Below are 109,643 nucleotides of genomic sequence, written 5' to 3'. Positions count from 1 at the left end.
CGCCGCGTCGGCCAGCAGCTTGCCGAACCACGGCGCCAGCACCACGCCCTGCCCCGAATAGCCCGCCGCGATCCGCACGCCCGGCGCCAGCTCCCGCACGAACGGCGCGCGATGGACGGTGATGCCCAGGGTCCCGCCCCAGGCGTGGGTGACCTCCACATCCGCCAGGTCCGGATAGACCTGCAGCATGTGCCGCCGCACGAAGGCCTTCAGGTCCGGCGGGAAGCCCGGCCGGTAGTTCTCGCCGCCGCCGAAGATCAGCCGGCCGTCGGGGCTCTTGCGGAAATAGCTTACGACAAACCGGCTGTCGGCGACGGCGGCGTTGGAGCGGATGATCGTGTCGGCCCGCTCGCCCAGGGGCTCGGTCGCCAGGATGAAGTTGTTGATCGGCATCACCCGGGCGCGGGCCGCGCCGCCGACCAGTTCGTCCAGATAGCCGTCGCCGGTCAGGATCAGCTGGCCGCAGATCACGCGGCCTTGCGGGGTCTCCACGACGATCGACCCGCCCTCGCGACGCCAGGCCGTGGCGCGGGTCTGCTCGTGGATCACGGCTCCCGCCGCCATCGCCGCCCGGGCCATGCCCAGGGCCAGGTTCAGCGGATGCAGGTGGCCGCCGCCGTGGTCGACGAGGCCGCCGTGATAGACGTCGGTCCCCAGCTCATCGGCCAGGGCGTCCTCGCCGACCAGGGCAAGCTGGTCGTAGCCGTAGCGGTCCTGCATGAACGCGACATGGGCCGCGTCCTCGGCCTCGCCGCCGCGCTTGTGGCGGGCGTGGATCATGCCGGGTCGGAAGTCACAGGCGATCTGGTGCTCGGCGATCAGGCCCAGCAGATGGGCGCGGGCGTCCTGGCTCATCCTCCAGAGCCGCAGGGCGTCGTCGCGGCCGACCGCCTTCTCCAGCCAGGCCTGGTCGTTGCGCTGGCCCGTGTGGACCTGGCCGCCGTTGCGGCCGCTGCCGCCGGAGCCGACCTGGGCGGCTTCCAGGAGGACGACCGACACGCCGCGCGTGGCCAGTTCGAGCGCGGCGCCCAGCCCGGTGTAGCCGGCGCCGACGACGCAGACGTCGGCGCGGGTGTCCTGTTGGAGCCCAGGGAGCGTCGGGAAGGGCGTCGCGGTCTGGGCGTACCAGGAGGTGGCGGGGTGGCCTGCGTTGGAGAACACCTACTTGCCCCCACCTGGCGGCTGCGCCGCCTGTCCGCCCCCATAGGGGGCGGAGGACGGAGACACGCTTCCTCTTCCCCCTATGGGGGAAGACGACCGCGAAGCGGTCCGTAGGGGGCAAGCGTTCACCGCACCCACCTCACACATTCAGCAACAGGAACTCCCGCTCCCACGGGCTGATCGTGCGCATGAAGGTCTCGTACTCGGCCTGTTTCACCGTGGCGTAGGCGTTGCAGAAGGTGACCCCCAGGATGTCGACCAGCGGCTTGGCGGCCTCGAACAGGGCCACCGACTCCAGCAGGCTGCGCGGCAGCTCGATGCCTCGGATGTTGGCGTCGGTGTCGACCGGGGCCGAGGGGGTCAGGTTCTGGGTCATGCCCAGGTAACCCGCCGCCAGGGTCGCGGCGATCGCCAGGTACGGATTGGCGTCCGACGAGGGAATGCGGTTTTCCAGCCGCCGGTTGGCCGGGTCGGACGGCGGCACGCGCAGGCCGCAGGTGCGGTTGTCGTAGCCCCACTGGGTGTTGACCGGCGCCCCCGAGTCCCGCGCGATCCGGCGGTAGGAGTTCACGTACGGCGCCAGGATCGCCATGATCGCCGGCAGGTAGCGCTGCTGTCCCGCGATGAAGGCGTAGAACAGCGGCGTGGCCTCGCCGCTCTTGGGGTCCGAGAACAGGTTCTGGCCGTCCGTGTCGAGGATCGACTGGTGGATGTGCATGGCGCTGCCAGGCTCGGCGGCCATCGGCTTGGCCATGAAGGTGGCGTAGATCTCGTGCTCCAGCGCCACCTCGCGGATGGTGCGCTTGAACATGAACACCTGGTCGGCCAGCTCAAGAGGCGAGCCATGCCGCAGGTTGATCTCCATCTGGGCCACGCCGCTTTCGTGGATCAGGGTGTCGATCTCCAGGCCCTGGCGTTCCGAGTACTCGTACATGTCCTCGAACAGGGCGTCGAACTCGTTGACCGCCGCGATCGAGTAGCCCTGGCGGCCGGTTTCCGGACGGCCAGAGCGCCCAATCGGCGGCTTCAGCGGGTAGTCGGGGTCGGTGTTCTTCTCGACCAGGTAGAACTCGATCTCCGGGGCCACGATCGGGTCCCAGCCCTTTTCGCGGAACAGGGCCACCACCCGGCGCAGCACCTGGCGCGGGCTTTCCTCGACCGGACGGCCGTCGGGGTGGAAGGCGTCGTGGATCACCTGGGCGGTCGGATCCTGGGCCCAGGGCACCACGGCCAGGGTGGCCAGGTCGGGGGTCAGGAAGATGTCGGTGTCGGACTGCACCGAATTGACCGCTCCCTCGAACTCGGGGAAGTCGCCGGTGATGGTCTGGTAGAACACCGCCAGCGGCAGGTTCATCGACGGCGTGGCCAGGAACTTGCGCACCGGCATGATCTTGCCCCGCGCCACGCCGGCGAGATCCGGCACGACGCACTCGATCTCCTCGATGTTCTGCCGGGCGAACCAGTCCTTGGCGTCTTCAAGGGATGCGACCCCGCGGGTGGTCTTGGGGGCGGGCTTGGATTTCTTTTCTTTGTACTTCATGGGGCGCTCCTCGCGCTTTTCGAAGTTTAGGTGAGTTTGGCGACGTTCAGACGTCATCGCCGTCTGCGTAGTTGCCAAATTTTGCCAAAGAGCTCAGATTTCGGTCATGAGCACGATGAACATCTCGCTGCCGGAGGCCCTTAAGTCGTTCGTCGACGAGCGGGTCGATCAGGGCGGTTACAGCACCAGCAGCGAATACGTCCGCGCGCTGATCAGCAAGGATCAGGACCGGTTGCGTCTGCGAGGCCTCCTGCTCGACGGAGGGGCCTCCGCCCCCACCAACCCAATCAATCCGGCATATTTCGAAGCGCTGCGGGACCGCGTGCGCGAAGGATGATCGCCAAGCCGGTCATCCCGCGCGGGGCGGCCGAGCGGGATGTCGAAGACGCCCTCGCCTACTACCTGGACCAAGGCGCGCGACAGGCCGCGCTCGGCTTCATCGACGCCCTGGAACGGGTTTACAACCGCATTGGCGCTAACCCAGCCAGCGGCTCGCCGCGCTACGCTCATGAGCTGGACATACCCGGCTTGAGATCCTGCCTCTTGGAACGCTATCCCCACGTCGTTTTCTACGTCGAACGCGACGATCACATCGACATCTGGCGCGTGCTGCATGGGCAGCGCGATATTCCAACCTGGATGTCGGCCGAGAACTAGCGAAGCGCTGCTCACGCTGCCGCCTCCGGCTTCAACGCCCGCAGCACCGGCTCGGCCTCGTCCAGGGATTTGCGGATGATCCCCACCAGGTCGTCGATCTGGGCGTGGGTGATGATCAGGGGCGGGCAGCAGACGATGCTGTCGCGGATGGCGCGCACCATCAGGCCGTTGGCGATGCACAGGTCGCGCACGATCGGCCCGGCCTCGCCCTCCTTGTCGAGGAAGCGATGGTTGGTTCCCTTCTCGCGCACGATCTCGACCGCGCCGATCAGGCCCAGCGAACGGGTCTCGCCGACCAGCGGGTGGTCGTTCAGCGTGGCCAGGGCCTTGGCCAGATAGGGCCCGGTGTCGTCGCGGGTGCGCTCGACCAGGCCCTCGCGCTCGATGATCTCGATGTTCTTCAGCGCCACGGCGGCGGCGGTCGGGTGGCCCGAATAGGTGAAGCCGTGGATGAAATCGCCGCCCTTCTCCCGCAGCTCGGCGACGATGTGATCGGCCACGCCGACGGCCGAGATCGGCAGGTAGCCGGACGACAGGCCCTTGGCCATGGCGATCATGTCGGGCTTGATCCCGTAGTGCTGATGGCCGAACCACTGGCCCAGCCGCCCGAAGCCGCAGATCACCTCGTCGCAGACCAGCAGGATCCCGTACTTGCGGCACAGGGCCTCGACCGCCGGCCAGTAGCCGTCCGGCGGGATGATCACCCCGCCCGCCCCCTGCACCGGCTCGCCGATGAAGGCGGCGACATTCTCGGGGCCGACCTCGAGGATCTTGTCCTCGATTTCCTTCACGGCGCGGTCGCGGAAGGCGGCCGGATCCTCGCCGAAACCCTCGCCGAATTGGTAGGGCTGCATGACGTGGTGGACGCCGGGGATCGGCAGGTCGCCCTGGGCATGCATGTGCTTCATGCCGCCCAGCGAGACGCCGGCCACGGTCGAGCCGTGATAGGCGTTCCAGCGGCTGATGAAGGCGGTGCGGCTGGGCTGGCCCTTCAGCTTCCAGTAGTGGCGGGCCAGGCGGAAGACCGTGTCGTTGGCCTCCGAGCCCGACGAATTGTAGAAGACGTGGGTCAGATGGCCGCCCATCTTCTCGGCGATCTTGGCGGCCAGCTTCACCGGCGGCGGCGTCGCGGTCTTGAAGAAGGTGTTGTAGTAGGGCAGCTCCAGCATCTGGTCGTAGGCCGCCTTGGCCAGCTCGTCGCGGCCGTAGCCGACATTGACGCACCACAGCCCGGCCATGCCGTCGAGGATCTGGTGGCCCTCCCCGTCATGGATGTAGACGCCGTCGGCCCGGGTGATGATCCGGCTGCCGCCCAGCTCGGCCAGCACCTTGTGGTCGGCCTGGGCCGGCAGGTGGTGGGCCAGGTCCAGGCGCTTCAGCTCGGCGATGTCGTGGTTGCGGATCGGGACGGTCATCGGGGTACTCCTGGCGTTCTAGTTTCTTGTTTTGCTTTCGGTCCGTCTTCCCGGCGAAGGCGGGACTTCACCTGGGCCCCGGCCTTCGCGGGAAGACGGGATAGAGCTAGGCGGGCGGGCGCAGCCCTTCGCCCCGCAGCGCCCGCCCGAACACCTGGAAGAACGCCTGGCTCTGCGGGTTGCGCTCAGTCTTCCATTCGGGGTGCCACTGGACGGCCAGGACGGGCGCGCCGTTGATCTTGGCCGACACCGCCTCGACCACGCCGTCGGGCGCGCGGGCCTCGACCAGCAGGCCCTCGCCCAGGCGGTCGACGCCCTGGTAGTGCACGGAATTGACGGTCGCGGCCTCGGCGTTGAAGGCCTGGGCCAGCACGCCGCCGGGAGTCAGGTCGACGCGGTGCTCGTGGTCGAACATGCCGTTGAAGTCGACCTCGTCGGGGGCGTGGTGGGCGATCAGCTCGTCGGCCCCCACTCCTCCTCCATGACCCATGTCCCGCCGCAGCGTGCCGCCGAACGCGACGTTGATCTCCTGGAAGCCCCGGCAGACGCCGAACACCGGGCGGCCCAGGTCCAGCATCGCCTTGATCAGGTCGGCGGTCATGGTGTCGCGCGCCGCGTCGAACGGGCCGGGGGCGTCGGCGACGTCCTGGCCGTAGAGGGCGGGGTCCATGTTCGAGGGGCTGCCGGTCAGCATCAGGCCGTCCAGGCGGGCGGCGACCTCGGAGGCCTTCATCAGCTCGGGCATCGACGGTACCAGCAGGGCCGCGGCGTCGGCGTAGCGCATGGCGCTGGCGACGTAGCGGTTCATCACCGCCTGGGCGGGCTCGATCCCGACGGTGCGGGTGCAGCAGATGATCCCGGCGACGGGGCGGGTCATAACTTGCCCCCTACGGACCGCAGTCCCTCCCCCTGTGGGGGAGGCGATCGCGTAGCGATCGGAGGGGGGAGTTGTCGGATCGAAGATCGCAGACCCGGCCAGTTGCCGATCACGCCCCCCTCCGTCGCCCTTCGGGCGACACCTCCCCCACGGGGGGAGGGACTTGGCGTGCGCAGCCGCCAGGTGGGGGCAAGGGGGTGAGCCATTGTCATCAGCTCAACAACACCGCCGGCGAGCACGCATGCCAGCCCAGCCACACGGCCTCGCCCAGCTTGAAGTCCTCCTGGTCCCAGCGCGTCAGGTTCGGGCGCGTGACCTTCACCCGCCGGCCGCTCTTGATCTCCACCTCGTAGACGCTCGTCCCGCCCAGATAGGCCTCGTGCTTGATCACCCCGGCCACCGCGTTCTGGCCCAGCGGACAGTCGCCCATGTTGGGCGGCGGCGCGCCTTCGGGGCGCTTGTGCAGCTCGATCTTCTCGGGCCGCAGGGCGGCCCAGACCGTGCCGCCGCGCGCGCCGGTGACGCCGTGATCGAGGAAGATGTCGCAGTCCAGGTCGGGCGATTTCACCACCGCGTGGCTGGGCTCGTCGACGGCCAGCACGCCCTCGAACAGGTTCACGCTGCCGATGAAGTCGGCCACGAAGCGGCTGTTGGGAAACTCGTAGAGGTCGCTGGGACCGGCCACCTGCTGCAGCACGCCGCGGTTCATCACCGCGCAGCGGCTGGCCAGCGCCAGGGCCTCGTCCTGGTCGTGGGTGACCATGATGAAGGTGATGCCGACCTTCTCCTGCAGGGTGCACAGCTCGGTGCGCATCTGGTCGCGCAGCTTGGCGTCCAGGGCCGACAGCGGCTCGTCGAGCAGCAACACGCGGGGCCGTTTCACAAGAGCTCGCGCCAGGGCGACGCGTTGCCGCTGGCCGCCGGACAGCTGGTCGGGCCGGCGCTGGGCCAGGCCGTGCAGCTGGACGAGATCCAGCGCCTCCTCGACCCGCTTGTCGCGCTCGGCCTTGCTCACCCGGTCGACCTTCAGGCCGTAGGCGACGTTGTCGTGCACGCTCATGTGCGGGAATACGGCGTAGGACTGGAACACCATGTTCACGGGCCGCTTGTTGGGCGGCACGGTCGAGACGTCCTGGCCGTCGATCAGGATGCGGCCCTCGGTCGGCGTCTCGAACCCGGCCAGCATCCGCAGCAGGGTGGTCTTGCCGCAGCCCGACGGTCCCAGCAGCGAGAAGAACTCGCCCTCCTGGATGCTGAGCGAGACGTTGTCGACGGCCACCATCTTGCCGAAGCGCTTGGTGACGTTCTCGAAGGTGATGATGGGTTGGTTGGTCACCCTCGGGTCCCCCTGGTGATGGTGTGCGACGCGGTCATGCCTTGTCCCCATGCCCGCCGGCCACGCCCGCCGGGTCGCCCTGCAGCTTCAGCGCCACGGCGGTCAGGATCACGGTCAGCACGATCAGGATGGTCGAGGCCGCGTTGACCTCGGGCGTCACCGAGAACCGCACCATCGAATAGACCTTCACCGGGAAGGTCACGGTGTCGGGCCCCGCCGTGAAGAAGGTGATCACGAAGTCGTCCAGGCTGAGCGTGAAGGCCAGCAGGGCGCCGGCCACCAGCGAGGGGGCCATGTGCGGCAGGATCACGTCCTTGATCGTGCGCCACTCGCCGGCCCCCAGGTCGCGGGCCGCCTCCTCCATCTCGCGGTTGAAGCTGGCCATCCGGGCACGGACCACCACCGCCACGAACGGGAACGAGAACGAGACGTGGGCGATGGTGATGGCCCCCAGGTTCAGCGGCCAGGGCAGGCCCACGGGCCAGGGCAGGACCTTGGCGAAGAACACCAGCATGGCCACGCCCATGCAGATCTCGGGCACCACGATCGGCAGGGCCAGGGCGCCGTCCAGCACCGTCTTGCCCGGGAAGCGGAACCGCCACAGCACCAGGGCGACCATGGCGCCCAGCGCCACGCTCAGCACCGTGCACAGGGCCGCGATGGTCAGGCTGTTGGCGAAGGCCTCGATCAGCCCATCGTTGTTCAGGGCCTTTTCGTAATATTTGAGGGTGAAGCCCTTCCAGACGATGTTGCGCCGGCTGTCGTTGAAGCTGAAGGCCATCAGGGCGATCAGCGGCGCGTAGAGGAAGATCCCAACCGCCGCCAGCCAGGCCTGCATCTGCCAGCGGCGGAGGTATTCGAGGGGGCCGGGGGCACTGCGCTTGGTCATGCGAAACCTCCCCGAGCGACGCAGCTCAGGCCCTCCCCCTGTGGGGGAGGCGGCCGAAGGCCGGTGGGGGGAGTTTTAGGGTCGAGGATCCGGGGCGCGGTCGTCTGCCGAACACTCCCCCCTCCGATCGCTGCGCGATCGCCTCCCCCACAGGGGGAGGGCCTAGAGGGGCGCGGCTTCAAGACGCTCATGCCTGAGCCCCCTTCTTGCCGCGCGACAGCAGCGCCTGCACCGCGATCGCCACGAAGGTCAGGTACATCAGCAGGAACGACAGGGCCGCGCCGAAGGGCCAGTCGTTGGCGCGCTTGAATTGGCGCTCGATGACGTTGGCGATCATCTGGCTGTCGGGGCCGCCCAGCAGGTCGGGGGTCAGATAGGCCCCCAGGGCCGGGATGAAGGTGATCAGGACGCCCGAGGCGATGCCCGGCAGGGCCAGCGGCACCACCACCTTGAACAGGGTGCGCATGTGCCCGGCGCCCAGGTCGAGGCTGGCCTCCAGCAGCGACTTGTCCAGCCGGTCCAGCGCCGAATACAGCGGCAGCACCATGAACGGCAGGTGGACGTAGACCAGGCCGACGATCACCGCGAAATTGGTGTGCATCATCTCCAGCGGCTGGAACGGCTGGAGCGGCATGATCTTGGCCGCCAGGTCCCAGACCGCCTCCAGGCCCTTGTTGATGTAGCCCTCGTTGCGCAGCACCGCGATCAGGGCGTAGGTGCGGATCAAGAGGTTCGTCCAGAACGGCAGCATGATCAGCAGCAGCAGCCAGGTCTTGGCCTTCTGCGAGGCGAAGGTGATGGCCAGGGCCACCGGGAAGCCGATCACCAGGCAAAGGCCGGTGGTCAGGGCCGCCACCCCGGCCGATTTCAGGAAGATCTTCAGGTACAGCGGCTCGATCGCCCGGGCGTAGTTCTTGAACGTGCCGGTGATGGCGATCTGGGTCAGGCCCTCGTTGTGGCCGAAGCTGTAGGCCCAGACGATGGCCAGCGGGACCAGGAAGAACAGCACCAGCCACACCAGCGGCGCGCTGAGCGCCGTGGCGAAGACGGACTTTGCCTGTTTCCAGCTCTGCTCCATCGCGTGGTCCCCTTTCTCAGTTCCTCCCCCTATGGGGGAGGCGGCCCGAATGGGCCGGTGGGGGGAGCGGACCCACCTCGGCCAACTCCCCCCTCCGTCGCCTTCGGCGACACCTCCCCCACAGGGGGAGGGCCTTCAGCCCGACTAAGCCGCCCGCACCCGGGTGATGACTTCCTCGTACAGGCTGGCCTTCTCGGCCCCCTCGAACGCCCCGTACTCGCACTTGGCCAGGATCGCGGCCGGCGGGAAGATCACGGGGTTGTCCTTGTATTCCGGCGGCATCAGCGCCTTCGCGGCCGCGTTCGGCGTCGGGTAGAGGATCGTCTTGGAGATCTCGGCCCCGGCCTTGGCGTCCAGCAGGTAGTTGATGAACTTGTGCGCGTTGTCCGGACGCGGCGCGCCCTTGGGGATGCACAGGGTGTCGGAGTTCAGCAGCGAGCCTTCCTTCGGGATCACGAAGTCCAGGTCCGGGTTCTCCTTCATCGCCTGGGCGATGTCGCCGTTGTACTCCAGCACCAGGTCCACATCGCCGGCCAGCAGCATGTCCTGGCCGTTGTCGTCGTGGAACGCCTTCACATAGGGCTTCTGGCGGATCAGCATCTTCTCGATCTCGGTGACGAGCTCGGGCGGGATGTTGTTGACGCTGTGGCCCTTGTACTTGGCGGCCAAGCGGATCAGGTCGGCGCTTTCCGACAGCAGGGCGATGCGGCCGTTATACTCGGCGCTGTCGAACAGGTACTTCCAGCTGTCGGGGACGCCCTTCACCTTCTTCTTGTTGTAGCCGATGCCCAGCACCAGCCAGGTGTAGGGCATCGAGTACTTCCGGCCCTTGTCGTAGTCGGGGTCGAGGAAGGCCGGGTCGATGTTCTTGATGTTGGGGATCTTGGCGTGGTCCAGCACCTCCAGCATGCCGGCCTGGCTCATGCGGGTGACGAACTCGTTGGACGGCACGATCACGTCGTAGCCGGCGTTGCCCGCCTTCAGCTTGGCGAACAGTTCGTCGTTGGTCGCGAACAGGCTCATGTTCACGTCGACGCCGGTGGCCTTCTTGAAGTCGTCCAGCGTCGTGTCGCCGATATAGGTGTCCCAGTTGTAGAAGTTCAGCTTGGCTTCCTCGCCGCCGGCCGTCTTGGCGGCCTCGCCGGCGGGCTTCTGGCCGCAGGCGGTGAAGCTGATGCCGATGGCCGCGGCGCCCATGGCCGTCAGCAGCGAGCGGCGGGTGCCGAGAATGCGGTTCGTCATGGCGTCAAAACTCCCCTTGGTTTGTTCCGTGACGCATCAGGCCCCTGCCCTCCGCGCCGTTCAACTCAAGCCGTACTCCCAGCGCCCCGCCGTCAGGCGTTGCGCAGATACCAGTCATAATCCAGCTGCGTGACCACCTCGCCGAAGCGCGCCTGCTCGGTGCGCTTGACCGAGACGAACATCTCCACGAACCGCTCGCCCAGATAGTCGCGCAGCACGTCGCTGGCCTCGAACAGGTTGACCGCCGCGCACCAATCGGTGGGCAGGCGGATCTTCTCCTTGGCCGCGGCTGCGTAGCCGTCGCCGACCACCGCCGGGCCCGGATCGATCCTGTTGCTGATCCCGTGGTGGGCGCAGGCCAGCAGCGCGGCCAGCACCAGGTACGGATTGGCGTCGGCCCCGGCCACGCGGTGCTCCACATGGCGGGTCGGCGGCGGACCGGCCGGCACGCGCAGGCTGACCGTGCGGTTGTTGACGCCCCAGGTCGGGGCGACGGGCGCGTAGCTGTTGGCCTTGAAGCGGCGATAGCTGTTGGCGTTGGGCGCCAGGATGGCCATGCAGTCGGCCATCAGCGCCTTCATGCCGCCGATCGCGTGCCTGAGCAGGGGCGAGCCTTCGAGGTCGTCGGCCGCGCACAGGTTGTTCCCCGCCGCGTCGTTGAAGCTGACATGCACGTGGAAGCCGTTGCCGGCCTGGTCGGCCCAGGGCTTGGCCATGAAGGTGGCCTCGCAGCCGTGCTTCAGGGCCACGCCCTTGGCGGCCCGCTTGTAGCGCAGGGCGTCGTCGGCGGCTTCCAGGGCGTCGGGCTTGTGCTTGAGCGTCAGCTCCACCTGCCCCGGAGCGAACTCCGAGATCGCGCCCTCCAGCGGCACGCCCAGCACGTCGCAGACGTCCCACAACTCGCGCAGGAACGGGGCGTGGGCCTCCAGCTCGGGCAGGCCGTAGACCTGGATGCCGTGCGGCCGCTCGCCGGTCTGGTGGGAGCGGGCCGGCAGCAGCTCGCCGCCCGGGCCGCGCACCTGGTCGACCAGGTAGTATTCCAGCTCGCAGGCCGCGACCGGCGTCAGGCCGTCGGCGGCGAAGCGGTCCAGCACGCGCTTGAGCACATGACGCGGATCCAGGTCGTTGGCCGCGCCGTCCAGCTCGTACAGCGACAGCATGACCTGGGCCATGTCCGGCCCCAGCCAGGGCGCCAGGGTCAGGGTTCCGGGCACGGGCCTCGCCCGGCGGTCGGCGTCGCCGTCCTCCCAGACCAGGCCGGTGTCCTCGCAGTCGGCGCCGTTGGTGTCGACCACCAGGATCGAGCCGGGCAGGAAACGGCCGTAGTCGTAGACCGCCTGCAGCTCGTGGACCCGCAGCCGCTTGCCGCGCGGCACCCCGGTCATGCTGGTGAAGAACACGTCGACGTACTTCACCTGCGGATGGGCGGCAAGGAAGTCGCGGCATTCCTGGGGGTCGGCGACCATGGCAGTACTCATAAACTCAGTCCCTCGAGCGCCGCCGCGAACCCGTCGACCGCCGCGACCAGGCGGTCGATGGCGGCGTCCTCGGTCATCGGCGACACCAGCATCATGGTGTGGAAGGGCGCGATCAGCACCCCTCGGTTGATCAGCCACAGATGAAGCGCGGACAGCAGGTCCGGGTCCAGCGCCTCGCGCATGGCGGCGGCGTTTTTCGGCGGCGAGGGGGCGAAGACCAGCTCGACCCGCGCCCCGACATGGACCACCGACCAGGGCAGGCCGCGCACGGCGATCATCCCGCGCAGCGCCTCCATCAGCCGCTCGGCGCCGGCCAGCATCCGCGCGTAGGCGGCGTCGGTCATCACCTCGGCCAGCATGGCCCGCATGGCCGCCAGGGCCAGGGCGTTGCCCGACAGGGTGGTGCCGATGCCCGACTGGCCTGGTCCGACGCGGGCGGCGGCGACGTCCATCCGTTCGGACAGCTCGGCGGTCACGCCCCAGACCGCGGCCGGCACGCCGCCGGCGATGGCCTTGCCGACCACCAGCATGTCGGGCTCCAGCCCATGGGCGCGGGCATAGCCGCCGGGAGCGGTCGAGATCGTGTGGGTCTCGTCGATGACCAGCAGCGTCCCGGCCTGGCGGGTCAGGTCGCGCATCACCTGCAGGAAGCCCGGCTGGGGCAGGATCATCCCGCAATTGGTCATGGCCGGCTCGGCCAGCAGGGCCGCGACGTCGCCGGGGGCCAGGGCGGCGGCCAGGGCCTCGGGGTCGTTGAACGGCACGACGCGGGTGGTGGCGGTGTGGTCGTGGACCTGGCCCAGCAGGCCGGGTTTCATCACCGGGACGCCGTCCTTCAGCGTCACGAACGCGTCGTCGACCATGCCGTGGTAGCAGCCGTCGAACACCAGGATCACCGGGCGCTCGGTCACGGCGCGCGCCCAGCGGATGGCGGCGCGGTTGGCGTCGCTGGCGGTGGTCGCCATCTGCCACAGCGGCAGGCCGAAGCGCTCGGCCAGCAGCCGGCCGACGATCACCGCCCCGGCCGTGGGCAGCATGAAGCCGGTCCCGCGCCGGGCCTGGTCGGCGATGGCCCGGGCGACCGCCTCCTGGCCGTGGCCGAACATGGCCGGCGTGTCGGCCAGGCAGAAGTCGTCGTACAGCTTGCCGTCGACGTCGGTGATCTGGGCTCCGACGCCCTGGGCCGCGAAGATCGGACACGGACTGGCCCAGTCGGTCATCCAGTGCATCGGCGCCCCGCCCCGCCAGACGTCGGCCGACTGCCGCGACATCGCGCACGAGCGCGGGTGCTCGGCGACGAAGCGGCGCAGCTCGTCCTGGATCAGGTCGGCGAGGATCGGGGCGTTGGCGGGTTTGGGGGTCATGCCACCCCTACCCCAACAAACCCCATTTCAACCGTCATCCCGGGCCTTGTGCCCGGGACCCTTCGTTCAGCTGACGGTGAAGCGCATTGGCGCGCCAGCGCGCCACCCAACTGCACCTGCGGCGGACAGAGGGGTCCCGGGCACAAGGCCCAGGATGACGGCGGTGAGGTTAAGCAGGTGGAGGTCATCCAGAAACCCCGCCAAAGCACAGGTACTTCGTCTCCAGATACTCGTCCAAGCCCTCGGAAGACCCCTCCCGCCCAAGCCCGGAATCCTTCACCCCGCCGAACGGCGCCACCTCGGTGGAGATGATGCCCTCGTTGATCCCGACCATCCCCGCCTCGATGGCCTCGGCCACCCGCCAGCAACGGCCGACGTCGCGGCTGTAGAAGTAGGAGGCCAGGCCGAACGGCGTGGCGTTGGCCAATGCGATGGCTTCGGCCTCGGTCTCGAACTTCACGATCGGCGCGACCGGGCCGAAGATCTCTTCCTGGAACAGGCGCATGTCGGGCGTCGCGCCAATCAGCACCGTGGGCTGCCAGAACAGGCCGCCCAGTTCGTGACGCTCGCCGCCGACCGTGGCCTTGGCGCCTTGCTCCACGGCTTCACGCACCAGCTTCTCGACCTTGGCGATGGCCTTGTCGTTGATCAGGGGGCCGATGGTCACGCCCTCGCCGGTCCCCGGCCCCACCTTCATCGCCGCGACCTTCTCGGTCAGCCTTGCGACGAACGCGTCGTGGATGCCCGACTGGACGATCAGCCGGTTGGCGCAGACGCAGGTCTGGCCGGTGTTGCGGTACTTGCTGGCGATGGCCCCGTCGACGGCGGCCTCCAGGTCGGCGTCGTCGAAGACGATGAACGGCGCGTTGCCGCCCAGCTCCAGAGACAGCTTCTTCATGGTGCCGGCGCACTGGGCGTAGAGCGTCTTGCCCACCGGGGTCGAGCCGGTGAACGACAGCTTGCGCACCCGCGCGTCGTCGCACAGGGCCTTGCCGATGGCGCTGGAGTCCTTGCCGGTCACGACGTTCAGCACGCCGGCCGGCACGCCGGCCTCCACCGCCAGCCGGGCGATGGCCAGGGCGCACAACGGGGTCTCGGCCGCCGGCTTGACCACCACGGTGCAGCCGCTGGCCAGGGCCGGGCCGACCTTGCGGGTGATCATGGCGATCGGGAAATTCCACGGCGCGATGGCCGCGCAGACTCCCACGGGTTGCTTGATCGACATCAGGCGCTTGCCCGGCATCGGCGACGGGATCGAGTGGCCATAGGCGCGCTTGGCCTCGTCCGCGAACCAGTCGATGAACGCCGCGCCGTACGACACCTCGCCCCGCGACTCCGCCAGCGGCTTGCCCTGTTCGGCGGTCATCAGCCGGGCCAGGGCCTCGGCGTGGGCCAGGATCAGGTCGGACCATTTGCGCAGGATCGCCCCGCGCTCCTTGGCCGTCTTGGCGGCCCAGGCCGGGAAGGCGCGATGGGCGGCCTCGATGGCGACCTTGGTCTCGGACGCGCCGAGGTCCGCGACCCGCGTGATCACCGTCCCGTCGGCCGGGTTCAGCACCTCGAAGGTGGTTTCGCTCTCGATCCAGAGGCCGTCGATGAAGGCGGCGGTTTCGACGAGTTCAAGGGTCATGTCAGGCTACCTCAGCGTCACGGACACCGACTTCAGGTCGGCGTACTTGTGCAACGCGTGAAGGCTGCGGTCGCGACCGAAACCCGACTGCTTGAAGCCCCCGAACGGCATGGTGATGTCGCAGGCGTCCCAGCCGTTGATCCACACCAGCCCGGCCTTCAGCTGGCGCGCCGAGGTCAGGGCGCGGTTGATGTCCGACGTCCACAGGCCGGCGGCCAGGCCGTAGACGGTGTCGTTGGCCAGGCGGACCGCCTCGTCCTGGTCCTTGAAGGTCTGCACGCCCAGCACCGGCCCGAACACCTCCTCGCGGGCCAGGGTGTGGTCCGCCGCCAACCCGTCGAAGATGGTCGGCTCGACATAGAAGCCGCCTGTGTCCTGGCGCACCCGCTTGCCGCCCAGCACGCGGCGATTGCCCTGGCTGTCGGCGGTGGCGATGTAGTCGAGCGCGGTGTTCATCTGCCGCTCGCTGACCATCGCCCCGAAGTTGGTCTCTGGATCCAGCGGATCGCCGGGGACCATGGTCCTGGCCACAGCGATCACCTTCTCGAGGAAGGCGTCCTTGATGCCGTCCTGCACCAGCAGGCGCGAGGCGGCGGTGCAGACCTCGCCCTGGTTATAGAACACGCCCCAGGCGGCGGCCTCGGCGGCGGCGTCCAGGTCGGGACAGTCGGCGAAGACGATCTGGGGCGACTTGCCGCCCAGCTCCAGCGACACGCGCTTGAGGTTGCTGCGCGCCGAATATTCCATCAGCCGCCGGCCCACCGGACCCGAGCCGGTGAAGGCGATCATGTCGACGTCCATCGACAGGGCCAGGGCCTCGCCGGCGACGCCGCCCAACCCGGGGATCACGTTCAGCACCCCTGCCGGGAGCCCAGCTTCAAGGGCCAGCTCGCCCAGCTTCAGCGCCGTCAGCGGCGACTGCTCGGCGGGCTTCAACACGACGGAGTTGCCCATGGCCAGGGCCGGGGCGACCTTCCACATCGCCATGTGCAGCGGGAAGTTCCACGGCACGATCGCGCCGATCACCCCCAGCGGTTCCTGCACGGCCCACGACAGGCGGTCGATCGGCGAGGCGCCGACCTCGCCATAGATCTTGTCCAGCGCCTCGGCGTACCAGCGGGTGGTGCCGATCGACAGCGGGACGTCGACCGCCCGGGCGTCGCGGATCGGCTTGCCGGTGTCCAGGCTCTCCAGCAGGGCCAGGTCCTCGGCGTCGCGCTCCATCAGCTCGGCCAGCCTGAACAGCACCGCCTTCTTGGCGCGCGGGCCCTGGTCGCGCCAGCGGCCGTCCTCGAAGGCGGCGCGGGCCGAGGCGACGGCGCGGTCGACGTCGACGGCCTGGCAGGCGGCGACCTGGTTGATCACCGTCCCGTCGCGCGGCGAGACATTGTGGAACGTCGCCCCCGACGCCGCATCGACCAACGCGCCGTCGATCACCGCCCGCCCGGGCAGCGACAGGCTCTTGAGGGCGTCAAAGATCGAGGGGGCGGTCAAGCGGGGTCTCTCTGAAAACTGTGATCACAGTTTGCGTCGGGTGGGCGACTGTCAAGGTCGGGCGGTGCTCGACGTACGGGGCGCCCAAGCGGCGGGCGCCGCTGAACGGACTGGGGACAGGCGCATGCGCCTGTCCCCAACCGAGCGCTCCCCCTCACCGCCCCTCCTCCACCGCGACCCGCATCTTGTCCATGCCCTCGGACAAGTCCGCCGCGATGGCCCGGCGGGCGCCTTCGACGTCATGGAGCTTCAGGGCCTCCACCGCCTCGACGTGACGATCCGCCACGAGTCCGTCGGCGCCGATCCGGCCGAACACCACGCGCATGAACGGCCCGATCTGCAGCCACAGGCCGTTGGCCATGGCCAGCAGCACCTCGGCGTCGGCGCGTTCGTAGATGGCGAAGTGGAAGTCGTGGTTGGCGGTCATGTAGGCGTCGACGTCGCCCAGCTTCAGGGCGTCGTCGACGGCGGCGTCCAGCTCGCGCAGGCGCTTGACCAGGGCGGCGTCGACATGGGGCGCGGCGCGGGCCGCCAGCTCGGGCTCGATCCACAGCCGGGCCACCGACAGCTGCTCCAGCCGGGCCCCGGTCAGCGACGGCACGCTCAATCGCTTGTTGGCCGGATTGATCGCCAGGGCCCGCTCGGCCACCAGCCGCCGCACGGCGTCGCGCACCGGCATCGGCGACACGCCCAGCTCGGCGGCCAGGCTGCGCAGACTGACCCCGACGCCCGGCGCGATGCGGCCGGTGATCAGGGCCTGGCGGATGGCCTCGTAGACCTGGTCGTGGACGGCCTGGCTGTCGGCGAGGGGTTTGCGGGGTTTTGGCTCAGACACGCTGCCTTCCCCTCAAAAGGTCATTGGACCTTGCCAGGAGACCTCCAATCGCGATCACAATGCAAGGCCTCTTGGGCAAGCCTGATCCGGAGTTCCGCCATGCCCGATTTCGGCGCCAACGACCTCGACGCCTTCTGGATGCCGTTCACGCCCAACCGGCGGTTCAAGGCCAATCCCCGGATGCTCAGCCGCGCCGAGGGCATGCACTACGCCACGCCCGACGGCCGCCAGATCCTGGACGCCACCTCCGGCCTGTGGTGCGTCAACGCCGGGCATAATCGGCCCAGGATCGTCGAGGCGATCCGCCGCCAGGCCGGCGAGATGGACTACGCGCCCAGCTTCAACATGGGCCACCCGGCGGCCTTCGCCTTCGCCTCGCGCATCGCCCAGATCACCCCGCCGGGGCTGGACCGGATCTTCTTCACCGGCTCGGGCTCGGAGTCGGTCGACACCGCCCTGAAGATCGCCCTGGCCTACCACCGGGCGCGGGGCAAGGGGACCAAGACCCGGCTGATCGGCCGCGAGCGCGGCTATCACGGCGTCGGCTTCGGCGGCATCTCGGTGGGCGGCATCCCCAAGAACCGGATGTATTTCGGCTCGCTGCTGATCGGCGTCGACCACCTGCCCCACACCCACGGCGTGGCCGGCAACCTGTTCTCGCAGGGCCTGCCCAAGAACGGCGCCGAGCTGGCCGACGCGCTGGAGGCCATCGTCGCCCTGCACGACGCCAGCAATATCGCCGCCGTGATCGTCGAGCCGGTGGCCGGCTCGACCGGCGTTCTGGTGCCGCCGGAAGGCTACCTGCAGCGCCTGCGGGCGATCTGCGACAAGCACGACATCCTGCTGATCTTCGACGAGGTGATCACCGGCTTCGGCCGGGTGGGCGCGGCCTTCGCGGCCGAGCGCTTCGGGGTGATCCCGGACATGATCTGCATGGCCAAGGGCCTGACCAACGCCGCCGTCCCGGCCGGCGCGGTGGCGGCGTCGGAGGGCGTCTACCAGGCGATGATGGACGGCGCCGACGCCCCCATCGAGCTCTTCCACGGCTACACCTATTCGGCCCACCCCCTGGCCTGCGCGGCGGGCATGGCGGCGCTGGAGGTCTATCAGGAGGAGGGCCTGTTCACGCGGGCGCTGGAGATGGAGCCCTACTGGCGGGCGGCCGTGCATTCGCTGAAGGACGCCCGCCACGTGATCGACATCCGCGACTTCGGCCTGATCGCCGGGATCGAGCTGGAGCCGAGGCCCGGCGCCCCGACCGCCCGGGCGATGGCCGCGTTCGAGACGGCGTTCGACCAGGGCCTGCTGATCCGGGTGACGGGGGACATCATCGCGTTGTCGCCGCCGCTGATCATCGAGAAGGCGCAGGTGGACCAGGTGGTGGAGACGATCCGGGCGGTGTTGGCGGGGGTGGACTAAACCCTCTCCCGGAGGGGAGAGGGAGGGACCCGCGACGCAGTCGTGGGAGGGTGAGGGGTGACGCCCTCACCGATTTCACATAGCGCCCTGCCGGCACGCCGTCGGACGGTTTACCCCCTCACCCTCCCAAGCTTTGCTTGGGCCCCTCCCTCTCCCCATGGGAGAGGGTATAAGGGGCGATGACCTTTACCGACGTCCCCGCTCTTAAACCCAAGCCCGCCCCGATCAGCGCCAACGCCCTGATCCTGATCGCGATCTTCACCGCCCTGGCCTTCGCCCTGGCGCGGATGCCCGATCCGCCCGGCGTGCTGACCTTCGCGTTCGTGGTGGTGGGCTGGATCCTCAGCGTGGTGGTCCACGAGTTCTGCCACGCCTTCGTCGCCCACAAGGCCGGCGACCACACGATCGCCGAGAAGGGCTACCTGACCCTGGACCCGCTGAAATACACCGACCTGTCGACCAGCCTGCTGCTGCCGCTGGTCGCCCTGGCCATGGGCGGGATCGGCTTTCCCGGCGGCGCGGTCTATCTGCGCGACGACCTGATGCGCAGCAAGCGCGGCCGGGCACTGGCCTCGCTGGCCGGGCCGCTGGGGACGCTGGGCGTGCTGATCGGCCTGGTCCTGTGCCTGGCCGCCGACCGGGCGTTCGGCGTCGAGACCAGCCCGCTGTCGCGCGCCGCCGCCTTCCTGGCCTTCCTGCAGGCCTTCGCCCTGGTCCTGAACCTGCTGCCCCTGCCCGGCCTGGACGGCTTCGGCGTGATCCGCCCCTACCTGCCGGTCGCCGTCCAGCGACAGGCGGCGAAGTTCGGCGGCCTGGTGTTCATCGGGCTGTTCCTGGCGATCTTCCTGGTGCCGCCGGTCAACGACGCCCTGTTCAGCGTGGTGGTGTCGATCACCGACCTGTTCGGCGTCTCGCGCCCGGACATCGGCGCGGGGTATCGGGCGTTCCGGTTCTGGGAGGCGCTCTAAGCCGCGCTGAGCTTCGGAGCCGCCGTCACCGCGGGGCGAAAGGTGGCGGCCGGCTTTTGCTCCTCCGAAGTCTGGACCAGGCAGCCGTACCAGCCCATGCCCTCGTAGGTCTCGTAGCCCGGGGTCAGGGCGTAGCCGATGGTGCGGGCGCCGTCGGCGTAGCTGCCCATGTCGCCGCCGGTGGTGTCGAGCTTGAAGGTCTCCTCCAGCACGCCCTTGCCGTCCGAACTGGCCAGCACCCGGTGGTTCTGGTCGAGCAGCAGCACGCGTGAGCGGGCCTTCTCTTCGTCGGTCAGGCGCACGCCGTCGACCACCGCCTGGGCCTGGGGCTTCCAGTCGAAGTGGACGCCCAGCACGCCGATCACCTTGCCGCCCGCCTGGCCGCCCTCGCGGATGGCCGTGGCGTAGGTGGCGACCGGGGCGTCGTTCAGCGCCTTGACCCGCTCGATGTCGCAGACCGTGAAGTCGTCGCCCGACTTGGTGCGCATGGCGTTCCTGAACCACTCGGTCTCGGCCACCGACACGGCCTTGGCGGCCGGATACCTGTCGGGGCGGCCGCTGGCGACCACCCGGCCGGTGGGGTCGGCGATCCAGAGGTCCAGATAGACGGTGTAGGCGTCGAGGATCACCTTCAGACGCTGGCTGGCGTAGGTGGCGGCTTCGCGCGAGGGCGCGGCCACGCAGTCGACCACGGCGCTGTCGGTGGCCCACCAGCGCACGTCGCAGGTGCGCTCATAGAGGTTGCGGTCAATGATCTCGATGGCGTTCAGCGCCAGGTCGGCCAGGCGCTGGCCGCGCAGGTGGCCCAGGATCGCGCCGCCGATCTTGGTCAGTTCGTTGAGGTCGGCGCGCACCTGGCTCTCCAGGGCGGCGGCCACCACGTCGATCTGGGTGGAGATGGTCTTGAACTCTTCGGCCACGATCGCGAAGCCGCGCCCCGCCTCGCCCGCGCGCGCGGCGACGATCAGAGCGTTGATGGCCAGCATCTTGGCCGAGCGGTTGACGTAGGCGATCTCGCCGATCTTCTCGCCGGCCACGGCGGACAGGCGCTCGCTGAGCTCCAGAATGCGTTCTGGGCGGAGACTGGCGTCTTCGTCGGCCATGAAAGGTTTCCCCCGAAACCGGCGGCGGGATGCGAACAGCCGAATCACTCGCCAGACAAGCGAGAATGACACCAGTGTCAGCTTTCGGGGATGGGGGTCGGACAATCCGTCGCGCCTTTTCGCACCTTTCGTGGCACAGGCCCTGTGGATATGTTCAGTTATGAGGCAATCTTTGCCTCATTAATCATCAACGCTCGACAGCGTTGTCATGCGCCGGTCACCGCAAAGCCTTGCCGCAAGCCAATGACACCGGTGGACAGGATTTCGTGGCTGGAGGATTGTGGGCGGAATAAATGGGGGAAACCGCAGATGTTCCGAACCGTCTTGACCGCCGCCCTGGCCTTGAGCGCCGTCACCGCGGCCCACGCCGCGCCGCGCGAGGTCCCGGCCTTCCCCGGCGCCGAGGGCGCGGGACGGCTGTCGGTCGGCGGGCGCGGCGGGACGGTGATCAAGGTCACCAACCTGGAGGACTCCGGCCCCGGCTCCCTGCGCGCCGCCGTCGAGGCCAAGGGCCCGCGCACGGTCGTCTTCGAGGTGGCCGGCACGATCCCGCTGAAGAGCGAGCTGAAGATCGCCAACGGCCAGATCACCATCGCCGGCCAGACCGCCCCGGGCGGCGGGATCACCGTGCGCGACCACACCCTGGTGGTGTCGGCCGACGACGTGGTCATCCGCTTCATCCGCTCGCGCCTGGGCGACGAGAGCAAGACCGAGGGCGACGCGATCTGGATCAATTCGGGCCGGCGGATCATCCTCGACCACGTCTCGGCCAGCTGGTCGGTGGACGAGACCCTGTCGGCCAGCGCGCGGTACGACAATCCAGGCCAGGGGTTCTATGACCTGACCGTCCAATGGTCGATCATCGCCGAAAGCCTGCGCCACTCGATCCACGCCAAGGGCGACCACGGCTACGGCAGCCTGATCCGCGGCGGCGGCGGCTCGAAGATCAGCTTCCACCACAACCTGTGGGCCAACCACCTGGCCCGCATGCCGCGCCCGGGCAATTACGAGGGGCCCGACAAGGACCCGGTCGGGGCGTTCTTCGAATTCCGGTCCAACGTCTTCTACAACTGGGGCAAGGGCCACGCCGGCTACGACGCCGACAAGGCGGCCCTGGCGGCCTACAGCTTCATCGACAACGCCTATGTCATGGGGCCCGACAGCGAGAAGCCCGTCGCCTTCAACGAAAGCAACAGCCTGGCCAAGGCCTGGTTCGCCGGCAACAGCATGAACGGCGCGGTCCCCGCCGATCCGTGGAGCCTGGTCACCGGGCTGCAGGCGCCGGGGTATCGCCAGAGCGGTCCGATCGACGTGGCGCCGGTCAAGGCCGACCCGGCGGCCTCGGCGTTCGAGCGCGTGCTGAAGGACGCCGGGGCCTCGGTGTTCCGCGACGCGGTCGACGCCCGGGTGGTGGCCGGGGTCCGCGACAAGACCGGCAAGCAGATCGACAGCCAGGCCCAGGTCGGCGGCTGGCCGGTGCTGCCGTCGGGCGTCGCGGCGGTGGATGCGGACGGGGACGGCATGCCCGACGCCTGGGAGAAGGCGCATGGGTTCGATCCGAGGAAGGCGGATGGGGCGGCGGACCGCAACGGCGACGGCTGGACGAACCTGGAGGACTATCTGGCCGACGCGGCGAGGACGCGGGGCTAGCGGCTCACCCACTTGCCCCCACCTGACCGCTTCGCGGTCTGTCCGCCCCCATAGGGGGCGGAGGTTTGCGTAGACGCCCCGAAGCCCTCTTCCCCCTCTGGGGGAAGACGATCGCGAAGCGATCCGTAGGGGGCAAGTGATCGCCGCTCCAACCTTTGCCCCAGAAGCCCCTTTCCGCTAAACCCCCGACCATGTCGCACAACACCTTCGGTCACCTGTTCCGCGTCACCACCTGGGGCGAAAGCCACGGTCCGGCCCTGGGCTGCGTGGTCGACGGCGTTCCGCCGGGCATCGCCCTGACCGCCGAGCAGATCCAGGCCTTCCTCGACAAGCGCCGTCCCGGCCAGGGCAAGTTCGTGACCCAGCGCCAGGAGCCGGACGCCGTTCGCATCCTGTCGGGCGTGTTCGAGGACGAGCGCAGCGACGGCCAGCGCACCACCGGCACGCCGATCAGCCTGGTGATCGAGAACACCGACCAGCGCTCCAAGGATTATGGCGAGATCGCCCAGGCCTTCCGCCCGGGCCACGCCGACTACCCCTATTTCGCCAAGTACGGCGTGCGCGACTACCGCGGCGGCGGGCGCAGCTCGGCGCGCGAGACCGCCGCGCGGGTGGCCGCCGGCGCGATCGCCCGACTGGTGATCCCCGGCGTCACGGTGCGCGCGGCCCTGGTGCAGATCGGCCCGCACGCCATCGACCGGGCGAACTGGGACTGGGACCAGTGCGAGCAGAACCCCTACTGGTCGCCCGACGCGGCGATCATCCCCGTCTGGGAAGAGCATCTGGAAAAGGTCCGCAAGGCCGGCTCCTCGACCGGCGCCATCGTCGAGGTCGAGGCCACCGGCGTGCCGGCCGGCTGGGGCGCGCCGCTGTACGGCAAGCTGGACGCCGAACTGGCCGCGGCCCTGATGTCGATCAACGCCGCCAAGGGCGTGGAGATCGGCGAGGGCTTCGCCTCGGCGGCGCTGTCGGGCGAGGACAACGCCGACCAGATGCGGATGGGCAACGACGGCCCTGTGTTCCTGTCCAACCATGCGGGGGGCGTCCTGGGCGGCCTGTCGACCGGCCAGCCGGTGGTGGCCCGCGTGGCCTTCAAGCCGACCTCCTCGATCCTGACCCTGCGTGAGAGCGTCAACGAGGCGGGCGAGGAGATCGACCTGCGCACCAAGGGCCGCCACGACCCCTGCGTGGGCATCCGCGGCGTGCCGGTGGTCGAGGCGATGACCGCCTGCGTGCTGGCCGACGCCTTCCTGCGCCACCGCGCCCAGACGGGCGGCGGCGCGTTCGTTCCGGGGATGAACGGGCGGGTCTAACCCTTCCGCGCCTCCGGCCACTCCTCGGGGCGCATGATCATCGTGGGGCGGAGGAACGGCGAGCGGACGCGGTCGTAGTCCTGCACGTGAAGATCTCGACAGATGATCTCAAGCAACTCGCCGCCACTGACCTCGGGCGCGGGCTCGTCATGCATCTGGCTCCAAAGCTCCAGAGCTTCACGCTTAATGAGTTCGTCGCGGGAGGCCATACAATTGATATCCCTTCGCCCCTTCAACTCTCCGGCGATGCGACTCGTTCCTATTTTTTTCGTTGACAAAAGGTAATCAAGCGACACCGACGTTAAGGATATTCTGAACACGGGCGCAAAAAGACTCGCGCCGAGACTCGGCCTCGGGGCCCTGGATCGACGGCGGCCCCCATATGTCACAATCCGACTTACGGCGGAAAACATTGAGCTTTCAGGTGAAATTCCGATTGACCGTTTGTTGCGGCCCCGTAACGTTTGACGCCTAGGCGAGCCACTCGGCGCGTCGTCCGAGCCAGCCGGGGGCGCGTGCGCTTCGATCTGCTGAAGATCCTTCTGGTCGACGACAATCAGCACATGCGCATGTTGCTGACCGAAATCCTGCGGGCCCTGGGCGTGCGGCAGATCTTCGAGGCGATGGACGGCGCCGAGGCCTTGCAGATGATGCGCGAGACCGAGATGGACCTGGTCATGACCGACCTGACCATGGGTCCGCTGGACGGCATCGACTTCGTCAACCTGCTGCGCAATTCGCCCGACAGCCCCGCCCCGTTCGCCCCGGTCATCATGATCACCGGCCACTCCACCATGCGCCGGGTCGCCGAGGCCCGCGACGCGGGGGTCAACGAGTTCCTGGCCAAGCCGGTGACGGCGCGCGGCGTGATCCACCGCATCAACCTGCTGATCGAGCACCCCCGCCCGTTCATCCGCTGCCAGGCGTACTTCGGCCCCGACCGTCGACGGCGGGCCGAACCGGCCTTCAAGGGCCCCTGGCGTCGGCAGGGGGACCCCGGCGTGGTGGAGCTGCAGTACTGATCCCTCCCCTCCGCTCATCCCGGCATTCGCCGGGATGAGCGGATCTATCTAAGGGCCACACAGCGGCCATCGGACGCGGAGACCCTTAACCCCCGCCGGGCTAGAAGACTGGCTCCAACCTCAGTGAGCCTGCCCATGTTCGCGCGTCGCCTCGCCCTCGCCCTCGTCCTGCTGACCGTGGCCGCCGCCAGCCAGGGCTGCCTGGCCGTCGCCGCCGGCGGCGCCGTGGTCGGCGCGACCGGGGCCGTGGTCGGAACCACCGGCAAGGTCGTGGTCGCCACCGGCAAGGCGGTGATCCCCGGCGAGAGCAAGAAGGACCGCGAAAAGCGCGAGTTCAAGGAATGGAAGAAGTCGCAGCGCGGCGGCTAGGCCGCTAGCGCGTCAGTTTAACGCTAGCGCGCTTGGGGCGCCGAGCCGACCAGGGCGTCGCGCAGCGCCTGGACCTGGTGATTGAGGGCGACCAGCTGGTCGACCGTCATGCCCGACCGGTTCAGCAGGGTTCCCGTCAGGCAGCCCGAGCGGGCGTAGAGCGCCCGCCCCTTCTCCGTCAGGGTGACATTGACCTGCCGCTCGTCGTCGGCATTGCGCTGGCGTCCGACGAAGCCGGCCAGCTCCAGCCGCTTGACCAGCGGGGTGATCGTGCTGGGCTCCAGGGCCAGCCGGTCGGCGATGGCCCCGATGGTCAGGCCGTCGCTCTCCGACAGCGCGGTCAGCACCAGGTACTGCGGATAGGTGACGCCCAGGTCGTCCAGCAGCGGCTTGTAGGCGCGGTTGATCGCGATCGTCGTGCTGTACAGCGAAAAGCACAGCTGGTCGTCCAGCGGGATCAGGTCGTCGGCCAAGGCGGGTCTCCCTTCTGAAGGCGCTCGCAAGCGCTTGGCCAATCTTTATCACAAAAAAGCATATCGCGATAAAGAAAGTGCTGGACAGGTCGTTTCGAGGGGCGTAGCCATATCGTTATCGCGATAATGATTATCGCAGAAACACACCAAGGGAGATCCGAGATGACCCAGTTCCGCAACCTGATCGCTTCCGCCGCCGCCCTGACCCTGGCCGCCGGCTTCGCCGTCCACGCCGCCCCGGCGATGGCCGCCCCCGCCTCGGCCAAGGCCGTGAAGAACATCGTCCTGGTCCACGGCGCCTTCGCCGACGGCTCGGGCTGGGCCGGCGTCCACAACATCCTGGTCAAGGACGGCTACACGGTCAGCATCGTCCAGAACCCGACCCTGTCGCTGACCGGCGACGTGGCGGCGACCAAGCGCGTCATCGCCTCGACCAACGGCCCGGTGATCCTGGTCGGCCACTCGTACGGCGGCGCGGTGATCTCCGAGGCGGGCACGGACGCCAAGGTCGCCGGCCTGGTCTATGTGGCCGCCTTCGCGCCGGAGACCGGCGAGTCGGTGCAGTCGCTGATCGCCAACCCCGTCCCCGGCGCGCCCGCCCCGCCGATCCTGCCGCCCAAGGACGGCTTCCTGACCCTGGACCGCGCCAAGTTCGCCCACGCCTTCGCCGCCGACGTCGAGCCCGGCGTGGCCGCCTTCATGGCCGACTCCCAGGTGCCGTGGGGCGTCGAGGCTCTGGGCGGCAAGATCACCGTCCCGGCCTGGAAGACCAAGAAGAGCTGGTACCTGCTGGCGACCGACGACCTGATGATCCCGCCCGCGGCCCAACGCGCCATGGCCACGCGGGCCGGCGCCACCATCGTCGAAACGGCCGGCAGCCACGCGGTCTTCGTCGCCAATCCGGCGGTCGTCGCCAAGCTGATCGAGGACGCGGCGGAAGGCGCCGGCAAGTAGCCGCGAGGGCGCTCCGGCGTCGAACCTCTTCTTCCCTCTCCCCTTGCGGGAGAGGGTGGCCCCACGAAGTGGGGTCGGGTGAGGGGTCGATGAACGCAAACGCCGCGCACAGCCGTCAGGCTGGACGCGGCGTCTACTTTTGAGAGACCCCTCATCCGGCGCTTCGCGCCACCTTCTCCCGCAAGGGGAGAAGGATTTTTACTCCGCCGCGATCGCGCCCGGCAGGTACAGCCGGATCGGCCGCACCTCGTAGGCGCCGCCGGGATTGGCCACGCCAAGCTCGCGGGCCACGTCGAGGGCCTCGTCCATGTCGGCGACGTCCAGCACGTAGAAGCCCAGGAACTGCTCCTTGGTCTCGGCGAACGGGCCGTCGACCACGAAGGGGGCTTCGCTCTTGACCAGGGTCTTGGCGGCCGTGGTGCCCTGCAGCCGGCCCGATGGGCCCATCTTGCCCTCGGCCTCCAGCCGCTCATGGATGACCGACAGGCGGCCCATCACGGCGTCGTCCTGCGCCTGGGTCCAGCCCATGACCTCGGTCTCGTTGTTGTAGCACAGCAGCATGTACAGCATTCGCGGCCTTCCCCGGCGTCATCGGCGAGGCAGAGATAGGGCACGAGGGGGCGAGAAGGAAGACCGGCGTTTTTCGAAGACGCCAGCAACCACGATCAGACACCGGCGCCCCAGATTCCGAGCCAGGCGAATCCGGCGACGAGCGCCGCGATGGTCGCGCCGGCCAAGATCCCGCCGAAAGCCCGGTGAGTATGCGGCACGAGGCCAACCCCGGCGGTCAGGACAATCATGACGATCGGAATGGCCAACAGCGGCGTCGCGTCCCCATGGACCCCGTAGGTCTTCGCGCGATCGACGGCTCCAGCCAGGGGCGCAGTCCACAGCAGGCAACCCAGGACGGCGATCAGATATCTGACGATCCGCACGCGCCCCCGCCCATCTACAGCGTCAGCGCGCAGCTTTCGCCGATGGTCGGGCGCGAGATCACCACGCGCGACAGGCCTGGGAACTGCGGCGTCAGGCGCTCGGCGAAATAGAGGCAGATGCGCTCCAGGGTCGGGCTCTCCAGCCCCGGGCGATCGTTGAGCAGGCCGTGGTCCAGCTCGGAGGCCACCGCCTTCAGCGCGCCGTCCAGGCTGTCCAGGTCGGCCACCCAGCCGGCGTCCTGCATGGTGCCGCGCACGCTGGCCTCGACCTTGAACGAGTGGCCGTGCAGCTTGCGGTAGCGATGGTCGGCGGGACCTTGCTCGATGTAATGCGCCGCGTCGAAATGCGCGGCCTTCGTGATCTCGAAGACGGGCTTCATCAGGGTACTTCTTTTGACAAGGCCTGGGAGGCTCTAGCGCGTCGACCCTGTCACCAAGTCGAGCGCCTTATCCGTCAGGGCAGGCCGAGATATTTGTGCGTCTGGACGCTTAAACGCCATTGTGGGTGCGAAAGGCAATAGGCGACGGCCAATTGCGTGTTCCTGTCGCGGTCCGGCCCGTCCATCGGCTGCAGGTAGAAGCGCTCGAAATCCAGGCCCTCGAACCGCTCCGGCAGGGCCTTTTCCTGCGGATAGACCAGCTTCAGCTCCTGCCCCCGGGTCTGGACGACGGGGGCGTCGGCCTTGGGGCTGACGCAGACCCAGTCGATGCCCTCCGGCGCCGCTATCGTGCCGTTGCTCTCGACCGCGATCATGAAGCCGCGGGCGTGGAGGGCCGCGATCGCAGCCTCGTCCAGCTGCAGCAGCGGCTCGCCGCCGGTGCAGACCACCAGGCGATCGCGCGGTCCGCCGGTCCAGGCCGCTTCGACCGCGTCGGCCAGGGCGTCGGCGGTGGCGAACTTGCCGCCGCCCTCGCCGTCCACGCCCACGAAGTCGGTGTCGCAGAAGGTGCAGACCGCCTTGGCGCGGTCCTGCTCGCGGCCGGTCCACAGGTTGCAGCCGGCGAACCGGCAGAACACCGCCGCCTTGCCCGCCTGGCCGCCCTCGCCCTGCAGGGTGAGGAAAATCTCTTTGACGGAGTAGGTCACGCGGTCAGGACCTCGCGCCCCGCCGCGTCCCATTCCTCGTACCCGCGCTGGCGCAGCTCGCAGGCCGGGCATTCGCCGCAGCCGTGGCCCCAGGCGTGCAGCTCGCCGCGGTCGCCCTGGTAGCAGGTGTGGCTCTCGACCACGATCAGGTCGACCAGGTCCTCGCCGCCCAGGGTCTTGGCCAGGGCCCAAGTCTCGGCTTTCGTCAGCTTCATCAGCGGGGTCTCGATGACGAAGTCGCGGTCCATGCCCAGGTTCAGGGCGCTCTGCATGGCGTCCAGCGTGTCGCGGCGGCAGTCGGGATAGCCCGAGAAGTCGGTCTCGCACATGCCGCCGACCAGCGCCCCCAGGCCCCGGCGGTCGGCCAGGGCGGCGGCGTAGATCAGGAACACCAGGTTGCGGCCGGGCACGAAGGTCGAGGGCAGGCCGCGCTCGGTCATCTCGATGGCGACGTCGGCGGTCAGGGCCGACTGGGCCACCGCGCCGAAGCCGGTCAGGTCCAGCACGTGGTCCTCGCCCAGGCGCTCGGCCCAGTGCGGGAAGCGCTGGGCCATCTGGCGGCGGACCGACTGGCGGGCCTCCATCTCGATCACGTGGCGCTGGCCGTAGTCGAAGCCGACGGTCTCGACCCGGGCGTAGCGCTCCAGGGCCCAGGCCAGGCAGACGCTGCTGTCCTGGCCGCCGGAGAACAGCACCAGGGCGGCGTCGGCGCGCGACGGCGCGGACGCGGAAGAAGAGGAGGAAGCGGACATCCCGCCCCTCTACACCAACGCCGCGCCCCGCGCGAGATGGCCGGCGCGACGGCTGGATCGTTGCCGAGCAACCCGCGTTCTGCGAACCTCGCCGGACACGAGCCGGAGGACCAAGCCTTGGCGTACTGGATCTCGACCCGCGCCGCGCTGCTCGCGCTGGCGCTGCTTTCCGGCTCGGGGCTTCCCGGCTCGGCGTTGGCGGACGAGCTGAACGAGGCCGGCCTGCGCGCCGCCGATCGCGAACAGTCGCGGATCGTCGGGGCGGGCGACGTCGCCGCCCAGCAGGCGTTCATGCACCCCAACTACATCCTCAACGGCCCCGCCAACGCGGTGATGCGCAAGGCGCAGGTGATCGAGATGCTGGGCCAGGGCCAGATGGCCAGGACCGGCTTCGAACGGACCATCGAGGGCCTGCAGATCACCGGCAATGTCGGCATCGTCATGGGCCGGGAGTCGGTCGTCCCGGCCACCACCAGCCAGCTGGGCAAGCTGCACGGCGAAGGCGCGCTGCAGCGCCGGTTCACCAACGTCTTCCTGTTCGAGGACGGCCGCTGGCGCTTCCTGGCGCGGCAGGCGACCGTGGTCGGGGGCGGCGCCGCCAAGCCCTGATCGCGCCTCCCGGGCCGCGCATCGACTGTGTCCCCGGCTCATCAGCCCTGAAACATTTGTTTCGAACGCCGATATTTGGGCTGTACCTTCGGCGCGAATGGGACACTATGAGCCAAGCGCGGCGGCCAGCCGCGTCAAGGTTTCTTGGCCTGAAACCACGGCTGACGTTACGTCAGGCGCCGAACCGGCTTTTCTAAATTCCGCGAAAACTTGGATAGCCCGAGGTTAATGTGACCCTGGGTAAAGTGAAAACGCGTAACCTATCAATGATTACTTATATCTTGGCCGGTTGACAGCCCCAGATACCAAGTATGCAATCACCTTATGCTGCGAGGGGTCGGCCGTACGCCCGCGTAGTGTTTAAAAGTACGGCGCCGAGGAAACAACACGACGTCCGCAGGCTCCGCCATAAGGAGTCGCGACGTTCAGGGAGGGAATAGAATGTCGCAATCTCTGCGTATGCGGAGCCTGCTGGCCATGGGCGCGTCCGTGACCGTGCTGGCCGCCGTCGCCGCCCCGGCCTTTGCCCAGACCGCCCAGCAGGGCGGCGGCAACGTGCTCGAGGAACTGGTCGTCACCGCCCAGAAGAAGGAAGAGGCCCTGCAGGACGTGCCGATCGCGGTGTCGGCCTTCAGCCAGGACAGCCTGGAAGCGCAGAAGATCGACGGCGGCCCGAACTTGCAACTGGCCATCCCGAACGTCACCTTCGCCAAGGGCAACTTCACCAACAGCTTCAACTTCGCGATCCGCGGCATCGGCAACAAGGCCGTCGGCGTCTCGACCGACGGCGGCGTCGGCGTGCACGAGAACAACGCCCCGCTGCAATCGGGCAACCTGTTCGACGCCGAGTTCTTCGACGTGGAGCGCGTCGAAGTGCTGCGCGGCCCGCAAGGCACGCTGTACGGCCGCAACGCCACCGGCGGCCTGGTCAACATCATCACCGCCAAGCCGACCGACACCTTCGCGGCCGAGATCACCGGCGAGGTGGGCAACTACAGCACCCAGAAGCTGCGCGGCATGATCAACATGCCGATCATGGGCGACAAGCTGGCGGTCCGCGTGGCCGGCAACTGGCTCAAGCGCGACGGCTACGTCACCAACACCTTCAACAACCACAAGGTCGACGACCGCGACCTGTACTCGACCCGCGTCTCGGTGATGTTCAATCCCATCGACTCGCTGCGCACCAACTTCATGTGGGAGCACTTCGACGAGGACGACAGCCGCGCCCGCGTCGGCAAGCAGCTCTGCACCAAGGACAACGGCCCGGCCACAGTCGGCGGCGTGCCCACCGGCGCGGCCCGCGCCTTCCTGACCCAGGGCTGTCTGTCGGCCTCGCTGTACGGCGACAGCGCCTACGGCACGGTCAACACCTCGGGCACCCTGACCGGCGAGCTGGGCAACATCTTCGGCTTCACCAGCGGCGACGCCAACACCGGCGACACCACCAGCCGCAACCTGCGTGAAATCGAGACCCTGTTCGACCCGATCTACAAGTCGAAGTCCGACATCTACCAGTTCAACCTGGAATACGACCTCACCGAAGCGCTGACCTTCACGGCCCTGACGTCGTACAGCAAGGGCCAGGTCTATACGAAGCTGGACTACAACCGGAACGTCTCGACCGTTCCGTTCAACAGCACGGGCCTGTCCCCGGGCGGCTTCTTCACCGACCCGCAGGTGGGCACCACCAACAAGTTCACCACGCTGGACGTGTCCTCGGGCAACGCCAAGCAGTGGAGCCAGGAAGTCCGGCTGCAGTCGAACTTCGACGGCCCGCTGAACTTCAACGTCGGCGGCATCTATTTCGACTACAAGACCGTCACCGACTACTACGTGATCGGCAACTCGCTGACGATGTCGGCCATGGCGCTGAACTTCCAGAAGACCGGCAACCCGGCCTGTAACCCGGTCACCCTGCCGACCACCTGCATCGGCATCGACCCGAACGCCACGCCGGACGGCAGCGGCCACAACTACTATGACAACCGCTCGCCCTATCACCTGAAGTCGAACGCCATCTTCGGCGAACTGTACTGGCAGGCGAACGAGAAGCTGAAGTTCACCCTGGGCCTGCGCCGCACGCACGACGACAAGCGCCTGGACGTCTACGACACCGTCCTGCTGTCGCCCGGCATCGGCCTCAAGCAGAGCACCACCAACCCGACCGAGAAGTCGGTGTTCAACGAGCTGACCGGCCGCTTCGGCTTCGACTACAAGCTGACCGACGACAACCTGCTCTACGCCTTCTATTCCAAGGGCTACAAGGGCGGCGGCTCGAACCCGCCGGCCGCGGTCGGCTCGGCCGTCAAGCCGCAGTTCGCGCCGGAGTTCGTCAACGCGTTCGAACTGGGCTCGAAGAACACCCTGCTGGGCGGCAGCCTGATGCTGAACGCCACCGGCTTCTACTACGACTACCAGGGCTACCAGATCTCCAAGATCGTCAGCCGCACCTCGGTCAACGAGAACATCGACGCCACGGTCTACGGCCTGGAGCTGGAGTCGGTCTGGTCGCCGGTCCACAACCTGCGCCTGAACGCCAACGTCGGTTACCTGCACACCAAGATCGCCGACGGCGTGACGTCGATCGACACCATGAACCGCACGCAGAGCAACCCGGCCTACACCCTGGTCAAGGCGGGCCCCAGCCTGCCCAACGCCGCGGTCGGCTCCAACTGCGTCCTGACCACCGCCGGCGTCGCCACGGTGATCGGGGCCGGCGCGGGGGCGACCATCCCGTTCGCCTGCGGCGGTCCGCAAGTCTACCAGGCCTTCCTGCAGACCCCGGCCGCCCTCGGCGGCGCGGGCCTGCCCCCGGCCACGGCGGCCTTCTTGGCCAACATGACCGGCCTCTACAACTACGGCCCGGGCTATTCGATCGAAGGCACCACGGCGGACGTGTCGGGCAACGAGCTGCCCAACTCGCCGCACTGGACCACCTCGGTCGGCGCCCAATACACCTGGGACTTCTCGGGCGGCTGGTCGGCCACCCTGCGCGGCGACTACTACCGCCAGAGCAAGCAGTACACGCGGGTCTACAACACCGCCTACGACCAGCTGAAGTCGTGGGAGAACGCCAACGTCACCCTGAAGGTCGAGAAGCCGGAGTGGGGCCTGGAGATCGACGCCTACGTCAAGAACCTCAGCAACAAGACGCCGATCACCGACGCCTACACCACCGACGACAGCTCGGGCCTGTTCACCAACCTGATCACGCTGGAGCCGCGCACCTACGGCGTCAGCCTGACCAAGTCGTTCTAAGGCGCGACCGTCTAGACCGTCCCAGGACGGAAATCAGGGAGGGCGGCGGAGCGATCCGCCGCCCTCTTCGCGTTTTGCGGCCTACCGCAGCGGCGCGGGCAGGCTCAGGCGATAGACCAGGATCCGGTTGTCGTTGTCGCCGTCGGAGTCGCAGGACTGGCCGGACATCCGGCAATGGCGCGCGATGAAGTCGTTGTCGTTGCCGACGATCAGGAAGTAGTCGGCGGGATGACCCGGCTCCAGCACCGGGACCAGGTCCATCGCCTCCCACTTCTCCGACAGCGCCTCGACGCTGAGCCCGAAGCGCGCGAGCTGCGCGGGATTGAGCATGTTGACCAGTTCGACCGACGAGGCCGGGACGACGCCCGGCCGCAGCGCCGGGCCGGCGGGGTCCCGCAGCAGGGACGCCGTGGTGGTCTCGTATTCGCCGCCCGCGAGGTTGGTCGCGCCCGCGACGTCGACCAGCAGGATGCTCTTGTAGACGATCGGCGCCTTGCTTCCCGCGCCCAGGCCGGCGGCGTCGCGCGACAGCATCAGGAAGCGGTGGCCGTCGAGCGCGCGGATCTCGCTCTGGGCGGCGGTGCGATTGGGCGCGCCGCCGTCGCCGTCGGCGTTGTAGGCCGGCAGTTGCACCACGTAGTGGGCGACGGGCTTGGCCGGGGCCGGCGTGCGGCTGACGTCGTAGACCAGGACGCGGGCGTTCACGCGGCCGGCGGCGTCGCCCTTGGCGCTGTCCTGCATCAGCGCGCTCTGGAAGGCCACGAACAGGGTGGCGCCGTCGGGCGACAGCGACACGCCTTCCGGTCCCTGGTTGTTGCGCCGGCCGGTGGCCGGCGACTTCAGCGAGCCGAAATCGGGCTTGCCATCGCGTTGCGGCGCGATCGCGGCGGGCGGCGCGATCACCCCGCGCAGACGGCCGTCGCGGTCGAAGGCGTAGACGTTGGCCGAGTACTCGTCGCCGATATAGAAACCGCCGTCGCGGGTGAACTGCAGCGCCTCGGCGTCGAGCGACACCTTGCCGGCGCCGACGCCTTCGGCCGGGGCCGGCAAGGTGAGGCCGCGCTCGATCAGCGTGCCCGCGCCCGGATCGGCGCCGGTGAACGGCTTGCCGTTGAAGTCGCGCAGCTCCAGCCCGCCGTCGGGGACGAGCTCGACCTTGCCGTCGCCCGGCGTGAAGCGCAGGCGCAGGCGTTCCAGCCGCGCCGGATAGTCGAAGAACAGGTTGGCGGTGGGGTCGTTGCGCCCCCGGTCCGGCAGCGTCCAGAGGACGCCTTCATAGTGGTCGCCGACCCGCTTCCAGCTGCCGGGCGCGACCCGCAGCGAGGAGAACGAACCCAGCGTGTCGCTGAGGAAGTCGATCGTCCCCGCTGGCAGCACGCCGGCCCCGACCAGGCCCTGGTTGACGAAGGTCTGGCCGTTCAGCGACGCGCTGTGCGCCCCGTCGGTCAGGTCCAGATGCGGTCGGGTGACGGGCTCCTCCGCGCCGGCGAAGGCGGGGAAGAGCCACAGCAGCAGGACGAGGGCGGTGCGCATCCGGCTTAGAAGTCCACGCCGATCGTGGCGAAGATCTGCCGCGGCGCCGACGCGTGGAACACCAGGATGCTGCCCGCCGCGTCGTCCGGCGCGAACACGCTGCTGTCGAAGTTCGACGCATAGCGCTTGTCGGTCAGGTTGGTGATGTGCAGCGAGGCCTTGGCGCCCTTGGCCGGACCCACGGCGCCGAAGTCGTAGCCCAGGCCCAGGTCGAAGGTGGTGTAGCCGCCGAAGCTCTGGTCGTTGGTGTAGGTGTAGTAGCGGCGGCCGGTGTACTTGCCCTGCAGCGAGGCGAAGAAGCCGCCCTGCTTCACGGTCAGCACGCTGGCGAACATCTGCTTGGGCGTATCGACCTGCTGCTTGCCGGCCGTGGCCTTGACCACGCAGGTGGTGGTGCACCAGTCGAGGTTCTCGTCGTAGGTCGACTTGTTGTACGAGGCCGAATTGTACCAGGTCAGCCAGGTCAGCGGCTTCCAAAGCACCCCGATCTCGGCGCCCTTGCTGGTGACGCCGCCGGCGTTGTGGAAGGAGTTGCCGCAGCCCGGGTTCTGCTGCTGGTTGGTCGGGCAGGGATTGTACTGCAGCAGGCGGTTGTCGAACTTCACGTCGTAGGCGGCCAGCGAGACCTGCAGCGGGCCGCTCACATAGCGGTAGCCGGCGTCGAAGCTCTTGGAGGTCTCGGGCTCCAGGTACTTGCCCTGGGCGTCCCAGACGGCCTGCGACACCGACTGCGGACCGAGTTTGAAGCCGCCCTGGAACATCGCCATGTTCTCGGCGTAGCTGGCGAACACCTCGTGTCCGGGCGCGATCCGCCAGCGCACGCCGGCTTCCGGCAGGAAGTTGTCCTCGGCGTGCAGCACGCCCGACGCGAACTGGGTGGAAGCGGGGGGGCCCGCCTTGGCTTCACCACGGATGGCCGCGGCGTCCGACTTGGCGCTGGTGCTCTTGAAGCCGAAATCGATGCTAAGCGCGTCGTCCAGCAGGGTCACCGTGTCCTGGACGTAGAACTGCTGCGTCGTCCAGCGGGTCTCCTGCACCCACTGGGCGGTGTCCGGCTGGCCCTTCAGGTACTGGGCCAGGTCGAACGGACCCGTGACGGTGGTCCAGATGTAGCGCGCGGCGCTGCTGGTGTTGTCCTCCAGCCAGAGGCCCGCCTGGATGTGGTTGACGCCGAGGTCCCAGCCCAGGCTGGCGACCACGCCGGTGCGGTTGATGGTGTAGCGCGTGTCGCGGACCTGGACCGGCAGATCGTCGGCGGTGGACGCCGTGCCCTGGGTCGACCAGCCGGTGATGAAGTTGTTGCCCGCGCCCTTGTCCGAGTGGTGGTAGACTTGGGCGTGCGCCTTCAGGGTCGCGGTGACGTCGAAGTCGCCGGCCAGGTAGAACAGGTCGTCGTCACGCAGGATCTGGCCGTTGGTGTAGGTGACGTCCGAGTTCTTCTGCGGCGACGGCGCGGGGACGCACTTGGTCGGCGCGGTCGGCGCGGTCACCGAGCAGTAGGCGACGCCCAGGTAGGACTGCCAGTTCGGCGCATAGCCGCCCCAGTCCCAGCCCAGGCGCGAGAGCATGTCCTTGGACATGTAGGTGTCGTCGGCCTGGTTGGTGCGCGAAACGTCCGCGAAGGCCGTCAGCTTGAAGGGACCGCCGTCGTACACCGCCTTGGCGTTCAACTGCTTGCCGGTGGACTTGTTGTAGGCGCCCTGGTTCACGAACAGGTCCTGCTGCGCGTAATGCCCGGAGACATAGGCCGAGAGGCCGCCGTGCTCGCCGGTGTCGAAGCGCAGGAAGGTGCGGGCGGTGTCCTCGCTGCCGAAGGTCTGGCTGGCCGAGAACCCCAGGTCCTTGTGCGGGTCGCTGGAGGTGTAGATCAGCGCGCCGCCGAGGTTGCTGGTCGAGGCGATGCCCAGGCCCGCGATGCCGGTCGCCAGGTCGGCGCGGCCCAGGTTCTCGGAGATCAGCGCGCGGCTGATGGTCAGGCCGTTGTAGTTGTTGTAGGCGCCGTCGCCGAGCGGCATGCCGTCCAGCGTGTAGCCCAGGTGGGTGGTGTTGAAGCCGCGCACCTGCAGGGACAGCGACTGCTCGTTGACGCCCAGGGCGTCGATCGACTGGGCGCTGACGCCCGGCAGGAAGTTCAGGGCCTTCTGGATGCTGGTCCCGGGGGGCAGGACCTCGAGGTTCGACGGCACCAGGGTCACGACCGAGCGGGTCTGACCGCCGCCGACCACCACCAGCGCGTCGACTTCGCTGCTGTCGACCGCCGCGGCCGGCGCATCCGCCGCCTTCGCCTGGGTGGCGAGCATGAGACAGGCGGCGATGGCCAGCAGGCTGGCGGCGGACTTCTGCGACATTGTAGATCCCCTGATATCAAGAGCGCCGCAGGGACTTTTCGTCCGCGGCGCAGCTTGTTTTCAGGTGACGCGTCTATTCCGCTTCCGTGACGCTTTTTCAACAGCGGCGCTCGCCTGGCGTATTGGCGTGAACGGCTGTCGTCCGGGACTCGACGCGAGGACGGCCTATGCGCCGACGCCGGAAGCGTTAGCTTTTGAACAGATCCTCGAACATCGAGCGGGCCTGCTGTTCGCTGATGACGTGCGCCTCTCGCTCGTTCTCTTCCCACCAGGCTCCACAGGCTTGGCAGCGGCGGAGACGTGCGTGCGCTCGAATGTTCACGCCGACTGGCGCCGGATTGGCGCTCTCGCCGGAAAGCACGCCCTCCCGGCAAACATCGCAGCCCTGTTCGAACCAACTCGGCATGCGGCCAAGCTAGAGCGAAGAAGATCCGACATCCATCCCTGGCGGATCGCCCCTCGCCGAATCCAAATCCCCAAACGCCTCCGACATTTACGACTCCGCAACGCCAACCGGCGAAGGTGAGGTCCCAAAGACGCCTCGCCGAACGGCCGCATGGACACGCTCGCCCGCCTTATCGACCGCCGAGCCCCGATCGACCCCGCGACCCCGTGCGCGGAAGTCGCGGCGATGTTCCACGCCCATCCGCACGCGGCGGCCTTCGCCGTGGTCGTCGACGGCAAGCCGTCGGGCCTGGTCTATCGCGACGTGTTCCAGGGGCAGATGGCCGTCGCGCCCGCCCTGGCCGACCGCCCCATCTCCGAGGTCATGGACCGCGAGCCGCGCACGATCGAGGCTGGCGTCTCGTCCGGCGACTTCGTCGACCGCCTGGCCCGCAGCACCACGCCGATCTTCCGCAGCGCCTATGTCGCCGTCGACGACGCCGGCGACTATGTCGGCGTCGGCGGGCTGAGCTCGCTGATCACCTCGCACCGCCGTCGCCAGCGCGAAGCCGACGACGCCATGGCCCTGGTCGAGCGCATGGCCCACGACATCGGCCACCATCTGGAAGGCGTCCTGGCCTTCACCGAACGGCTGGAGCAGTCGCGGCTGACGCCCGACGCCAGCGCCTATGTCCGCGCCATCGGCGACACCAGCCGCGACATGAGCCAGGTGCTCGGCCGCGCCATGGACCTGCGCCGCGCGGCGACCGGCGGCCTGACCCTGTCGCCGACCCCCGTCCTGCTGCGCGATTTCAGCGACACGGTCGAGGCCCGCTGGGCCCCCCGCGCCGCCGAGGGCGGCAGCACCCTGCTCTTCTCCTATGACGGCGACCCCGAGGCCGCCGCCCTGATCGACGCCGACCGCGTGCTGCAGGTGTTCGACGCCCTGATCGAGAGCGCCCTGGCCAGCGGCCGCGGCGTGATCGAGGCCAGCCTCAAGGTCCACCACGTCGAGAACGGCCTGATGCTGGAAGGCCGCGTGCGCGACAACACCGCCGGTTCGGCCGATGTCCGCCTGGCCCGGGTGTTCAACCCGCTGAGCGCGGGCAGCATCGAGGACAGCAACGAACTGGCCCTGGGCGTCGGCATGGCCCTGGCCAACGGCCTGACGCGCGCCATGGGCGGTCCGCTGCGGGCCGAGGCCAACATGGGCGCCGGCCTGACCGTGCAGTTCTCGCTGAGCGTTCCCGAGGCCGTCCTGACGGCGCGGGCCGACGAAGAGCCGGTGCTCGACGCCCGCTCGGCCCACATCCTGATCGTCGACGACAACGCCACCAACCGCATGGTCGCCGAGGCCCTGTGCGAGATGTTCGACTGCACCTCCGAGCAGGTGGCCGACGGCGTCGAGGCCGTCGAGGCCGCCAAGTCGGGCCGCTTCGACCTGATCCTGATGGACATCAAGATGCCGCGCATGGACGGCGTCACCGCCACCCGCGCCATCCGCGAGCTGCCCGGCCGGGCCGGCGCCGCGCCGATCGTCGCCCTGACCGCCAACGCCGACCCCAACGACGTGGCCACCTACATCGCCGCCGGCATGCAGGACGTGGTCGAAAAGCCGATCAAGCCGGAACGCCTGGCCGTCGTGCTGTCGGCCCTGCTGAGCGACGACGAAGACGACAGCGAAGACGCCGAGGCCGCGGCCTAGCCCGTGCCCTTGGCGGTCGCGGCCTTGGCCGCCTGGGCCTCCATCACCGCCAGCATCTCCCGCAATGAACTGCCGCCGTTGTGCGGGTCGTTGGCCAGGGGCTTGAGCAGCGCGACGGCGCGGGGATAGTCGCCCCGCATCGCCAGGGCCCGCACCGTCTCCAGGGTGACGTCGGACACCTGCGGCGCCAGTTCGTTGGCCAGCAGCAGGGCCTCCATCACGTTGTCGTTGGGATAGCCCGGCGACAGGGTGCGGCTGCGGGCGTAGGCCAGCAGGGTCTGGTAGCGCGAGCCGTCGATCTTGAACGCCCGCCCCAGCAGGCCCGAGGCCTGCTTGTACAGCGCCAAGCGCTGGGCGGGATCGGCGTCGCCCATCGCCATCAGGATCAGGGCCTTCAGCTCCATCGCCTCGACGTCGTCGGGCGCGGCGGCCAGGCGCCGGTCGATCACCGCCTGGGCGGCGGGGAAATCCTCGGCCTGCAGCCGGGCCCGCGCCAGGGCCCGTTCGGCCAGCGGATCGCCGGGATAGCGGGCGGCGCGCTTGCCGATGTCGTCGGCGAAGGCCTTGCGCGCCGGCAGGCCGTCGTCCGGCGAGATCATCCGGACCGTCTCCAGCAACAGGTCGTCGGCCGAGGCCGGCATCGACGTCACGGTCACCTCGATCGAGCGCTGCCGCTTGCGGGTGATGGTGCGGATCGGCAGCCCGACCCCGGTGTAGGCGCGCAGGTCCTTCTGCAGGGCGGCCAGGCTCTTGCCGGTCGCCGTCTCCATCGCCTGGACCGACGGCGCGCCGCCGCCGACCGCCTTCATATAGGCCTGGAGCTGGGCGTACCGGGTCTCGTCGCTCATCATGTAGTGGGTCAGCAGCCAGGCCTGCGGATAGTAGGTGACCCACTTCGGATCGCCGATCCGGGCCCCCTGGGTGATCAGCTGGTCCAGCGGGATCCAGTCGCCCTCCAGCCAGGCGGCGCGGTTGGTGTTGAACTTGCCGACGATGATGCTGTCGGTCTTGAACTCCATCGTCATGAAGTACTCGGCATAGCCCTCCACCAGCCACGGCGCGTAGGCGTAGTTGAAGTACTGCTTCATGAAGTGGTGCACGTACTCGTGCAGCATGATGTCGTCGTTCTCGACCTCGCGGACCCGGCCGACGGTGGCGACGCAGGCGATGCCGGTCGCGCCGGCGATGTAGTAGCCGGCCAGGGTCTCGGCGGCGCCGGGCATGGCCCGACGCAGGCCCGGCGTGCCGCGCACCAGATAGACGTCCAGCTTGCGCGGCGGCGTCGCGTCGATCGGCAGGCCGTGCATGAACCGCAGGACCATGTCGAAGTCCTCGAGCTTGGCGGCGTATTCGCGCAGCACGTCCTCGCCGACCACCCCGTGGATCACGAAGCGCGGGGTCTCCGCGCGTCGCCAGGCCCCTGTCTTCGTTTCGGCTCGTGTATCGGCCCGGGCCTCCGCCCGTGTCAGGCCGCCCGAGGCGGACAGGGCCAGCAGCCCCAGCACCACGCCCCGCCGATCGGCCGGCCCGCTCTTGGCCGCCGCCCCCCGTCCTTCGATCATGCCCGCCCCCGAGACTTACTCGACCCCAGGTTAGTTCACGGCGACGAGGGAACTCAAGCCGCGAGATGACCGTCGGCGAGGCGCGGCGGGGACGCCGGGCGATCAACCGAACCTTGTGCGGCGAGGCTTTCGAGCATACCGTCCAAGCTCAGCAGAACCACTGGGAGGCCATACCTTGAAGCCCATGCTTTTCCTGGCCACCGCCGCGGCGGTGCTTTCGGCGGTCCCGGCCCTGGCCCAGAACGGCCAGGTCTTCGACCACGCCGCCCAGCTGGCCGCCTATTCCAACACCCTGCCGCGCGACAACGCCAAGCAGTGCTTCAACGGCAAGTTCCTCAGCGGCGTCAATCGGTCCGGCCAGAACACCCTCTACGTCCAGGCCCCCAAGGGCGATGTCTACCGCCTGCAGATGGCCGGCGATTGTTCGGCCCTGGACGCCGCCCGGAAGCTCACCGTGCGGTCCAACGGCAGCGACATCGTCTGCTCGGGCGACGCGGCCGAAACGGTCGCCTGGACGGCGGCGGGATCCCAGCGCTGCGAGGTCGACAGCGTTCGTCGGCTGAGCGCCAGCGAAGTCTCCGCGCTCTCGGCCGCGCCCCGGCGCTAGTGTGCTGGATTTGAAGTTCGCCCGCAGGTGGGATCAAGCTCAGAGCGAACTTCAAATCCAAAAGGCACACTAGAAACCTAAGCTTGCTAGTGTCCTGATTCCGAAGTTCGCCGGCGCATATGGCAAGCTCGGAGCGAACTTCGGAATCAGGACACTAGGCCTGACGCCGGCTCAGGCCGGCGCGTCCACCTCATGGCTCATGGCCGCCGCGCCCAGTTCGACATGCTGGGCGATGCGGCCGCTGGCCTTGCGTTCGCTGTAGCGGTCGACCAGGTAGTCGGCCCGGTCGCGGGTCAGCAGGGTGAACTTGACCAGCTCCTCCATCACGTCGACCACCCGCTCGTAGTAGCTGGACGGCTTCATGCGGTCGTTCTCGTCGAACTCCTTGTAGGCCATGGCCACCGACGACTGGTTGGGGACGGTGATCATCCGCATCCAGCGGCCCAGCAGGCGCAAGGCGTTGACGGCGTTGAACGACTGCGAGCCGCCGCTGACCTGCATCACCGCCAGGGTCTTGCCCTGGGTCGGGCGGACGCTGCCGATCTCCAGCGGGATCCAGTCGATCTGCGCCTTGATCACGCCGCTGATCGCGCCGTGGCGTTCCGGACTGCACCAGACCTGGCCCTCGGACCACGCCGACAGGGCCCGCAACTCCTGGACCTTGGGATGGTCGGGCCCCGTCGCGTCGGGCAGCGGCAGGTCGCGCGGGTCGAAGATCCGGGTCTCGCAGCCCAGCCGCTGGAGGATGCGGGCGGCCTCCTCGACCAGCAGGCGGCTGAACGACCGCTCCCGCAGCGAGCCGTACAGCAGCAGGATCCGGGGCGGATGCGCGGACGGGGTCGCGACCTCGAGCCGCCCCGCGTCGATCGCGGCCAGGAACTGCGGCTGTAGGGCGGGAAATTCGGTCATGCACGCGGCTCCGGCAACATCGTCATTGATCCGTCTCATATTTCCATCATATTGGAAATATGGAATCGAAAGCCGCCGTCGCCAGTCTCTCCGCCCTCGGCCATGAGGGGCGCCTGGCCATCTTCCGACTGCTGGTGAAGGCCGGCCCCGTCGGCGTGGCGGCGGGCGAGATCGCGCGGCGGCTGGACAGCCTGCCCAACACCCTGTCGGCCAACCTCAACGTGCTGTCGCACGCCGGCCTGATCGTCTCGCGCCGCGAGGGCCGGTCGATCGTCTATTCAGCCGACTACGCGGCCATGAGCGGCCTGCTGGGCTTCCTGATGGAAGACTGCTGCAACGGAAACCCGGCGATCTGCGCGCCGCTGGGCGACATCGTCGCCAGGGCCGCCGACTGCTGCCCGTCATGACCCCCTTCTCCCTGCCGCGCCGCCTGGCCGCCGAGGCGCTGGGATCGTTGCTGCTGCTGGCCGTGGTGGTCGGCTCTGGGATCATGGGCCAGCGCCTGGCCGGCGGGAACGACGCCGTCGCCCTGCTGGGAAACACCCTGGCCACCGGCGCGGCCCTGGTCGTGCTGATCACCGTGTTCGGGCCGATCTCGGGCGCGCACTTCAACCCGGTCGTCACCCTGGTGGCGGCGATCCGGCGCGACATCCCCTGGCGCGCGGCCCTGGCCTATCCGCCGGCCCAGCTGGTCGGCGCGATCCTCGGCGTCTGGTGCGCCCACGCCATGTTCGGCGAGCCGATCTGGCAGGTCTCGACCCACGCGCGGACCGGACCCGCCCAGGCCTTCGCCGAGTTCGTCGCCACCTTCGGCCTGCTGGCGACCATCCTGGGCGTGGTGCGGTTCCGCCCGGACTTCACCGCCGTGGCCGTGGGCCTCTACATCACCGCCGCCTACTGGTTCACCGCCTCGACCTCGTTCGCCAACCCGGCGGTGACGATCGCCCGAAGCCTCAGCGACACCTTCGCCGGCATCGCCCCCTCGGGCGTCCCGGCCTTCATCCTGGCCCAGACGGCCGGCGCGCTGGTCGCGGCGGTCGTCTTCGGCTGGCTCCTGAAAGAAGACCCGGCCCCATGAGCGACACCGACTTTCCCGTGACGATCTTCCACAACCCCGCCTGCGGCACCTCGCGCAACGTGGTGGCGATGGTCGAGGCGGCGGGCTACGCGCCCACGGTCGTGGACTATCTCCAGGCCGGCTGGACGCCCGAGCAGCTGCGCGAACTGGCCGGCGAAGCGGGGCTGACCTTGCGCCAGCTGCTGCGCGAGAAGGGCACGCCCGCCGCCGAGCTGGGCCTGATGGACGAGGCCGTCGACGACGACCGCCTCATCGAGGCCATGGTCGCCCACCCGATCCTGGTCAACCGCCCGCTGGTGGTCACGCCCAAGGGGGTCAAGCTGTGCCGACCGTCCGAGGTCGTCCTCGACCTGCTGGACCGCAAGCCCGCCAGCTTCACCAAGGAAGACGGCGAGGTGGTGATCCTGGGCTAGCGCACGTCTTGCGCGATCCCGTGCGCGCGCCGATGCTGGCGCCAGTGCGCGTGAAGACCAACCGGCCTTCGAGGATCGCCCGATGGACACCGCCCCCGCGGCCAAGCCCCTGCTCTCGCAGCTCTCGGAGCTGATCTCGGCCGGCGCCGACCTGCTGTGGCCCCTGCTGGTCGTCGCCGCGCTGATCCTGTTCCGAAGCCGCCTGGCCGAGATCCTCGGCGTGGCCATCCGCAAGCTGGAAAGCTCGTCGGAGCTGAAGATCGGCGGGATCGAGCTGAAGGGCGTGGTGATCAATCCGCAGGGCGAGGTGATCGTCGGCCGCGACACCGATTTCGAGATCCTCGAGGCGACCAAGGCCGATGTCGACCACCGCCACGCGGCCTACAAGAAGACCCGCAACCTGATGCTGGTCCACACCATCCGGCCCAAGAAGCCGGAGGAGTTCATCGACGGTTTCCGGGTGTTCGACGTGTCGATCTTCCTGCACCCGCACCGCAATTTCGGCCGGCTGAACGACGTGGCCAGCGTCACCTACTTCCTCGGCGACAAGTGGGGCGACAGCCGCTACGGCGAGAAATACGTGGTCTCCAGCGCCAACGAGCAGTTCGCCCTGACCGTGGGCATGTACGGCTCGTTCCTCTGCGTGGCCGACATCGCGTTCCACGACGGCGCGACCGTGCGGATGGAGCGCTACATCGATGTCGAGATGGCCCCGGTCTACAACGTCTCCCTGAGCGAAGCGCGAGGGCGATGAGCTAAGGTGCGGGGATGATCCCGCTTCAGCGCCTGCGCCGATCCCTGACCACCCTGCCCGACGCGCGCGGCTGGGCGCTGTGCGGGCTAGTCGCCGCGGTCACCGGAAGCCTGATGGCCGCCATCGGCTTCTCGACCGGGCTCTACGCCCTGACGCCGACCGCGCCCGGCCTGCCGCTGCGGCTGCTGGTCGTGCTGTTCGTGCCGGCCCTGGGCGAGGAGATCCCGTTTCGCGGCCTGCTGGTTCCCGGTTACGAGGCGGGCCGCGACGAGACCGCCAGACCGTGGGCGGCCATCGCGATCTCGACCGTCCTCTATGTCGCCTGGCACCCGCTGGAGACCCTGACCTTCATGCCGACGGCGACGATGTTCCTGCGCCCGGACTTCCTGGCCTGCACCGCGATCCTCGGCCTCGGCTGCGCGCTGATGCGCTGGCGGACCGGATCGCTGTGGCCGGCGGTGATCCTGCACGGCGGCTTCGTGGTGGTCTGGCAGACCTGGCTGGGCCGGGTGCGGCTGTAGGGGCTGCTGCCCCCTCTCTCTTTGAGAGAGGGAGGGGCCCACCGCGAAGCGGTGGGAGGGTGAGAGGTTACAATCTCTCAGAACAAAGCGCCGACGAAGACAGCGTGTGTCGGCGGCCGCATCGATAGTGAAAGTTTGGCTCCCTTCTTGAGGCGCTAAACGCCCCTGGATTTGCCGGCCAGCGGTGAAACCTCTCACCCTCCCACCGCCTGCGGCGGCGGGCCCCTCCCTCTCTCCAAGAGAGAGGGATTTCGATGCGCGACGCCCCCTAGAAACTGAACGCCAGCTTGGCGCCGACGAACTTGCCGTCGGGGTCGTAGCCGCGCGCCCGGCCCGCGCCGCTCTCGTCGGCGTTGGGCTTGAGGCCGCACAGCAGGCCCGCGCCGAGCATGGCGTCGCCGGCCTTGCCCTCGACCGAGGTGCGCGCCACGCCGGGCGGCAGCGGGGTCGGGGCCCGGGAGTACAGCACCGGCAGGCCGGGCGCGGTAAGGTCCAGCGGTTTGGCAGGGGGTTTGGCCGGGACCAGGGCCAGCTTGGGCGAGGGCCGGACAGCCTCGGCCGAAGCTGCGCCCCCTAGGGCGATCGCGGCGGTCAGGGCAAGGGCGGAAAGGCGGAGAACGACCATCATGTCTCCAAGGTGGGGAGCCGGCGGCGAGCGCCAAGGGTCCTCCAAACCCGCCCGCCGGTAAAGGCGCGGATCGCCCCGGCGACCTGCGACGCTGCACCGCAGCAAAGGTCCTTGAAAATGACAACGTTGTCATCTATATTGGAGCTCATGGGGACGATTTGATGTCCCGCCCAACCCGGATGAAGAAAATGCTCAGCCTGATCGTTCTGACCCTCTCGGCCATCAAGGCGCAACGCGCCGCCGCCTGAGACGCCTGAACAGCCGCTTCGGCGGCTGCACTGAAAAGGCCCGCGAACCCTCCGGTTCGCGGGCCTTTTCGTTGTGCGACGCAGCATTCGGAGACCGTCAGGCCTTGCCGTCGCCCTCGATCAAGTTTCGCAACAAGGGCGCGATCAGCGCGACCAGCGCTTCGGGATCGGCCTTCGTCAGGGCCGACAGCCCGATCATCTGACGCAGGACCTGGACCCCCGCCACGATCGACAAGGCCAGGGCGGCCCGCTCCGCCGCCAGTTCGCCGCCGCCGACCGCCGCCGTGGCCGCCGCCATCGCCTTCTGGTGCCCCTTCTCGATCTGCTCGCGGGCGATCTGGGCGGCGCGCGGGCTGGAGGCCGAGTGGAACATGATCATGAAGCCGTCCAGTGTCGCCGCGCCGGGCCGGGTCATCTCGACCAGCGCCCGAGCCATGTCGCCGCCCAGGTCGCTCGAGCCCAGCCGCTCCTGGGTCAGGATCACCGGCTCGGCCATGGTGTCGGCCACCACCTCGGCGAACAGCTGCTCCTTGGAGCCGAAATAGCGGTTGATCAGCATGGCCGTGACGCCGGCCCCCTGGGCGATCTCGCGCACCCCCGCCCCGTCATAGCCGGCCCGCGCGAAGGCGGCCCGGGCCGAGCGCAGGATCTGCGCCTTGGTGGCGGCGGCGTTCCGGGTTCTGGGCGGGGTGTCGTCGGTCATGGCCGCCTCGCAATTCTGCACCTGTAGACTTAGGTCGATTCCATATGTATACGACTGTAGACATATAGTCGGGAGCGTGTTCATGGTCGAGACAGCGCTGGTCACYGGCGGGTCGGGCTTCATCGGCGGCTGGTGCGTGCGCCTGCTGCTGGAGCGCGGCTACGCCGTGCGCGCCACCCTGCGCGACCGGACGGGCGAGGCGGCGCTGCGGGCGGCCGTCGGGGCCGAGGACGAGGCGCGGCTGACGGTGCACGTCGCCGACCTGACCCGCGACGAGGGCTGGGCCCAGGCCGTGGCGGGCTGCGACTACGTCCTGCACGTGGCCTCGCCCCTGGGCGCGGCGGCCGGCGGCGGGGTGGGCGAGAACGACCTGGTCCGGCCGGCCCGCGACGGCACGCTGAGGGTGCTGCGCGCCGCCGTCGCCGCGGGTGTCAGGCGCGTGGTCATGACCTCGGCCGCCGCCACCGCCCGGGCGCCGCGCGGCTCGGGCGTGGTCAGCGACGAGACCGTCTGGGCCGATCCCAAGGACCCGCAGTTCGACGGCTATCGCCGCTCCAAGATCCTGGCCGAGCGCGCCGCCTGGGACTTCATGGCCAATGACAGGGCCGCCGCCGAGGGCCGCACGACCCTGACCGCCATCCTGCCCGTCGCGGTGTTCGGCCCTCTGCTGTCGAAAGCCAATCTGGGGTCGGTCAGCATCATCCAGGGCGTGCTGGACGGCCGCCCTTCCCGCCTGCCCCGCCTGGGCTTCTGGGTGGTCGACGTGCGCGACCTGGCCGAGCTGCACATCCGCGCCATGACCGCCCCGCAGGCCGCCGGCCAGCGCTTCCTGGCGGCCGGCGACTTCCTCTGGATGGCCGACATCGCCCGCGTCCTGCGCGCGAACCTGGGCGCGCGGGCGGCCAGGACCCCCACGCGGCCGATGCCCGACCTCGTCTTCCGCCTGGCCGCGCTGTTTCGACCGCAGCTGCGGTTCTTCACGCCGGACCTGGGCCGCCAGCACGCCATGGACGCCGGCAAGGCCCGGCGGGTGCTGGGCTTCGAACCTCGGCCCGGCGCGGAGACGGTGGTGGACTGCGCCCGGAGCCTCTGAACCCGCGCCCGCGACAGAACGTCACCGTTCGGCGCGGGCTCTACGGCAATCGGAAGAGCCGTGGCATCGTTCGATCACGGACGACCCTGTCGGGGGTCTCCGAACGGGGATTTTGATCATGGCCTACGACGCCGAACCGGGGCGGGAGCCTCAGAACGCCTATTGCCCGGGTTGCCAGCGGGCGATCCTCCAGGGCTCGCCCGCCACCAAGATGCACTTCGCCCAGGACCCCTACGGCAAGCTGGGCCTGTCGGGCGAGCTGTGGCACGCCGACTGCGCCCGACCGTTCTGGGACAAGAGCGCCGAGACCCTCCGCCGATGGAACCTGGCGGACCGGACCTAGGCGAGCGCCGGCCCCGTCCAGGACCTGACCCAGCGGCGCCGTTGATTACCCAGGGTGGCGCGGATACGCTCTTCAACGACGTTGAAGAAGAGAGATCCGCATGAAGTCGATCGTCGCGTCCATCGCCGCCCTCTCGTTCGCGGGCCTCTCTTTCGCGGGCCCCGCCTTCGCCCAGGAATGGCCCAAGCAGGATTGGCATCTGCTGCGGGTCAAGCCCACGGCGCAGCAGGCGCCGGCCAGCACCAAGCGTGACGGCGGAGCGTATCCGCCCCAAGCGTGGATGACCGGCGCCGCCGCCGTCCAGCTCGGCGGTCCCGCGCCCGGCAGCCGCCAGAACGTCGCCGTGAACCTCGATTCCCTCAATCGGGTCGGCGACAAGGTCGAGGTGCGGTACTTCGTCTGGCCGGACGAGAAATCGAACTACACCGAGATCACCTCCCGGATCGATTGTTCGAAGACCGGCGAGCAGGTCGTGGCCTGGCGGGAATACGACCAGGACTTCGCCTACATCCGGACGGGCGGCCAGGGCGCGAGGCGGACGGACGCGAGAGCCAGGGCGATCGCGAGCTACGCCTGCCGCGCGCCGCAAGGCGCCGACGTTGGCGGCAAGTCCCTTCCGGAACTCGTCCAGGGCGGCTAGCGGGGCCTGGCGCCCGCCCCCGCGATCTCCGCCGTCACTCCGAACGCCGAGGCGACCTGGCCGGCGAAGGCGATGGTCGTCAGGTCCTCCAGGAACGGGCCGATGAACTGCGCGCCGATCGGCAGGCCGTCGCGGGTGCGCCCGATCGGCGCCGCCGTGGCCGGCAGGTGCGGCATGCCGGCGATCAGCGGCCAGGCGGTCTGCGGGGCGAAGGGCACGTCGGCGCCGTTGATCCGCAGCGTCCGGTTCAGTCCCGGCCAGGGGTCGCGGTCGTCGAACTGCGTGAAGGCCGGCGTCGCGTGGCAGGGCGCGATCACCACGTCGAAGGCCTTGAAGAAGTCGTCCCAGCGCCGCCGCAGCATCTCCTGGGCGATCAAGCAGTCGTAGTAGTCCTTGACCGTCCCCTTGGGCTCGGGCGCGTCGGGGTTCATGCCGGTCTTGTAGGTCCAGGCGAACTTCTCGACCAGGGCGTGAGAGTCGGCCAGCGACGGCAGCAGCGGGCTCTCCCGCGTCACCGAGGCCCCGGCCTTTTCCAGCTCGGCCGCCAGGGCGTCGATGGCCCCGACGATCTCGTCGTCGACGCTTGCGGTCGGATGCTGGGTCAGGACGAACAACCGATAGCCGGACAGCCGGTCATGCCGGGGCGGCGGCAGGTCCAGACGGTAGGCCACGGCGTCGCGTCCTTCCGGGCCGGACAGCACCTTCAGGGCCAGCTCCAGATCCCGCGCCGTGCGCGCCATCGGCCCCGCCGCCGCCCAAGCCCGGCCCACGATGACGCCGCCGCCCGGTGGTCCGTGGCCTTCCAGCGAGATCAGCGGGAACGACGACAGGTGCCCGTAGACCCCGCAGAACGACGCCGGAACCCGGATCGAGCCGCCGGCGTCGCCGCCCAGTTCCAGCGGCACCATGCCCGCCGCCAGGGCGGCCGCCGAGCCGCCCGACGAACCGCCGCACGACCGGGTCAGGTCATGCGGATTGTGGGTCCGGCCATAGATCGGGTTGTCGACCTGATAGTCCGCCAGGCCGGCCGCGACATTGGTCTTGCCCAGGATCACCGCGCCCGCGTCCTTCAGCCGCCGCACCGCCGCCGCGTCCTCGGTCGGGCGATAGTTGCGCGCCATCTCCAGCCCGAAGGTGGTGGGCAGGCCGGCGATGTTGAAGCACTCCTTGACGGTCATGGGCACGCCGGCCAGCGGCAGGTCGGCGCCCAGGGCCACGGCCAGGTCGACCTGGCGGGCCTGGGTCCGCGCGCGGTCGAAGTCGCGCACGACCACGGCGTTGATCGGCCCGTCCAGCGCCTCGATCCTGGCGATCGCCGCGTCGGTCAGCTCCAGCGCGCTGACGGACTTGGCGCGGACGGCCTGCGCCAGTTCGCTCGCGCTGGCGGTCGCCGATGAAACACGTTCATGCATGGTGGAGGCCCCTGTGGTTGAGGGGTCCGAAATCTAACCACAAAACGTGGGTCGCCAATTCTTGAACTTATTTCTTTCGTCCCCAATTCCAGTATGCCGGAGGGGATGGGGGCTTTGCGCCCGCCTAGTTCCCCTCTTCCAGCAGCCGCCGGGCGATGACCTGAGCCTGGATCTCGCCGGCCCCCTCGAAGATGTTCAGGATGCGGGCGTCGGCCAGCAGGCGGCTGGCGACGTATTCCATGGCGAAGCCGTTGCCGCCGTGGATCTGCAGGGCGTTGTCGGCGGCGGCCCAGGCCACGCGGGCGGCGATCAGCTTGGCCATGCCGGCCTCGAGATCACAGCGCTTGCCCTCGTCCTTCTGGCGGGCGGCGAAATAGGTCAGTTGGCGCACGCCCATGATCTCGGCGGCCATCATGGCCAGCTTGTTGTGGACGCGGGGGAATTCGAAGATCGCCTGGCCGAACTGCTTGCGGTCCAGGGCGTAGCCGAGGCCGGTTTCCAGCGCCGCCTGGGCCACGCCGACGGCGCGGGCGGCGGTCTGGATGCGGGCGCTCTCGAAGGTGGCCATCAGTTGCTTGAAGCCCTGGCCGGGCACGCCGCCCAGCAGGTTCTCGGCGGGCACCGTGAAGCCGTCGAAGCCCAGCTCGAACTCCTTCATGCCGCGATAGCCGATCACACCGATCTCGCCGCCGCTCATGCCTTCGGCCGGGAAATCATTGGCCTCGACGCCGCGCGGCTTGGGAGCCAGCAGCATCGACAGGCCGCGATAGTCGGTGGTGGCCGGGTCGGTGCGGACCAGCAGGGTCATGACGTCGGCGCGGGCGGCGTGGGTGATCCAGGTCTTGTTCCCGGTGATCACGTACTGGTCGCCCGTCAGCTCGGCGCGGGTGCGCAAGCTGCCCAGGTCCGAGCCGGTGTTGGGTTCGGTGAAGACGGCGGTCGGCAGGATCGAGGCGTCGGCGATCTTCGGCAGCCAGTACTGCTTCTGGTCCTCGGTGCCGCCGGTCAGGATCAGCTCGCCGGCGATCTCCGAGCGGGTGGCCAGCGAGCCGACGCCGATCCAGGCCCGCGACAGCTCTTCGGAGACCACGCACATGGCGGTCTTGCCCATGCCGCTGCCGCCGTATTCCTCGGGGATGGTCAGGCCGAACACGCCCAGGGCGCCCAGCTCCTCGACCAGCTCGATCGGGATCAGCTGGTCCTTCAGGTGCCACTCGTGGGCGAAGGGCGTGACCTTCTCCTCGGCGAAGGCGTGGAACTGGTCGCGGATCATCTCGAAGGTCTCGTCCAGACCCGTGTGCTCCAGCGTGGGGCGGCCGCGCGCCTCGGCCAGGCGCTGGGCGACGCGGGTCTTCACGGCCTGGGTGCCGCCCTCGACCATCAGCTTCATCAGGCCGTTGGAATAGAGGCGGTTCAGCACCGAGCGATCGGTGATCAGGTGGGCGGGACGGACGATCTCGCCCTGGTTCATCGGCACGCCGCCGACCAGCTGGGCGCAGTATTCGCTGAACAGCAGCTGGGCCAGCAGGGCCTCGATCTCGCCGAACCGGCCCTCGGCCTCCAGCCGCTCGGCCCAGCCGGCGACCTGGTTCAGCAGCTCGGCATAGGCGGCGTACCAGCCGTAGCCGTGCACCTGGTGCTGGTGCTCGTCGGCCAGGGCGCGGTCGATCTTGCCGTTGGCGCCGGTGATCGCGGCCTTCACGGCCGGCTTGGCCTCGGCCACGAACAGCTGGGCCGCGCTGGCGGCCTCGCGAAGCAAGACGGTCAGGCCGGGCAGGATCAGGGACGTGGTTTCCTGGGCGACCGATGTGGTCATGGCTTGCTCCCGTGCGCCGAACAGTTGTTTTCTTTCACTGTGGAGCCTTTCGCACCTGCGAGCAATGCCGCAGCGCAACATAAATCGGCCGGCAGGGATCAAAAGTTCCCTGGGGCGTTCAATCAGGCCCTTGGGAGAGAAACATGCTGGTCGTCCATCACCTCAACGAGTCGCGCTCGCAGCGCATCCTCTGGCTGCTGGAGGAGTTGGGCCTGCCCTACGAGATCCGCTTCTACGAGCGCGACGCCCAGACCCGCCTGGCGCCGCCCGCCCTGCTGGCTGTCCACCCGCTGGGCAAGTCGCCGGTTCTGACCGACGGCGCGGCGACGATCATCGAGAGCGGGGCGATCACCGACTACGTCATCCGCCGCCACGCCGTCGGCCGGCTGGCGCCCGATCCGGCCAGCCCCGACTACGACGCCTACCAGCAGTGGCTGCACTACGCCGAGGGCTCGGCCATGCTGCCGATGCTGCTGCGGATGTATGTCGGCCGGCTGGGCGCGGCGGGCGCGCCGCTGCATCCGCGCATCGAGAGCGAGGTGGCCAACCACTTGGCCTATGCCGACGGCGCGCTGGAGGGCCGCCAGTTCTTCGTCGGCGACGACCTGACCGGCGCCGACATCCAGATGAGCTTCGTGGCCGAGGTCGCCAAGGCGCACGGCAAGCTGGCCGACTATCCGAACCTCGAGGCCTGGATCGGCCGCATGCACGCCCGACCGGCCTGGCAGGCGGCGCTGGAGAAGAGCGGGCCGTACAAGCTGGGAGAATAGCGACCCAGCCGCGCCCTCGCGCCAGGGTTACGCACAGCCGCGTGCTGTCGCGCGCTTCACAAGCTTGGGCATATCCGGTTAGATGCCCGCGCGGGATGGGGCCCGCGGGGGAAATACCTTGAAAAATCTGTACAAAGCCGCTGTCGCGGCGCTGTTCGTCATGGCCGGTTCGGCCGCTCACGCCCAGACCGTCAAGGTGCCGGAAGGCACCGAGGTGGTGATCAGCGTCGAGGACAAGCTGTCGTCCGAAACCAACAAGGAAGGCGATCGCTTCTCGATCAGCCTGGCCGACGACGTCGTCCTGGCCGACGGCACGAAGCTGCCGGCCGGCCTGAAGGGCGCGGGCGAAGTCACCCACGCCAAGAAGAAGGGCATGATGGGCAAGCCGGGCGAACTGAACGTCCGCTTCGACTATCTCAAGGTGGGCGACAGCAAGATCAAGCTGCGCGGCCAGAAGGGCGCCGAGGGCGACGCCCGCTATGGCACCACGATCACCCTGACCGTGCTGTTCGGCCCGCTGGGCCTGATCAAGCATGGCAAGGACGTCGAGATCAAACCGGGTCAGAAGATGACCATCTTCACAGACTCCGACGCCACGGTGGACCTGGCGGGCGCCCCGGCGATCCCGGCTTCCGCGCCGGCGGCGGCTCCGGTCGCGGCGGCCGCGCCGGTGGGAACGGCCAACTAGGCCTTCCGACCTTCCAAGCGACCAGCGCCCCCTCCTCGCGGAGGGGGCGTTTTTCGTGGCGCCGGCCTTGAAGCGACGGCCCCCGCGACAGCAACCTGACACTGCGCGTAACTTCTGGTTTAGCTTCGACGGCTAGCCTGACCGGGCCGTATCCATTCGGCGAGGTGCTGGAGCTCCCGTGCAGATTTCCGCGACAACGCCGAACCCCGCCGCGCCGAACTCGACGCCCGCGCCGGCCGACACGCCTCAAGCCGCGCCGGCGGCCGTGGCTCCGACCGTCGACGCCGCCCCGGTCGTGACGGTGACCCTGTCACCCGAGGCCCGAGCGGCCCAGAACGCCCTGGCCGCGATGCCGATGGCGGACGCCGTCAAGACGCTGACGCCCGGCGCCCAGTCCGGCCCGCTCGCCCGGATCAAGTCGCTGCTGCTGAAGCTGGCCGACGGGTCCGGCGTGCCCAAGGCCGAGCAGATCCAGGCCTATGTCGACGTGCAGAAGACGATCTTCCTGGATCCCGACAGGACCTGGTGGGCCCAGAGCAGCCAGGAGGACCGCAAGGCCTACGCCGCCATCATGGACGGCGGCGCGATCGCCACGGAAATCCAAAAGGCCGCCAACGACTTCAACCACTGGAGCATGTCGCAGGACCTGCACCCCAACGTGCCCCGCAAGAACCTGGCGCACATGAACGCGATGTCGCCGCTGGAACAGCAGATGGTCTTCGCCGGCACGGTCGGCATGGACATGGACTCGCTGGACCAGTGGAAGGCCCAGATGCAGGTCGACATCGTCAATGTCGACAAGATGATCGCCATGGACGAGGCCGAGAAGAAGGCCCGCAAGTCCGGCAAGGCGCCCCCCCAGGCCGATGGCGGATCCAAGGCCGTCGAGGATGGAACGCCGGCGCCGGACCAAGCTTCGCCCGAGGCCCAAGCCCTGGCCGCCCTCACCTCGCCCAACCAGGGCGACGGCGTCGCCGCCGCGGCCCTGAAGATGCTTCAGAAAGCGGCCGAGGCCCGAACCGAAGCCAGGGCCCAGGCTGCGAAGGATGAGGCTGCGAAGGATGAGGCCGAGCAGGACCGCAAGGCCACCGCCGCGCCGGCCAACGACAGGCCGCGCCCCATCCTCGAGCCCTACGCGATCGGCGACAAGGTCGACAAGGCGATCTGAGACGCCCCTCCGTCCCTAAGGCGACGTCGCCACCGCCCACGAGAAGTCGGTGTGGGTCGTCTGGGTGGTGAAGTAGTTCGGGTCGGTGAAGAAGGCGATCGGCTTCTTGTAGTCGGCCGGATAGGGCTGGTCGTTGCCCACCACCGCCACGCCGTGGCAGCTCATGCAGTTGGAGGTGATCCCGGCCGGGATGCCCGGAGAGGTCTCCAGATAGGGATTGAAGCAGACCTGCATGGTCGTGCTGCCCGGGGTCGTCGTCTGGTCATAGGCCGTGCAGGCGGCGTAGTTGGTCCACGGCCCCGTCAGCGCGGCCGGCTGGCCCTGCTTGCTGCCCGGGAAGCCGTTGGGCGTGTCGCCGCCGGGCTGCCACCAGAAGGTCTGCCAGGTCCAGAACGGGATCTCCTTGGTGTTGACGTGCATGGCCAGCAGCACGGCGAAGTCGCCTTCGGCCACCGTCTTGCCGGTAGCCGCGGCGAAGTTCTTGGCTTCCGAAGCCGACAGCCGCACCGCGTAGAAGGTGCTGAGCGGCGCCCACTGGAAGGTCTTGCAGGCCGTGCCCTGGGTGCTGACGCTGGCGATCTCGGCCGGGGTGGCGGGACGGATCGGACCGGTCCCGGTCGGCGAGATCAGCATGCAGCTGGTCCAGGTGCTCTGGGTCGGATTGGTCGGATTGGTCGAGCCCGACGGCCCCTGCCACAGCGGCTGGATAGTCAGGCCCGTGGCCTTGACCGTGCCGAACACCGGCTTGGTCTCGATCGCCCGGATCGGGAACTCGTTGACGCCCCGGTTCTGCGGCGTGGTCCCCGTCGGCCACGAGGCGTTCAGCTTATTCAGGCCCGCCTGGGTGTTGTAGGCGTAGGTCCCGCCGTTCGGTCCCGGCTGCGGGGCGTCGATGAAGGTGGCGGCCTGCGGGTTGAACTTGTTGTCGGCGGTGACGTCGGAATTGCCGAAGGTCCCCAGGGCGCCCAGCTTGACGCCCTTGGTGTGGTGGAACTGCAGCGGCGCGGCGAAGTTGCGGATCACGCGCGGCTTGGCCAGGCGCGCCTCCAGGGTGACGCCGTTCGTGCCGGCGGCGACGGCCGCCTGGTTGGTGGGGAACACGTCGTTGGGTCCCGCCCAGGTTTCCCAGATCGGCAGCATCTGGCCGTTGAACGTCTGGCCCGAGGCCGCGCTCATGCCCTGCCACAGGTCCCAGGCGTGGCCCCGGATGGCGGCGGTGTCGCCGGCGGCGATCCAGGCGTTGATCGTGGCGGTCGGCACCGGGAAGGTCGGACTGTCGGGCAGCGGCACGGGGGTCACCACGCCCGAGGCCTGCGCCCCGACCTGGCCCTCCGTCTGGGTCTTGGGGCCGTTGTCGCAAGCCCCCGCGGCCAGGACCAGCATCGCGGCGGCCGCTTTCAAACCGATGTCGCGCATGTGCGCCTCCCCTGAACCGCGGCGCTCTGACGGCGCGCGCAAGGGTAGTAACGACCGCACCGATACAATCGTCAATAGCAAGACGCGCCAACACCCTTATTGCGAGACCCTCGCAGTTCGGCGCGATCGCGAGAAAATTCGCACATGAACGAAATCTGTCGGCCGACCTGTCGACGCCGTTCAGCTTCACCTTGTCATGGTGTGTCTCAAGGGGCCGACGGCTCCTGACCATTCAAAGGGACGAAGACCATGACCAAGACCATCAAGACCTTCACCAAGACGATCGGCCTGGGCCTGGCCATGACCGCCACCGCCCTGACCATGGCCGCCGCGCCCACCACCGCCAGCGCCATGTCCCAGAAGCTGGGCGGCGTCATCGGCTGCAACGCCTCGGGCGGCAAGCAGGAAGCCGGCGCCGTGATCGGCGGCCTGCTGGGCGCCGTCGCCGGCAACAAGCTGGCCAAGAACGACCGGGGCACGGGCACCGCCATCGGCGCCGTGGTCGGCGCGGGCGCGGGCTCCTACGCCGGCTGCCAGATGCAGAAGAACCGCGCGGCCGACAACGCCGGCGGCGTCTACACCAGCAACGGCATCCGGGTGTCCAACGCGGTCGACGCCTCGCCGATGACCAAGATCAAGGGCAAGTACGTGGCCCGCTCGACCCTGAACCTGCGCAGCGGAGCCACCACCCGCGCCCAGGCGGTGGGTTCGGTCCAGGCCGGCGAGACCTTCCAGGCCCTGGGCCGCACCGGCGACGGCAAGTGGATCCTGGTCGGCCAGGACGGCGTCGGCGTCGGCTACGTCTCGAGCGCCTACGTCTACCGGGCGTAATCAACGACTGGGGACAGGCCCATGGGCCTGTCCCCGACGGGGCCGCTTAGCGTCAGGCCCCAGTACGGCAAGCCCGTCTGCTCCCCCGGCAGGCGGGCTTGTTGCTGTTTGGGGCGCTCAAAGAAGAACCCTCTCCCAGCGGGAGAGGGTTTCTCGACCTTGCCCCGACGCAACGGCTAGGCTTGAGTACGCCCCTGACTTCATTCGAGACGCTTCCATGATCGCCACGACCCGCCGCGCCGCCCTGTTGTCGGCCTTCGCCAGCGTCGGCGCCGCGGCCCTGGCCAGACCCGCCTTCGCGCGGCAGACCGGCAAGGCGGGCGCGGCGGTCGACCAGTTCGCCCAGGAGGTCATGGCCGCCTTTCCCGACGAGCCGGGCCTGGGGATCTGCGTGGTCGAGGACGGCGAGATCACCCTGGCCAAGGGCTATGGCGTGCGCCGCCTGGGCGGGCCCGACAAGGTCACCGACTCCACCCTGTTCGGCGTGGCGTCCAACACCAAGGCCTTCACCGCCGCCGCCCTGGCCATGCTGGTCGAGGAGGACAAGGTCAAATGGGACGATCCGGTCACCAAGCACCTGCCCAATTTCCAGATGAGCGACCCGATCGTCACCAAGCTGATGACCGTGCGCGACCTGCTGTGCCACCGCTCGGGCCTGACCCTGGGGGCCGGCGACCTGATGATCTGGCCCAACCCCACCCACACGCGCGCCGACATCGTGGCGGGGCTGAAGTACCTGCCGATCGGCGGCCAGTTCCGGGGCGGCTACGCCTATGACAACGTGCTGTACGTGGCCGCCGGCGAGGTGATCGCCGCCGTCACCGGCGCGCCGTGGGAGGTGTTCATCCAGAAGCGGATCCTGGACCCGCTGAAGATGACCGACAGCGTGCCCCTGCCCTCGCTGATCGGCGACCGGCCGCGCGCCGAGCCGCACGCGCGGATGGGTCCGCCGGTGCGGGGCCTGGGCCCGCAGACTGTGCTGCCGTTCGACGGCAGCTTCGACTCGGCGGGCGCGGCCGGCGGCCTCAACGCCAGCCCGCGCGACATCGGCAAGTGGATGCAGGTCCAGCTGGGCCTGGGCACGGCGCCGGGCGGGGTCAAGCTGTGGACCGAGGCCTCGGGCCGCGAGATGTGGAAGCCCCAGACCATCACCGCCTGGTCCGACGGCCCGACCGCCGACAACCCGGTGCGCGCCAGCCTGCAGGCCTACGCCCTGGGCTGGTTCGTCAACGACCATCGCGGCGAGAAGATCGTCTGGCACACCGGCGGCCTGGCCGGCTTCATCTCCTATACCGGCCTGCTGCCAGGCCGGAAGTCGGGGATCATGGTGATGACCAACGCAGAGGAGAACACCGTCTTCCGCTCCCTGCGCTACGGCGGTCCCGACCGGCTGCAGGGCCGCAGCGACTTCGACTGGATCGCGTCCAGCCGCAAGGTCCAGGCCGAGGCCGACGCCAAGACGGTCAAGGACGCCGCCGAGGCCATGACCCCCAAGGGCGGCGGGGCGGCCCCCACCCTGCCGCTGTCGGCCTATGTCGGGACCTATCGCGATCCCTGGTACGGCACGGTGACGGTGGCGATCCTGCGGAAAGGCAAGAAGACCTCCCTGAAGATCGCCTTCGACAAGACCCCGGCCCTGCGCGGCGCGCTGGAGGCCTTCGACGGCGACACCTTCAGGACCCGCTTCGACGACCGCTCCCAGGAGGACGCCTTCGTGGTGTTCACGGTGAAGGACGGCGCGGTGACCGGCGCGACGATGCGCGCGGTCTCGCCGCTGGCGGACTTCTCGTACGACTATCAGGATTTGAAGCTGGCGAAGCAGTGACACCCTCTCCCGGAGGGGAGAGGGTGAGATCTAGCCCACCCGCCATCCCTGCGCGATGAACTGGATCTGCTTGTCCATCATCGCCGAGAGCTCGGTGGCCGTCGCCCGGCGGCAGGCGGCCATGCGGTAGTTCCAGGCATAGGCGGCCTTGAGCACGTCGACCGCCGTTTCGGGGTCGAGGTCGGGGCGGACGTCGCCGCGTTCCATGCCGCCCGTCAGCACCTCGCGCAGCATCTGGGTCAGGGGCTCGTTGCGCCCGTAGGGCGTGACGCCGGGATCCTGGCTGGGGCTGTAGGACGCCGCGATGTGGGCCAGGAACAGCTTCACCCGGCGGGTCTCGAACTCGTAGTGGATGGCGAAGATCGAGCCCAGGCGATCGGCCGTCGAGCCGCGCAGGAACGGCACGACGCGGTCGAACTCGGCATAGAGCTCGCCCAGACGCTTATCCATGACATGGCTGAGCACCTCCGCCTTGGAGGCGAAGGTGGTGAAGACGCTGCCGACCGAGACCCCCGCCCGTTCGGCGATCGCCCGAATGGTGGTCTCTTCGTAGCCCGTCTCGTTGAACAGATCGCGCGCGGCCTCGAGGACCTTCTCGCGCGTCGCCTGCTTTTGCTCGTCTCTTACGCCCACGCACTGTCCCCCCGGATAGGCTGCGTCGCTCTATTTAACCCGACGGCGGACGCTCCGACAAAGAGCGTCCGCCCTCGGTCGTGATTACGCGCGCGCGCCCGCCAGGATGACTTTCAGTTGATCCGAAAGTCGCGACAGCAGTGCCTCGACCGACCAGGCGTCGAAAATCGCCCGGCGATAGTTGGCGACATACACGTCCCAGATGATCTCGGCGAGCAACTTAACGTCGGCGTCACTCTTCAGTTCATTACGTTCGACACCGCGGGTCAGCACGCCGTTCAGCAGGGCGAAGATGTGCTTGAGATGACCGCGATTGCGGCGCTCGGCGGTTTCCGAACGGGTCCAGGACACGGCGATGCTGGCTTGCAGGAGCGGCAGCTGGTCGACATGGAAGCCGTAGGCGACGGCGAACATGCCGATGACGCCTTCTTCCACCGAGACGGCGGCCAGGCTGGCCTGCTTCATCTGGGCGTAGATGACTTCGTAGTCGGCGGTCAGGATCTCGTCGAACAGCTCGCTCTTGTCCGAGAAGCTGGCGAACACCGCGCCCGTCGACATGCCGGCGGCCTGGGCGATGTCGCGGATGGTCGCGCCTTCGTAGCCACGCTCGGTGAACAGGCGGCGGGCGGCCGACAGGACGCGTTCGCGGGTGCGCTGCTTGGCCAGGGCCCGGCGCGTCAGCTTGACGGGGGCGTCGGTCGGCGACTCGATGTTCAGGGATACAAAGCTCATGCGGTAGTCTCCAGGCGAGCAAGCGCGGCTTCGGCGCGTTGCTCGAATTCATTGCAATATTCGTCGACGACGCTGGTGAGGATGTCGGCGTAGCGACGCGCCAGGGCGCGCCCATCCTGCGCGGCGTCGCGCAGGTCGATGATCAGTTGGCGGACTTCAGCCATGGCGTCTTCGCGCTCGGACGCGGAGAAGTCGGCGACGGCGATGCGGGCGCTCTGAGCCAAACTGTTTTCTCCTGCCTCCCCGCTGAAAAAGGGCGCTGACATGACCTGCGGTGAGGAGTTGATCATGTTCAACGAACGCGTACTGGAATTTGAAGGTGGCGCGTTTAGCCCGTGCTGCAAGGGCGCGCAACCAAAAAACCGAACCAAAATCACCGAACAGCAGCGTTTCTGTCATGTATGGTACCGTTAGCGCCGGGTCACTGCGACAAATGCACTCAACGAACAGAGTCGGCGAATCTTGATATGGAACCCGCTTGTTCGCCGGCGCCGACCATGCCTTTGGATTCGGCCGACGCTCTGGCCAAGCCTGGGGCGAGCGCCTACCTTTCGCCCCCATGAGTCACCTGTTCGATTTCCTGATCCCGATCACGCTCGGCGCGGTCCTGATCACGCTCTGCTTCGGCATCTACGCCCTGTTCCGGGGCGGCGATTTCGGACGCTCCTATTCCAACAAGCTGATGCGCCTGCGCGTGGCGCTGCAGTTCCTGGCCGTGCTGGTGCTGTGCGCCGCCTTCTGGTGGAAGCAACACTGACCGCAGGCTCCCTCAATGGGCGAGCCCGGCGGAAGGTTGCGCGATAGGCGCTAGGGCAAAACGCCACAGAGGAGCCCCGATGGTCACCCTGAACCGCATCTACACCCGCACCGGCGACAAGGGGCTGACCCGGCTGTCGACCGGCCAGCCGGTCAGCAAGGCCTCCCTGCGGGTCGAGGCCTATGGCGGGGTCGACGAGACCAACGCCTTCATCGGCGTCGCGCGCCAGCACACCAAGGCCGACGCCGAGCTCGACGCCCTGCTCGAGCGCATCCAGAACGACCTGTTCGACCTGGGCGCCGACCTCGCCACTCCCGAGCAGAACGAAAAGCCCGAGTGGGAGCCGCTGCGGGTGGTCGACAGCCAGGTCGAGCGGCTGGAGCGCGAGATCGACGCGATGAACGGGAGGCTCCAGCCCCTGAACTCGTTCGTGCTGCCCGCCGGCAGCCCCGCCGCCGCGGCCCTGCACGTGGCCCGCACCGTCTGCCGCCGGGCCGAACGCAAGCTGGTCGAGCTGATGGCGACCGAGGGCGAGATCGTCGGCGAACCGGCCCTGCGCTACCTCAACCGCCTGTCGGACCTGCTGTTCGTCGCGGCGCGCCGCGCCAACGACGACGGCGCGGCGGATGTGCTGTGGAAGCCGGGGGCGACGCGGTAGGGCATGACCGCCCTGCTCCACGTCATCTTCTCGCAGTCGGCGGCGCCGGATCTCCAGCAGGCGCTGTCCCTGGCGGGGCGCCCGGATGAGGTCACGTTCTGTCCCGACAACTTCAGCTTTGGCCCGATAAATCCAGGTGATCAGGCCCAGCGCGAAGCCTGGCTGGGCGACGTCCTGAACCTGGATCCCCAGGGCTTTGACACCGACGAACCGTTCTGGCGCCAGGCGCTTGTACGCGATCGCCCGTTGGTCGCCTGGACCTCGACGCGCGTGGCCCAGGAGAGGGCCGGCTTTCTGGAGTGGGTCTGGCGGCTGGGCGACGCGCCCTGCGCGGTGATCGATCTGTCGGAGACGCGCGTCGGGCCCGATCCGGCCATCCTTGGCCTGCTGGACGCCGAGAAGATCCTGGCCGCTGGCCTACTGGATCTCGCACGACCGCTGGAGCCAGCCGAACGCCGCCGGCATCACGAAACCTGGCGACGTCTACGAAGCGAGAACGCGCCGTTGCGGACCATCCAGGGCGGCGAGCTCGCCTCCGCTCCGCTGGAGGTCTTCGATCAGCGGCTCGTGTCGCATGTCACCGACGATTGGACCCGGGCGGCGCGCGTCATCGGCGGCGTCCTCGCCGAGGCGTTCGACGACCATGTCTTTCAGGCCAACGACTTCGTGCTGATGTCGCGGCTTCGCGCCTTGATCGAGATCGGAGCCGTTGAAGCCCGCCCGTTTCCGCACCCCACGGGCTTGGAAGGTCCCTGGGCGCAGGAGGTCCGCTTGCTCTAGGCCGGCGGTCGCCCCCTACTTCCCCTTCCCGATCACGAACCGCCCGACCTTCATCGCGCCGTTGTCGCCCTTCTTCAGCTCGATGGTGAAGGACTCCTGCTTCTCGGTCGGGCGGCCCCAGTCGCGGAACAGGCGCACGCGCACGGTGCTGGGACCGTTGGGGTCCAGCACGTCCGAGGCGTAGACATTGACCTGCAGCACGTATTCGCCGTTCGGAGCGCGGCGCAGCAGGTATTCCTCGGGTCCGAAGCCGGCGGTCATGTCGTTCGACAGCCGCCCGCCGATCTCGGTGGTGGGATTGCTGTAGATCGCCTGTTCGCCGGTCGGCTCATCGACCCACAGGTCCATGTCGGTCTTGTCGGTGTTCCACTCCAGCACCGCGCGGATGTCGACGTCGAGCAGGGCCACTAGGCGCGGGTCGAGCACCGACTGGCCCAGGCCCACGGCCTTCATCCGGGCGACCAGGTGGTTGACCTCCATCAGGGCGACCACCTCGATCCCGTCATAGGCCTCGTCCCAGGGCCGCACGATCACCTCGTTCAGCAGGCTCAGGGCCCGGCGATAGTCGGCCGCGCGCGCCTTGCCGGTCGCGCCGTCGCCGCGCGCGATCAGGGCCAGGGCCAGGTCGCGGCGGGGCTGGGGACGGTCGGGCTCGAGGAACAGGATCCGCTCGCGCAGCCACACCGCCCGGTCCAGCGCGCCGTAGGCCTGCAGACGGTCGGCGACGATGATCATCGTCTTGCCGTTGGCGCCCGGCACGTCGAGGGCGCTGAGCACCACCCGCGTCGCCTCGGCCTTGCGTCCGGACCGGAACAACTGCTCGGCGACGTCGAAATAGAAGGCCGGGGCGTCGCCGTATTGTTTCTCCAGCTCCGCGTAGCGGGCGCGCCATGCCTCGGCGGGCGCGGCGGCCAGGGCCTTCAGATAGGGCCGGTCGGGATTCCACTCGGCGGCCTCCACCGTGATGCGGTCATCCTCGGGCGCGTCGTCGGGAAGAGCCTGGATGCGGGCGGCCGGCGCGTTCTGAGCATGGCCGCCGCCGCTCCGCGCGGCGGTCACCGCCACTTCCTGGACGTCGGCATCCGCCGCGTAGCCGTAGGCGGGTGACGGCGGCGGAGGGGGAGGCGGGGGAGGCGGCGGCGGCGAGAAGGCGACGGGCGGCGGCCCGTCCTGCCGCTTGTGGCGTCCCCAGCGCGACTTCGCCGGCGTATGGCGCTGCGACCACCAGAGCTTCTGCTCGTTCCAGGCCTCGACGATCTCATCCAGGCGCGCCGCCCGGTCCTCGGCCTCCTCGGTCTTTCGCTCGATCAGCTCGTGGCGGTAGTCGTCCTGCATCTCCTGCCCCGCCGAGGCCGGCGGCGCGACACCGGCGTCGACATAGTCGTCGACGTCTTCCAGCACCACGAAGCTGGCCTCCTCGGTGGCCACGTTGTAGCGCCGCGCCAGGGCCAGGGCCTCGTCGCGGTCGGGACGGTCGGTGGCCAGCAGGGCGGCGACGGCCTGGCGTCCCCACAGGACGCCGACGCCGTCGAAGGCGTGGACCGGACCGCCCAGCGGCAGGGTTTGCGCAACGCCGGCCCCGGCGAACTTCAGGGCGCGGGCGGCCGGGGTCTTGCCGATGATCCACCAGCGGCCGCTGGGGCCGGCGACCAGGCGATGCTCGACCGCCTGGCCGTCGTCGGCGGTCAGGGTGAAGGGCGGCGGGCCGACCGAGGTCAGGCGCGCCAGGGCGGCCTCGGCGTCGATCGCCGACAGGTCGACATGCGTTCCGCCGCCGCGCTCGGCCAGGACCGACAGGAAACCGCGATCGGCGTCCTTGGCGCTGGACAGGGCCAGGGTCCGGCAGGGCGGCGGCTTGGCGGCCCAGCCGTCGACGGTCATCCGGCCGTCGGAGACCAGGATGCAGGTGTCGGCCCCCGAGGACGAGGCGCCGGTTCCCGCCGTGAACAGGCCCCGCAGCGAACTGGCGCCGCCATAGGTCATCGCCTTCAGCGCCGCCTCCAGGGCTTCGCCCGTCGGGGCTGACAGGGCGAGCGCGCGGGGCGTGTCGTCGGCGAAGCTCACCAGCTCGATCGAGGTAGGCTTGGCGGCCTCGACATAGCGGCGCAGCACGGCGATCTCGCCCTTCAGGTCGTCGTCCGAGCGCGAGCGCGAACGGTCCCAATAGACGCGCAGCCGGCCCGCCGCGGCGGCGTGGGCGTCGAACGGCAGCCGCAGCTCGAAGAACCGCTCGCCGTTGGCGTGGCGGCTCAGCTCCAGCGGCCCGGCCGCGCGCCACGGGCCGACCTTCAGCCCCTCGGACAGGGCGACATCCTTGCCCGCCATTGAGGCCGTCACGCCGTCGCCCAGGCCATTGGGGCTCCTGGACCAGGCCTGCGGGAAACCCTTCGCCGTGACGACCGGCGGGGCGGCGGCGCCCAGCACGGTCACGCTCGCCCTGTACTCGCCCACGACCGCCTCGCTGGACAGCGGCAACGCGAAACTGCCGTCGGCGGCCAGGGGGCTGACATAGCTGAGGCGGATGGTGCGGCCTCGCCCCGGCATGATCGGGTAGACCTGGGTGTGGAAGTTGTTGTCGGCGGTCACCTCGGCCAGACCCGGGTCGATCCCGGCCCGCACGCGGCTTTCATAGACCAGCCGCGCCTGGCGCTTGCCGGTCAGCACCCCGTCGACCATGCCGCCGTCGACGTCGAGGGCGTAGCCGTTGACCACCGCCCCGGCCGGCAGGGCCAGGGTGAAGTCGCCTTCCATGATTTGCGGGGTGGCGTTTTCGAAGCGGGCCTCGATCGTGGTCTGGGCCAGGCCGCCCGCCAGGGTCGTGGTGACGTCGAGCTTGGCGATCCGCAGGGCCTTGTCCTGGACCTGGCCCGTCTCGACGCCGCGAGGCCGGGCGATCAGCACCGGATTGGCGGGCTCGGCCGCCCGCGCGCCGACGCCGGACAAGGCCAGAACGGCCGCGACCAAGACAAGCTTCATGGCTTTTCGCCTCCCCTTATTGGGTGAAGCTTAGGCCGGTATTACACGTGTAGACAAGAGGTGGCGGCAGACGCCTACTTCTTCGGTGCGTGCTGGGCCCGGGGGCCTTCCATCCGGCTGGGATCGGTGTTGATCGGCGGCAGCTTGGGATCGGGCCGCATCGTGATGATGTTGAGCGGCGTGATGGTCGCGCACTTCAGCCACTTGCCGGCCCAGGCGTGGTCGGCGCCCTTGGCCTCGCAGCGGGCCTTCGGCCACACCCAGACATAATGATAGCTGAACACGCCCAGGGCCCCGATCAGGAACAGGCCCAGGAAGATCAGCTGCAGGCGCTTGATGTTGCTCTTCATGGGGCGCCTCATACTGGTCCGCCGCGAAGCTGGCCAGAGGGTTCTGCGCCGCCGCGCCCTTGCGCCGCGCCGCGCCAATCCGCCGGCTCGTCAATCCGCTGGCCCGCCCGACGGAAATCCCGCTAAGCTTCACCTTGGACGATACGCCGCCGCAAGGCTCGCCCCGGGGGAAGAACGATGAAGACGCCGATGCTCGCCCGGCTCGCGCCCTGCCTGGCGCTGGCCGCCCTGTCGACCGCGTGCGGACCGGCCAGCGAACGGGTCGAGCTGCCGGCTTGCGCCGACCCCGCCGCGACCTCGCGCGTCAATTTCCGCATGGTCGTCGAGCGCGAGAGCACCGATCCCTATCCCGGCGCGGACATTCTCCAGGACCTGCAAGGCCGGCCGCTGACGGTCCAGCGAAAGATCGCGATCTCGGGCCGGGACATCGTCAGGATCGCCACCACCTTCGTCGAGACCAAGCCGGGCCTGGCCGTGAAGTTCGACGACGAGGGCGCCGCGCAACTGGCCAAGACCACGAGCGTCCCCGGAGGCGGCCGGCTCGCGCTGGTGTTCGACGGAACGGTCCTCTCGGCGGCGTCGTTCAAGACGCCGGTCACCGGCGACGCCATCGAGATCACGATGGCCGTCCTGCCGCGGGAGGCGGAGGTGCTGGCGGAACGGATCAAGGCGGCCTTGCCGGACTGCGTGGCGCCGACCAAAACGCCGCCAAAATCCTGAGCCTCTCGTCCGGCCGAGACGGCGTCGGATCGACGGCTTAAGTGTGCAGCGCAGCAGACGTGGACGATCAAGTATCGTACAAGCGTTTGAACGTGGCGGACGTTTATGCGTTACGCTTACGTCAGGGGAAACTTGCAAACCTGCCCGGACGCGGTAAGTCCGTCGGCGCAGGCAGGAAAATTAGCCAGGAGGCGGCGTAGACCGATGAAGGTTCTGGTCCCGGTCAAACGGGTTATTGATTACAACGTGAAGGTCCGGGTGAAGCCCGATCAGACCGGCGTCGACCTGGCGAACGTCAAGATGTCGATGAACCCCTTCTGCGAGATCGCGGTCGAGGAAGCCGTTCGGCTCAAGGAAAAGGGCGTCGCGACGGAAGTCGTCATCGTCTCCATCGGCCCGCAACAGGCGCAGGAAACCATCCGTACGGCCCTGGCCATGGGCGGCGACCGCGGCATCCTGATCACCACCGACGCCGATCCCGAGCCGCTGGCCGTGGCCAAGCTGCTGGCCGCCGTGGTCGCTGAAGAAGCGCCCCAGCTGGTCCTGATGGGCAAGCAGGCGATCGACGGCGACAACAACGCCGTGGGCCAGATGCTGTCGGCCCTGCTGGGCTGGCCGCAAGCCACCTACGCCTCGGCGATCGAAGTCTCGGGCGCGACCGCCAAGGTCACCCGCGAAGTCGACGGCGGCCTCCAGACCCTGGACGTCGACCTGCCGGCCATCGTCACCGCCGACCTGCGCCTGAACGAGCCGCGCTACGCGTCGCTGCCCAATATCATGAAGGCCAAGAAGAAAGAGATCGCGGCCAAGACCGTCGCCGACTATGGCGTCGACATCACGCCGCGCCTCAAGGTCGTCAAGGTCGCCGAGCCCGCCAAGCGCTCGGCCGGCGTCAAGGTTGAAACCGCCGCCGACCTGGTCTCCAAGCTCAAAACCGCGGGGGTGCTCTAATGGCCGTTCTCGTCGTCGCCGATAACGACAACGCGCACCTGCGCGATGGCACCCACAAGACCGTCACCGCCGCCCTGAAGCTGTCGGGCGACGTGGACGTGCTGGTCCTGGGCAAGGGCGTGGCCGGCGTCGCCGCCGAAGCCGCCAAGATCGCCGGCGTCCGCAAGGTGCTGGTGTCAGAGAGCGACGCTCTCGGCCACGGGATCGCCGAGGCGGAAGCCGATGCGGTGCTGGCCCTGGCCGGCAATTACGACGCGATCCTGGTTCCGGCCACCTCGGGCGGCAAGAACTTCGCCCCCCGCGTCGCCGCCAAGCTGGACGTCGCCCCGATCAGCGAGATCGTGGAAGTCGTCTCGGCCGACACTTTCGTTCGCCCGATCTACGCCGGCAACGCCCTCGAAACCGTCCAGACCTCGGACGCCAAGAAGGTGATCACCGTGCGTCCGACCGCCTTCGCGGCGGCGGGCGAAGGGGGCTCGGCCCCGGTCGAGACCGTCGGCGGCGCCGACGCGGGCAAGACCCGCTTCGTCAGCGAAGAGATGGTCAAGTCCGACCGTCCGGAACTGGCCGCGGCCAAGATCGTCGTCTCGGGCGGCCGCGCCATGGGCTCGGCCGAGGAGTTCCAGAAGGTGATCGAGCCCCTGGCCGACAAGCTGGGCGCCGCCGTCGGCGCCTCGCGCGCGGCCGTGGACGCCGGCTATGCGCCGAACGACTACCAGGTCGGCCAGACCGGCAAGGTCGTCGCCCCGGCGCTGTACATCGCCATCGGCATCTCGGGCGCCATCCAGCACCTGGCCGGCATGAAGGACAGCAAGATCATCGTCGCCATCAACAAGGACAGCGACGCCCCGATCTTCCAGATCGCCGACTACGGCCTGGTGGCCGACTACAAGACCGCCGTGCCCGAACTGATGGACGCCCTGACGGCGGCCGGTAAGTAAGGCTTTCGCGACTTGCGAACAGAGAAGGCCCGGGAGCGATCCCGGGCCTTTTTCTTTGTCGCCTCGCCCATTTACGGGTGGGGAGAAGCGTCCGTGCTCTCCCGCCGTCTCGCCGCCGTCTTCGCCTTGCGCCAGATCCAGCGGCTGGCCCAGACGAAGGCGATCAACAGCGTCAGGGGTCCGAACAGGTCCACGCAGACCTCGTGGACCTCGCGCCAGCCCGCATAGTGGCTGATCACCCCGCCGATCCACCAGATCGCCCAGCACAGATAGAACGCGGCCTTCATGACGCCTCCGACAAGCCTCGCCGGAAAAAGCGCGGGAGCCGTCGAGGCGTTCCGCTCCAGGGCTGGGGACAGGCGCGTGCGCCTGTCCCCGATCGTGCGTTCCGCCTTCCCTACCGCGGGCTGTGGATCGGCGCGCTGGCCGACCACGGCTCCTCAAGGTTGGGCAGCGGGGCCGACAGCTTGTCGATCGAGGCGAACAGGAAGGTCAGCACGGCGACGCCGGAGATCAGAAGCAGTTTCATCGGAGCACCTGTGAGCGTTGGTTTCGGCCTCAGCGGCCTTGCACAGGTAAAATGGCCCTATGGAACACGCTTTACGAACGATGATATCTAAGCGAACTTGTCAGCCTGACTAACAAGCCACGAGCCCCATGCGCCTGCCGCCGTTCCTGACCCTGACCGCCCTGGAGGCCGCCGCCCGGCATCGCAGCTATAGCCGCGCGGCCCGCGAGCTGTTCGTGACCCACGGCGCGGTCAGCCAGCAGATCCGCAAGCTGGAGGACGAGCTGGGGACCAAGCTGTTCGTCCGCCAGGGCAACGCCATGGTCCCCACCGCCACCGGCCAGCGGCTGGCCGACCAGGTGACGAGTGCTCTGGCCACCCTGCACGCCGGGGTAGACGACGCCCGGCTGGCGGCGCGCGGACCGCTGGTGATCAGCAGCGGCGCCGCCTTCGCCAGCCGCTGGCTGGTCACCCGCCTGGAGCGGCTGGCGCGCGAGACCGACGAGCCCGACCTGATCGTCCGCGCCGAGGACCGCGTCGCCGACCTGGCCACCGACGGCGTCGACATCGCCCTGCGCTTCGGCCTGGGCGAATGGCCCGGCGTCGAGGCCGCCACCCTGATGATCGAGCGGATCTTCCCGGTCTGCAGCCCCGACTTCCTGGTCCGCCATCCGATCAAGGAGCCGCGCGACCTGCTGGACGTGCCGCTGCTGCGCCACGTGGGCCTGCCGTGGGCGATGTGGCTGACGGCCATGGGCGTCGACGAGCCGCCGCGCCAGCAGGGCCTGGGCTTCGAGGACACCGCCCTGATGCTGGACACCGCCGCCCACGGGGTGGGCGTGGCCTTGGCCCGCAGCGGCTTGGCCGAACGCGACCTGCGCGAGGGCCGCCTGGTCCGGCCCTTTGTCGGCGAGGTCGGCGTCGAGACCGGCAACCACTTCGTCTGGCGGGCCGATAGTCCCAAGCTGGCGCGGATCCTGAAGCTGCGGGACTGGTTCCTGGCCGAGACGGCGGAACTTAGGGGGTAGCCTAGTCCCTCCCCTCGGTCATCTCGCTCATCCCGTCGGCGAACTTCCGCATCAGCCGCACCAGGTCGTCGAAGTCGCCCTGGCTCCAGCCGTCGAACAGCGCCAGCGCCATGCGCCCCCGCGCCGCGTCGACGGCGTCGGTGGCGGTCTTGCCCTTGGGGGTGATCACCGCCTCGCGGACCCGGCGGTCGACCTGGCCGGCCCGGCGCTCGACCAGGCCCAGCTCCTCCAGCCGCGCCACCTGGCGGCTGACCGTGGTGTGGTCGCGCCCCACCCGTCCGGCCAGGTCGACCACGCCGATCGGCCCCAGCCGCTCGACCAGCACCAGCAGCGGGAACAGGGCGCGCTCCAGCGCCAGCCCCGCCGCCTCCAGCATGGCGGCGTCGTTCTCGGGCCGGTTCATCGTGCTGGCGATGTCGACGAGCGACCGGTGCAGCTCGGGCAGGGATCGCAAGATATGTGTATTTTGCACGGTTTTTGTTGACATGGATCCAGGCGTCGAAATATGTGTGCTGAATACACACATATCGAGGCAGCCATGAACAAGCAAGCTTCCACCCCACAAGCTTCCACCGAAGTCCTGATCTGCGGCGCCGGCGCGGCCGGACTGACCCTGGCGATCGACCTGGCTCGACGCGGCGTGTCGCTGCGGCTGATCGACAAGCTGCCCGCTCCGTTCGCCGGTTCGCGCGGCAAGGGCATCCAGCCCCGCACCCTGGAGGTGTTCGAGGACCTGGGCGTCGTCGACCGCCTGGCGGCCGTCGGCGGCCCCTATCCGCCGCAACGGATGCATAAGGCCGACGGAACCACGGTCGACAGTCAGGAGATCGCGCTCGCCGCGCCGACGCCGCAAGAGCCCTACCGCACGCCCCTGATGGTCCCGCAGTTCCGCACCGAGGCGGTGCTGCGCGAACGCCTCGCCGAGCTGGGCGGCGCGCCGGAATACGGCCGCGCGCTGACGGGTTTCGACCAGGACGCCGAGGGCGTCACGGCCACGGTCGCCGGGCCGGACGGGGTCGAGACGATCCGCTGCCGCTGGCTGGTGGGCGGCGACGGCGGCCGCTCGTTCGTGCGCCACGCGCTGGACATCGGCTTCCCCGGCAAGACCCTGGGCGTGCGGGCCGTCGTCGCCGACATCGAGCTGGACGGCCTGACGCGCGACGTCTGGCATCGGTCCGGCGAGGGCGACATGGATCGTCAGATCGGCTTCTGCCCCCTGCCCCACACCGACCTGTTCCAACTTCAGGCGCCCATACCCCTGGAGGGCGAGGTCGACCTGTCGACCGCCGGCCTGCAGGCCTTCGTCGACGAGCGCTGGACGCCCGGCGGCCTGACGGTGGGCAAGGTCGCCTGGGCCTCGGCCTACACCATGAGCGCCCGCCTGGCCGATCGCTACCGGGTGGGCCGCGTGCTGCTGATCGGCGACGCCGCCCACATCCACCCGCCGACCGGCGGCCAGGGCCTGAACACCAGCGTCCAGGACGCCTATAATCTGGGCTGGAAGCTGGCGGCCGTGCTGGCCGGCGCGGCCGACGCCCTGCTCGACACCTATGAGGAGGAACGCCGTCCGATCGCCGCCGGCGTGCTGGGCCTGGCCGCCGGCCTGCTGGACAAGGCCGGGCAGGGCGACATGAAGCGCGGTCGCGAAATGCACCAGCTGGACCTGGGCTACCGGTTCTCGTCGCTGGCCCTGGACGCCGTCCGATCGGAAGACGCCCTGCAGCCGGGCGACCGCGCGCCGGACGGCCTGCTGCGCGGCGCGGGCGGACGCCCCGTCCGCCTGTTCGCCCTGCTGGCCGGTCCGCACTGGACCCTGCTGGCCCGCGTGGCCGATGGGGCGCTGCTGCCGACGCCCCGCCCCGGCCTGCGCGTCCACGCGATCGGCGCGAACGGCGAGCTCCAGGACCCCGACGACGCCCTGGCCGCGACTTACGGCCTGGCCGAAGGCGAGCTCGTCCTGATCCGCCCCGATGGCTATGTCGCGGCCCTGGTCGCCGCCACGGAGGGCGCGCGACTGGAGGCGTATCTGGCGGAGGCGGGCCTTGCCGCCGCGCAAGAGGCTCGGGCGCGAGCGGCCTGAAACTAGGGCAGAGCCGCCCTACAGCCCCAGCAACCCCGTCGCCAGCAGCAGGGCCGCGTTCTCGCTGGTCTGGCCTTCGTTGGACGCCCAGGAGCCGTCGTTCTCGCAGGCGTCGACGAAGCATTTGGCCGACGGGGTCCCGGCCTCGATCAGCGCCTTCAATCGGGGATCGGCGCCCGTCAGGCCCGCGTTGGGGCCGCCGCTGGCCCAGCCCGGCATGACGATCCCCCAGACCCGGCAGGTCCAGTGATAGGGCCGCCGGGTGGCGCGCTCGCCGTGGCCGGTGACGAAGCCGTGGTCCAGGGCGTTGCAGCCCAGGGCGTAGTCGACCAGGCGCTGGGCGGTGTCGCGACCGCCAGCCTCGCCCAGCTCGGCGGCGAACAGGCAGATCACGGCGGTGTTCAGCGCCACCTCGACCGAGCCCCAGGTGTAGGCCTCGGGCCGGATCGTGAAGCCGTAGGGGTCCTCGGCGACATGGGCCGCGATCGCCTTGGCCGTCTCGACGATGGCGGCTCGCGCGACGGCGCCCGCCTCGCCCTCCGCCCGCGCCAGGCTCATCACGCCCAGCAGCTGCGGGCCTGGCCAGAAGAACGGGAACACGCCCAGTTCCTGGATCGCGGCGTCCGCCCGCGCGCCCAGGGCCGGATCACCGGTCGACACGGCCATCTCGCAGACGGCCCAGAGGATCTCCTGGCGCGGATCGGGATCGGTATAGGCGTAGTCGTCGTGCAGGACCTTGGGGTGGGCCTCCAGCCAGGTCCAGGCCTTCAAGCCGGCGGCCTTGCAGCGGGCCGCGAAGGTCGGATCGAGCGGGGCGAACACCCGGGCGGCCTGCAGCATGGCGCCGACGAACACGCCCGCGTCCAGGCTGGACGCGCCCTGGGCGACGCGGGGATGCGGATCCCGCTCCGGCGGCTGGCCCCAGGCGTAGAGGCCCTTGGAGTCGACCTTGTGCAGCACCGAGCCGTCGGGGTTCTGCATCCTCAGCAGCCATTCCAGACCCCAGCGGGCCTGCTGCAGCAGGTCGGGCAGGCCCGGCCAGGTCTGGGGCACGTCCAGCCTCAGCCGCGCGGCCGGGGCGTGCCGCAGGACGTACAGCCACATCATCTGGCTGACGCTGATCGCCGCCATGTGGGTCCATTTGCCGAAGTCGCCGGCATTGTACCAGCCGCCGGTCAGGTCGCGGGTTGCGCCGTCGACGACCAGGGACGCCTCGCTGAGATGGCCGGCCGCGTGCCGGATCCCGGTCACCGGGTCGTCCAGCGCGACATTGGCGCGGATCAGGAAGAAGGCCCGGGCGGCGTCGTGGACCAGCGGCCCGTAGAGGCCCTCGGCGACGCCGAATGGATGGGACACCGCCATGCCCACCTTGACGCGATACCGGCCGGGCGTGGTCAGGGCCGAGAAGTCGCCCGTGCGCACGTGCTCGCCCGCCGTGACGGTGATGTCGTGCACCTTGCCGTCCAGTCGGCCGGTGAACACAGGCTTGCCCGTCAGGGTCTCGACCGTGAAGGCGCGCGCCGCCGCGTCGCCGGCCGCGACCGGCAGAACGAACCGCTTCGACGCCTTGGGCAGGAAACCGAGCTGGTTCAGCCGGGGACCGACAGCCGCCGGCCCCTCGGCCCAGGTCCGCCCCGCCGCCACGACACCCGGCGCGGCCGCCATCAGGCTCCGCCGCGTGATCGATTTCCGTCGGCCCGACATCGCCGCCTCCCCCTTTTGGCCAGCCAGCAGCTTGGCCATGGCTTGACCCGTCTAGGGTCGATCAGACAACAATCCTGGGTGGCAAGTACAGCACGGATGCTTGCGCCTCTTCCTCGGCTGGAGCCGCCATGCCCTTCGTCACCCAACGCCGCCTCGACGAGGCCCCCGACGCGATCTCTCGCCGGACCGTCGTCGGCGGACTGGCGGCCGCGCTTGTCGCCTCGGTTTCGGTCGTCCCAGCCCTGGCGCGCGCGCAAACACCGCCGCCCGAGCGCCTCGGCGACGCGGCCCTGGCCGACGCGATCGACGGCTGGCTGGCCGACGCGGGCCAGGACTTCTCCGGCGCCGTGCTGGTGGCCCGCCGCGACCGCGTGATCCTGACCGCCGTCCGGGGCTTGGCCGACCGCGAACGCGACCGCCCCAACCGCCTGACGACCCGCTTTCGCGTCGGCTCGATGGACAAGATGTTCACCGGCCTGGCGATCATGCAGTTGGTCCAGGCAGGGCGGCTGGACCTTCACGCGCCGCTGGCGACCTGGTTGCCGGACTATCCGAACGCCGCGGTCGCGCGGACTGTCACGCCGCACCATCTGCTGACCCACACCGGCGGCGCCGGCGATATCTTCGGTCCCGAATTCGACGCCCGCCGCGACAGCCTGCGCACCCTGGCCGACTACGTGGCCCTGTTCGGCGCGCGACCGGCCGAGTTCCCGCCGGGGACGCGGTGGGAGTATTCCAACTACGGCTACATCCTGCTGGGACGGATCATCGAGGCGGTCTCGGGCCGCGACTATTACGACCACGTGCGCGACCACGTCTTCGTCCCCGCCGGCATGACCGGAGCCGGGTTCGAGCCGGAAAGCACCGTCGTCCCCGACCGCCCCACGGCCTACGCCAAGACCGAGGCCGGCGCCGTCGTCCCGGCCGAGGGATTGCCCTGGCGCGGCACCCCGGCCGGCGGCGGCTACGCCACCGTCGAGGACTTCCACCGCTTCGTCACGGCCCTCTACGATGGACGCCTGCTGGACGCCGGCCACCGCCGGACGATGACGGAGGGTCGTGTCGAGGGGGTGTCGGGCATGCTGTTCGGCTACGGCTTCGCGGTCTATCCCGGCGCCGTCCCGCCGATGATCGGACACAACGGCATCGCCGACGGCATGAGCGGCGACCTTCGCATCCTCGGCGACGGCCAAGTGACGATCGCGGTCCTGGCCAATGTCGCGCCGCCCTTCCTGGCGGGGAAGCTGGGCAAGTTCATCAGCGCCCGCGTGACGATCTAGGCCGGCAAGGTCACTCGCAGCCGTCGACCAACACCAGCCTGCCGTCGGTCGTCCGGTGGCGCAGGGCGAACAGGCCTTGCGCGTCGGGATCGTCCAGGAACGCCTTGGCGTCGGCGCGCGAGGGGAACTCCAGGATGACCAGCCGCTCAGGCGCCCAGTCGCCTTCCATGACGGCGGGCTCGACGCCCTGGACGACGTAGCGACCGCCATGCTTGGCGATGAACGCCGGGATCTGGGCCACGTAGGGCATGAAGCCGGGCAGGTCGCGGATGGCGAAGTCGAGGACCAGATACGCCTTCATCACGCCTTCCTGAAGCCGCGCAGCACATTGGCCTCGGTGCTCAGCTGCAACTGCCCGTAGTCGATGCGCGGCGTGTCGGAGAACAGCAGGTAGTAGTATTTCATCTGCTCGGACCACCAGTAGCCGGGGCAGTTATCGCCCTGGGTCATCGGCTTGGTCGTGATGTCCTTCAGGGCCGTGTAGCCGAAGGCCGCGCGGCTGGTGGCCTTCATCTCGCGATAGTGGATGGCGGCCAGCTTGCGGTAGCGGACGTCGCGGTCGCCCAGCCACAGGTTCAGGCAGGCGTCGGGATATTCCGGGCGCAGGCCGGTCGCCTTGCGGCGCGGCTGGGCGGTCGTCACGTCGATCGATTCCGGGATCACGCCGAACGTCGCCTGCAGGTGGGTGAACGAGGCCAGGTAGTCGTCGCCCTGGGCCTTGCGGCCGACCTGGCCCAGCAGGCCGGCATAGTAGGCGGCCAGTTCGCTCTGGGCCGTGCCGGTCACCGCCCCGGTCTCGAAGTCGACCATCGGGAACCACAGCCGGCCGTCGTAGCGCTTGGCCTGGTGGGCCAGCTGGGCGTCGACGCACTCGAGCGCCCAGCGCTTGCAGTCGGCGTCGCCGAACAGCTCCCAGGCGTCCCACAGGTATTCGTAGAAGCTGTCGGCATAGACGTCGATGCTGGCGTTGCGGCTGGTGAACTCGCCCGTGGTGGCGTGGATGTTGGCGGCCATCAGGCCGATCTTCGAGCGGCGGTCCAGGGCGTGGCGCATGGCCCGCTTGGCCATGTCGAAATATTTGCGGTCGCCGGTCAGCTGGGAGAGCACCCCGAATTCCGACAGGTAGGTGCCGATCTCGGCCAGGTTGGTCTCCGGATCGCTGACCGCCCCGGTGCGCAGGTTCACATAGCGCCAGGGCAGGCCGTGCGGCGAGGCCTCGAAAGCCTTGGCCAGGCGGTCGGCCAGGTCGCGGGCCTTGGCCAGCAGCACGGGGTCGCCGCAGGCCAGGTGGGCCGACAGCAGGCCGCCGACCAGGCGGATGTTGGTCTCGAAGACCTGGGCGTTGCCGTCGACGTCGAAGGAGAGGTTCGCCTTCACCCAATCGACCCCGGCCTGGAACTCGGCGTCCAACCCCATGATCCACAGCGTATCGAGCGCCTCGACCAGCGACAGTCCCAGGTCGTGGCCCTCGACGAAGAACGACTGCGACGTGCCGCTGACCGGATTGATCTCGTCCTTGCCCCAGGCCTTGGCGACATAGCCTTGCCAGGCCCACTGGAACTCGGACCGGACATCAGCGGCCAGGGCCTTCCAGTCTTCGGGAGCGGCGTCGGCGGCGAAGGCCGGAGCGGCGGCGGCCGAGGCGACCAGGGCCAGGGCGTGACGGCGGGAGGGGCGCGGGGAGGTCATCGCGCAACTTAAGCGGGGTTTGGCGATGGTCGCTAGGGGCGCTGCGCCTCCGCTTTCCGCTGCGTCGCAGCAAAGCCTTGGCGACGACGGGGTCCGTCGTGCTAGAAAAGCCGGCATGAACTCGGGCTGGGCGCACGACGCCTTGCCCCGCCTCGAACAAGGCCCTCTAACAAGGCTTGCCTGAATGACGGATATCAAGACGGTCGGCGTGATCGGCGCGGGCCAGATGGGGTCGGGCATCGCTCATGTCGTCGCCCTTGGCGGCTATGACGTGCGCCTGCACGACGTCTCGCGCGAGCGCATCGACGCCGGCCTGGCCCTGATCGAAAAGAACATGGCCCGCCAGGTGCATCGCGGAATCATCGACGAGGCGGCGATGAGCGCGGCCCTGGCGCGGATCACCGCCGCCGAGGACCTGGCCCTGGTCGGCGCCACCGACTTGGCGATCGAGGCCGCGACCGAGAACGAGGAGGTCAAGAAGGCGATCTTCCGCGGCCTGCAGCCCCACCTGGGCGCCAACACCCTGCTGGCCTCGAACACCTCGTCGATCTCGATCACCCGCCTGGCCTCGTCGACCGACCGCCCCGAGCGGTTCATCGGCCTGCACTTCATGAACCCCGTCCCGCTGATGAAGCTGGTCGAGATCATCCGCGGCATCGCCACCGACGTGCCGACCTACGAGCGCGCCGTGGCCTTCGCCAAGTCGCTGGGCAAGATCACGTCGAACGCCGAGGACTTCCCCGCCTTCATCGTCAACCGCGTGCTGGTGCCGATGATCAACGAGGCGATCTACACGCTGTACGAAGGGGTCGGCACGGTCGACGCCATCGACACCGCCATGAAGCTGGGCGCCAACCATCCGATGGGCCCGCTGGAGCTGGGCGACTTCATCGGCCTGGACACCGTGCTGAGCATCATGAACGTGCTGCACGAGGGCCTGGCGGACAGCAAGTACCGCCCCTGCCCGCTGCTGGTGAAGTACGTCGAGGCCGGCTGGCTGGGCAAGAAGGCCGGCCGCGGCTTCTACGACTACCGCGGCGAGCACCCGGTCCCGACGCGGTAGCTACCAGAGGGTCGGGAGGCCGTAGGCGGCGACGAACGGATCGCGTGTCACCAGAGTCGCGCTTTGTTGCGCGGCCTGCGTAACCAGAATGCGGTCCCAAGGATCTCGATGATGCAGCGGCAACCGCGCAGCGGCTATCGCGTCCTCCGCGCTTATTGAGAGCCATCCGAACCCTTGGGCCAACACGGTCTCGTGGAGCGGTTCGGGGACGCCTTGGAGCGTCACGTCACGACGGCGCTTGATTTCGATCTCGTATCCACAAGCAGCGCTGACCAGAACTTCGTTGGCGTCGTCTCCGATCGCCGAATAGGCCGCACGCGAAAGCATGCCTGGCTCGCACAGCCACCAGACGATCGCATGAGTGTCCAAGAGTAATTTCACGGACGATCAGGAAAGATCGGATCGTCCATCATCGCTTCCAACTCGGGGTCCGGCCGAAGGAAAAGGTCGGGATCTTGCAGCTTGCCATACTTTGCCCAGACCCCGGGAACACGCTTGGGCCGCTCGGCTGGCGACTTTTTAAGGGCGTTGAGGGTCGCGACTTCCTCGCCGTCACGCGTCAACACGACGTCTTCACCCGCTTCGACGCGAGCGAGAAGTTCAGCCAGGGCGGCCTGTCCAGTGATGTCGAACCGGATCGTCATGGTTGGAGTCTAGCACAGGGCCACAACCCGGACGACTCCCTACCCCGCCCCCATCGCCACGGCGACGTGGTAGGTGACGAACGAGGCCAGGTAGGCCAGGCCGGTCATGTAGAGGAACATCACCGTCGGCCAGGTCCAGCCGTTGGTCTCGCGCTTGACCACGCCCAGGGTGGCCGCGCACTGCGGGGCGAACACGTACCAGGCCAGGAACGACAGGGCCGTGGCCAGCGACCACTGGTGCGACAGCAGCTGACCCAGGTTGGTGCCGGCCTCGTCGTCGCCTCCCACGGCGTAGACGGTGCCCAGGGCGGCCACGGCGACCTCGCGGGCCGCGAAGCCCGGGATCAGCGCGACGGTCATTTGCCAGTTAAACCCAATGGGCTGCATGACCGGCGCGATGAAGTGGCCGATCCGGCCCGCGAAGCTGTAGTCGATGGCCGGCCCCGTCGCGCCTTCCGGCGGATAGGGGAAGGTCGACAGCACCCAGACCAGCACCATCAGCGGCAGGATGATGCGGCCCGCGCGCTCGATGAAGATCCGGGCCCGGGTCCACAGGTTCAGCAGCACGTTGCGCGGCTCGGGCCAGCGATAGGTCGGCAGCTCCATCATGAACGGCTCGACCGTGCCCCGCCAAAAGATCTTGCGGATCACGAACGACACCAGCAGGGCGCTGACGATGCCCGAGGCATAGAGGCCGAACATCACCAGGCCCGGCAGGCTGAGCACGCCCCAGACCTTGGTGTGGGGAATGAAGGCGGCGATGATCAGGGTGTAGACCGGGATCCGCGCAGAGCAGGTCATCAGCGGGGCGACCAGTATGGTGGTCAGCCGGTCCTGCTTGTTGTCGATCACCCGCGTCGACATTATCCCGGGAATGGCGCAGGCGAAGCTTGAGAGCAGCGGGATGAACGCCCGGCCGTGCAGCCCCGCCCCGCCCATGATCTTGTCCATCAGGAAGGCCGCGCGGGTCATGTAGCCGCTGTCTTCCAGCACCAGGATGAAGAAGAACAGGATCACGATCTGCGGCAGGAAGACCAGCACGCTGCCGACCCCGGCGATCAGGCCGTCGGTGACCAGGCTCTGCAGCAGGCCGTCGGGCAGCACGGCGGCCGCGCCGGTGCTCAGCGCCGCGAAGCCCGCCTCGATCAGCCCCATCAGCGGCTCGGCCCAGGTGAACACGGCCTGGAACATCACGAACAGGATCGCGAACAGGATCAGCAGGCCGCCGACCGGGTCCAGCAGCACCTCGTCGACCTTGCCGGTGACGGTGTCCGGGCGCTCGGGCGGGCGGACGCATTCCTTGACGATCCGCTGGGCCTCGCGGTGGGCGGCGCGGATCTCGGCGGCGGTGGGCTCGCGCCAGACGTTCTCGTGCGCGCCCTCATGGCTGATCGCCAGGGCGTCGGCCTTGGCCACCAGCTCCTCCAGGCCGCGCTTGCGGGTGGCCACGGTGGTGACGATCGGCGCGCCGATCTCGGCCGACAGCCGCTCCAGGTCGATGCGCAGGCCCTGGCGCTGGGCGATGTCGAACATGTTGAGGGCCAGCACGAACGGCCGCCCCACCTGCTTCAGCTCCAGCACCAGCCGCAGCACCAGCCGCAGGTTGGTGGCGTCGGCCACGCAGATCAGCACGTCCGGCGCGGTCTCGCCCGCCAGGCGGCCCAGCACGGCGTCGCGGGTGACGATCTCGTCGGGGCTGCGGGCGCGCAGGCTATAAGTGCCGGGCAGGTCCAGCACGTGGGCGCCGCGGCCGCCGGGCAGGGTCAGCACGCCCTCCTTCCGCTCGACGGTGACGCCGGCGTAGTTGGCGACCTTCTGGCGGCTGCCGGTCAGGGCGTTGAACAGGGCGGTCTTGCCGGAATTGGGATTGCCGACCAGCGCCAGACGCGCGGGCCGGGAAGCGACGGTGTCGGTCAAGACGTCAGGCCTCTTCGAACTGGACGGTGACGGCGGCGGCCTCGCGGCGGCGCAGGGCCACGCGCATGTCGTCGATGCGCACGGCGATCGGATCGCGGAAGAACAGGCCCTCGTGCAGCACCTCGAACAGCGCGCCCTCGACGAAGCCCATCTCCAGCAGACGGCGCTCCAACTCCTCGGGATCGATCGACTCCGACCGCCCCGTCTGGCCGCCGACCCGCACGATCACGCCGCGCTGACCCTTGCGGGCCTTGCTGAGCGGACTTTCGACGCCCCCAGCGCCTTGGGGAGCGGCGGAGAGGTCGGCGATTTCGGGAGCTAGGTTGAGGACGTCGGACATGGTCGCACCGGAAAAACTTGCGAACGATTATCAGTCTAAAGCCACGCTGTCATGTCACGAATGGGGCCGACATCGTCGCGGCGGCGGGGGCCATCGTTGAGCCGCATTCGCCCTCAACCTTCGGCTGCCAAACTTCAGCATTCAGGGAGGCGCGCATGAGTTGGATCGTCGGATCGTTGCTGGCCGCGACGGTCGCGGGGCCCTTCGCTTCAGCGCAGGAACCCGCGCCCTTCCCCGCGCCGGGCCGACCTGCCCTCACGGCCGCGCCGACCGACATCACCGCGCCCGAATGCCGCGTCGACCGCGAGGCGCTGCTGAACCTGCCCTACGAGGCGTTCGAGCACGACATCAACGGCGGCTGGCGCCCGCTGGGGGCGGTCAAGGGCTGCGAGGCGGCCACCGCCGACCTGTTGCGCGACTATCGCCTGCGCAACGGCGGGACCGTCGCCGGCCAGCGGATCGAATGGGTCACCAGCCTGTTGCGGCACGAGTCGCAGCTGGCCGCGGCGTCCGGCCAGATCGACCGGGCCATCGCCCTGCGCCGCGCCGGCCGGGGCAGTCCGGCCTGGGAGAGCTACTACTACGACAACGCCACGATCGCCTTCCTCAAGCGCGACAGGGCCCAGTTGCTGGAGAACCGGGCCAAGCTGGCGGCCGTGCCGAAGGCTGAAGGGCACGACGCGGGCGTCGCCGCCTTCGAGAAGAAGTACGGCAAGCCCGGCCCGACCTGGCCGCCGAACCTGGACGTGGTCGACGGCTTCATCGCCTGTTTCGACCGTCCCTACGCCGAGGCCTACAGCTTCGCCTGCCGCGAGAAGGCGGCGCGCGAGGGCGTTCCCGCCCGGTGACGAATGGGGCGGAGCGCCGACGCGCCCCGCCCCAGGTCGGTGGCGCCTAGAACGCGTACTTCAGGCTGACCGTGTAGTTGCGCGGCTGGCCGTAGCGGTACTGGCTGTAGAAGCCGGTCTGGGCGAAGTAGGTCTTGTCCGTCACGTTCTCGACGTTGGCCTGCAGCGACAGCTGCTCGTTGATCTCGTAGCGGGCCATCAGGCTGACCAGGGCGTAGCTCTTCTGCTCGAAGCGGAAGGGCGAGCCCGCGTTGACCGAATAGGCCGTGCTCTGCCAGTTGACGCCGCCGCCGACGACCAGGCCCTGCATCGCGCCGGGCAGGCGGTAGGTGGTGAACAGCTTGACCAGCTTGCGCGGGAACGAGGTGTTGACCTTGGCGCCGGCCGCGTCCTCCATCTCGAACTGGCTGTAGCCGAAGCTGACGTTCCAGTCCTTGGCCGGCTTGCCGATCACTTCCAGCTCGAAGCCCTCGCTGGTCGCGCCCTCGGCGGGGATCGACGCGCGGGTGGGCGGCGACGAGCCGGGGATGACGTGGGTGGCGTCGGGATCGACCTGGGCCAGGTTGTCCTGCACGATCCGGAAGACGGCCACGGTGGTCTGCAGCCGCTCGTCGAAGAAGGCGCTCTTCAGGCCGATCTCGGCGCTTTCGCCGGTGATCGGGTCCAGATAGGCGCCGGTGTAGTCCTGGGCGTTCTGGGGCTGGAAGATTTCCGTATAGCTGGCGTACAGGCGATGGTTCGGCGAGAGGTCGTAGAGCGCGCCCACATAGGGCACGAACACGTTGTCGTCGCCGAAGTCGAAGGTCCCGTAGTTGAAGCCCTTCTGACGCCAGCTGGCCAGGCGCGCGCCGGCCACCACCTTGAAGGCGTCGGTGACGTTCAGGCGCGTGGCGGCGTAGTAGCCGGTCTGCTTGATAGTCTGGTCGACGGTCGGCGACGGGGTCGTCGAGAAGGTGGGGTGCGGGATCGCGGTCCAGTCATAGAAGCTGCCCGCCGGGGCGACCGTCGAGAAGTCCGCCGCGAAGGTCTCGGTGGTCAGGTGCTGCTTGCTGCGCAGCGCGCCGGCCACGAACTCGTGCTTGCGGCCGAACAGGTCGTAGTCGCCCTTCAGCTGGATATCGACGCTGTTCTGGATGCTCTCGCCGTCGTCCCGGTACGGGAAGGGCGCGAACTCCCAGTTGCCGGTGGCCTTGTCGATCAGGCCCGACATGTAGAGCAGCTCGGTCGTCTGGGCGTTGCGGGCCCAGTTGTAGTTGACCGACAGCGACCAGCCGTTGGCGAACTTGTGCTGCAGGTTGGCGAAGATGTTCTGGTTGGTGGTGTCCCAATAGCTCCAGTCGGCCGACGCGGTCTTCGAGCGCGGCCAGACGGCGACCGTGCCGTCCGAGAAGAAGGTGGGCAGCGCGCCCCAGGCCGGCGCGTTCGGGGCGCCCTTCTGCTGGCTGCCGCCGACGCGCAACAGGGTGTTCTCGGTCAGGTCGGCGTCGATGACCCCGTACAGGACGCTCTTCTCGTTCTTGTACCAGTCGATGAAGTTCTCGCCCTTCTCGTACTTGGCGACGGCGCGGCCGCGGATCTTGCCGCTGGCGGTCAACGGGCCGGCGACGTCGGCCTGGATCTGGCGGGTGTTCCAGCTGCTCAGGCTGGCGGACACGTAGCCCTGCAGTTCGGTGGCCGTGGCGTGCTTGCGCACCAAGTTGATCGAGGCCGAGGGATCGCCGGCGCCGGTCATCAGGCCGGTCGCGCCGCGCACGATCTCGACGCGCTGGTAGAGCGAGACGTCGGCCATGGTCTCGCCGGCCCCGCCGGCCAGGGTCCAGCCCGTGGGCACGCCGTCGATCTGGTAGTTCTTGATCTCGAAGCCGCGGGCGTTGAACGTATTGCGCACGTCGTCGACCTGGTTGCCCGAGACGCCCACCGTGTTGGTCACGATGTCGGCCACGCTCTGCATGTTCTGGTCGAGGATGCGCTGGGCGGTGATCACGGTCACCGACTGCGGCGTCTCGCGCAGGGTCAGGCCCAGGCCGGTGGCCGTGTCGATGCGCTCGTTGATCGTGTACGAGCCCGTGACGATCACTTCGTCGACGTGGGTGGTCTCGCCTTGCGACGGGGTCGTCTGCGCCATGGCCGGCGACGTGATCGCCAGAAATGCGCCGCCCGCGAGCAGCGTGGTCTTCAAGAACATAAGCCCCATCCCGTGAATTGCGTGGTTCCCGCCGACCGACGCGGATCGGGAACGACGCCAGAAACCCAAGCCGCCTGTGCCGACGGTCGCCGGGCCTATAGCAACCAGGCCATACAATTGCAAATGAGTTGCAGTTGTATGTTAGCCGTGATCAGAAGCGGCGCGACGGCACGGATGGACGGGCGAATGGACGGGGCGGCGCCGCCCGCCCTCCCCGCGCGTTCACGAAGAGCTGATTTGTGGTTAAGGCGCGGCGTAATGGCTCACGGGCGTTAATCTGTTCGACTCACGGCCAGCGCGACTCGCATACTGAGCTTGACGATTCGTAGGGACTCCGAATGCGAAGGCTGATGCTGGCGCTGCTGACCGGCGCCTATCTCTGTCTGGCCTTGGTTGTCTCCCTCGCCCTCTGGCGGATGGGAGCGGCGCCGGCTGTCGGCCTGGCCGCCTTCATCGGCGCCATGGGCCTGTGCTTCGCCATCCACGGCGTGATCGCCAACGTCCTGCAGGGCGCGGCCCTGCGAGTCGACATCGAGACCATCCGCGAGGCCCACGGCATCCTGCTGGAGCAGGTCGAGAAGGTGGACGCCCGCATCACCGGCCTGCTGGAGACCGTCGCCGACGACGCCCAGCGCCGCTCCGCCGAACTGACCAGCGAGGTCCACCAGCTGGAGGACCTGGTCGTGCGGATGAGCGACCGCCTCGAGCACCAGCTGAGCTACCAGGTCGAGGTGGCCCGCGCCGAGCCGCGCGGCCGCTCGCCCCAGTCCACCGCCCTGATCGAGGTGGTGCAGGACGCCCTGGCCGAGAACCGCGTCGACCTCTACCTGCAGCCGGTCGTCAGCCTGCCCCAGCGCCGGACCGTCTTCTACGAAAGCTTCTCGCGCCTGCGCGACGACACCGGCCGCGTCCTGATGCCGGCCGAATACCTGGCCGTAGCCGAGCCCGAGGGCCTGACCGCCGCGATCGACAACCTGCTGCTGTTCCGCTGCGTGCAGATCGTCCGCCGCCTGGCCAAGCAGGACCGCAAGGTCGGGATCTTCTGCAACATCTCGCTGGCCAGCCTGGCCGACGAGGCGTTCTTCGCCCAGTTCCTGGAGTTCCTGCAGGTCAACAAGGACCTGCACGGCGCCCTGATCTTCGAACTGGGCCAGGCCGCCTTCAACGACCGCGGCCCGGTCGAGGCCCGTCACATGGCCCGCCTGGCCAGCCTGGGCTTCCGCTTCAGCCTCGACAAGGTCACGGACCTCGACCTGGACTTCCAGGACCTGGCCCGCGCCGACGTCAAGTTCCTGAAGGTCGGCGCCCAGATGATGCTGGAGCAGTTGGAAGAGCAGGACGGCAAGCTGGTCATCGCCTCGCTGCCCGACCTCAACGCCGAGGACTTCGCCGGCCTGACCCGTCGCTACGGCATCGAGGTGATCGCCGAGAAGGTCGAGCACGAGCGCCAGGTGGTCGACGTGCTGGAGCTCGACATCGGCTACGGCCAGGGCCACCTGTTCGGCGAGCCCCGCGCCATCCGCGACTCGATCATCGCCGAAGCCGATCCCCCCCAGGACTTCATGCGCGGCGCCCTGCGCCGCGGGATGGGGCGCTAGGCTTCACCGCATTTGACCGGCGGCGCTGACCCACCCTAAGGTTGTTTCAACAACCAAGGGGGACATCGTCATGCAAGCCGGACCACCGCCAGCCTCGCCGCCCGTGGCCGCGGCCGCGCCTGCCGCGCCCAGCACCGTCAAGGGCGCCAGCGCCACGATGACGGTCGTCTCCCGCGACACCCGGCTGGTCCTGACCAAGGCCCGGCGGGCGGAGAGCGCCATGGTCCGCCACCAGGTGTTCCTGCGCTACGACGTCGACCGCAAGGTTCCGGACGGCGTCGACCAGCGGACCGTGCAATGCGGCTGGCGGCTGCGGGCCTATCTGCAGCGGTCGATCTGCTTTTCGTCGATGAGCGGCCTGCTCGGCTGCACCGACCCGATCTCCGAAGAGCTGCCCACGGGCGAGACCGGCGCGGCCGAGCAGGGCCAGGACCCGGCCGCCAGCACCTGCGACCTCGGCTTCGGCCCCGCCCGCGAGGCGCGCGACCGGGTGATCGCCGCGGTCAAGGCCGACGCCCAGGCCCGGTTCGACGAGGACTACGACCTGAACGTCAAGCCGCAGCTGCTGGCCTCGGGCGTCAAGATCACCAAGCCGAAGTCGTAGGATGGCGGCGGGAACGGCGCCCGGCATTGTCGCCTGTCGCGCGCGCCTCTAGATACCGCCCATGCTGATCGAAGCCACCGACGCCCATTTCGCCGCCCTGATCGCCGGGGACTCTCCAGACGGCCTGGCCCTTGCCGACGGCGGGGTCGAGACGCCGGAGGTGCTGGTCATGCTGCGCGGCCTGTCGGCCGAGGTCGGCGAGAGCTTCCAGCCCAACGCCTGGCTGATCGTCGAGGACGGCGAGGTGATGGGCCTGACCTCGCTGGTCCGCACGCCCTATGTCGGCGAGACGGTGATGATCGGCTACGGCGTCGCCGCCTCGCGCCGGGGCCGGGGCGTCGCCACGCGGGCCGTGGCCGAGCTGCTGGCCTGGGCGCGCGGCGACCGGCGCGTGTCCACCGTCACCGCCGAGACCTCGATCCACAACGCCGCCTCGCAGCGGGTGCTGGAGGCCAACGGCTTCGCGCGCACCGGCGAACGGACCGACGAGGAGGACGGCGAGCTGTTCTGCTGGTCGGTGGGGGTTTAGGGGCTCTTCCCCTACCGCCCCCAACGCCCGTCATCCTCGGACTTGTTCCGAGGACCCCTGCTGCACCCGAAAAGAAGGAAGATCCATGGGGCGGTGAGCTCGCGGACCAAACTTCAACGACAGCTCGGCGGACAGAGGGGTCCTCGGAACAAGTCCGAGGATGACGGGCCATAGGGGTGATCAGGGGGTTGGTTCGGAAAAGCTGGGGACGCGCGCGGACGCGCGTCCCCAAGTTCCTCCTCCGAGGTCGGAGTTACCGCGACGCCGCCACTTCGGACGCCGCCGGGGTCTTGGCGACCTGCACCGGGTTGCACTCGGCCAGCTGCGCCTCCGACAGGGTCACGCCGCGATAGCCGAAGCCGGTGATCGGTCCCAGCTCGCGGGCCAGGCGCTTGCAGCTGCGCAGGGGCGGCAGCGACTTGACCTTGGTCGAGCGGCAGACGTCGGCCTTGCAGCGCCAGAGCGTGCCGTCGAACACCAGGTGGTCCTGGGTGGTCGGCGCGCTGAGCGTCAGCCAGCCGTTTTGAGCCTTGGTTTCGGCCATGGCCGAGCCGCCCGTCGCGGCGAGGGCCGCGACGGCGATGATGAAACTACGCATGGGACATTCTCCTGGGGAGATGGAGAGGCGACGGGACACAAACAGATCCGCCGCCGGGTGGAGGAGACGCGAGCCCGCGCCTCCGCTCAGGTCACGGCCCTACGCCGCGGCCTTGAACAGGGTGAATTCCTCGTCGAAGGCCCTGGCCACCGAGGGCCGGGTCTGCAGGCGGTCGCGATAGGCCGCCAAGTTCGGATAGGGGGTGAAGTCGATCGACAGGTAGCGGGCCCAGGTCAGCATCACGAACAGGTAGGCGTCGGCGACGCTGAACCGCCCTGCCAGGAACTCGCGGCCCTTCAGGTGGGCGTCCAGATAGGCCAGGCGCTCGGTCAGCAGCTCGCGGGCGAAGGCCTTGGCGCCGTCGGGCGCGGTCTTGGCCAGCAGGGCGATGAACACCCCGGTGTGCAGTTCCGTGCCGATGAAGCTGAGCCAGCTCTGCACCTTGCGGCGCTCGGCCCCGTCGGCGGGGATCAGGCCGGAGGCCGGGAAGCGGTCGGCGACGTACTGCAGGATCACCGCGTTCTCGACGATCAGCTCGCCGTCGTCGGTGCGCAGCACCGGCACCTGGCCCATGCCGTTGAGGGTCAGGAATTCGGTCCCGTCCTCGACCACCTTGGGTCGGGCCTTGGTGTCGACCTTCAGGAAACTCATCTCGGCCCCTGCCTCGTAGGCCGCGATCCGCGTCGCCATCGAGCAGGCCATCGGGGAGAAGTAGAGATCCATCGAACCCTCCATTGCATTTCCGTACTGTTTCGCATAAAAATAACATCGGTCAAGGAATAAACTGCGAAACGGTACAAAAATAAGAGTCCGGACCAGGAGAGTCAGATGTCCGAAACCCCAAAGCCAAGCCCATTGGGGAAGCGCCGGGGCCGCCCCCGCGCCTACGATCCCGAAGTCGCCCTCGCCAGGGCCACCGAGACCTTCTGGTCTCAGGGCTTCGCCGGCGCCTCGCTGGACGACCTCAGCGCCGCCACCGGCATGAACCGGCCCAGCCTCTACGGGGCGTTCGGCGACAAGCAGACGCTCTTCAAGGCCGCGCTGGACGCCTACATGGACCGCTCGCGCGCCGCGATGACCGAAGCCTTCCGAGGCGGCGGCTCGCTGCGCGAGGTCCTGACCCGGATCTACCGCACGGCCCTGGGCTTCTACCTGTCGGACGACATGGGCGGCCGGGGCTGTTTCCTGGCCAGCGCCGGCCTGGGCCAGGCCGTCGTCGATCCCGAGGTGCGCCAGATCGTGGCCGACGGCCTGCACGAACTGGACCGGGGAGTCGAAGGGCTGATGCAGCGCCGCCAGGCCAGGGGCGAGCTGCCGCCCACGGTCGACCCCGTCGCCCTGGGCCGTGTGGCCAGCATGATGATGAACGCTCTGTCGGTCCGCGCCCGGGCCGGCGAGACGCGCCAGCAGCTGGAGGCCACGATCCCGGTCATGGTCGGCCTGATCTGCGGACCGCCCCATCCGGAACCGCAAGCATCGGAATGACCTCCTAGGTCATGGCGCGCATGCTCCTTTTCACGAAAGGAGACCAACCCATGACCGCTACTCAATTCCTGACCGACGACGCGCGCTGGGAGGCCATGCGCCGCCGCGACCGCGATCTGGACGGCGCCTTCTTCATCGCCGTGCGCACCACCGGCGTCTACTGCCTGGCCAGCTGCGCCGGGCGGCCGCTGCGCAAGAACGTCGAGTTCCACGACACCCGGGAAAGCGCCCGCGGCGCCGGCTTCCGGCCGTGCCTGCGCTGCAAGCCCGACCAGCCGCGCGAGACCCTGCGGTTCGCCGTCACGCCGACCTCCCTGGGCCTGGCCCTGGTCGCCCGCTCCGAGGCCGGCCTGCGGCTGGTGACCCTGGGCGACGACAGGGACGCCCTGGTCCGCGACCTGGAGCGCCGTTTCCGCTCGGCCCGGCTGACGCCCGATCCGGACGGCCTGGCCGCCGACCTGAAGGCCGTGGCCGCCCAGGTCGACCACCCCGACGCCAAGCTGGACCTGCCGCTGGACGCCCAGGGCACCGAGCTGCAGAAGGCCGTCTGGGCGGCTCTGCGGGCCATTCCGGCCGGGACCACCGCCTCCTACGCCGAAGTGGCGCGCCGCATCGGCCGGCCCACCGCCGCCCGGGCCGTGGCCCAGGCCTGCGGGGCCAATCCGCTGGCGGTGATCACCCCCTGCCACCGAGTGGTGCGGGCCGATGGCGGGCTGTCCGGCTACCGCTGGGGCGTCGAGCGCAAGGCGGCTCTGCTGGCGAAAGAAGCCGCATGAGCCTGGACTGGACCCGCATCGCCGTCGACCTCGACGCCCAGGGCTGGGCCCTGACCGGGCCGTTGCTCAAGCCCGAGACCTGCCAGCGGATCGCCGGCCTCTACGACCAGGAGGCCGGCTTTCGCAGCCGGGTGGTGATGGCCCGCCACGGCTTCGGCCAGGGCGAGTACAAGTACTTCGGCTATCCCCTGCCCGACCCGGTGCAGCGGCTGCGCCAGGGGCTGTACGGCCCGCTGGCCGCCGTCGCCAACCAGTGGGCGCAGATGCTGGGCGAGGACCGGCGCTTCCCCGAGGACCTGGACGACATGCTGGCCCGCTGCCACGCGGCGGGCCAGGTCCGGCCCACGCCCCTGCTGCTGACCTACGGCCCGGGCGACTACAACTGCCTGCACCAGGACCTCTACGGCGAGCACGTCTTCCCGCTGCAGGCCGCCTTCCTGCTGGACGAGCCCGGCCGCGACTTCGAGGGCGGCGAGTTCGTGCTGGTCGAGCAGCGGCCGCGCCAACAGTCGCGGCCCCAGGTCGTGCCGCTGAACCAGGGCGAGGGCGTGATCTTCGCCGTCCGCGAACGCCCCGCGACCGGCACGCGCGGCGTCCACCGCCGCGTGCTGCGCCACGGAGTCAGCACCGTGCGCTCGGGCCGCCGGCGCGTGCTAGGGGTGATCTTCCACGACGCGACGTGAGTTGCGCCGGTCACGCGGCGGTGCGGAAGGTGGGGACACACACTCACGGCAAACACTCCACCAATTTTGGCAAGGCAGTGGGGTGAGTGTGTGTCCCCGTCTTGATCCGCTGCGTTGCCCTACTTCGCCAGTTCGACCTTCACGCCCTTCGGCGCGGCGGTGAACTGCAGGCCTCGGCTGGTGGCGTGCATCTTGATGACCACGCCCTTGTCGTTCTTCATCGTCGTGATCCCGCCACCGCCGGCCACCGTCGCGCCCAGCTGGCCGGCGGTGTAGTTGCCCTCGATGTCGGAGAGCTGCTTGAGGTTCTCCACCGTGCCGTTGGCGGTGTAGCCGCTGGCCCCGATGTCGACCGCCGACAGGCCGCTGGTCTTCAGCTTGTAGGTCTGGCCGCGATAGGTGAGCGTGCCCTTGCCCCAGCTGACGCCGACGCCCAGCGCCACGCCGCCGCCCGACAGCTCGATGGTTCCGGTCGCCGCGTTCTTGAGGTTGGGATTGGCTTGCCCGCCCGCCAGGGCTGGAGCCGAGGCCGCCAGGACGATGGCGGCCAGGAAGGGCGCCGCAAGGGCGCGAACGGTGGATTGCATCGCAAGGACCTCGACCGGGTTGAGCAGCCGCCAAGGTGCGCCGTCCGGCCGATCGACGCACTCGGGGCGTTCCCTCGATCCGTCGGGGGCAAGCCCGTAGCGCCGCATCGCTCAACCCAGGGCCGGAACGAGAATCAACCGCTCTTGGAAGTTGAATTGCGTCGCGATACCTGTTTTGACTGAGCTTCGACGCAGGAAACGGCGGGGCGCCATGAACGGATCGCGTTCCAATTCCACGCCGGCGGCACTGAACGACCGGACGGCCGGTTCGGAGGGGACCCTGGCGCCGCTGCTGGCGCCTGAACGGCCCGTGCGGGCGCCTGGCGGCCCGGCCCGGATGTTCAGCATCCTGGGTCCGATCGACCATCGCCGGATCGAGCTGCGCAACAAGACCGCCCCCTGGCGGATGGTCTGCGCCCTGCGGATGGACACCGGGAACGGCGTGTTCAACGGCACCGGATGGCTGGCGGGCCCCTCGACCGTGATCACCGCCGGCCACTGCCTCCACAACGACGCGTTTGGCGGCTGGGCCCGCAAGGTCACGGTGATCCCCGGCCAGAGCTGGAACCAGCGGCCGTTCGGCGACGTCGTCTCCACCCGCCTGTCCTGCGCCGATCCGTGGCTGCGGACCCGCGACCGCGCCCACGACATCGGCTGCATCCACCTGGACGATCCGGTCGGCGACCGGGTGGGCTGGATGAAGTACGACGCCGTCGATCCCGCCGCCCTGGTCCGGGCCGCCGCCGTGGTCTCGGGCTATCCGGAATACGCCGGCAGCTACGAGCACCTGCTGGTGGCCAAGGGCCCGGTGCGCACCAGCCTGGACGGCCGGCTGTACTACGAGATCGACACCACCGACGGCCAGAGCGGCGGTCCGGTCTGGATCGGCGACGTCGCCGCCCCGACCGTGGTGGCCGTGCACGGCTACGAGGCCGACGCCACGCCCGCCGCCGTCGGCCCGGGCGTCAATTCCGGCGCCCTGCTGACCCCCGACCACCTGCGACTGATCCAAACCTGGCAAGGCGGCTGAACCGCCCCATTCGAGGAAACGCCCCATGTTGCAAGCGTCCAGACGCCTCGTTCCCCTGCTGACCGCCTTCGCCTTGGCGGGCGCCTTGCTGGGGGCCTGCCAGCCCCAAGGCGCCGAGGCCCCGCCGCCGCCGGCGGCCGGCGCGCCCGTGCAGTTCCTGTCGGCCAAGGGCCTGAACCCGCAGGCCGGCGAGGCCTCGCCGCAAGGGCGGCTGCTGATCGGGCGCGGCAAGGACTACACGCCGATCGCCGAGGATCCGAAGGCGCTGTTCGACCGGCTGGAAGCCTCGATGGCCGACCGCCGCAAGACCGGCTGGGCCATCGTCGAGGCCATGCTGGAGCCCCAGAAGCTGACCCTGGAGGGCAAGACCTACGACGTGCCCCTCTGGCACACCTGGTACGAAGGCATGAGCGCCAATCCCGAAGTCGAGCAGAAGATCAAGCTGTTCATCGCCCAGCTGGCGGCGTGCAAGGCCGACACCGCCTGCAAGAAGACCCGCGCCGAGATCGCCCATGAGGTGATGGCCCAGAGCGGCGCCGACAAGAACCTGGTCCGCAGCCTGGTCTCGGCCAACCTGACCCAGGTGCTCAAGCAGTCCGAGGGCTTCGACCGGGGCGCGCCCGAGGACGAGCTGGGCCACGGCTTCACCGTGTTCAGCCCCTCGTTCGTCGAGCACGTGCTGGCCCAGGCCCAGGGCATCGAGACCTGCTCGAACAAGATCCCCTGGAACCAGCCGCCGCCCAGCGCGACCCAGTTCTCGCCCTGCGTCGACGAGTTCCCGCGCAGCGCGGTGATGGTCAAGACCAGCTGGGACCAGATCGACGGCGCCAATCCCAAGGCCAGCGCCCACGCCACCGACGCCGCCGCGATCACCGCGGTGCTGAAGGGCGGCTCCTGGCCCAAGCCGACCCTGGAGCCGGTGGACACCAACGGCATCTATTCGGTGCAGACCACCGACGGGAAGATCTTCGGCCTGAAGTCGATGCACATCTCGACCAAGGACACCCGCGAATGGATCTGGATCTCGCTGTGGTGGAGCCCCAAGCCCGACGAGGACTTCGGCCAGGACCGCCCGGCCTCGCTGGCCAGGTTCAACGGCGGGGTCTGGTCGCACTACAAGATGTGCATCACCACCGCCTTCAACGAGACCGATCCCAAGCCCTGGGGCCCCTACGAGGCCGGCCAGCCCGCCCTCGCGGCGGCGATCAAGGCTTCGTACGACGGGACGACCGAGCAGCGGAACCCCGCGCCCTACGACAAGGTCACCACCTGGTGCAGCAACCCCAACCTGGAGCACCACGCCGGCAACGGCCGCACCAACTGCATCGGCTGCCACCAGTACTCGGTGACCTGGAACGAACTGAAGAACCGCGAGACCTATTTCAACGACACCTACACCGCCTCGATGGCCGCCGAATATCCGCAGTACGGCCGCGCCCTGCGGCGGACCAACTTCCCGGCCGAGTTCGCCTGGTCGTTCGGCATGGAGTTCCAGGACCAGATCGCGGCGGCTCGAAAAGACCAGGACTTCAACTGGTGAATTTGGAAAGGGAGGACACGATGGTTTCCTACGCCGCCGACATCAAGCCGCTGTTCGACGCCCGCGACGTGGGCTGCATGCGCCGCAAAGGGGTGAAGCTGGACGACTACGGCTGGATGTCCGACCCCGCGCCCGGCGAAGGCTACGCCGACCACGCCAACGGCCGGATGGTGTTCGACTTCGTCCGGCCGGACGGCAACGACCCCCGCATGCCAATGGGCGGCCCCTACTGGAGCGATGACCAGGTGGGGCTGTACCAGCAGTGGATGGACGGGGGGTTCGGGCCGTAGGGGCGCTGCGGTTCAAAGTCGGCTGCACGCACAGGATCCCATTCCCGCTTTCGACCCGGAGCGGACGATCAAATCCTCCCCCTGTGGGGGAGGAGCTTACTCCGCTAACCGCCCTTGCAGACGCCAGGATAGTCCGGTCCTGAGCGGTGGGCGCAACGTCCGCAGCCGGTCTTCGCCTTCATTCGGCACGCCCGATTTCAGGCCACGAGGAGACTTGTGACCACGATTTAACTTTGTGGTTTTCAGAGATCACCCCAAGGACGCTTCACGTAGCAGGGGTGATTGATATGAAGCTGAAATCGATTGCGGCCGCGTTGGCGCTCGCGACCCTGTGCGCGGCTTCCGCCCACGCCCAGCCCGTCGCGTCGCTCTCGTTCGCCGACCGGCTGGCGCAGGCAGGGTCGCCGCTGACAGTCCGGCCGGATGGCTTCTCGGGTCCGGGAGCCGCGATCCTATCGGAGGCGATAGCCGCCAGCCGGTACGTGCTCATCGGCGAGAGCCATCATTCGCGCGAGATCCCCGCCTTCACCACGAACGTCTGTCGATTGATGGCGCCCGGCGGCCTGACGGCCATGGTCGTCGAGATCGGGCCGGAGGCCGCCGGCGTGGTCAACGCACGGCTGAGAGCGCCGAACCGAGAGCAGCAGATTTCCGACTTCATGCGCGCCCATCCCGACGCCATGGCCTTCCTCAACGGCCGCGACGAGGGTCAGACGGCGGCCGATTGCGCGGGTGTCGCCGGGCCGGACTTTAAGCTGTGGGGGCTGGACCAGGAGTTCCTCGGCGCGAGCGGCTATTTGTTCGAGCAGATGCTGGCGGCCGGTCCAGGACCGCTCGCCCGCGCCCAGATCGAAGCGCTGGCCGGGCAGGAGCGGACGGCGACGCAGGCTGCGCTCAAATCCGGTTCACCCATGGACCTGTTCCTGCTCAAGGCCACCGATGCGGCGCTGGATCAGGCGGGGACAGCCATCGACCAGGACGGCGGCGACCGGGCCAAGGCGCTGTTCGCCGCCTTGCGCGAAACACGCGCCATCTATCAGGGCTCGCAGTCCCGCAGTGGCGATTCGAACGGGCGCAGGGCGCGGCTGATGAAGCGGACGCTGGTGGCGCATTTCGCCGAGGCGCCGCGGGCGCGCCTCCTGATGAAGTTCGGCGCCTACCATCTCTACAAGGGCTACAATCCACTCGGCCAGCGCGACCTGGGCAATTTCGTCGCTGAACGTGCCGACGGAGAGGGCGCGAAGTCCCTCCATATCGTCGTCGCCGGCGCGAGAGGCGCGCTAGGCGGATACAACGGGGTCGGCCGCCAGGTGGCCGTGCACAAGTTCGATGCGACGGCGGGCAAGGACAGCGACTGGTCCAAGGATGTGATGCTGGCCCGCCCGTCGGGCATGCCGCCGGGCGACTGGTTCCTGGTGGATCTGCGCCCTTTGCGCGGCGCCGATCTGGAAGCCCTGACGCCGGAATGGCGCGCGCTCATCCGCGGCTACGACCTCGCCGTCGTGGCGCCGGAACTGTCCGCGTCCACCGTGCTGGGGGCTCGTGACGCCCCTTAGAGCACGATGGCGCGCGCGGGCGCCTGATCGCCCGCCACGCGGACCGCCTGGCCCTTCCGTCCCCGCGTCCCTACATGCGCTAGCGTTGACGCACTCGTCTCCGCCCGGTACCGCCCCTGTCCATGACCGATCTGCCCACTGGCCTATCCGCCCTCGCCGACCGCTACGACGTGCTGCTGTGCGACGTCTGGGGCGTCATCCACAACGGGGTCGAGAGCTTTCCGGAGGCCTGCCAGGCCCTGGTCGAGTGGCGGGCCCACCACGGGCCGGTGATCCTGATCTCCAACTCCCCGCGCCCGTCCGAGGCGGTGGTCGAGCAACTGGACCGGCTGGGCGTGCCGCGCGAGGCGTGGAGCGCCTTCGTCACCTCGGGAGACGCCACCCGCACCCTGCTGGCCGCCCGCGCGCCCGGTCCGGCCTGGATCGTCGGCCCCGACCGCGACCTGCCGCTCTATGACGGCCTGGGTCTGGAGACCGCCGGCCCCGAGGACGCAGCCTTCGTCGCCGTCACGGGCATGGTCGACGACGAGAACGAGGCGCCCGCCGACTACACCGACCGCCTGGCCGTCGCCGCCGAGCGCGGCCTGACCCTGATCTGCGCCAACCCCGACCGGGTGGTTCAGCGCGGCTCGCGGCTGATCTATTGCGGCGGCGCCCTGGCCGATCTCTACGAGACCCTGGGCGGCCAGGTGCTGATGGCCGGCAAGCCCTACAAGCCGATCTACGACCTGGCCCTGGCCGAGGCCGAGGCCCTGAAGGGCGGTCCCGTCGACCGCTCGCGGGTGCTGTGCATCGGCGACGGCGTGATCACCGACGTCAAGGGCGCCCACGACGAGGGCCTGGCCTGCCTGTTCATCGCCAAGGGCATCCACGGCGAGGCCGCCGTCGGCCCCGACGGCAGGCTGGACCCGACCAAGGTCGAGGGTCTGCTGGCCGCCGAGCGGGTGGGCGCGACCCACGCCATGGCCGATCTGGTCTGGTCTGGTAGAGCGGTCGCTGATCGCTAAGATTGGTGCAACGCACAAAAAGAGTATGAGGGGCGCTATGCAGGGACTGTTTCTCGAGGATCTGAGCGTCGGCCAGTCGGCCGAGCTGGTCCGCACCGTGGCCGAGGCCGACATCGTCGCCTTCGCCGAGGTGACCGGCGACAACAATCCCGTGCACCTGGACGCCGACTACGCCGCGACCACCAGCTTCGGCGAGCGCATCGCCCACGGCATGCTGTCGGCCGGCTACATCTCGGCGGTGCTGGGCACCACCCTGCCCGGTCCCGGCGCGATCTACCTGTCGCAGACCCTGGCCTTCAAGCGGCCGGTGAAGATCGGCGCGGAGGTCACCGCCCGGGTCACCGTAACGGCGATCGACGAAGCCAAGGCCCGCGTCACCCTGGACACCACCTGCCTGGTGGGCGGCAAGGCCGTGGTCGGCGGCGAGGCCGTGGTCATGGTCCCCAGAAAAGCCGCTTGAGAGCAAAAGTCGCCGCTTGAGGAAGTCCGCATGCGCTTGAAGACGATCCACGGCTGGAAAGACTTGCCCGAAGGCGAGCGGGGCGCCTGCGTGGCCCTGGGCAATTTCGACGGCGTGCATCGCGGCCACCAGCAGGTGATCGCCCAGGCGGCGAAAGCCGCGCGGGAAGCCAAGGCCCCGCTGGGCGTGGTCACCTTCGACCCGCACCCGCGCCGCCTGTTCCGGCCCAGCGAGCCGGCCTTCAAGCTGATGACCCATCCCCAGCAGGCCCGCGCCCTGGAGGCCCTGGGCGTGGACCTGCTGTACCTGCTGCCGTTCGACTTCGAGATGGCCAGCTTCAACGACCGCGAGTTCGTCGAGAAGGTCCTCGTGGGCGGCCTCTCCGTGAAGCACGTGGCCGTCGGCTTCGACATCTCGTTCGGCCGCGGCCGCACCGGCAGCGCCGACCTGATGAAGGCCTATGGCCAGGAGTACGGCTTCTCGGTCTCGGTGGCCGAGCCGGTCGCCAACCGCGAGGGCGAGAAGTTCTCGTCGACCGGCGTGCGCGACGCCCTGCGCGACGGCCACCCCGAGGGCGCCGCCCGCATCCTGGGCCGGCCGTTCGCCATCGAGGGCGTGGTCCGGCGCGGCCAGCAGCTGGGCCGCCAGCTGGGCTTCCCGACGGCCAATGTCGAGGTCGAGGACTATGTGGTGCCGAAGCTCGGGGTCTACGCCACCCGCACCCGCCTGCCCGACGGCCGCGAGGTGCCCGGCGTGGCCAACCTCGGCAACAACCCCACCACCGGCGAGGTCGAGACCCGGCTGGAGACCTGGCTGTTCGACTTCGACGAGGACCTCTACGGCCAGGTCATCGAAACCGACCTGATCGCCTTCCTGCGCCCGGAGCTGAAGTTCGACAGCATCGAACTGCTGGTCGAGCAGGTGCTGCGCGACGAGCAGGCGGCCCGGGCGATCGTCGCGCCGGCGTTCTGATCTGGCGCATGGCGCGGCGGCCCGGCGAGGTCTAGGGTCGCGCATGGCAACGCACCTGAACGCTGACGACCGCCTCCTCATGGACCGCTATTTCGATTGCGTGCTCCTGCGCTATTCGGAGGGCGTCTACAATCTCGATACGGCCCGGGCCGAACTGGCCGAGGCCTTCCTGCAGATGACCCGCGAGGAGCCCGGCTTCCGCACCCACATGCAGGCCGTGGTCGACGCGCGAGACGACGCCTAGACACCGACTCGCCAACCCGCGTTCTTGCCGTTAACCTTTGCCTTGCGACGGGGCGGGGGCCTGATGTTGAAAGCGCGCAAGTACGAGATGTTCGCCAAGGCCCGGCGGCCCAAGCCGGCGCGGCGTCATGAGATCTTGTCGTATCCCGAGCACGAGGCCGAAGCGGTTTTCGTGCTGGATTCCGGCGAGGCGCCCCCGTTTTGCGTGGTCCCGCCGTCCGACGATGGCCTGCTGGACGCCTATTCCAACGCCGTGGTCCGCGCCGTCGAGGTGGTGGGCCCCAGCGTCGTGCGCATCCACCCGATGATGGAGGACCCGCGCATCCAGGGCGTCGGCTCGGGCTTCGCCATCGCCCCCAACGGCCTGGTCCTGACCAACAGCCACGTGGTCCAGGGCGCCAACCGCTTCGTGGTGATCACCGCCGAGGGCCGCAGCGTCACGGCGCGCTGCGTGGGCGACGATCCCGACACCGACCTGGCCCTGCTGCAGCTGGACCAGCGGCTGGACGTGCCGGTCGCCAAGCTGGGCAACTCCAAGGCCCTGCGACGCGGCCAGCTGGTGATCGCCATCGGCGCTCCGCTGGGCTTCGAGGCGACGGTGACCACCGGCGTGGTCTCGGCCATGGGCCGGTCCCTGCGCGGCGAGCGCGGCCGGCTGATCGAGGACCTGATCCAGACCGACGCCGCCCTCAATCCCGGCAACAGCGGCGGCCCGCTGGTCAGTTCGTCCGGCGAGGTGGTGGGCATCGCCACCGCCGTGATCGCCGGCTACCAGGGCCTGTGCTTCGCCGTGGCCTCCAACACCGCCAGCTTCGTGGTGGCCGAGCTGGTCGCCCACGGCCATGTGCGGCGCGGCTCGATCGGCCTGGTCGCCCAGCAGGCTCCGATCCCGCCCGGCCTGGCCCGGGCGACGGGCGTGATGCAGGGCTATGCGGTGTTCGTCGCCCAGGTCGACGCCGGCGGTCCCGCCGCCAAGGCCGGGGTGCGCGAGGGCGACCTGCTGATCAGCGCCGGCGGCCTGCCGCTGACCGGTCTGGACGACCTTCTGCGCGCCCTGGACCACCACAGCATCGACAAGCCCGCCCCGTTCGAGCTGATCCGGCAAGGGAAATTGATGACGGTGACGATTACCCCCCGGGCCCGCAAGCGCGGTTGAAGATCGCCGGATGCTGGACATGGGCGGGCAAGGCCGTGTCTCCAGACGGATAAAACACGGATAACGTTGTTTTTCCCCATGGACGCAACCACCGCCCCCTCCTACACTTTTGGCGGCAGTGGAGGGAATTTCACGTGCGGTCCGAGGTTCAGGTACGACGTCTGTGGCGGAAGACTTGGCGCGCGCTCCGTTTCCTTCTGCCGCCCAAACCGATCCTGACCTCGCTGGAAGGCAAGATCCTGGCGTCCGCCTGGGCCCTGGCGGCCATCACCACCCTCAGCGTCGCCCTGGCCCAGGGCCTGCGGATGTTCCTGCTCTCGGCCCTGGCCGTCCTGTTCGGCACCCTGGCGGCGCTATGGATGCTGGACGGGCTGGCGCGGCGGTAGCCGTCATCCTCGGACTTGTTCCGAGGACCCCTCGTTCCGCCGTGCTGTCGGTTGAAGTTGGGCCGTGATCTCACCCCTCCATGGATCATCCTTCTTCGTGGTTGAAGTAGGGGTCCTCGGAACAAGTCCGAGGATGACGGGTGGTAAGGGGCGTCCGTGCGGAGAAGCATCGCGTTTGCCCCTCTCCCTCGCCTCTGCTATCCCCCGCCCATGTCTTTCGTTCGGAAAGCTCCGCGAATTAACCGCCCGGCGTGACGCCGCCGGACGACTGATCCAGCGCGCGCCGGGTTTCCCCGCGATTTTTTCCCGAACATTCCAAGCTGGATAGCTCTCCCATGGCCGACGACGCCACGACGACCGCCCGCGACTACCGCGAAACCGTCTTCCTTCCCGACACCCCGTTCCCGATGCGCGGCGGCCTGCCCAAGAAGGAGCCCGAGATCCTGGAGGGCTGGGCGGCCCTGTCGGACAAGGGCCTGTACGGCGCCGTTCGCGCAGCGCGCCAGGCCGCCGGCGCCCCGCTGTTCGTGCTGCACGACGGCCCGCCCTACGCCAACGGCGCGATCCACATCGGCCACGCCCTGAACAAGACGCTGAAGGACTTCGTGGTCCGCAGCCGCTTCGCCCTGGGCTACGACGTCGACTACGTGCCCGGCTGGGACTGCCACGGCCTGCCCATTGAGTGGAAGATCGAGGAAGAGTTCCGCGCCAAGGGCCGCCGCAAGGACGAGGTGCCGGCCGCCGAGTTCCGCAAGCGCTGCCGCGAGTACGCCGCCGGCTGGATCGAGGCCCAGAAGGTCGAGTTCCAGCGCCTGGGCGTGCTGGGCGACTGGTGGAACCGCTACGCCACCATGGACTACGCCTCGGAAGCCACGATTGTCGCCGAGTTCCACAAGTTCGCCACCAGCGGCCAGCTCTATCGCGGCTCCAAGCCGGTGATGTGGAGCCCGGTCGAGCGCACGGCCCTGGCCGACGCCGAGATCGAGTACCACGACCACGTTTCGCCGACCGTCTGGGTGAAGTTCCCGGTCAAGGCCTATGACGAGGACCGCTACGCCGTGTCGGGCGCCGCGGCCGGCGACAACGTCTTCCGCCTGCCGCCCAACGACGCCAGCGTCGTGATCTGGACGACCACCCCGTGGACCATCCCGGCCAACCGGGCGATCTCGTTCGGGCCCAGGGTCGAGTACGGCCTCTACGAGGTCGAGGCCATCGAGGAGAACCTCGAGTTCGCCCCCTGGTCCAAGGTCGGCGACCGCCTGATCGTCGCCGACAAGCTGGCCGAGGACGTCCGCAAGGCCGCCAAGGTCGCCTCTTGGCGTCGCGCCGAGCCGGTCGACCCGACCGGCCTGATCTGCGCCCACCCGCTGGCCCAGTTCGAACCTGATCCCCATGGGGGCTACGGCTTCGACGTCCCCCTGCTGGCCGGCGACCACGTGACCGACGACGCCGGCACCGGCTTCGTGCACACCGCCCCGGGCCACGGCGCCGACGACTATCTGGTCTGGCTGAAGAGCGGCTATGCGCTGGACTCCATCCCCGACACCGTCGATCCCGACGGCGCCTATTTCCCGCACGTGCCGCTGTTCGCGGGCCTGAAGGTCATTGAGACCGAGGGCAAGAAGGCCGGCAAGTTCGGGGCCGCCAACGGCGCGGTGATGGACAAGCTGATCGAGGCCGGCAACCTGCTGGCGCGCGGCCGCGTCGAGCACAGCTATCCGCACAGCTGGCGCTCCAAGGCCCCTGTGATCTTCCGCAACACCCCGCAGTGGTTCATCCGCATGGACCAGCCCGTCCCGACCCTGGGCGGCAAGACCCTGCGCGAAGTGGCCGTCAAGGCCATCGCCGAGACCGCCTTCCACCCCGACGCCGGCCGCAACCGCATCGGCTCGATGGTCGAGACGCGTCCCGACTGGCTGATCAGCCGCCAGCGCGCCTGGGGCACGCCCCTGGCCATGTTCGTCGACAAGGAGACGGGCGTCCCGCTGATGGACGAGGCGGTCAACCGCCGCATCCTCGACGCCATCCAGGACGGCGGCAGCGACGCCTGGTTCGAGCTGCCCGACAGCCACTTCCTGGGCGATCGCGACCCGGCCCAATACGAAAAGGTCGTCGACATCCTCGACGTCTGGTTCGACAGCGGCTCGACGCATGCCTTCACGCTTGAAGGCCGCAACGACAGCCGCTCGCCGGCCGACCTCTACCTCGAAGGCTCGGACCAGCACCGCGGCTGGTTCCAGTCCTCGCTGCTGGAGAGCTGCGGCACGCGCGGCCGCGCGCCGTACAAGGGCGTCCTCACCCACGGGTTCACCCAGGACGAGAACGGCGAGAAGATGTCCAAGTCCAAGGGCAACACCGTCGAGCCCCAGACCATCACCAAGGAAAGCGGCGCCGAGATCCTGCGGCTGTGGGCGGCGATGGTCGACTATTCGGAAGACCAGCGGATCGGCAAGACGATCCTGGCCACCACCACCGACGCCTATCGCAAGCTGCGCAACACCACCCGCTACCTGCTGGGCGCCCTGGCCGGCTTCGACGAGGCCGAACGGGTCACCGACTACGCCGACTTCCCGCCGCTGGAGAAGTACATCCTGCACCGCCTGTGGGAGCTGGATGGCCAGGTGAAGGCCGCCTACGAGGCCTACCGCTTCAGCGACGTGATCCGGCCGCTGATCGACTTCTGCCAGGGCGACCTGTCGAGCCTGTTCTTCGACATCCGCAAGGACAGCCTCTATTGCGACGCGCCCACGGCGATGCGCCGCCGGGCCTATCGCACGGTGCTGGACCATGTGTTCGAACGCCTGACGGTGTGGCTGTCGCCGCTGACCAGCTTCACGATGGAAGAGGCCTGGACGACGCGCTTCCCCGAGGCCGGCAGCAACGTGCTGCGGGTCATGCCGGAAACCCCGGCCGCCTGGCGCAACGACGCCGAGGCCGCGCGGTGGGCCAAGGTGGAGACCGTCACCTCGGTCGTGACCTCGGCCCTGGAGGTCGAGCGCCGCGACAAGCGGATCGGCTCGGCGCTGGAGGCCGCCCCGATCGTGCACATCGCCGAGCCCGACCTGCTGGCCGCGTTCGACGGCCTGGACGCCGCCGAGGTGTTCCGCACCAGCGCCGCGACCCTGGTCGCCGGAACGTCGGCCGGGGCCTTCGCCCTGGACGAGGTCAAGGGCGTGGCGGTCGAACCCAAGCTGGCCGAAGGCAAGAAGTGCGCCCGCTCGTGGCGGATCCTTCCGGAGGTGGGAACCGATCCGCGCTATCCCGAGCTTAGCCTGCGCGACGCCGAAGCGGTGGCGTGGTGGGATAGCCAGCACGCGGGCTGATCAACGGCTGGGGACATGCGCAGGCGCATGTCCCCAATCCGGGATGACAGCTCCGGCCGAGCGGCTTAAGGACGAAGAATGCTCAAGATCACCCGCCTCGGCTGGACCGCCTACGCCATCGCGATCGTCACGATCGTGCTGGACCAGATCAGCAAGGCCTGGATCCTGGCCGCCCTGGGCACCTTGCCCGGCGCCAGCCAACAGGTGGCCGGGCCGTTCTACCTGACCCTGGTCCATAACTACGGCATGAGCTTCGGCCTGTTCCGCGGCTCGGAGTTCAGCCGCTGGATGCTGACGATCTTCTCGGCCGCCGTCGTGGTGGGCCTGGCGATCTGGGCGCGCAAGGCGGCCAAGCCGCTGATGGGCGCGGGAATCGGCTTCATCATCGGCGGGGCGTTCGGCAACAACCTGATCGACCGCATCCGCTTCGGCTATGTCGTCGACTTCATCGACGTCTCGCGCCTGCACTTCCCGTGGGTGTTCAACGTCGCCGACTCGGCCATCACCGTCGGGGTCTGCCTGCTGCTGCTGGACAGCTTCCTGTCGGAGGAAAAAAAGCTGGCCAATCCCGACGGGCATGGGCTGTAGCGCGACACGCGAGCCTGTCCGTTTCCAATGTTTTCCATCGGAAACGGATAAACAGGCTCGCCATCAAACGGCAGGAGCGTGGCTATCGCCACGCTCTTGGCGCCTCAACACAGCCACGATCTCAAGGAAGATTGGCGCCCGGCCTCGGATGTCGTATCGAGAGCGTCCGAATTTACGGCCCGGGGGGCCGGTGGAGCAGGTTTCATGAGTTTCTATCGGGTCGCGACCCTGGGCGTTTTGGCCTCCGTGGCCGCCATGGGCCTCGCCGGATGCCAGTCCACGTCGAAGGCGTTGGGCATGAGCAAGGTCGTTCCTGACGAATTCCGCGTCGTCACCAAGGCGCCGCTGGTCGTGCCGCCCGACTACAGCCTGCGCCCGCCGGCCCCCGGCGAGCCGCGTCCGCAGGAACTGCAGCCCGAAAGCGCCGCGCGCATGGCCCTGGTCGGCCAGAGCAACGCCGCCACCCGCTCGGAAGGCGAAAAGCTGCTGGTCGCCAAGGCCGGCGTCGACAAGGCCGACCCGCTGATCCGCTTCGTCGTCGACGACGAGAACGGCGACCTGGCCCACAAGGACGAGAGCTTCTCGCAGAAGGTCATGTTCTGGAAGAAGGGCGACAAGAACGCCGCCCCGACCGCGTCCGAGACCGGCGCCAACGTCGCCGCCCCGGTCGACGCCGCGACGGAAGAGGCCCGCCTCAAGGAACTGACCGGCAACGGCACGATCGTCATCACCCGCGAGAAGGAAAGCAAGATCAAGCTTCCGGGGCTGTAGGGCAGGATTTGATCCGCTGAAGTTTCGAAAGGCCCGGAGGGAGACTTCCGGGCCTTTTTCGTGCGGCGAACACTTGCCCCCTACGGGTCGCTTCGCGACCGTCTTCCCCCACAGGGGGAAGAGGAGCCCCCTCCGCCCCCTATGGGGGCGGACAGACGGCGGAGCCGTCAGGTGGGGGCAAGTGGGTGAGCCTCATTCGCCTGGGGTGCTGACCTCGAACCCCCGCGCCCGCATCTGGTCCAGCACCCCGCCCTTCGCCACCAGGCTCCGAATCCCGAACACCGCCACCGCATGTCCCGGCGTGTTCATCGCCGCGCTCAGGGCCTCGACCTCGTCGCGGGTCCCCTTGCGCTCCAGGTCGGCCATGCCCGGCAGGGACAGCAGGCAGCGCTGGAAGTTGCGGGGGCCGGCGATCGCGCCGCGCACGTCGCCCCGCGCCCAGGCCCGGGCGGCGGCGCGGGCGGCCTCCGGGCCGGCGTTGATCTCGTCGAGCACGCCCTCCAGGCAGATCAACCCGGCCTCGCGCGAGTGCTCGCGCACCGCCGTCTTGACCAGCGGCATGACCTTGTAGGTGGCGGCCGGCCGCGCCTTGACCCGATGCTTGCGGGCCAGGCGGCCGATCGTGCGCTCCGGCTCGGCGGTCTCCAGCCGCACCGACTTGCGGTAGTCGCCGGCCATCATGATCCCGGCCCCCAGCGGGCTCCAGCCTTCGTAGGCGTTCGCGTCCTTGCCCAGGATGGCGCGGGCGCGGGCCAGTTTGGGGGCGAGGTCGCCGACCGAGGCGTCCAGCCGCGTGGCCGACTTCAGCTTGCCGCGCAGGGCCAGGGCGGCGGGCAGGTCGCCGAGCCCGGCCTTGCCCTCCGGCGGCAGGATCACCGCGAAGGCGCCGTCCAGCCGATGGTCCAGCACGCTGGTGTCCCAGGCCTGGCCGCGCGGCAGGGCCTGCAGCGCGCCCAGCATGTAGATCGTGGTGTCGCCGTCCGAGATCCGCCACCAGGCCGGCCCCGGCAGCTTGGCGGCGACCACCAGGGCCTCGACGACATTGGCCTCGGGATCGTCGAGGGCGGGCGGGGTGGTCTGGGCGAGGACGGGGGTGGTGGTCAGGGCGAGGATCGCCAGCATCCAAGGCCAGAGTCGCCGCATGTGAGGTCTCCGGGGAGAATCGCCCCGCCCTATTGAGCGTTGGCTTGCCCTCTCCATTCAACCGCCATCCACCCCTCGCCGACCGGATTGGCGCGGACTCACGCCGATCGCCCTAGCGTCGCTGGGCGATCTTGCTGTCGATGAATTCCTGATAGGCGGTATTCGTTGTGGGCCGAAAGAATTCATCATATCGATTTGACGTCAGATAGGGCAGATGGGCCTCCAGAACTGATTCTATCGTTTCCTGCCAAGACTTCTGCGAACCAACAGCCGCGTGAACCGCCTCAAGAGCATTCATTCCGGAGGTCAAGAACCATTCATACTGTATGAATTTCTTTCCATTTCTCGAAAATGTAAGCTTGTCCATGTTGACGACCCCGGAGGGCGGATCAGCATATTCTGGGTACTGAATGCACAGTTCCAAGAAGCGTTGATATTGATCTCGCGCAAGCGCCTCCAACTGGTGCGCCCTGAATTGCCGCGTTTGCCATATGGCGAAAATGATCGCCAAGAGCGCGCAGACAGCGGTCAGCATCGTCGCAACGTCCGCGCCTGCTGAAAGGCTAACCTGGTGACCCGCCATCGCCACAACCCCGAGTTGGTAATCCACCTTCGCGACCCCCATGCGTCAGGTCAAGGTTGTCTTCAGGCCGATCCGGCGGGCGGCCTCGAGCCGTTGGATGGAAGTCGGTCCCTCACTCCCCCGGCGTCGTCACCGTGAACCCCTTGGCCCGCAGCTGCTCCAGCACCCCGCCCTCGGCCAGCAGCGAGCGCAGCTCGATCACCGCCACCGCCTTGCCGGGGGTCTTCAGGGCCGAGGCGATCGCCTTGACCGCGTCGGTCTGGCCGTCGCGCAGCTCGCGGGCGATCGACGGGGTCGAGGCCAGGCAGCGCGAGAAGCCGCGGTCGGCCGAGACCACCTGGCGCACCTCGCCGCGCGCCCAGCGCTCGGCCGTGACCCTCACCCCGCCCTGGCCGTTCTCGGCCTGGCGCAGGCCGGCGTCCAGGCACAGCTCCTGCAGCGGCTGCGGGGCCGAGCCCAGGCTCTTGACGGCGTCGATCAGGCTGTAGTCGGACAGGTCCTGGATATGGGGGCGCTTGGCCAGGTCCTTGTCCTTGGCCATGTCGCGGATCTTGCCGGTCAGGTCGCCCAGGGTGATCGTGAGGTTGCCGTCCTGCTGGGAGTTGGCGACGATGAACCCGGCGAAGGCGGGCTTCACCTCGTCCATGTCGTCGGGCTTCTTCTTCATCAGCGCCAGCCGGGCCTCGTACCGGGCGCGCAGCGCCGGCGGCAGGGTCTGGCGCATCGGCTGCTCGCTGAGGAAGTAGCGCTTGCCGCCCATCACCAGGCCGACGACGCGCAGCGGATTGATCGTGGCCTCCTGGCCCATGATCAGCACATTGGCCCCGTCCAGCCGGCGCTTGAGCACCGAATGGTCGACCTCCAGGTCCTTGGGGACCACGGCCGGCACGCCCAGCACGTAGACGGTGGTGTCGGCGTCGCTGACCTTCCACCAGGCCGGACCCGGCAGCCGGGCGTTGACCACCAGTTCCTCGACCAGGTTGGCCTCGGGGTCGACCACGCGCAGGGCGATGGGACCGGAGGCGTCGACGGCCTGCTGGGCCAGGGCGGGCGACACGCCGAGCAGACCAAACGCGGCGGCGCAGGCGGCGAGATGGCGTTTGATCACTATGTACGTGTCCTCAAGGGTCGCGGAATCGATCTAGGATGATCGGTCTTCCGCACTTGGAAGGGCCCAAGCTGGGCCGGTCAAATTACCATGCTGCAATGCAGCCCCTGGGCGGCTCCCGCTCAGAGGCCGCGCGCCCGAAAGCCCGCCCCGATGCCGATCCGCCGCCTGCCGCCCGAGACCGTCAACCGTATCGCCGCCGGCGAGGTGGTGGAACGTCCCGCCAGCGCCATCAAGGAGCTGGTCGACAACGCCATTGACGCCGGCGCCACGCGGATCGAGGTCGAGGCCCACGGCGGCGGCCTGACCCGTATCCTGGTGGCCGACGACGGCTGCGGCCTCTCCGCCGACGAGCTGCCGGTGGCCATCGAGCGCCACGCCACCTCCAAGCTGGCGCCGGACGCCGACGGCCTGTGGGACCTGCTGCGCATCCACACCATGGGCTTCCGGGGCGAAGCCCTGCCGTCGATCGGCTCGGTGGCGCGGCTCTCCATCTCCTCGCGCGCCAAGGGCTCCAAGGACGCCTTCGCGATCCTGGTCGAGGGCGGCAGCGTCGGCGACGTGGCCCCCGCCGCCTTCGCCGGCGACCACGGGGCGCGGATCGAGGTCCGCGACCTGTTCTACGCCACCCCCGCGCGGCTGAAGTTCATGAAGTCCGAGCGCGCCGAGGCCCTGGCGATCACCGAGGAGATCAAGCGCCAGGCCATGGCCAACGAGAGCGTCGGCTTCTCGCTGGACATCGACGGCCGCCGCGTGATCCGCCTGCCGCCCGAGCATCCGGGACCGCAAGGGCGCCTCGCCCGCCTGTCGGCCGTGCTGGGCCGCGACTTCCAGGACAACGCCATCGAGATCGACCAGACCCGCGACGGCGTGCGCCTGACGGGCTTCGCGGGCCTGCCCACCTACAACCGGGGCAACGCCGCCCACCAGTACCTGTTCGTCAACGGCCGGCCTGTACGCGACCGGCTGCTGCAAGGCGCCCTGCGCGCGGCCTATGCCGACTTTCTCGCGAGGGACCGCCACCCGACCGCCGCCCTCTACATCAGCCTCGACACCGCCGAGGTGGACGTCAACGTCCACCCGGCCAAGGCCGAGGTGCGGTTCCGCGACCCGGCCCTGGTGCGCGGCCTGATCGTCGGCGCCCTGCGCCACGCCCTGGCCGGCGCCGGCCACCGGGCCTCGACCACCACGGCGGCGTCGGCGCTGGACGCCATCCGGGCGCAGAACATGGTCCCGCCGGGTTCCTACAGCGGCTATCAGCCCGGCCCCTCGCCCGCCGGCTTCTCGGCCTGGCAGTCGGGCGGCTGGACGCGGCCTTCGCCGCAAGTGCTGCCGGGGCTGTCGGACGTTTCAGCCCGGGTCGAGCCGGGCTCGGGAGGCTATGGCGACTACGGCGTGGCCGAGGCCGTGCGCGAGGCGGCCTATGGCGACTACGACGCCCCGCCTTCCATCGCCGACCCGGGCGGCGTCGCCGAAGGCCCCGCCCCGGTGTTCGACCCGGTCGACTTCCCGCTGGGCGCGGCCCGGGCCCAGGTGCACGAGACCTACATCGTCGCCCAGACCCGCGACGGCGTGGTCATCGTCGACCAGCACGCCGCCCACGAGCGCCTGGTCTATGAGCGGATGAAGGGCGAGATGGCGGCCGGCGGCGTCGCCCGCCAGGCCCTGCTGCTGCCCGAGGTGGTCGAGCTGGACCCCGCCGAGGCCGAACGCGTCGTCGCCCGCTCCGAGGAGCTGGCGGCCCTGGGCCTGGTCATCGAAAGTTTCGGCCCCGGCGCGGTGCTGGTCCGCGAGACCCCCGCCCTGCTGGGCAAGACCGACGCCGCCGGCCTGGTCCGCGACATCGCCGACGACCTGGCCGAGAACGGCCAGGCCCTGGCCCTGAAGGAGCGCCTGGAAGAAGTCTGCTCCACCATGGCCTGCCACGGCAGCGTGCGAGCTGGGCGCCGGCTGAACGGGGCGGAGATGAACGCCCTGCTGCGGGAGATGGAGGCCACGCCGCACTCGGGCCAGTGCAACCACGGGCGGCCTACTTATGTGGAGCTGAAGTTGGCGGATATTGAGCGGTTGTTTGGGCGAAGGTAGGGCAAAATTCCGGCTGTTGTCTGAGCTAATCCTACGGTCCAACAAAACGATAGCTCGCGGTGAAGCTTCGCTATAGCCTCGCTAACTCTGAGTAAGCGTCTCCATCAACAGATTGGAGCTAGCCTTGCAACATGGAAGAGATCGAGCCCGACCGGATCAAACGAATATGGGCTCAGACCAAAATCCCCGTACTGTTGAGACGAGGTAAAGGAAAGCGCCCTCGCTTCAAGTTGCCTTATGAGCCAAAGCGACGGGACAATCGCTCATGGATACAGCATGGGCGCCGCACAGATATTCTATGGGATCGCGAAGGGCGATTTTGGGAAATACCAAGCGCGTGGTTCAATGATCTCGTAAATCGTAGTCTTATAGAATTTGGCCAGATCTATATTATCCAACCGTATAGAGAACAAGAGAAGTGCGCCCCAGCTTGCTGGAACGCTACCGGTCATGAATGCGAATGTTCGTGCATGGGCGAGAACCATGGAGGCGGCGGCGGTGGAGGACACTGGACAGTCGTTTCCGATACATTCGCCACTAGGTGGGGTCAGGAAGCTGTCGCTTGTCGCCTTCTCAGTAAGTGAATTGGGGGCATAGTGGGCAGCATCATAAATTGGCTGGAGGCACACGAAGGACTATCAGGCTGGGCGCAGTTTTTTGGCGCGCTTACCGCCCTCCTTCTCACCTACTTCACCGCCTTCGCGCCGAGCTGGCGGAGAAAGCGTCAGCTTCACGGTGAAGCAATGCGCCTTCTGATGCACGGCTATGAAGTGATTGAGAGCTTCCATCGGACATCAGCTCACTTCGCACCGTTTCCGCTATCGCTTCGCCAAGCCTCCATAAGCATGACTGCAGCGATCGATGATCTAAGTCGTTTCCCTGTCTATGAACTGGACAATAATTTTGGGCCCATGTCGCTGGCCCGGCGATTAATGACGATGAGGATGACTGTCGCTTCGGTTCGGTTGTTCATAGAGACGACTGCAGATGAAATCGCTGACCGCGCCGCGACGGACGAAGAGAGCGAAGTTCTAAGACAGATGGTCGGTGAGCGGCTGGCCTTTGCTCATAATCTCCTGATGAACATCCCTATGAAACGGCCGGAATGGCCCCCATCCGCCCCGGATGAGGCCACGCCTTAAACCCTTGGTGGATCGGAGCTATGGGGACTGACCGAGTCAAGGACCGCCTCTGGCGGCCGCGTCGCGGCGGCGCGGCGCGCCGTCCTTGACTCGGTCAGCCCCCATAGCAGGCTCGCAATCAAGGTTTCAAGGCGCGGCCTCGCCGTTGGCGGAGGACGTCAGGGGCGTTTCCGGAGAGGCCGCATTTCTTGAAACCCTCTCCCGGAGGGGAGAGGGAGGGACCCGCGCCGCAGGCGTGGGAGGGAGAGGGGTGACGCCGTGTCCGGTTTCACACTGAACGCCCTGCCGGCGCGCCGTCGAATTCAGTAAC

General features: G+C 68.9%; 110 protein-coding genes and 1 pseudogene (2 of these 111 only partly in view). 59 read left to right on the top strand and 52 right to left on the bottom strand.

Translation table 11 applies throughout. From position 1 onward, the window contains the following. On the bottom strand, positions 1-1,161 hold the 5' portion of the coding sequence (locus AC1DMQ_RS01675) for an NAD(P)/FAD-dependent oxidoreductase (protein ID WP_477031816.1). 129 nt of this gene lie to the left of the window's left edge; the window shows 1,161 of its 1,290 coding nt (coding positions 1-1,161); its start codon is at positions 1,159-1,161; the stop codon falls past the left edge of the window. Positions 1,162-1,300: 139 nt separating this feature from the next. Further along, positions 1,301-2,701: a glutamine synthetase family protein gene (locus AC1DMQ_RS01670; protein ID WP_477031815.1), complete on the bottom strand. Its 1,401-nt coding sequence runs from the start codon at positions 2,699-2,701 to the stop codon at positions 1,301-1,303. A gap of 106 nt (positions 2,702-2,807) precedes the next feature. Here AC1DMQ_RS01670 and AC1DMQ_RS01665 point away from each other — a divergent pair, with 106 nt between their 5' ends. Further along, a complete protein-coding gene (locus AC1DMQ_RS01665; RefSeq protein WP_477031814.1) occupies positions 2,808-3,038 on the top strand; it encodes a ribbon-helix-helix domain-containing protein in 231 nt (76 codons plus the stop codon). Further along, positions 3,035-3,358: a type II toxin-antitoxin system RelE/ParE family toxin gene (locus AC1DMQ_RS01660; protein ID WP_477031813.1), complete on the top strand. Its 324-nt coding sequence runs from the start codon at positions 3,035-3,037 to the stop codon at positions 3,356-3,358. Before AC1DMQ_RS01665 ends, AC1DMQ_RS01660 begins: the two co-directional genes overlap by 4 nt. Before the next feature lie 11 nt (positions 3,359-3,369). Here the strand turns inward: AC1DMQ_RS01660 and AC1DMQ_RS01655 are convergent, their stop codons facing one another. The 11 genes from AC1DMQ_RS01655 to AC1DMQ_RS01605 form a co-directional block, all read right to left on the bottom strand. Next, a complete protein-coding gene (locus AC1DMQ_RS01655) occupies positions 3,370-4,773 on the bottom strand; it encodes an aspartate aminotransferase family protein (RefSeq protein ID WP_477031812.1) in 1,404 nt (467 codons plus the stop codon). 106 nt (positions 4,774-4,879) lie between these two features. Continuing rightward, positions 4,880-5,650, bottom strand: coding sequence for a gamma-glutamyl-gamma-aminobutyrate hydrolase family protein (locus tag AC1DMQ_RS01650; protein ID WP_477031811.1), 771 nt, complete (start codon positions 5,648-5,650; stop codon positions 4,880-4,882). Between the two features lie 211 nt (positions 5,651-5,861). Beyond that, positions 5,862-7,037 (bottom strand): ABC transporter ATP-binding protein, encoded by a 1,176-nt coding sequence (locus AC1DMQ_RS01645; protein WP_477031810.1) that lies wholly within the window; start codon positions 7,035-7,037, stop codon positions 5,862-5,864. Beyond that, positions 7,021-7,875, bottom strand: coding sequence for an ABC transporter permease (locus tag AC1DMQ_RS01640; protein ID WP_477031809.1), 855 nt, complete (start codon positions 7,873-7,875; stop codon positions 7,021-7,023). Before AC1DMQ_RS01640 ends, AC1DMQ_RS01645 begins: the two co-directional genes overlap by 17 nt. 187 nt (positions 7,876-8,062) lie before the next feature. Next, positions 8,063-8,953 carry an ABC transporter permease gene (locus AC1DMQ_RS01635; RefSeq protein WP_477031808.1) on the bottom strand — a complete coding sequence of 297 codons (891 nt, stop codon included), beginning with the start codon at positions 8,951-8,953 and terminating at the stop codon, positions 8,063-8,065. Between the two features lie 144 nt (positions 8,954-9,097). Further along, positions 9,098-10,195, bottom strand: a complete 1,098-nt coding sequence (locus AC1DMQ_RS01630) for an ABC transporter substrate-binding protein (RefSeq protein WP_477031807.1) — start codon at positions 10,193-10,195, stop codon at positions 9,098-9,100. A 92-nt stretch (positions 10,196-10,287) separates the two neighbouring features. Continuing rightward, the gene (locus AC1DMQ_RS01625; protein ID WP_477031806.1) at positions 10,288-11,661 is read right to left on the bottom strand and encodes a glutamine synthetase family protein; all 1,374 of its coding nucleotides are present in this window, start codon (positions 11,659-11,661) and stop codon (positions 10,288-10,290) included. Between the two features lie 8 nt (positions 11,662-11,669). Next, positions 11,670-13,037 carry an aspartate aminotransferase family protein gene (locus AC1DMQ_RS01620; protein WP_477031805.1) on the bottom strand — a complete coding sequence of 456 codons (1,368 nt, stop codon included), beginning with the start codon at positions 13,035-13,037 and terminating at the stop codon, positions 11,670-11,672. Positions 13,038-13,221: 184 nt separating this feature from the next. Continuing rightward, positions 13,222-14,667, bottom strand: coding sequence for an NAD-dependent succinate-semialdehyde dehydrogenase (locus AC1DMQ_RS01615; protein WP_477031804.1), 1,446 nt, complete (start codon positions 14,665-14,667; stop codon positions 13,222-13,224). Between the two features lie 6 nt (positions 14,668-14,673). Next, positions 14,674-16,161 (bottom strand): aldehyde dehydrogenase, encoded by a 1,488-nt coding sequence (locus AC1DMQ_RS01610; protein ID WP_477031803.1) that lies wholly within the window; start codon positions 16,159-16,161, stop codon positions 14,674-14,676. Positions 16,162-16,315: 154 nt separating this feature from the next. Further along, positions 16,316-16,996: a GntR family transcriptional regulator gene (locus tag AC1DMQ_RS01605; protein ID WP_477031802.1), complete on the bottom strand. Its 681-nt coding sequence runs from the start codon at positions 16,994-16,996 to the stop codon at positions 16,316-16,318. Positions 16,997-17,095: 99 nt separating this feature from the next. Here AC1DMQ_RS01605 and aptA point away from each other — a divergent pair, with 99 nt between their 5' ends. Next, on the top strand, positions 17,096-18,415 hold the full coding sequence (aptA, locus tag AC1DMQ_RS01600; RefSeq protein WP_477031801.1) for an omega-aminotransferase AptA: 1,320 nt from the start codon (positions 17,096-17,098) through the stop codon (positions 18,413-18,415). A 179-nt stretch (positions 18,416-18,594) separates the two neighbouring features. Next, the gene (locus tag AC1DMQ_RS01595; RefSeq protein ID WP_477031800.1) at positions 18,595-19,383 is read left to right on the top strand and encodes a site-2 protease family protein; all 789 of its coding nucleotides are present in this window, start codon (positions 18,595-18,597) and stop codon (positions 19,381-19,383) included. Here the strand turns inward: AC1DMQ_RS01595 and AC1DMQ_RS01590 are convergent. Continuing rightward, positions 19,380-20,486, bottom strand: coding sequence for a cache domain-containing protein (locus tag AC1DMQ_RS01590; protein WP_477031799.1), 1,107 nt, complete (start codon positions 20,484-20,486; stop codon positions 19,380-19,382). The genes AC1DMQ_RS01595 and AC1DMQ_RS01590 overlap by 4 nt on opposite strands. Before the next feature lie 309 nt (positions 20,487-20,795). On the opposite strand from AC1DMQ_RS01590, the gene AC1DMQ_RS01585 reads away from it, so the two are divergent. Next, a complete protein-coding gene (locus AC1DMQ_RS01585) occupies positions 20,796-22,136 on the top strand; it encodes a pectate lyase family protein (protein WP_477031798.1) in 1,341 nt (446 codons plus the stop codon). 191 nt (positions 22,137-22,327) lie between these two features. Continuing rightward, the gene (gene aroC / locus AC1DMQ_RS01580; RefSeq protein ID WP_477031797.1) at positions 22,328-23,449 is read left to right on the top strand and encodes a chorismate synthase; all 1,122 of its coding nucleotides are present in this window, start codon (positions 22,328-22,330) and stop codon (positions 23,447-23,449) included. On the opposite strand, the gene AC1DMQ_RS01575 is transcribed toward aroC, so the two are convergent. Further along, the gene (locus AC1DMQ_RS01575) at positions 23,446-23,658 is read right to left on the bottom strand and encodes a hypothetical protein (RefSeq protein WP_477031796.1); all 213 of its coding nucleotides are present in this window, start codon (positions 23,656-23,658) and stop codon (positions 23,446-23,448) included. The genes aroC and AC1DMQ_RS01575 overlap by 4 nt on opposite strands. A gap of 306 nt (positions 23,659-23,964) precedes the next feature. Between AC1DMQ_RS01575 and AC1DMQ_RS01570 the strand changes: the two genes are divergently transcribed. Both AC1DMQ_RS01570 and AC1DMQ_RS01565 read left to right on the top strand, forming a co-directional pair. Then, on the top strand, positions 23,965-24,471 hold the full coding sequence (locus tag AC1DMQ_RS01570; protein WP_477031795.1) for a response regulator: 507 nt from the start codon (positions 23,965-23,967) through the stop codon (positions 24,469-24,471). 135 nt (positions 24,472-24,606) lie between these two features. Continuing rightward, positions 24,607-24,840, top strand: coding sequence for a hypothetical protein (locus AC1DMQ_RS01565; protein ID WP_477031794.1), 234 nt, complete (start codon positions 24,607-24,609; stop codon positions 24,838-24,840). A gap of 23 nt (positions 24,841-24,863) precedes the next feature. Here the strand turns inward: AC1DMQ_RS01565 and AC1DMQ_RS01560 are convergent, their stop codons facing one another. After that, a complete protein-coding gene (locus AC1DMQ_RS01560) occupies positions 24,864-25,313 on the bottom strand; it encodes a MarR family winged helix-turn-helix transcriptional regulator (RefSeq protein ID WP_477031793.1) in 450 nt (149 codons plus the stop codon). Positions 25,314-25,475: 162 nt separating this feature from the next. Here AC1DMQ_RS01560 and AC1DMQ_RS01555 point away from each other — a divergent pair, with 162 nt between their 5' ends. Further along, positions 25,476-26,267, top strand: a complete 792-nt coding sequence (locus tag AC1DMQ_RS01555) for an alpha/beta fold hydrolase (RefSeq protein ID WP_477031792.1) — start codon at positions 25,476-25,478, stop codon at positions 26,265-26,267. Positions 26,268-26,465: 198 nt separating this feature from the next. On the opposite strand, the gene AC1DMQ_RS01550 is transcribed toward AC1DMQ_RS01555, so the two are convergent. The 5 genes from AC1DMQ_RS01550 to queC form a co-directional block, all read right to left on the bottom strand. Continuing rightward, on the bottom strand, positions 26,466-26,837 hold the full coding sequence (locus AC1DMQ_RS01550) for a YciI family protein (protein ID WP_477031791.1): 372 nt from the start codon (positions 26,835-26,837) through the stop codon (positions 26,466-26,468). A 95-nt stretch (positions 26,838-26,932) separates the two neighbouring features. Beyond that, on the bottom strand, positions 26,933-27,202 hold the full coding sequence (locus tag AC1DMQ_RS01545; RefSeq protein ID WP_477031790.1) for a hypothetical protein: 270 nt from the start codon (positions 27,200-27,202) through the stop codon (positions 26,933-26,935). A gap of 14 nt (positions 27,203-27,216) precedes the next feature. Continuing rightward, positions 27,217-27,582 (bottom strand): 6-pyruvoyl trahydropterin synthase family protein, encoded by a 366-nt coding sequence (locus AC1DMQ_RS01540; RefSeq protein ID WP_477031789.1) that lies wholly within the window; start codon positions 27,580-27,582, stop codon positions 27,217-27,219. A gap of 74 nt (positions 27,583-27,656) precedes the next feature. Beyond that, positions 27,657-28,289 (bottom strand): 7-carboxy-7-deazaguanine synthase, encoded by a 633-nt coding sequence (gene queE / locus AC1DMQ_RS01535; RefSeq protein WP_477031788.1) that lies wholly within the window; start codon positions 28,287-28,289, stop codon positions 27,657-27,659. Next, a complete protein-coding gene (gene queC / locus AC1DMQ_RS01530) occupies positions 28,286-29,041 on the bottom strand; it encodes a 7-cyano-7-deazaguanine synthase QueC (RefSeq protein WP_477031787.1) in 756 nt (251 codons plus the stop codon). Before queC ends, queE begins: the two co-directional genes overlap by 4 nt. A gap of 117 nt (positions 29,042-29,158) precedes the next feature. Here queC and AC1DMQ_RS01525 point away from each other — a divergent pair, with 117 nt between their 5' ends. Continuing rightward, positions 29,159-29,650, top strand: a complete 492-nt coding sequence (locus AC1DMQ_RS01525) for a nuclear transport factor 2 family protein (RefSeq protein ID WP_477031786.1) — start codon at positions 29,159-29,161, stop codon at positions 29,648-29,650. 441 nt (positions 29,651-30,091) lie between these two features. After that, positions 30,092-32,911 carry a TonB-dependent receptor gene (locus tag AC1DMQ_RS01520; RefSeq protein WP_477031785.1) on the top strand — a complete coding sequence of 940 codons (2,820 nt, stop codon included), beginning with the start codon at positions 30,092-30,094 and terminating at the stop codon, positions 32,909-32,911. 81 nt (positions 32,912-32,992) lie between these two features. Here the strand turns inward: AC1DMQ_RS01520 and AC1DMQ_RS01515 are convergent, their stop codons facing one another. Both AC1DMQ_RS01515 and AC1DMQ_RS01510 read right to left on the bottom strand, forming a co-directional pair. Next, complete coding sequence (locus AC1DMQ_RS01515) at positions 32,993-34,444, bottom strand: esterase-like activity of phytase family protein (protein WP_477031784.1); 1,452 nt, start codon at positions 34,442-34,444, stop codon at positions 32,993-32,995. 5 nt (positions 34,445-34,449) lie between these two features. After that, positions 34,450-36,792, bottom strand: a complete 2,343-nt coding sequence (locus AC1DMQ_RS01510; RefSeq protein WP_477031783.1) for a TonB-dependent receptor — start codon at positions 36,790-36,792, stop codon at positions 34,450-34,452. Between the two features lie 556 nt (positions 36,793-37,348). Between AC1DMQ_RS01510 and AC1DMQ_RS01505 the strand changes: the two genes are divergently transcribed. Further along, positions 37,349-38,881 carry a response regulator gene (locus AC1DMQ_RS01505; RefSeq protein WP_477031782.1) on the top strand — a complete coding sequence of 511 codons (1,533 nt, stop codon included), beginning with the start codon at positions 37,349-37,351 and terminating at the stop codon, positions 38,879-38,881. Here AC1DMQ_RS01505 and AC1DMQ_RS01500 read toward each other — a convergent pair. Continuing rightward, positions 38,878-40,443, bottom strand: a complete 1,566-nt coding sequence (locus AC1DMQ_RS01500) for a tetratricopeptide repeat protein (RefSeq protein ID WP_477031781.1) — start codon at positions 40,441-40,443, stop codon at positions 38,878-38,880. The two genes, AC1DMQ_RS01505 and AC1DMQ_RS01500, sit on opposite strands and share 4 nt — an antisense overlap. Positions 40,444-40,627: 184 nt before the next feature. On the opposite strand from AC1DMQ_RS01500, the gene AC1DMQ_RS01495 reads away from it, so the two are divergent. After that, positions 40,628-41,050 (top strand): DUF6491 family protein, encoded by a 423-nt coding sequence (locus tag AC1DMQ_RS01495; RefSeq protein ID WP_477031935.1) that lies wholly within the window; start codon positions 40,628-40,630, stop codon positions 41,048-41,050. Positions 41,051-41,221: 171 nt separating this feature from the next. On the opposite strand, the gene arsH is transcribed toward AC1DMQ_RS01495, so the two are convergent. After that, a complete protein-coding gene (gene arsH, locus AC1DMQ_RS01490; RefSeq protein WP_477031780.1) occupies positions 41,222-41,959 on the bottom strand; it encodes an arsenical resistance protein ArsH in 738 nt (245 codons plus the stop codon). A 59-nt stretch (positions 41,960-42,018) separates the two neighbouring features. Between arsH and AC1DMQ_RS01485 the strand changes: the two genes are divergently transcribed. The 5 genes from AC1DMQ_RS01485 to AC1DMQ_RS01465 all read left to right on the top strand — a co-directional run bounded on the left by AC1DMQ_RS01485 (position 42,019) and on the right by AC1DMQ_RS01465 (position 44,725). Then, the gene (locus AC1DMQ_RS01485) at positions 42,019-42,366 is read left to right on the top strand and encodes an ArsR/SmtB family transcription factor (protein ID WP_477031779.1); all 348 of its coding nucleotides are present in this window, start codon (positions 42,019-42,021) and stop codon (positions 42,364-42,366) included. Continuing rightward, positions 42,363-43,037 (top strand): MIP/aquaporin family protein, encoded by a 675-nt coding sequence (locus AC1DMQ_RS01480; RefSeq protein WP_477031778.1) that lies wholly within the window; start codon positions 42,363-42,365, stop codon positions 43,035-43,037. Before AC1DMQ_RS01485 ends, AC1DMQ_RS01480 begins: the two co-directional genes overlap by 4 nt. Continuing rightward, on the top strand, positions 43,034-43,450 hold the full coding sequence (arsC, locus tag AC1DMQ_RS01475; protein WP_477031777.1) for an arsenate reductase (glutaredoxin): 417 nt from the start codon (positions 43,034-43,036) through the stop codon (positions 43,448-43,450). Before AC1DMQ_RS01480 ends, arsC begins: the two co-directional genes overlap by 4 nt. An 82-nt stretch (positions 43,451-43,532) precedes the next feature. Further along, the gene (locus AC1DMQ_RS01470; RefSeq protein ID WP_477031776.1) at positions 43,533-44,204 is read left to right on the top strand and encodes a pYEATS domain-containing protein; all 672 of its coding nucleotides are present in this window, start codon (positions 43,533-43,535) and stop codon (positions 44,202-44,204) included. A 14-nt stretch (positions 44,205-44,218) separates the two neighbouring features. Further along, the gene (locus tag AC1DMQ_RS01465) at positions 44,219-44,725 is read left to right on the top strand and encodes a CPBP family glutamic-type intramembrane protease (protein WP_477031775.1); all 507 of its coding nucleotides are present in this window, start codon (positions 44,219-44,221) and stop codon (positions 44,723-44,725) included. A 268-nt stretch (positions 44,726-44,993) separates the two neighbouring features. Here the strand turns inward: AC1DMQ_RS01465 and AC1DMQ_RS01460 are convergent, their stop codons facing one another. After that, positions 44,994-45,353 (bottom strand): hypothetical protein, encoded by a 360-nt coding sequence (locus AC1DMQ_RS01460; RefSeq protein WP_477031774.1) that lies wholly within the window; start codon positions 45,351-45,353, stop codon positions 44,994-44,996. 345 nt (positions 45,354-45,698) lie between these two features. Next, the gene (locus AC1DMQ_RS01455) at positions 45,699-46,304 is read right to left on the bottom strand and encodes a TetR/AcrR family transcriptional regulator (protein WP_477031773.1); all 606 of its coding nucleotides are present in this window, start codon (positions 46,302-46,304) and stop codon (positions 45,699-45,701) included. Between the two features lie 82 nt (positions 46,305-46,386). Here AC1DMQ_RS01455 and AC1DMQ_RS01450 point away from each other — a divergent pair, with 82 nt between their 5' ends. From AC1DMQ_RS01450 to AC1DMQ_RS01440, 3 genes are all read left to right on the top strand, one after another. Next, on the top strand, positions 46,387-47,397 hold the full coding sequence (locus AC1DMQ_RS01450) for an NAD-dependent epimerase/dehydratase family protein (protein ID WP_477031772.1): 1,011 nt from the start codon (positions 46,387-46,389) through the stop codon (positions 47,395-47,397). A gap of 118 nt (positions 47,398-47,515) precedes the next feature. Then, positions 47,516-47,740: a hypothetical protein gene (locus AC1DMQ_RS01445; RefSeq protein ID WP_477031771.1), complete on the top strand. Its 225-nt coding sequence runs from the start codon at positions 47,516-47,518 to the stop codon at positions 47,738-47,740. Positions 47,741-47,840: 100 nt separating this feature from the next. After that, positions 47,841-48,380 carry a hypothetical protein gene (locus AC1DMQ_RS01440; RefSeq protein ID WP_477031770.1) on the top strand — a complete coding sequence of 180 codons (540 nt, stop codon included), beginning with the start codon at positions 47,841-47,843 and terminating at the stop codon, positions 48,378-48,380. On the opposite strand, the gene AC1DMQ_RS01435 is transcribed toward AC1DMQ_RS01440, so the two are convergent. After that, positions 48,377-49,792: an amidase family protein gene (locus AC1DMQ_RS01435; RefSeq protein ID WP_477031769.1), complete on the bottom strand. Its 1,416-nt coding sequence runs from the start codon at positions 49,790-49,792 to the stop codon at positions 48,377-48,379. The two genes, AC1DMQ_RS01440 and AC1DMQ_RS01435, sit on opposite strands and share 4 nt — an antisense overlap. A 124-nt stretch (positions 49,793-49,916) precedes the next feature. Further along, positions 49,917-51,608: an acyl-CoA dehydrogenase family protein gene (locus AC1DMQ_RS01430; protein WP_477031768.1), complete on the bottom strand. Its 1,692-nt coding sequence runs from the start codon at positions 51,606-51,608 to the stop codon at positions 49,917-49,919. Positions 51,609-51,751: 143 nt separating this feature from the next. On the opposite strand from AC1DMQ_RS01430, the gene AC1DMQ_RS01425 reads away from it, so the two are divergent. From AC1DMQ_RS01425 to AC1DMQ_RS01415, 3 genes are all read left to right on the top strand, one after another. Continuing rightward, on the top strand, positions 51,752-52,378 hold the full coding sequence (locus tag AC1DMQ_RS01425) for a glutathione S-transferase family protein (RefSeq protein WP_477031767.1): 627 nt from the start codon (positions 51,752-51,754) through the stop codon (positions 52,376-52,378). A gap of 118 nt (positions 52,379-52,496) precedes the next feature. Then, complete coding sequence (locus AC1DMQ_RS01420; protein WP_477031766.1) at positions 52,497-53,066, top strand: hypothetical protein; 570 nt, start codon at positions 52,497-52,499, stop codon at positions 53,064-53,066. A 178-nt stretch (positions 53,067-53,244) separates the two neighbouring features. Beyond that, on the top strand, positions 53,245-54,234 hold the full coding sequence (locus tag AC1DMQ_RS01415) for a hypothetical protein (protein WP_477031765.1): 990 nt from the start codon (positions 53,245-53,247) through the stop codon (positions 54,232-54,234). Between the two features lie 15 nt (positions 54,235-54,249). On the opposite strand, the gene AC1DMQ_RS01410 is transcribed toward AC1DMQ_RS01415, so the two are convergent. Continuing rightward, the gene (locus tag AC1DMQ_RS01410; RefSeq protein WP_477031764.1) at positions 54,250-55,650 is read right to left on the bottom strand and encodes a hypothetical protein; all 1,401 of its coding nucleotides are present in this window, start codon (positions 55,648-55,650) and stop codon (positions 54,250-54,252) included. Positions 55,651-55,899: 249 nt separating this feature from the next. Between AC1DMQ_RS01410 and AC1DMQ_RS01405 the strand changes: the two genes are divergently transcribed. Both AC1DMQ_RS01405 and AC1DMQ_RS01400 read left to right on the top strand, forming a co-directional pair. Further along, positions 55,900-56,481 carry an SH3 domain-containing protein gene (locus AC1DMQ_RS01405; RefSeq protein ID WP_477031763.1) on the top strand — a complete coding sequence of 194 codons (582 nt, stop codon included), beginning with the start codon at positions 55,900-55,902 and terminating at the stop codon, positions 56,479-56,481. A 217-nt stretch (positions 56,482-56,698) separates the two neighbouring features. Further along, on the top strand, positions 56,699-58,306 hold the full coding sequence (locus AC1DMQ_RS01400; protein ID WP_477031762.1) for a serine hydrolase: 1,608 nt from the start codon (positions 56,699-56,701) through the stop codon (positions 58,304-58,306). 30 nt (positions 58,307-58,336) lie between these two features. Here the strand turns inward: AC1DMQ_RS01400 and AC1DMQ_RS01395 are convergent, their stop codons facing one another. The 3 genes from AC1DMQ_RS01395 to AC1DMQ_RS01385 all read right to left on the bottom strand — a co-directional run bounded on the left by AC1DMQ_RS01395 (position 58,337) and on the right by AC1DMQ_RS01385 (position 59,937). Beyond that, positions 58,337-58,939 carry a TetR/AcrR family transcriptional regulator gene (locus AC1DMQ_RS01395; protein ID WP_477031761.1) on the bottom strand — a complete coding sequence of 201 codons (603 nt, stop codon included), beginning with the start codon at positions 58,937-58,939 and terminating at the stop codon, positions 58,337-58,339. Positions 58,940-59,023: 84 nt separating this feature from the next. Continuing rightward, a complete protein-coding gene (locus AC1DMQ_RS01390; RefSeq protein ID WP_477031760.1) occupies positions 59,024-59,671 on the bottom strand; it encodes a TetR/AcrR family transcriptional regulator in 648 nt (215 codons plus the stop codon). Further along, on the bottom strand, positions 59,668-59,937 hold the full coding sequence (locus AC1DMQ_RS01385; RefSeq protein ID WP_477031934.1) for a CC0731 family SpdR-regulated protein: 270 nt from the start codon (positions 59,935-59,937) through the stop codon (positions 59,668-59,670). Before AC1DMQ_RS01385 ends, AC1DMQ_RS01390 begins: the two co-directional genes overlap by 4 nt. Positions 59,938-60,230: 293 nt before the next feature. On the opposite strand from AC1DMQ_RS01385, the gene AC1DMQ_RS01380 reads away from it, so the two are divergent. The 3 genes from AC1DMQ_RS01380 (at position 60,231) to AC1DMQ_RS01370 (ending at position 61,866) form a co-directional block, all read left to right on the top strand. Beyond that, complete coding sequence (locus AC1DMQ_RS01380) at positions 60,231-60,428, top strand: twin transmembrane helix small protein (protein ID WP_477031759.1); 198 nt, start codon at positions 60,231-60,233, stop codon at positions 60,426-60,428. Positions 60,429-60,507: 79 nt separating this feature from the next. Further along, on the top strand, positions 60,508-61,086 hold the full coding sequence (locus tag AC1DMQ_RS01375; RefSeq protein WP_477031758.1) for a cob(I)yrinic acid a,c-diamide adenosyltransferase: 579 nt from the start codon (positions 60,508-60,510) through the stop codon (positions 61,084-61,086). A gap of 3 nt (positions 61,087-61,089) precedes the next feature. Beyond that, positions 61,090-61,866 (top strand): DUF3658 domain-containing protein, encoded by a 777-nt coding sequence (locus AC1DMQ_RS01370; RefSeq protein WP_477031757.1) that lies wholly within the window; start codon positions 61,090-61,092, stop codon positions 61,864-61,866. Positions 61,867-61,881: 15 nt separating this feature from the next. Here the strand turns inward: AC1DMQ_RS01370 and AC1DMQ_RS01365 are convergent, their stop codons facing one another. Beyond that, entirely contained in the window at positions 61,882-64,842 is a 2,961-nt protein-coding gene (locus tag AC1DMQ_RS01365) for a VIT domain-containing protein (RefSeq protein WP_477031756.1), read from the bottom strand. Between the two features lie 74 nt (positions 64,843-64,916). After that, complete coding sequence (locus tag AC1DMQ_RS01360) at positions 64,917-65,192, bottom strand: hypothetical protein (RefSeq protein WP_477031755.1); 276 nt, start codon at positions 65,190-65,192, stop codon at positions 64,917-64,919. A gap of 177 nt (positions 65,193-65,369) precedes the next feature. Here AC1DMQ_RS01360 and AC1DMQ_RS01355 point away from each other — a divergent pair, with 177 nt between their 5' ends. The 3 genes from AC1DMQ_RS01355 (at position 65,370) to AC1DMQ_RS01345 (ending at position 67,804) form a co-directional block, all read left to right on the top strand. Then, positions 65,370-65,912, top strand: coding sequence for a SecDF P1 head subdomain-containing protein (locus AC1DMQ_RS01355; protein WP_477031754.1), 543 nt, complete (start codon positions 65,370-65,372; stop codon positions 65,910-65,912). Between the two features lie 204 nt (positions 65,913-66,116). Then, positions 66,117-66,863 (top strand): electron transfer flavoprotein subunit beta/FixA family protein, encoded by a 747-nt coding sequence (locus tag AC1DMQ_RS01350; RefSeq protein ID WP_477031753.1) that lies wholly within the window; start codon positions 66,117-66,119, stop codon positions 66,861-66,863. Then, positions 66,863-67,804 carry an electron transfer flavoprotein subunit alpha/FixB family protein gene (locus AC1DMQ_RS01345; protein WP_477031752.1) on the top strand — a complete coding sequence of 314 codons (942 nt, stop codon included), beginning with the start codon at positions 66,863-66,865 and terminating at the stop codon, positions 67,802-67,804. The genes AC1DMQ_RS01350 and AC1DMQ_RS01345 overlap by 1 nt, the downstream gene beginning before the upstream one ends. 71 nt (positions 67,805-67,875) lie before the next feature. On the opposite strand, the gene AC1DMQ_RS01340 is transcribed toward AC1DMQ_RS01345, so the two are convergent. Together AC1DMQ_RS01340 and AC1DMQ_RS01335 are read right to left on the bottom strand one after the other, a co-directional pair. Beyond that, positions 67,876-68,091, bottom strand: a complete 216-nt coding sequence (locus AC1DMQ_RS01340) for a hypothetical protein (protein WP_477031751.1) — start codon at positions 68,089-68,091, stop codon at positions 67,876-67,878. 110 nt (positions 68,092-68,201) lie between these two features. Beyond that, positions 68,202-68,333, bottom strand: a complete 132-nt coding sequence (locus AC1DMQ_RS01335; RefSeq protein ID WP_477031750.1) for a hypothetical protein — start codon at positions 68,331-68,333, stop codon at positions 68,202-68,204. 128 nt (positions 68,334-68,461) lie between these two features. On the opposite strand from AC1DMQ_RS01335, the gene AC1DMQ_RS01330 reads away from it, so the two are divergent. Further along, positions 68,462-69,340, top strand: a complete 879-nt coding sequence (locus tag AC1DMQ_RS01330; protein WP_477031749.1) for a LysR substrate-binding domain-containing protein — start codon at positions 68,462-68,464, stop codon at positions 69,338-69,340. Position 69,341: 1 nt separating this feature from the next. Here AC1DMQ_RS01330 and AC1DMQ_RS01325 read toward each other — a convergent pair whose 3' ends face one another. Then, positions 69,342-69,794 carry a MarR family winged helix-turn-helix transcriptional regulator gene (locus AC1DMQ_RS01325; protein WP_477031748.1) on the bottom strand — a complete coding sequence of 151 codons (453 nt, stop codon included), beginning with the start codon at positions 69,792-69,794 and terminating at the stop codon, positions 69,342-69,344. Between the two features lie 84 nt (positions 69,795-69,878). On the opposite strand from AC1DMQ_RS01325, the gene AC1DMQ_RS01320 reads away from it, so the two are divergent. After that, positions 69,879-71,420 (top strand): FAD-dependent oxidoreductase, encoded by a 1,542-nt coding sequence (locus tag AC1DMQ_RS01320; RefSeq protein ID WP_477031747.1) that lies wholly within the window; start codon positions 69,879-69,881, stop codon positions 71,418-71,420. 18 nt (positions 71,421-71,438) lie between these two features. Here the strand turns inward: AC1DMQ_RS01320 and AC1DMQ_RS01315 are convergent, their stop codons facing one another. Next, positions 71,439-73,163: a glycoside hydrolase family 9 protein gene (locus tag AC1DMQ_RS01315; RefSeq protein ID WP_477031746.1), complete on the bottom strand. Its 1,725-nt coding sequence runs from the start codon at positions 73,161-73,163 to the stop codon at positions 71,439-71,441. Between the two features lie 89 nt (positions 73,164-73,252). Between AC1DMQ_RS01315 and AC1DMQ_RS01310 the strand changes: the two genes are divergently transcribed. Continuing rightward, positions 73,253-74,404, top strand: a complete 1,152-nt coding sequence (locus AC1DMQ_RS01310; protein ID WP_477031745.1) for a serine hydrolase domain-containing protein — start codon at positions 73,253-73,255, stop codon at positions 74,402-74,404. A 10-nt stretch (positions 74,405-74,414) separates the two neighbouring features. On the opposite strand, the gene AC1DMQ_RS01305 is transcribed toward AC1DMQ_RS01310, so the two are convergent. Both AC1DMQ_RS01305 and AC1DMQ_RS01300 read right to left on the bottom strand, forming a co-directional pair. Continuing rightward, entirely contained in the window at positions 74,415-74,705 is a 291-nt protein-coding gene (locus AC1DMQ_RS01305) for a DUF1330 domain-containing protein (RefSeq protein ID WP_477031744.1), read from the bottom strand. Further along, on the bottom strand, positions 74,705-76,093 hold the full coding sequence (locus AC1DMQ_RS01300; RefSeq protein WP_477031743.1) for a glycoside hydrolase family 47 protein: 1,389 nt from the start codon (positions 76,091-76,093) through the stop codon (positions 74,705-74,707). Before AC1DMQ_RS01300 ends, AC1DMQ_RS01305 begins: the two co-directional genes overlap by 1 nt. Positions 76,094-76,277: 184 nt before the next feature. Here AC1DMQ_RS01300 and AC1DMQ_RS01295 point away from each other — a divergent pair, with 184 nt between their 5' ends. Further along, positions 76,278-77,156: a 3-hydroxybutyryl-CoA dehydrogenase gene (locus AC1DMQ_RS01295; RefSeq protein ID WP_477031742.1), complete on the top strand. Its 879-nt coding sequence runs from the start codon at positions 76,278-76,280 to the stop codon at positions 77,154-77,156. Here AC1DMQ_RS01295 and AC1DMQ_RS01290 read toward each other — a convergent pair whose 3' ends face one another. From AC1DMQ_RS01290 to AC1DMQ_RS01275, 4 genes are read right to left on the bottom strand one after another with little or no spacing between them, the layout of a single operon-like run. Continuing rightward, entirely contained in the window at positions 77,157-77,537 is a 381-nt protein-coding gene (locus AC1DMQ_RS01290; RefSeq protein ID WP_477031741.1) for a type II toxin-antitoxin system VapC family toxin, read from the bottom strand. Further along, a complete protein-coding gene (locus AC1DMQ_RS01285) occupies positions 77,534-77,800 on the bottom strand; it encodes a type II toxin-antitoxin system Phd/YefM family antitoxin (protein WP_477031740.1) in 267 nt (88 codons plus the stop codon). The genes AC1DMQ_RS01290 and AC1DMQ_RS01285 overlap by 4 nt, the downstream gene beginning before the upstream one ends. A gap of 39 nt (positions 77,801-77,839) precedes the next feature. Next, a complete protein-coding gene (gene feoB / locus AC1DMQ_RS01280; RefSeq protein WP_477031739.1) occupies positions 77,840-79,717 on the bottom strand; it encodes a ferrous iron transport protein B in 1,878 nt (625 codons plus the stop codon). Positions 79,718-79,721: 4 nt separating this feature from the next. After that, the gene (locus AC1DMQ_RS01275) at positions 79,722-80,057 is read right to left on the bottom strand and encodes a FeoA family protein (RefSeq protein ID WP_477031738.1); all 336 of its coding nucleotides are present in this window, start codon (positions 80,055-80,057) and stop codon (positions 79,722-79,724) included. A 155-nt stretch (positions 80,058-80,212) separates the two neighbouring features. Between AC1DMQ_RS01275 and AC1DMQ_RS01270 the strand changes: the two genes are divergently transcribed. Next, entirely contained in the window at positions 80,213-80,905 is a 693-nt protein-coding gene (locus AC1DMQ_RS01270; protein ID WP_477031737.1) for a hypothetical protein, read from the top strand. Between the two features lie 46 nt (positions 80,906-80,951). Here AC1DMQ_RS01270 and AC1DMQ_RS01265 read toward each other — a convergent pair whose 3' ends face one another. After that, entirely contained in the window at positions 80,952-83,090 is a 2,139-nt protein-coding gene (locus AC1DMQ_RS01265; RefSeq protein WP_477031736.1) for a TonB-dependent siderophore receptor, read from the bottom strand. A gap of 338 nt (positions 83,091-83,428) precedes the next feature. Here AC1DMQ_RS01265 and tipF point away from each other — a divergent pair, with 338 nt between their 5' ends. The 3 genes from tipF (at position 83,429) to AC1DMQ_RS01250 (ending at position 85,821) form a co-directional block, all read left to right on the top strand. Then, positions 83,429-84,688, top strand: a complete 1,260-nt coding sequence (gene tipF / locus AC1DMQ_RS01260) for a flagella assembly cyclic-di-GMP phosphodiesterase TipF (protein WP_477031735.1) — start codon at positions 83,429-83,431, stop codon at positions 84,686-84,688. Positions 84,689-84,758: 70 nt separating this feature from the next. Next, entirely contained in the window at positions 84,759-85,292 is a 534-nt protein-coding gene (locus tag AC1DMQ_RS01255; protein ID WP_477031734.1) for a hypothetical protein, read from the top strand. Positions 85,293-85,353: 61 nt separating this feature from the next. After that, the gene (locus AC1DMQ_RS01250) at positions 85,354-85,821 is read left to right on the top strand and encodes a GNAT family N-acetyltransferase (protein ID WP_477031733.1); all 468 of its coding nucleotides are present in this window, start codon (positions 85,354-85,356) and stop codon (positions 85,819-85,821) included. A gap of 253 nt (positions 85,822-86,074) precedes the next feature. Here AC1DMQ_RS01250 and AC1DMQ_RS01245 read toward each other — a convergent pair whose 3' ends face one another. Beyond that, a complete protein-coding gene (locus AC1DMQ_RS01245) occupies positions 86,075-86,419 on the bottom strand; it encodes a DUF8200 family protein (protein ID WP_477031732.1) in 345 nt (114 codons plus the stop codon). Between the two features lie 99 nt (positions 86,420-86,518). Next, entirely contained in the window at positions 86,519-87,142 is a 624-nt protein-coding gene (locus AC1DMQ_RS01240) for a glutathione S-transferase C-terminal domain-containing protein (RefSeq protein WP_477031731.1), read from the bottom strand. Positions 87,143-87,247: 105 nt separating this feature from the next. Between AC1DMQ_RS01240 and AC1DMQ_RS01235 the strand changes: the two genes are divergently transcribed. From AC1DMQ_RS01235 to AC1DMQ_RS01225, 3 genes are read left to right on the top strand one after another with little or no spacing between them, the layout of a single operon-like run. Further along, positions 87,248-87,904: a TetR/AcrR family transcriptional regulator gene (locus tag AC1DMQ_RS01235; RefSeq protein WP_477031730.1), complete on the top strand. Its 657-nt coding sequence runs from the start codon at positions 87,248-87,250 to the stop codon at positions 87,902-87,904. Positions 87,905-87,954: 50 nt separating this feature from the next. After that, positions 87,955-88,680, top strand: coding sequence for a methylated-DNA--[protein]-cysteine S-methyltransferase (locus AC1DMQ_RS01230; protein WP_477031729.1), 726 nt, complete (start codon positions 87,955-87,957; stop codon positions 88,678-88,680). After that, entirely contained in the window at positions 88,677-89,363 is a 687-nt protein-coding gene (locus tag AC1DMQ_RS01225) for a 2OG-Fe(II) oxygenase (protein ID WP_477031728.1), read from the top strand. The genes AC1DMQ_RS01230 and AC1DMQ_RS01225 overlap by 4 nt, the downstream gene beginning before the upstream one ends. Positions 89,364-89,482: 119 nt before the next feature. On the opposite strand, the gene AC1DMQ_RS01220 is transcribed toward AC1DMQ_RS01225, so the two are convergent. After that, positions 89,483-89,950 carry a hypothetical protein gene (locus AC1DMQ_RS01220; protein WP_477031727.1) on the bottom strand — a complete coding sequence of 156 codons (468 nt, stop codon included), beginning with the start codon at positions 89,948-89,950 and terminating at the stop codon, positions 89,483-89,485. A 211-nt stretch (positions 89,951-90,161) separates the two neighbouring features. Between AC1DMQ_RS01220 and AC1DMQ_RS01215 the strand changes: the two genes are divergently transcribed. From AC1DMQ_RS01215 to AC1DMQ_RS01155, 13 genes are all read left to right on the top strand, one after another. Next, positions 90,162-90,980, top strand: coding sequence for a trypsin-like serine peptidase (locus AC1DMQ_RS01215; protein ID WP_477031726.1), 819 nt, complete (start codon positions 90,162-90,164; stop codon positions 90,978-90,980). A 25-nt stretch (positions 90,981-91,005) separates the two neighbouring features. Further along, entirely contained in the window at positions 91,006-92,520 is a 1,515-nt protein-coding gene (locus AC1DMQ_RS01210; RefSeq protein ID WP_477031725.1) for a hypothetical protein, read from the top strand. 20 nt (positions 92,521-92,540) lie between these two features. After that, positions 92,541-92,810, top strand: coding sequence for a hypothetical protein (locus tag AC1DMQ_RS01205; protein ID WP_477031724.1), 270 nt, complete (start codon positions 92,541-92,543; stop codon positions 92,808-92,810). A gap of 287 nt (positions 92,811-93,097) precedes the next feature. Then, complete coding sequence (locus AC1DMQ_RS01200; RefSeq protein ID WP_477031723.1) at positions 93,098-94,366, top strand: hypothetical protein; 1,269 nt, start codon at positions 93,098-93,100, stop codon at positions 94,364-94,366. A 122-nt stretch (positions 94,367-94,488) separates the two neighbouring features. Further along, a complete protein-coding gene (locus AC1DMQ_RS01195) occupies positions 94,489-95,373 on the top strand; it encodes a TIGR01459 family HAD-type hydrolase (protein WP_477031722.1) in 885 nt (294 codons plus the stop codon). Positions 95,374-95,410: 37 nt separating this feature from the next. After that, positions 95,411-95,833, top strand: coding sequence for a MaoC family dehydratase (locus AC1DMQ_RS01190; RefSeq protein ID WP_477031721.1), 423 nt, complete (start codon positions 95,411-95,413; stop codon positions 95,831-95,833). Positions 95,834-95,863: 30 nt separating this feature from the next. Then, on the top strand, positions 95,864-96,805 hold the full coding sequence (locus tag AC1DMQ_RS01185; protein ID WP_477031720.1) for a bifunctional riboflavin kinase/FAD synthetase: 942 nt from the start codon (positions 95,864-95,866) through the stop codon (positions 96,803-96,805). Positions 96,806-96,848: 43 nt separating this feature from the next. Beyond that, the gene (locus AC1DMQ_RS01180; RefSeq protein WP_056443136.1) at positions 96,849-97,049 is read left to right on the top strand and encodes a hypothetical protein; all 201 of its coding nucleotides are present in this window, start codon (positions 96,849-96,851) and stop codon (positions 97,047-97,049) included. Between the two features lie 63 nt (positions 97,050-97,112). After that, positions 97,113-98,204 carry a S1C family serine protease gene (locus AC1DMQ_RS01175; protein WP_477031719.1) on the top strand — a complete coding sequence of 364 codons (1,092 nt, stop codon included), beginning with the start codon at positions 97,113-97,115 and terminating at the stop codon, positions 98,202-98,204. 134 nt (positions 98,205-98,338) lie between these two features. Then, the gene (locus tag AC1DMQ_RS01170; RefSeq protein ID WP_477031718.1) at positions 98,339-98,590 is read left to right on the top strand and encodes a hypothetical protein; all 252 of its coding nucleotides are present in this window, start codon (positions 98,339-98,341) and stop codon (positions 98,588-98,590) included. A gap of 335 nt (positions 98,591-98,925) precedes the next feature. Next, on the top strand, positions 98,926-101,913 hold the full coding sequence (ileS, locus tag AC1DMQ_RS01165) for an isoleucine--tRNA ligase (RefSeq protein ID WP_477031717.1): 2,988 nt from the start codon (positions 98,926-98,928) through the stop codon (positions 101,911-101,913). A 78-nt stretch (positions 101,914-101,991) separates the two neighbouring features. Next, a complete protein-coding gene (gene lspA, locus AC1DMQ_RS01160; protein WP_477031716.1) occupies positions 101,992-102,501 on the top strand; it encodes a signal peptidase II in 510 nt (169 codons plus the stop codon). 204 nt (positions 102,502-102,705) lie between these two features. After that, positions 102,706-103,272, top strand: coding sequence for a DUF3035 domain-containing protein (locus tag AC1DMQ_RS01155; protein ID WP_477031715.1), 567 nt, complete (start codon positions 102,706-102,708; stop codon positions 103,270-103,272). Between the two features lie 192 nt (positions 103,273-103,464). Here the strand turns inward: AC1DMQ_RS01155 and AC1DMQ_RS01150 are convergent, their stop codons facing one another. From AC1DMQ_RS01150 to AC1DMQ_RS01140, 3 genes are all read right to left on the bottom strand, one after another. Next, complete coding sequence (locus AC1DMQ_RS01150; RefSeq protein WP_477031714.1) at positions 103,465-104,415, bottom strand: TraB/GumN family protein; 951 nt, start codon at positions 104,413-104,415, stop codon at positions 103,465-103,467. A gap of 112 nt (positions 104,416-104,527) precedes the next feature. Further along, complete coding sequence (locus AC1DMQ_RS01145) at positions 104,528-105,025, bottom strand: hypothetical protein (protein ID WP_477031713.1); 498 nt, start codon at positions 105,023-105,025, stop codon at positions 104,528-104,530. Between the two features lie 85 nt (positions 105,026-105,110). Continuing rightward, positions 105,111-106,106 (bottom strand): TraB/GumN family protein, encoded by a 996-nt coding sequence (locus tag AC1DMQ_RS01140; protein WP_477031712.1) that lies wholly within the window; start codon positions 106,104-106,106, stop codon positions 105,111-105,113. 153 nt (positions 106,107-106,259) lie between these two features. Between AC1DMQ_RS01140 and mutL the strand changes: the two genes are divergently transcribed. From mutL to AC1DMQ_RS01125, 3 genes and pseudogenes are all read left to right on the top strand, one after another. Next, the gene (gene mutL, locus AC1DMQ_RS01135) at positions 106,260-108,191 is read left to right on the top strand and encodes a DNA mismatch repair endonuclease MutL (RefSeq protein WP_477031711.1); all 1,932 of its coding nucleotides are present in this window, start codon (positions 106,260-106,262) and stop codon (positions 108,189-108,191) included. Positions 108,192-108,787: 596 nt separating this feature from the next. Further along, complete coding sequence (locus tag AC1DMQ_RS01130) at positions 108,788-109,333, top strand: hypothetical protein (RefSeq protein WP_477031710.1); 546 nt, start codon at positions 108,788-108,790, stop codon at positions 109,331-109,333. A gap of 278 nt (positions 109,334-109,611) precedes the next feature. Continuing rightward, positions 109,612-109,643: pseudogene (locus AC1DMQ_RS01125) on the top strand (hypothetical protein); its annotated part runs 55 nt beyond the window's last position; the annotation flags it as partial.

It is taken from the genome of Caulobacter sp. 05L422 (genome assembly GCF_056397765.1).
This window is presented reverse-complemented; position numbering and strand designations above follow the sequence as displayed.

Bases quoted from the DNA above. Each gene is read 5' to 3' on its own strand.
- AC1DMQ_RS01670 (WP_477031815.1), bottom strand. From the start codon at position 2,701: ATGAAGTACAAAGAAAAGAAATCCAAGCCCGCCCCCAAGACCACCCGC.
- AC1DMQ_RS01665 (WP_477031814.1), top strand. From the start codon at position 2,808: ATGAGCACGATGAACATCTCGCTGCCGGAGGCCCTTAAGTCGTTCGTC.
- AC1DMQ_RS01660 (WP_477031813.1), top strand. From the start codon at position 3,035: ATGATCGCCAAGCCGGTCATCCCGCGCGGGGCGGCCGAGCGGGATGTC.
- AC1DMQ_RS01655 (WP_477031812.1), bottom strand. From the start codon at position 4,773: ATGACCGTCCCGATCCGCAACCACGACATCGCCGAGCTGAAGCGCCTG.
- AC1DMQ_RS01650 (WP_477031811.1), bottom strand. From the start codon at position 5,650: ATGACCCGCCCCGTCGCCGGGATCATCTGCTGCACCCGCACCGTCGGG.
- AC1DMQ_RS01645 (WP_477031810.1), bottom strand. From the start codon at position 7,037: ATGGGGACAAGGCATGACCGCGTCGCACACCATCACCAGGGGGACCCG.
- AC1DMQ_RS01640 (WP_477031809.1), bottom strand. From the start codon at position 7,875: ATGACCAAGCGCAGTGCCCCCGGCCCCCTCGAATACCTCCGCCGCTGG.
- AC1DMQ_RS01635 (WP_477031808.1), bottom strand. From the start codon at position 8,953: ATGGAGCAGAGCTGGAAACAGGCAAAGTCCGTCTTCGCCACGGCGCTC.
- AC1DMQ_RS01630 (WP_477031807.1), bottom strand. From the start codon at position 10,195: ATGACGAACCGCATTCTCGGCACCCGCCGCTCGCTGCTGACGGCCATG.
- AC1DMQ_RS01625 (WP_477031806.1), bottom strand. From the start codon at position 11,661: ATGGTCGCCGACCCCCAGGAATGCCGCGACTTCCTTGCCGCCCATCCG.
- AC1DMQ_RS01620 (WP_477031805.1), bottom strand. From the start codon at position 13,037: ATGACCCCCAAACCCGCCAACGCCCCGATCCTCGCCGACCTGATCCAG.
- AC1DMQ_RS01615 (WP_477031804.1), bottom strand. From the start codon at position 14,667: ATGACCCTTGAACTCGTCGAAACCGCCGCCTTCATCGACGGCCTCTGG.
- aptA (WP_477031801.1), top strand. From the start codon at position 17,096: ATGCCCGATTTCGGCGCCAACGACCTCGACGCCTTCTGGATGCCGTTC.
- AC1DMQ_RS01595 (WP_477031800.1), top strand. From the start codon at position 18,595: ATGACCTTTACCGACGTCCCCGCTCTTAAACCCAAGCCCGCCCCGATC.
- AC1DMQ_RS01590 (WP_477031799.1), bottom strand. From the start codon at position 20,486: ATGGCCGACGAAGACGCCAGTCTCCGCCCAGAACGCATTCTGGAGCTC.
- AC1DMQ_RS01585 (WP_477031798.1), top strand. From the start codon at position 20,796: ATGTTCCGAACCGTCTTGACCGCCGCCCTGGCCTTGAGCGCCGTCACC.
- aroC (WP_477031797.1), top strand. From the start codon at position 22,328: ATGTCGCACAACACCTTCGGTCACCTGTTCCGCGTCACCACCTGGGGC.
- AC1DMQ_RS01575 (WP_477031796.1), bottom strand. From the start codon at position 23,658: ATGGCCTCCCGCGACGAACTCATTAAGCGTGAAGCTCTGGAGCTTTGG.
- AC1DMQ_RS01565 (WP_477031794.1), top strand. From the start codon at position 24,607: ATGTTCGCGCGTCGCCTCGCCCTCGCCCTCGTCCTGCTGACCGTGGCC.
- AC1DMQ_RS01555 (WP_477031792.1), top strand. From the start codon at position 25,476: ATGACCCAGTTCCGCAACCTGATCGCTTCCGCCGCCGCCCTGACCCTG.
- AC1DMQ_RS01550 (WP_477031791.1), bottom strand. From the start codon at position 26,837: ATGCTGTACATGCTGCTGTGCTACAACAACGAGACCGAGGTCATGGGC.
- AC1DMQ_RS01540 (WP_477031789.1), bottom strand. From the start codon at position 27,582: ATGAAGCCCGTCTTCGAGATCACGAAGGCCGCGCATTTCGACGCGGCG.
- queC (WP_477031787.1), bottom strand. From the start codon at position 29,041: ATGTCCGCTTCCTCCTCTTCTTCCGCGTCCGCGCCGTCGCGCGCCGAC.
- AC1DMQ_RS01520 (WP_477031785.1), top strand. From the start codon at position 30,092: ATGTCGCAATCTCTGCGTATGCGGAGCCTGCTGGCCATGGGCGCGTCC.
- AC1DMQ_RS01515 (WP_477031784.1), bottom strand. From the start codon at position 34,444: ATGCGCACCGCCCTCGTCCTGCTGCTGTGGCTCTTCCCCGCCTTCGCC.
- AC1DMQ_RS01510 (WP_477031783.1), bottom strand. From the start codon at position 36,792: ATGTCGCAGAAGTCCGCCGCCAGCCTGCTGGCCATCGCCGCCTGTCTC.
- AC1DMQ_RS01505 (WP_477031782.1), top strand. From the start codon at position 37,349: ATGGACACGCTCGCCCGCCTTATCGACCGCCGAGCCCCGATCGACCCC.
- AC1DMQ_RS01500 (WP_477031781.1), bottom strand. From the start codon at position 40,443: ATGATCGAAGGACGGGGGGCGGCGGCCAAGAGCGGGCCGGCCGATCGG.
- AC1DMQ_RS01495 (WP_477031935.1), top strand. From the start codon at position 40,628: ATGCTTTTCCTGGCCACCGCCGCGGCGGTGCTTTCGGCGGTCCCGGCC.
- arsH (WP_477031780.1), bottom strand. From the start codon at position 41,959: ATGACCGAATTTCCCGCCCTACAGCCGCAGTTCCTGGCCGCGATCGAC.
- AC1DMQ_RS01485 (WP_477031779.1), top strand. From the start codon at position 42,019: ATGGAATCGAAAGCCGCCGTCGCCAGTCTCTCCGCCCTCGGCCATGAG.
- AC1DMQ_RS01480 (WP_477031778.1), top strand. From the start codon at position 42,363: ATGACCCCCTTCTCCCTGCCGCGCCGCCTGGCCGCCGAGGCGCTGGGA.
- arsC (WP_477031777.1), top strand. From the start codon at position 43,034: ATGAGCGACACCGACTTTCCCGTGACGATCTTCCACAACCCCGCCTGC.
- AC1DMQ_RS01470 (WP_477031776.1), top strand. From the start codon at position 43,533: ATGGACACCGCCCCCGCGGCCAAGCCCCTGCTCTCGCAGCTCTCGGAG.
- AC1DMQ_RS01465 (WP_477031775.1), top strand. From the start codon at position 44,219: ATGATCCCGCTTCAGCGCCTGCGCCGATCCCTGACCACCCTGCCCGAC.
- AC1DMQ_RS01460 (WP_477031774.1), bottom strand. From the start codon at position 45,353: ATGATGGTCGTTCTCCGCCTTTCCGCCCTTGCCCTGACCGCCGCGATC.
- AC1DMQ_RS01455 (WP_477031773.1), bottom strand. From the start codon at position 46,304: ATGACCGACGACACCCCGCCCAGAACCCGGAACGCCGCCGCCACCAAG.
- AC1DMQ_RS01445 (WP_477031771.1), top strand. From the start codon at position 47,516: ATGGCCTACGACGCCGAACCGGGGCGGGAGCCTCAGAACGCCTATTGC.
- AC1DMQ_RS01440 (WP_477031770.1), top strand. From the start codon at position 47,841: ATGAAGTCGATCGTCGCGTCCATCGCCGCCCTCTCGTTCGCGGGCCTC.
- AC1DMQ_RS01435 (WP_477031769.1), bottom strand. From the start codon at position 49,792: ATGCATGAACGTGTTTCATCGGCGACCGCCAGCGCGAGCGAACTGGCG.
- AC1DMQ_RS01430 (WP_477031768.1), bottom strand. From the start codon at position 51,608: ATGACCACATCGGTCGCCCAGGAAACCACGTCCCTGATCCTGCCCGGC.
- AC1DMQ_RS01425 (WP_477031767.1), top strand. From the start codon at position 51,752: ATGCTGGTCGTCCATCACCTCAACGAGTCGCGCTCGCAGCGCATCCTC.
- AC1DMQ_RS01410 (WP_477031764.1), bottom strand. From the start codon at position 55,650: ATGCGCGACATCGGTTTGAAAGCGGCCGCCGCGATGCTGGTCCTGGCC.
- AC1DMQ_RS01405 (WP_477031763.1), top strand. From the start codon at position 55,900: ATGACCAAGACCATCAAGACCTTCACCAAGACGATCGGCCTGGGCCTG.
- AC1DMQ_RS01400 (WP_477031762.1), top strand. From the start codon at position 56,699: ATGATCGCCACGACCCGCCGCGCCGCCCTGTTGTCGGCCTTCGCCAGC.
- AC1DMQ_RS01390 (WP_477031760.1), bottom strand. From the start codon at position 59,671: ATGAGCTTTGTATCCCTGAACATCGAGTCGCCGACCGACGCCCCCGTC.
- AC1DMQ_RS01385 (WP_477031934.1), bottom strand. From the start codon at position 59,937: ATGTCAGCGCCCTTTTTCAGCGGGGAGGCAGGAGAAAACAGTTTGGCT.
- AC1DMQ_RS01380 (WP_477031759.1), top strand. From the start codon at position 60,231: ATGAGTCACCTGTTCGATTTCCTGATCCCGATCACGCTCGGCGCGGTC.
- AC1DMQ_RS01375 (WP_477031758.1), top strand. From the start codon at position 60,508: ATGGTCACCCTGAACCGCATCTACACCCGCACCGGCGACAAGGGGCTG.
- AC1DMQ_RS01370 (WP_477031757.1), top strand. From the start codon at position 61,090: ATGACCGCCCTGCTCCACGTCATCTTCTCGCAGTCGGCGGCGCCGGAT.
- AC1DMQ_RS01365 (WP_477031756.1), bottom strand. From the start codon at position 64,842: ATGAAGCTTGTCTTGGTCGCGGCCGTTCTGGCCTTGTCCGGCGTCGGC.
- AC1DMQ_RS01360 (WP_477031755.1), bottom strand. From the start codon at position 65,192: ATGAAGAGCAACATCAAGCGCCTGCAGCTGATCTTCCTGGGCCTGTTC.
- AC1DMQ_RS01355 (WP_477031754.1), top strand. From the start codon at position 65,370: ATGAAGACGCCGATGCTCGCCCGGCTCGCGCCCTGCCTGGCGCTGGCC.
- AC1DMQ_RS01350 (WP_477031753.1), top strand. From the start codon at position 66,117: ATGAAGGTTCTGGTCCCGGTCAAACGGGTTATTGATTACAACGTGAAG.
- AC1DMQ_RS01345 (WP_477031752.1), top strand. From the start codon at position 66,863: ATGGCCGTTCTCGTCGTCGCCGATAACGACAACGCGCACCTGCGCGAT.
- AC1DMQ_RS01340 (WP_477031751.1), bottom strand. From the start codon at position 68,091: ATGAAGGCCGCGTTCTATCTGTGCTGGGCGATCTGGTGGATCGGCGGG.
- AC1DMQ_RS01335 (WP_477031750.1), bottom strand. From the start codon at position 68,333: ATGAAACTGCTTCTGATCTCCGGCGTCGCCGTGCTGACCTTCCTGTTC.
- AC1DMQ_RS01330 (WP_477031749.1), top strand. From the start codon at position 68,462: ATGCGCCTGCCGCCGTTCCTGACCCTGACCGCCCTGGAGGCCGCCGCC.
- AC1DMQ_RS01320 (WP_477031747.1), top strand. From the start codon at position 69,879: ATGAACAAGCAAGCTTCCACCCCACAAGCTTCCACCGAAGTCCTGATC.
- AC1DMQ_RS01315 (WP_477031746.1), bottom strand. From the start codon at position 73,163: ATGGCCAAGCTGCTGGCTGGCCAAAAGGGGGAGGCGGCGATGTCGGGC.
- AC1DMQ_RS01310 (WP_477031745.1), top strand. From the start codon at position 73,253: ATGCCCTTCGTCACCCAACGCCGCCTCGACGAGGCCCCCGACGCGATC.
- AC1DMQ_RS01305 (WP_477031744.1), bottom strand. From the start codon at position 74,705: ATGAAGGCGTATCTGGTCCTCGACTTCGCCATCCGCGACCTGCCCGGC.
- AC1DMQ_RS01300 (WP_477031743.1), bottom strand. From the start codon at position 76,093: ATGACCTCCCCGCGCCCCTCCCGCCGTCACGCCCTGGCCCTGGTCGCC.
- AC1DMQ_RS01295 (WP_477031742.1), top strand. From the start codon at position 76,278: ATGACGGATATCAAGACGGTCGGCGTGATCGGCGCGGGCCAGATGGGG.
- AC1DMQ_RS01285 (WP_477031740.1), bottom strand. From the start codon at position 77,800: ATGACGATCCGGTTCGACATCACTGGACAGGCCGCCCTGGCTGAACTT.
- AC1DMQ_RS01275 (WP_477031738.1), bottom strand. From the start codon at position 80,057: ATGTCCGACGTCCTCAACCTAGCTCCCGAAATCGCCGACCTCTCCGCC.
- AC1DMQ_RS01270 (WP_477031737.1), top strand. From the start codon at position 80,213: ATGAGTTGGATCGTCGGATCGTTGCTGGCCGCGACGGTCGCGGGGCCC.
- AC1DMQ_RS01265 (WP_477031736.1), bottom strand. From the start codon at position 83,090: ATGTTCTTGAAGACCACGCTGCTCGCGGGCGGCGCATTTCTGGCGATC.
- tipF (WP_477031735.1), top strand. From the start codon at position 83,429: ATGCGAAGGCTGATGCTGGCGCTGCTGACCGGCGCCTATCTCTGTCTG.
- AC1DMQ_RS01255 (WP_477031734.1), top strand. From the start codon at position 84,759: ATGCAAGCCGGACCACCGCCAGCCTCGCCGCCCGTGGCCGCGGCCGCG.
- AC1DMQ_RS01250 (WP_477031733.1), top strand. From the start codon at position 85,354: ATGCTGATCGAAGCCACCGACGCCCATTTCGCCGCCCTGATCGCCGGG.
- AC1DMQ_RS01245 (WP_477031732.1), bottom strand. From the start codon at position 86,419: ATGCGTAGTTTCATCATCGCCGTCGCGGCCCTCGCCGCGACGGGCGGC.
- AC1DMQ_RS01240 (WP_477031731.1), bottom strand. From the start codon at position 87,142: ATGGATCTCTACTTCTCCCCGATGGCCTGCTCGATGGCGACGCGGATC.
- AC1DMQ_RS01235 (WP_477031730.1), top strand. From the start codon at position 87,248: ATGTCCGAAACCCCAAAGCCAAGCCCATTGGGGAAGCGCCGGGGCCGC.
- AC1DMQ_RS01230 (WP_477031729.1), top strand. From the start codon at position 87,955: ATGACCGCTACTCAATTCCTGACCGACGACGCGCGCTGGGAGGCCATG.
- AC1DMQ_RS01225 (WP_477031728.1), top strand. From the start codon at position 88,677: ATGAGCCTGGACTGGACCCGCATCGCCGTCGACCTCGACGCCCAGGGC.
- AC1DMQ_RS01220 (WP_477031727.1), bottom strand. From the start codon at position 89,950: ATGCAATCCACCGTTCGCGCCCTTGCGGCGCCCTTCCTGGCCGCCATC.
- AC1DMQ_RS01215 (WP_477031726.1), top strand. From the start codon at position 90,162: ATGAACGGATCGCGTTCCAATTCCACGCCGGCGGCACTGAACGACCGG.
- AC1DMQ_RS01210 (WP_477031725.1), top strand. From the start codon at position 91,006: ATGTTGCAAGCGTCCAGACGCCTCGTTCCCCTGCTGACCGCCTTCGCC.
- AC1DMQ_RS01205 (WP_477031724.1), top strand. From the start codon at position 92,541: ATGGTTTCCTACGCCGCCGACATCAAGCCGCTGTTCGACGCCCGCGAC.
- AC1DMQ_RS01200 (WP_477031723.1), top strand. From the start codon at position 93,098: ATGAAGCTGAAATCGATTGCGGCCGCGTTGGCGCTCGCGACCCTGTGC.
- AC1DMQ_RS01195 (WP_477031722.1), top strand. From the start codon at position 94,489: ATGACCGATCTGCCCACTGGCCTATCCGCCCTCGCCGACCGCTACGAC.
- AC1DMQ_RS01190 (WP_477031721.1), top strand. From the start codon at position 95,411: ATGCAGGGACTGTTTCTCGAGGATCTGAGCGTCGGCCAGTCGGCCGAG.
- AC1DMQ_RS01185 (WP_477031720.1), top strand. From the start codon at position 95,864: ATGCGCTTGAAGACGATCCACGGCTGGAAAGACTTGCCCGAAGGCGAG.
- AC1DMQ_RS01180 (WP_056443136.1), top strand. From the start codon at position 96,849: ATGGCAACGCACCTGAACGCTGACGACCGCCTCCTCATGGACCGCTAT.
- AC1DMQ_RS01175 (WP_477031719.1), top strand. From the start codon at position 97,113: ATGTTGAAAGCGCGCAAGTACGAGATGTTCGCCAAGGCCCGGCGGCCC.
- ileS (WP_477031717.1), top strand. From the start codon at position 98,926: ATGGCCGACGACGCCACGACGACCGCCCGCGACTACCGCGAAACCGTC.
- lspA (WP_477031716.1), top strand. From the start codon at position 101,992: ATGCTCAAGATCACCCGCCTCGGCTGGACCGCCTACGCCATCGCGATC.
- AC1DMQ_RS01155 (WP_477031715.1), top strand. From the start codon at position 102,706: ATGAGTTTCTATCGGGTCGCGACCCTGGGCGTTTTGGCCTCCGTGGCC.
- AC1DMQ_RS01150 (WP_477031714.1), bottom strand. From the start codon at position 104,415: ATGCGGCGACTCTGGCCTTGGATGCTGGCGATCCTCGCCCTGACCACC.
- mutL (WP_477031711.1), top strand. From the start codon at position 106,260: ATGCCGATCCGCCGCCTGCCGCCCGAGACCGTCAACCGTATCGCCGCC.